At 59.4% G+C, this 114652-nt stretch carries 98 protein-coding genes, 2 tRNA genes and 1 pseudogene (2 of these 101 cut by a window edge); 54 read left to right on the top strand and 47 right to left on the bottom strand.

Translation table 11 applies throughout. The features are described from left to right. A protein-coding gene (rffA, locus tag AUC43_RS19680; protein WP_068197813.1) for a dTDP-4-amino-4,6-dideoxygalactose transaminase crosses the window boundary here: on the top strand, positions 1-1047 show its 3' portion. It extends 96 nt beyond the left edge of the window; 1047 of the gene's 1143 nt are visible here — the last part of the coding sequence; its start codon lies beyond the left edge, outside the window; its stop codon occupies positions 1045-1047. Between the two features lie 9 nt (positions 1048-1056). After that, the gene (locus AUC43_RS19675; RefSeq protein ID WP_068197809.1) at positions 1057-2127 is read left to right on the top strand and encodes a glycosyltransferase family 4 protein; all 1071 of its coding nucleotides are present in this window, start codon (positions 1057-1059) and stop codon (positions 2125-2127) included. Between the two features lie 14 nt (positions 2128-2141). On the opposite strand, the gene AUC43_RS19670 is transcribed toward AUC43_RS19675, so the two are convergent. Then, positions 2142-2909 (bottom strand): IS5 family transposase, encoded by a 768-nt coding sequence (locus AUC43_RS19670; protein WP_071885990.1) that lies wholly within the window; start codon positions 2907-2909, stop codon positions 2142-2144. 110 nt (positions 2910-3019) lie between these two features. Here AUC43_RS19670 and AUC43_RS21980 point away from each other — a divergent pair, with 110 nt between their 5' ends. The 3 genes and pseudogenes from AUC43_RS21980 to AUC43_RS21955 all read left to right on the top strand — a co-directional run. Further along, on the top strand, positions 3020-3286 hold the full coding sequence (locus AUC43_RS21980) for a transposase (protein ID WP_071885989.1): 267 nt from the start codon (positions 3020-3022) through the stop codon (positions 3284-3286). A 66-nt stretch (positions 3287-3352) separates the two neighbouring features. Next, positions 3353-3556, top strand: coding sequence for a hypothetical protein (locus AUC43_RS21975; RefSeq protein ID WP_157781187.1), 204 nt, complete (start codon positions 3353-3355; stop codon positions 3554-3556). Between the two features lie 92 nt (positions 3557-3648). Then, positions 3649-3801, top strand: a pseudogene (locus AUC43_RS21955) (transposase); the annotation flags it as partial. A 56-nt stretch (positions 3802-3857) separates the two neighbouring features. On the opposite strand, the gene AUC43_RS19665 reads toward AUC43_RS21955, so the two are convergent. Both AUC43_RS19665 and AUC43_RS19660 read right to left on the bottom strand, forming a co-directional pair. Continuing rightward, positions 3858-5219, bottom strand: a complete 1362-nt coding sequence (locus AUC43_RS19665) for a hypothetical protein (protein ID WP_068197805.1) — start codon at positions 5217-5219, stop codon at positions 3858-3860. Between the two features lie 14 nt (positions 5220-5233). Further along, complete coding sequence (locus AUC43_RS19660) at positions 5234-6391, bottom strand: tetratricopeptide repeat protein (RefSeq protein ID WP_233254063.1); 1158 nt, start codon at positions 6389-6391, stop codon at positions 5234-5236. Positions 6392-6601: 210 nt separating this feature from the next. Here AUC43_RS19660 and AUC43_RS19655 point away from each other — a divergent pair, with 210 nt between their 5' ends. The 13 genes from AUC43_RS19655 to AUC43_RS19595 all read left to right on the top strand — a co-directional run bounded on the left by AUC43_RS19655 (position 6602) and on the right by AUC43_RS19595 (position 20198). Continuing rightward, positions 6602-7516: a M20/M25/M40 family metallo-hydrolase gene (locus tag AUC43_RS19655; protein ID WP_068197802.1), complete on the top strand. Its 915-nt coding sequence runs from the start codon at positions 6602-6604 to the stop codon at positions 7514-7516. 73 nt (positions 7517-7589) lie between these two features. Then, on the top strand, positions 7590-9869 hold the full coding sequence (locus AUC43_RS19650; protein WP_082685232.1) for a sodium-translocating pyrophosphatase: 2280 nt from the start codon (positions 7590-7592) through the stop codon (positions 9867-9869). A gap of 291 nt (positions 9870-10160) precedes the next feature. Next, positions 10161-10700, top strand: coding sequence for a phosphoribosyltransferase (locus AUC43_RS19645; protein ID WP_068197799.1), 540 nt, complete (start codon positions 10161-10163; stop codon positions 10698-10700). A gap of 76 nt (positions 10701-10776) precedes the next feature. After that, positions 10777-11403: an adenylate kinase gene (locus tag AUC43_RS19640; protein WP_068197793.1), complete on the top strand. Its 627-nt coding sequence runs from the start codon at positions 10777-10779 to the stop codon at positions 11401-11403. A 156-nt stretch (positions 11404-11559) separates the two neighbouring features. Next, positions 11560-12606: a GTPase ObgE gene (obgE, locus tag AUC43_RS19635; protein ID WP_068197790.1), complete on the top strand. Its 1047-nt coding sequence runs from the start codon at positions 11560-11562 to the stop codon at positions 12604-12606. A gap of 190 nt (positions 12607-12796) precedes the next feature. Further along, positions 12797-13372: a nucleotide exchange factor GrpE gene (locus AUC43_RS19630; protein ID WP_082685231.1), complete on the top strand. Its 576-nt coding sequence runs from the start codon at positions 12797-12799 to the stop codon at positions 13370-13372. Positions 13373-13414: 42 nt separating this feature from the next. Beyond that, complete coding sequence (gene dnaJ, locus AUC43_RS19625) at positions 13415-14551, top strand: molecular chaperone DnaJ (protein ID WP_068197787.1); 1137 nt, start codon at positions 13415-13417, stop codon at positions 14549-14551. A 228-nt stretch (positions 14552-14779) separates the two neighbouring features. Further along, a complete protein-coding gene (locus AUC43_RS19620) occupies positions 14780-15289 on the top strand; it encodes an RNA polymerase sigma factor (RefSeq protein ID WP_068197784.1) in 510 nt (169 codons plus the stop codon). After that, positions 15289-15915: a hypothetical protein gene (locus AUC43_RS19615; protein WP_068197782.1), complete on the top strand. Its 627-nt coding sequence runs from the start codon at positions 15289-15291 to the stop codon at positions 15913-15915. Before AUC43_RS19620 ends, AUC43_RS19615 begins: the two co-directional genes overlap by 1 nt. Before the next feature lie 49 nt (positions 15916-15964). Then, a complete protein-coding gene (locus AUC43_RS19610; RefSeq protein ID WP_068197779.1) occupies positions 15965-16903 on the top strand; it encodes an ABC transporter ATP-binding protein in 939 nt (312 codons plus the stop codon). A gap of 127 nt (positions 16904-17030) precedes the next feature. Beyond that, the gene (locus AUC43_RS19605) at positions 17031-18431 is read left to right on the top strand and encodes an ABC transporter permease (RefSeq protein ID WP_068197778.1); all 1401 of its coding nucleotides are present in this window, start codon (positions 17031-17033) and stop codon (positions 18429-18431) included. Positions 18432-18552: 121 nt separating this feature from the next. Continuing rightward, positions 18553-19443 carry a ChaN family lipoprotein gene (locus AUC43_RS19600; protein ID WP_068197773.1) on the top strand — a complete coding sequence of 297 codons (891 nt, stop codon included), beginning with the start codon at positions 18553-18555 and terminating at the stop codon, positions 19441-19443. A 98-nt stretch (positions 19444-19541) separates the two neighbouring features. Next, positions 19542-20198: a hypothetical protein gene (locus AUC43_RS19595; RefSeq protein WP_068197770.1), complete on the top strand. Its 657-nt coding sequence runs from the start codon at positions 19542-19544 to the stop codon at positions 20196-20198. Between the two features lie 41 nt (positions 20199-20239). Here AUC43_RS19595 and AUC43_RS19590 read toward each other — a convergent pair whose 3' ends face one another. Further along, the gene (locus tag AUC43_RS19590) at positions 20240-21007 is read right to left on the bottom strand and encodes an IS5 family transposase (RefSeq protein WP_071885988.1); all 768 of its coding nucleotides are present in this window, start codon (positions 21005-21007) and stop codon (positions 20240-20242) included. 331 nt (positions 21008-21338) lie between these two features. On the opposite strand from AUC43_RS19590, the gene AUC43_RS19585 reads away from it, so the two are divergent. Next, entirely contained in the window at positions 21339-21845 is a 507-nt protein-coding gene (locus AUC43_RS19585; RefSeq protein ID WP_068197765.1) for a cupin domain-containing protein, read from the top strand. Positions 21846-21954: 109 nt separating this feature from the next. On the opposite strand, the gene AUC43_RS19580 is transcribed toward AUC43_RS19585, so the two are convergent. The 3 genes from AUC43_RS19580 to AUC43_RS19570 all read right to left on the bottom strand — a co-directional run bounded on the left by AUC43_RS19580 (position 21955) and on the right by AUC43_RS19570 (position 24845). Beyond that, entirely contained in the window at positions 21955-22134 is a 180-nt protein-coding gene (locus AUC43_RS19580) for a hypothetical protein (protein WP_068197762.1), read from the bottom strand. Between the two features lie 48 nt (positions 22135-22182). Then, a complete protein-coding gene (locus tag AUC43_RS19575) occupies positions 22183-24378 on the bottom strand; it encodes a penicillin acylase family protein (protein WP_068197759.1) in 2196 nt (731 codons plus the stop codon). Positions 24379-24497: 119 nt separating this feature from the next. Next, a complete protein-coding gene (locus AUC43_RS19570; protein ID WP_068197757.1) occupies positions 24498-24845 on the bottom strand; it encodes a HesB/IscA family protein in 348 nt (115 codons plus the stop codon). Positions 24846-25109: 264 nt separating this feature from the next. Between AUC43_RS19570 and AUC43_RS19565 the strand changes: the two genes are divergently transcribed. After that, complete coding sequence (locus tag AUC43_RS19565) at positions 25110-25646, top strand: DUF7935 family protein (protein ID WP_068197754.1); 537 nt, start codon at positions 25110-25112, stop codon at positions 25644-25646. Positions 25647-25840: 194 nt separating this feature from the next. Here AUC43_RS19565 and bshA read toward each other — a convergent pair whose 3' ends face one another. Together bshA and AUC43_RS19555 are read right to left on the bottom strand one after the other, a co-directional pair. Further along, entirely contained in the window at positions 25841-26977 is a 1137-nt protein-coding gene (bshA, locus tag AUC43_RS19560) for an N-acetyl-alpha-D-glucosaminyl L-malate synthase BshA (protein ID WP_068197752.1), read from the bottom strand. Between the two features lie 214 nt (positions 26978-27191). Continuing rightward, complete coding sequence (locus tag AUC43_RS19555) at positions 27192-30161, bottom strand: glycoside hydrolase family 3 N-terminal domain-containing protein (protein ID WP_068197751.1); 2970 nt, start codon at positions 30159-30161, stop codon at positions 27192-27194. A gap of 320 nt (positions 30162-30481) precedes the next feature. Here AUC43_RS19555 and mutL point away from each other — a divergent pair, with 320 nt between their 5' ends. The 3 genes from mutL (at position 30482) to AUC43_RS19540 (ending at position 34395) form a co-directional block, all read left to right on the top strand. Next, on the top strand, positions 30482-32527 hold the full coding sequence (mutL, locus tag AUC43_RS19550) for a DNA mismatch repair endonuclease MutL (RefSeq protein WP_068197749.1): 2046 nt from the start codon (positions 30482-30484) through the stop codon (positions 32525-32527). A 108-nt stretch (positions 32528-32635) separates the two neighbouring features. Then, complete coding sequence (locus AUC43_RS19545; protein WP_068197746.1) at positions 32636-33430, top strand: rhomboid family intramembrane serine protease; 795 nt, start codon at positions 32636-32638, stop codon at positions 33428-33430. A 56-nt stretch (positions 33431-33486) separates the two neighbouring features. After that, on the top strand, positions 33487-34395 hold the full coding sequence (locus tag AUC43_RS19540) for a rhomboid family protein (protein ID WP_068197745.1): 909 nt from the start codon (positions 33487-33489) through the stop codon (positions 34393-34395). Between the two features lie 10 nt (positions 34396-34405). Here AUC43_RS19540 and AUC43_RS19535 read toward each other — a convergent pair whose 3' ends face one another. Both AUC43_RS19535 and mdh read right to left on the bottom strand, forming a co-directional pair. Next, positions 34406-34810: a hypothetical protein gene (locus tag AUC43_RS19535; protein WP_068197744.1), complete on the bottom strand. Its 405-nt coding sequence runs from the start codon at positions 34808-34810 to the stop codon at positions 34406-34408. 223 nt (positions 34811-35033) lie between these two features. Next, positions 35034-35972, bottom strand: a complete 939-nt coding sequence (gene mdh, locus AUC43_RS19530) for a malate dehydrogenase (protein ID WP_068197743.1) — start codon at positions 35970-35972, stop codon at positions 35034-35036. A 254-nt stretch (positions 35973-36226) separates the two neighbouring features. Here mdh and AUC43_RS19525 point away from each other — a divergent pair, with 254 nt between their 5' ends. After that, entirely contained in the window at positions 36227-37636 is a 1410-nt protein-coding gene (locus AUC43_RS19525; protein WP_068197742.1) for an alpha-amylase family glycosyl hydrolase, read from the top strand. Positions 37637-37668: 32 nt separating this feature from the next. Here the strand turns inward: AUC43_RS19525 and tilS are convergent, their stop codons facing one another. Further along, positions 37669-39000 (bottom strand): tRNA lysidine(34) synthetase TilS, encoded by a 1332-nt coding sequence (gene tilS, locus AUC43_RS19520; protein WP_068197740.1) that lies wholly within the window; start codon positions 38998-39000, stop codon positions 37669-37671. Positions 39001-39136: 136 nt separating this feature from the next. Between tilS and AUC43_RS19515 the strand changes: the two genes are divergently transcribed. The 10 genes from AUC43_RS19515 to AUC43_RS19470 all read left to right on the top strand — a co-directional run bounded on the left by AUC43_RS19515 (position 39137) and on the right by AUC43_RS19470 (position 49750). Next, the gene (locus tag AUC43_RS19515; RefSeq protein ID WP_068197738.1) at positions 39137-40969 is read left to right on the top strand and encodes an OstA-like protein; all 1833 of its coding nucleotides are present in this window, start codon (positions 39137-39139) and stop codon (positions 40967-40969) included. A gap of 104 nt (positions 40970-41073) precedes the next feature. Beyond that, positions 41074-41904, top strand: a complete 831-nt coding sequence (locus tag AUC43_RS19510) for an outer membrane protein assembly factor BamD (protein ID WP_068197733.1) — start codon at positions 41074-41076, stop codon at positions 41902-41904. Positions 41905-41923: 19 nt separating this feature from the next. Beyond that, the gene (locus AUC43_RS19505) at positions 41924-42271 is read left to right on the top strand and encodes a DNA-directed RNA polymerase subunit omega (protein ID WP_068197730.1); all 348 of its coding nucleotides are present in this window, start codon (positions 41924-41926) and stop codon (positions 42269-42271) included. A 182-nt stretch (positions 42272-42453) separates the two neighbouring features. Beyond that, entirely contained in the window at positions 42454-43050 is a 597-nt protein-coding gene (locus tag AUC43_RS21915) for a flavoprotein (RefSeq protein ID WP_068197728.1), read from the top strand. 123 nt (positions 43051-43173) lie between these two features. Continuing rightward, positions 43174-43824: a phosphopantothenoylcysteine decarboxylase domain-containing protein gene (locus tag AUC43_RS21910; protein ID WP_068197725.1), complete on the top strand. Its 651-nt coding sequence runs from the start codon at positions 43174-43176 to the stop codon at positions 43822-43824. Further along, positions 43821-44744: a type IX secretion system protein PorD gene (porD, locus tag AUC43_RS19490; protein WP_082685229.1), complete on the top strand. Its 924-nt coding sequence runs from the start codon at positions 43821-43823 to the stop codon at positions 44742-44744. The genes AUC43_RS21910 and porD overlap by 4 nt, the downstream gene beginning before the upstream one ends. Positions 44745-44884: 140 nt before the next feature. Further along, positions 44885-46570 carry a DNA repair protein RecN gene (gene recN, locus AUC43_RS19485; RefSeq protein ID WP_068197719.1) on the top strand — a complete coding sequence of 562 codons (1686 nt, stop codon included), beginning with the start codon at positions 44885-44887 and terminating at the stop codon, positions 46568-46570. A gap of 108 nt (positions 46571-46678) precedes the next feature. After that, positions 46679-47503, top strand: coding sequence for an enoyl-ACP reductase FabI (locus AUC43_RS19480; RefSeq protein ID WP_068197716.1), 825 nt, complete (start codon positions 46679-46681; stop codon positions 47501-47503). Positions 47504-47833: 330 nt separating this feature from the next. Further along, positions 47834-48784, top strand: coding sequence for a pectinesterase family protein (locus AUC43_RS19475; protein WP_068197713.1), 951 nt, complete (start codon positions 47834-47836; stop codon positions 48782-48784). A 3-nt stretch (positions 48785-48787) separates the two neighbouring features. Next, entirely contained in the window at positions 48788-49750 is a 963-nt protein-coding gene (locus AUC43_RS19470; protein WP_068197709.1) for a pectinesterase family protein, read from the top strand. 271 nt (positions 49751-50021) lie between these two features. On the opposite strand, the gene AUC43_RS19465 is transcribed toward AUC43_RS19470, so the two are convergent. The 4 genes from AUC43_RS19465 to AUC43_RS19455 form a co-directional block, all read right to left on the bottom strand. Next, the gene (locus AUC43_RS19465) at positions 50022-50957 is read right to left on the bottom strand and encodes a D-2-hydroxyacid dehydrogenase (RefSeq protein ID WP_068197707.1); all 936 of its coding nucleotides are present in this window, start codon (positions 50955-50957) and stop codon (positions 50022-50024) included. Between the two features lie 195 nt (positions 50958-51152). After that, positions 51153-51281, bottom strand: coding sequence for a hypothetical protein (locus AUC43_RS21755; protein WP_257721713.1), 129 nt, complete (start codon positions 51279-51281; stop codon positions 51153-51155). Beyond that, the gene (locus AUC43_RS19460; RefSeq protein ID WP_068197701.1) at positions 51278-51583 is read right to left on the bottom strand and encodes an SDR family NAD(P)-dependent oxidoreductase; all 306 of its coding nucleotides are present in this window, start codon (positions 51581-51583) and stop codon (positions 51278-51280) included. Before AUC43_RS19460 ends, AUC43_RS21755 begins: the two co-directional genes overlap by 4 nt. Then, positions 51580-51855, bottom strand: coding sequence for an MmcQ/YjbR family DNA-binding protein (locus AUC43_RS19455; RefSeq protein ID WP_068197699.1), 276 nt, complete (start codon positions 51853-51855; stop codon positions 51580-51582). The genes AUC43_RS19460 and AUC43_RS19455 overlap by 4 nt, the downstream gene beginning before the upstream one ends. A 14-nt stretch (positions 51856-51869) precedes the next feature. Here AUC43_RS19455 and AUC43_RS19450 point away from each other — a divergent pair, with 14 nt between their 5' ends. Both AUC43_RS19450 and uxuA read left to right on the top strand, forming a co-directional pair. Next, on the top strand, positions 51870-52628 hold the full coding sequence (locus tag AUC43_RS19450) for a class I SAM-dependent methyltransferase (RefSeq protein ID WP_233254062.1): 759 nt from the start codon (positions 51870-51872) through the stop codon (positions 52626-52628). Between the two features lie 116 nt (positions 52629-52744). After that, positions 52745-53917: a mannonate dehydratase gene (uxuA, locus tag AUC43_RS19445; protein ID WP_068197688.1), complete on the top strand. Its 1173-nt coding sequence runs from the start codon at positions 52745-52747 to the stop codon at positions 53915-53917. 94 nt (positions 53918-54011) lie between these two features. Here the strand turns inward: uxuA and AUC43_RS19440 are convergent, their stop codons facing one another. Further along, complete coding sequence (locus AUC43_RS19440) at positions 54012-54584, bottom strand: hypothetical protein (RefSeq protein WP_068197684.1); 573 nt, start codon at positions 54582-54584, stop codon at positions 54012-54014. A 91-nt stretch (positions 54585-54675) separates the two neighbouring features. Then, on the bottom strand, positions 54676-54948 hold the full coding sequence (locus AUC43_RS19435) for a hypothetical protein (protein ID WP_068197681.1): 273 nt from the start codon (positions 54946-54948) through the stop codon (positions 54676-54678). Positions 54949-55263: 315 nt separating this feature from the next. Between AUC43_RS19435 and AUC43_RS19430 the strand changes: the two genes are divergently transcribed. Next, entirely contained in the window at positions 55264-56826 is a 1563-nt protein-coding gene (locus AUC43_RS19430; RefSeq protein WP_068197678.1) for a M28 family metallopeptidase, read from the top strand. Positions 56827-57038: 212 nt separating this feature from the next. Here AUC43_RS19430 and AUC43_RS21155 read toward each other — a convergent pair whose 3' ends face one another. From AUC43_RS21155 to AUC43_RS19405, 6 genes are all read right to left on the bottom strand, one after another. Further along, positions 57039-57206, bottom strand: a complete 168-nt coding sequence (locus AUC43_RS21155; protein ID WP_157781186.1) for a hypothetical protein — start codon at positions 57204-57206, stop codon at positions 57039-57041. Between the two features lie 77 nt (positions 57207-57283). Beyond that, positions 57284-58141 carry a dienelactone hydrolase family protein gene (locus AUC43_RS19425; protein WP_068197675.1) on the bottom strand — a complete coding sequence of 286 codons (858 nt, stop codon included), beginning with the start codon at positions 58139-58141 and terminating at the stop codon, positions 57284-57286. Positions 58142-58193: 52 nt separating this feature from the next. Beyond that, positions 58194-58622: an ACT domain-containing protein gene (locus AUC43_RS19420; RefSeq protein ID WP_068197672.1), complete on the bottom strand. Its 429-nt coding sequence runs from the start codon at positions 58620-58622 to the stop codon at positions 58194-58196. Between the two features lie 5 nt (positions 58623-58627). Next, the gene (locus tag AUC43_RS19415; RefSeq protein WP_068197669.1) at positions 58628-58999 is read right to left on the bottom strand and encodes a cupin domain-containing protein; all 372 of its coding nucleotides are present in this window, start codon (positions 58997-58999) and stop codon (positions 58628-58630) included. A gap of 98 nt (positions 59000-59097) precedes the next feature. Then, a complete protein-coding gene (locus AUC43_RS19410) occupies positions 59098-60036 on the bottom strand; it encodes a GNAT family N-acetyltransferase (protein ID WP_068197667.1) in 939 nt (312 codons plus the stop codon). A 14-nt stretch (positions 60037-60050) separates the two neighbouring features. Further along, positions 60051-60317: a Kazal-type serine protease inhibitor family protein gene (locus AUC43_RS19405; RefSeq protein ID WP_068197662.1), complete on the bottom strand. Its 267-nt coding sequence runs from the start codon at positions 60315-60317 to the stop codon at positions 60051-60053. 260 nt (positions 60318-60577) lie between these two features. On the opposite strand from AUC43_RS19405, the gene AUC43_RS21905 reads away from it, so the two are divergent. Both AUC43_RS21905 and AUC43_RS19395 read left to right on the top strand, forming a co-directional pair. Further along, positions 60578-61015, top strand: coding sequence for a YtxH domain-containing protein (locus AUC43_RS21905; RefSeq protein ID WP_071885987.1), 438 nt, complete (start codon positions 60578-60580; stop codon positions 61013-61015). A 178-nt stretch (positions 61016-61193) separates the two neighbouring features. Beyond that, positions 61194-61550: a YtxH domain-containing protein gene (locus AUC43_RS19395; protein ID WP_068197659.1), complete on the top strand. Its 357-nt coding sequence runs from the start codon at positions 61194-61196 to the stop codon at positions 61548-61550. A gap of 424 nt (positions 61551-61974) precedes the next feature. Here AUC43_RS19395 and lysS read toward each other — a convergent pair whose 3' ends face one another. From lysS to AUC43_RS19365, 6 genes are all read right to left on the bottom strand, one after another. Continuing rightward, positions 61975-63525: a lysine--tRNA ligase gene (gene lysS, locus AUC43_RS19390; RefSeq protein ID WP_068197656.1), complete on the bottom strand. Its 1551-nt coding sequence runs from the start codon at positions 63523-63525 to the stop codon at positions 61975-61977. Positions 63526-63720: 195 nt separating this feature from the next. Next, complete coding sequence (locus tag AUC43_RS19385) at positions 63721-64809, bottom strand: hypothetical protein (protein ID WP_233254061.1); 1089 nt, start codon at positions 64807-64809, stop codon at positions 63721-63723. A gap of 275 nt (positions 64810-65084) precedes the next feature. Further along, entirely contained in the window at positions 65085-67259 is a 2175-nt protein-coding gene (locus tag AUC43_RS19380; RefSeq protein ID WP_068197653.1) for a carboxy terminal-processing peptidase, read from the bottom strand. Between the two features lie 235 nt (positions 67260-67494). Next, positions 67495-68355: a hypothetical protein gene (locus AUC43_RS21900; RefSeq protein ID WP_335340905.1), complete on the bottom strand. Its 861-nt coding sequence runs from the start codon at positions 68353-68355 to the stop codon at positions 67495-67497. Between the two features lie 168 nt (positions 68356-68523). After that, positions 68524-68892, bottom strand: coding sequence for a hypothetical protein (locus tag AUC43_RS19370; protein WP_068197651.1), 369 nt, complete (start codon positions 68890-68892; stop codon positions 68524-68526). A 190-nt stretch (positions 68893-69082) separates the two neighbouring features. Next, a complete protein-coding gene (locus tag AUC43_RS19365; protein ID WP_068197648.1) occupies positions 69083-70282 on the bottom strand; it encodes a proline dehydrogenase family protein in 1200 nt (399 codons plus the stop codon). 145 nt (positions 70283-70427) lie between these two features. Between AUC43_RS19365 and AUC43_RS19360 the strand changes: the two genes are divergently transcribed. Next, positions 70428-71555 carry a chorismate mutase gene (locus tag AUC43_RS19360; RefSeq protein ID WP_068197645.1) on the top strand — a complete coding sequence of 376 codons (1128 nt, stop codon included), beginning with the start codon at positions 70428-70430 and terminating at the stop codon, positions 71553-71555. Positions 71556-71568: 13 nt separating this feature from the next. Here AUC43_RS19360 and AUC43_RS19355 read toward each other — a convergent pair whose 3' ends face one another. Then, positions 71569-71832 carry a hypothetical protein gene (locus tag AUC43_RS19355; protein ID WP_068197642.1) on the bottom strand — a complete coding sequence of 88 codons (264 nt, stop codon included), beginning with the start codon at positions 71830-71832 and terminating at the stop codon, positions 71569-71571. A 273-nt stretch (positions 71833-72105) separates the two neighbouring features. On the opposite strand from AUC43_RS19355, the gene aroB reads away from it, so the two are divergent. Together aroB and AUC43_RS19345 are read left to right on the top strand one after the other, a co-directional pair. Continuing rightward, positions 72106-73152 (top strand): 3-dehydroquinate synthase, encoded by a 1047-nt coding sequence (gene aroB / locus AUC43_RS19350; RefSeq protein WP_068197639.1) that lies wholly within the window; start codon positions 72106-72108, stop codon positions 73150-73152. A 105-nt stretch (positions 73153-73257) separates the two neighbouring features. Beyond that, entirely contained in the window at positions 73258-74505 is a 1248-nt protein-coding gene (locus AUC43_RS19345; RefSeq protein WP_068197636.1) for a 3-phosphoshikimate 1-carboxyvinyltransferase, read from the top strand. Here the strand turns inward: AUC43_RS19345 and AUC43_RS19340 are convergent. The 6 genes from AUC43_RS19340 to AUC43_RS19315 all read right to left on the bottom strand — a co-directional run bounded on the left by AUC43_RS19340 (position 74486) and on the right by AUC43_RS19315 (position 84179). Then, complete coding sequence (locus tag AUC43_RS19340; RefSeq protein ID WP_068197633.1) at positions 74486-75289, bottom strand: ABC transporter substrate-binding protein; 804 nt, start codon at positions 75287-75289, stop codon at positions 74486-74488. The genes AUC43_RS19345 and AUC43_RS19340 overlap by 20 nt on opposite strands. A gap of 116 nt (positions 75290-75405) precedes the next feature. Then, positions 75406-76476: a M42 family metallopeptidase gene (locus AUC43_RS19335; protein ID WP_068197630.1), complete on the bottom strand. Its 1071-nt coding sequence runs from the start codon at positions 76474-76476 to the stop codon at positions 75406-75408. A 121-nt stretch (positions 76477-76597) separates the two neighbouring features. Continuing rightward, complete coding sequence (locus tag AUC43_RS19330; protein ID WP_068197627.1) at positions 76598-78166, bottom strand: acyl-CoA carboxylase subunit beta; 1569 nt, start codon at positions 78164-78166, stop codon at positions 76598-76600. Between the two features lie 268 nt (positions 78167-78434). Then, positions 78435-80582, bottom strand: a complete 2148-nt coding sequence (locus tag AUC43_RS19325; protein WP_082685228.1) for a S9 family peptidase — start codon at positions 80580-80582, stop codon at positions 78435-78437. A 137-nt stretch (positions 80583-80719) separates the two neighbouring features. Next, the gene (locus AUC43_RS19320) at positions 80720-83326 is read right to left on the bottom strand and encodes an ATP-dependent Clp protease ATP-binding subunit (protein WP_068199009.1); all 2607 of its coding nucleotides are present in this window, start codon (positions 83324-83326) and stop codon (positions 80720-80722) included. Positions 83327-83504: 178 nt separating this feature from the next. Then, on the bottom strand, positions 83505-84179 hold the full coding sequence (locus AUC43_RS19315; protein ID WP_068197624.1) for a WbqC family protein: 675 nt from the start codon (positions 84177-84179) through the stop codon (positions 83505-83507). Between the two features lie 158 nt (positions 84180-84337). Between AUC43_RS19315 and AUC43_RS19310 the strand changes: the two genes are divergently transcribed. Beyond that, positions 84338-85213, top strand: a complete 876-nt coding sequence (locus AUC43_RS19310; RefSeq protein WP_068197618.1) for a sortase family protein — start codon at positions 84338-84340, stop codon at positions 85211-85213. Further along, positions 85210-86112 carry a lysophospholipid acyltransferase family protein gene (locus tag AUC43_RS19305; RefSeq protein WP_071885986.1) on the top strand — a complete coding sequence of 301 codons (903 nt, stop codon included), beginning with the start codon at positions 85210-85212 and terminating at the stop codon, positions 86110-86112. Before AUC43_RS19310 ends, AUC43_RS19305 begins: the two co-directional genes overlap by 4 nt. Positions 86113-86359: 247 nt before the next feature. Here the strand turns inward: AUC43_RS19305 and AUC43_RS19300 are convergent, their stop codons facing one another. Then, positions 86360-86992: an L-threonylcarbamoyladenylate synthase gene (locus tag AUC43_RS19300; RefSeq protein WP_068197617.1), complete on the bottom strand. Its 633-nt coding sequence runs from the start codon at positions 86990-86992 to the stop codon at positions 86360-86362. A gap of 207 nt (positions 86993-87199) precedes the next feature. Between AUC43_RS19300 and mltG the strand changes: the two genes are divergently transcribed. From mltG to AUC43_RS19275, 5 genes are all read left to right on the top strand, one after another. Next, positions 87200-88282 (top strand): endolytic transglycosylase MltG, encoded by a 1083-nt coding sequence (gene mltG, locus AUC43_RS19295; RefSeq protein WP_071885985.1) that lies wholly within the window; start codon positions 87200-87202, stop codon positions 88280-88282. Between the two features lie 132 nt (positions 88283-88414). Further along, on the top strand, positions 88415-88906 hold the full coding sequence (locus AUC43_RS19290; RefSeq protein ID WP_068197614.1) for an acyl-CoA thioesterase: 492 nt from the start codon (positions 88415-88417) through the stop codon (positions 88904-88906). 84 nt (positions 88907-88990) lie between these two features. Then, positions 88991-89965, top strand: coding sequence for a YihY/virulence factor BrkB family protein (locus AUC43_RS19285; protein ID WP_068197611.1), 975 nt, complete (start codon positions 88991-88993; stop codon positions 89963-89965). Positions 89966-90072: 107 nt separating this feature from the next. Then, positions 90073-90159 (top strand) — tRNA-Ser (locus tag AUC43_RS19280). A gap of 93 nt (positions 90160-90252) precedes the next feature. Then, a tRNA-Ser gene (locus AUC43_RS19275) sits at positions 90253-90337 on the top strand. Between the two features lie 183 nt (positions 90338-90520). Here AUC43_RS19275 and AUC43_RS19270 read toward each other — a convergent pair. After that, complete coding sequence (locus AUC43_RS19270; RefSeq protein ID WP_068197608.1) at positions 90521-91960, bottom strand: APC family permease; 1440 nt, start codon at positions 91958-91960, stop codon at positions 90521-90523. Between the two features lie 937 nt (positions 91961-92897). Between AUC43_RS19270 and AUC43_RS19265 the strand changes: the two genes are divergently transcribed. Both AUC43_RS19265 and AUC43_RS20635 read left to right on the top strand, forming a co-directional pair. Beyond that, positions 92898-95549 carry a T9SS type A sorting domain-containing protein gene (locus AUC43_RS19265; protein ID WP_068197606.1) on the top strand — a complete coding sequence of 884 codons (2652 nt, stop codon included), beginning with the start codon at positions 92898-92900 and terminating at the stop codon, positions 95547-95549. 533 nt (positions 95550-96082) lie between these two features. Then, complete coding sequence (locus AUC43_RS20635; RefSeq protein WP_082685226.1) at positions 96083-97567, top strand: T9SS type A sorting domain-containing protein; 1485 nt, start codon at positions 96083-96085, stop codon at positions 97565-97567. Positions 97568-97713: 146 nt separating this feature from the next. Here AUC43_RS20635 and AUC43_RS19260 read toward each other — a convergent pair whose 3' ends face one another. From AUC43_RS19260 to AUC43_RS19235, 6 genes are all read right to left on the bottom strand, one after another. Further along, positions 97714-99351 (bottom strand): family 43 glycosylhydrolase, encoded by a 1638-nt coding sequence (locus AUC43_RS19260; protein WP_233254060.1) that lies wholly within the window; start codon positions 99349-99351, stop codon positions 97714-97716. Positions 99352-99430: 79 nt separating this feature from the next. Then, positions 99431-100510 (bottom strand): glycoside hydrolase family 43 protein, encoded by a 1080-nt coding sequence (locus AUC43_RS19255; RefSeq protein ID WP_068197603.1) that lies wholly within the window; start codon positions 100508-100510, stop codon positions 99431-99433. A gap of 114 nt (positions 100511-100624) precedes the next feature. Beyond that, complete coding sequence (locus AUC43_RS19250; protein WP_068197600.1) at positions 100625-102181, bottom strand: RagB/SusD family nutrient uptake outer membrane protein; 1557 nt, start codon at positions 102179-102181, stop codon at positions 100625-100627. Positions 102182-102220: 39 nt separating this feature from the next. After that, complete coding sequence (locus tag AUC43_RS19245) at positions 102221-105352, bottom strand: SusC/RagA family TonB-linked outer membrane protein (RefSeq protein ID WP_068197596.1); 3132 nt, start codon at positions 105350-105352, stop codon at positions 102221-102223. Positions 105353-105909: 557 nt separating this feature from the next. Further along, positions 105910-106971, bottom strand: a complete 1062-nt coding sequence (locus tag AUC43_RS19240) for a glycoside hydrolase family 43 protein (protein ID WP_082685225.1) — start codon at positions 106969-106971, stop codon at positions 105910-105912. Positions 106972-107012: 41 nt separating this feature from the next. Continuing rightward, the gene (locus AUC43_RS19235; protein WP_071885983.1) at positions 107013-108113 is read right to left on the bottom strand and encodes a glycoside hydrolase 5 family protein; all 1101 of its coding nucleotides are present in this window, start codon (positions 108111-108113) and stop codon (positions 107013-107015) included. Between the two features lie 233 nt (positions 108114-108346). Here AUC43_RS19235 and AUC43_RS19230 point away from each other — a divergent pair, with 233 nt between their 5' ends. The 3 genes from AUC43_RS19230 to AUC43_RS19220 all read left to right on the top strand — a co-directional run bounded on the left by AUC43_RS19230 (position 108347) and on the right by AUC43_RS19220 (position 112079). Continuing rightward, positions 108347-109417, top strand: coding sequence for a glycoside hydrolase family 43 protein (locus AUC43_RS19230; RefSeq protein ID WP_082685224.1), 1071 nt, complete (start codon positions 108347-108349; stop codon positions 109415-109417). A 107-nt stretch (positions 109418-109524) separates the two neighbouring features. Continuing rightward, complete coding sequence (locus AUC43_RS19225) at positions 109525-110787, top strand: zinc dependent phospholipase C family protein (protein ID WP_068197593.1); 1263 nt, start codon at positions 109525-109527, stop codon at positions 110785-110787. Positions 110788-111185: 398 nt separating this feature from the next. Further along, the gene (locus AUC43_RS19220; RefSeq protein ID WP_068197589.1) at positions 111186-112079 is read left to right on the top strand and encodes a T9SS type A sorting domain-containing protein; all 894 of its coding nucleotides are present in this window, start codon (positions 111186-111188) and stop codon (positions 112077-112079) included. 195 nt (positions 112080-112274) lie between these two features. Here the strand turns inward: AUC43_RS19220 and AUC43_RS19215 are convergent, their stop codons facing one another. Beyond that, a complete protein-coding gene (locus AUC43_RS19215; protein WP_068197586.1) occupies positions 112275-113657 on the bottom strand; it encodes a TolC family protein in 1383 nt (460 codons plus the stop codon). Positions 113658-113850: 193 nt separating this feature from the next. Continuing rightward, positions 113851-114652, bottom strand: the 3' portion of a protein-coding gene (locus AUC43_RS19210; protein WP_071885982.1) for an efflux RND transporter permease subunit. The gene runs 2291 nt beyond the window's last position; only the last 802 of its 3093 coding nucleotides appear in the window; its start codon lies off the right edge, out of view — the gene reads right to left on this strand; the stop codon is at positions 113851-113853.

Below are 114652 nucleotides of genomic sequence, written 5' to 3'. Positions count from 1 at the left end.
GGACAATTTACGCAGCGGGCGCAAACGTATTTCGAGCGGGATTGGGGCTTTGGCAAGGCGCTGCTGACTACCTCGTGTACCGATGCGCTGGAAATGGCGGCCCTATTGCTCAATATTGGACCCGGCGACGAGGTCATAGTTCCGGCGTACACATTCGTGAGCACGGCCAACGCTTTTATCTTGCGGGGTGCGAAAATAGTATTCGCCGACAGCTCCGCCACCAACCCTAATTTGGATGCCGCCAGTCTGGCCGCGCTGGTAACGCCGCGCACCCGTGCCATCGTGCCAGTGCATTATGCCGGCATTGCCTGCGACATGGCCACCATCCTGGCCACGGCCGAATACCATGGCCTTGCAGTAGTTGAAGACGCCGCGCACGCCATTGATAGCTTCTTCAATGGTCAGCGGCTGGGCACACTGGGTACGCTGGCGGCCTTTTCATTTCATGAAACCAAGAATATTATTGCGGGTGAAGGCGGTATGTTGGCTATCAATGATTTGAGTTTTGCAAGTAGGTCTGAAATTATTCGGGAGAAGGGTACCACACGGTCAGCTTTCTTTAGGGGCGAAGCAACTGAATATAACTGGGTAGATGTAGGCTCGTCGTTTTTACCATCAGAACTCACTGCGGCTTATCTCTGGGCTCAAATCGAAAACCTGGCCGACATTCAGCAGCAGCGTACGGCCCTTTGGATGCGCTATTACGCAGCCTTAGAATCGTTGCAGACTCTGGGCGTAGGTCTGCCCGTGCTGCCGGCATACGCTACAAACAACGGCCACCTGTTCTACCTGGTGTGCCGCAGTCGCACAGAGCGCGATGCGCTGATTGCATACTTGGGCGCGCGCCAAATTCTGGCCGTGTTCCACTACCTGGCTCTGCACACCAGCCCATATTACGCAACTCGGCACGACGGCCGAGCCCTGCCCTGGGCCGACCACTACGCCGACTGCCTCCTACGCTTGCCCTTGTTCTATGAACTGAGCGAGACTGCCCAGCGTCGCGTCACCGAAGCGGTGCTGGGCTTTTACCAGACCTATACCTATTAATAGCTACCTGTGCGCATTTTATTTCTCGTTCCTTACCCAGCCGGTCGGGCGCCATCGCAGCGTTTTCGTTTCGAGCAATACCTCGACGAGCTAACGGCCCACGGCTTTCATTACCACTTGGCGCCTTTTCTGTCGGTGGCCACATGGGATATTCTCTACAAGCCCGGCCGGGCGGCGGCCAAAGCAGTGGGTATTCTAAGCGGATTTATGCGGAGGTTGAAGTTATTATTTACAGTGCCATCCTACGATTTTGTGTTTGTGCACCGCGAAGCTGCGCCTATTGGCCCACCCGTATTTGAGTGGCTCATTGCAAACGTGTTGCGAAAGAAGATTATTTATGACTTCGATGACGCCATATGGCTTGCAAATACTTCCGAAGCCAACAAGATTGCCGCAGGCGTAAAGTGGCACCATAAAGTGGCTGACATTTGCCGCTGGGCTTACAAGAATAGCTGCGGCAATGCTTACTTGGCCGAGTATGCTCAGCAGTATAGTTCCAGCACTGTGATTAATCCAACAACCATCGATACTGTGCGCCTACACAATCGGGTGCGAGATCAAGCCGCCCCGGGGCGCTTGGTCATTGGCTGGACTGGCACGCATTCCACCCTCAAGTACCTCGACCAAGTTGTGCCGGTGCTGTCCAAGCTGGAAGCCGAGGGACTGGACTTTGAATTTAGGGTTATCTCGAATCAGCCTCCAAAGCTGCCTTTACGCTCCCTTGTGTACTTGCCTTGGCGCAAAGACACTGAAATTGCCGACCTGCTAGGTTTTCATGTGGGCTTGATGCCATTGGAGGACGACCTTTGGGCAAAAGGCAAGTGTGCCTTTAAAGCGTTGCAATACATGGCATTAGGCATTCCGGCGCTGGTGTCACCAGTGGGGATGAACTCCGAGGTGGTAGAGCACGGACACAACGGCTTCGTGTGTGCTATGCCTATTCACTGGGAGTCTAGCTTAAGGCAACTGTTGGCTGATACAGGCTTGCGTCAGCAATTTGGTCAGATGGCGCGTTCCACCATCGAGCAACGCTATTCGGTGCAAAGCAATACCCGCAATTTCCTCTCGCTATTCTCTTAGAGCGTGTTGGGGAATTAGTTGGGGTGTAGCCTATTGAGGCACATGGTTGAGTTGGCAATCAGCAACCCGGTTTCGTGGCTGGCGGGCGTGAATTCGTAGTCGATTGCCAGCCGACGGAAGTAGTTGAGCCAGGCGAAGGTGCGCTCCACGACCCAGCGTTTGGCGACCGGCACAAAGCCGCGGGCCGAAGGCGGGCGGCTGCCCAGCTGGTGCGCCCATCCGCAGGCGCGCAGGTGGCGCGCGAAGCGGCCCCGGTAGCCCTTGTCGGTGACCACCGTTTGCAAGCGCCCGCCCCAGCTCAGGCCGGTGGCCAGCAGCGCCTGGGCCTGCGCCCCGTCGTGGCCGTTGGCCGCGTGGACGCGGCAGGCGAAGATGTGGCCCTCCACGTCAGTGACCAGCTGACGTTTACGCCCGTTCACCCGTTTGCCGCCGTCCGTGCCCCGGTGCTCGAAAATGCGCGGCGCCAGCTTGACGCTTTGGCTGTCCACGCACACGAGCGAGGGGGTGGCGGCCCGGTCGGCGGCCAGGCGGTCGGCCCGGTTCACCGCCTCGTTGAGCCGGACCCAGGTCTGGTTTTGCTGCCAGCGCCGAAAATAGTAGTAGACCGCCGTCCAGGCCGGGAAACCGGCCGGCAAACTGCTCCATTGACAACCCGTGCGGCAGATGTAGCGCACGGCGTCAATTACTTGCCGCAGGCACAGGCGGCGTTTGCGTTGCAGGGGCAGCAGCGGGGCCATAACTTGCCACTGCGGGTCAGTAAGGAGTTGATAGCCGTCAACCATAATGCGAAGCGGAGCCTAGGAACTCCCCTCGCAACTTACTGACTCGTTTCTTTTTGCCCTGCTAAAATCCCCAACACGCTCTAAGAAGCTGTTTGAGTTAATTTAGTGGATTGAAAGAAGTTGGAGAAGAGGCCGCACGGAAGCGGTACAGTACGAATTTGCCAGCGCGGGACTGGCAGCAATTGGAGCCGTTGCTGGTGGTTCGCCGCCGAGGCAAGTGGCCGCTGGTAAAGGTGATAAACGCTATTTTGTACGTACTCAAAAACGGGTGTGTGTGGCGGGATTTGCCAGGGGATTTACCGCCCTGGGGCACGGTGTACTGGTATTTTGCCAAGTGGGAAGCGATGGCACCTGGCAACGGGTCAGCACGTGTCTGAACGTGAGCAGCCGGGAACGGGCCGAAAAAAGCCTGCCCCACGGCCGTCATCCTCGACACGCAAAGCGTGAAGAACGCGGCCACGGCCACGGGGCAGACCGTGGGCTTCGACGCCGGCAAGCTCATCAAGGGCCGCAAGCGCTTGGTGCTGACCGATGCGCTGGGCCACGTGCTGGCCAGCCGCGTGTGGCCCGGCCGCCATTGCGTTCTGGGACGAGGTGGCCGCTACCCACGACTAGTTGGGCCAGGTGCAGGTCGTTTTCGTCGATAGCTCGTTTAACGGCGTGCTTCGGGCGCATCTAGCCGGCCGCTACGGCATTCGCGTCGAGAAACCGGCGCACGTGCTGGTAAAAAAAAACGAACTTCTTCATTCATGCTTGGCGCTGGATTGTCGAACGAACGTTTGCCTGGCTGAGCGCGAATCGTAGATTGTCAAAGGAATACGACCGCCGCTTACACCACGCCAATGGCTGGATTTGCTTAGCCAACATCAGGCGAGTGCTTAAATTCTGCTAACTCAAACAGCTTCTTAAACCTCGTGCTAAGCAAAACAGATCGATCACCCTCTGATGCTATACCAACTGAGGCCGATGGGGCTGGGACATTGTTTGGCGGCCCTTTTGAATGGGCTGTGCAGCCATGCTTTCTAGAATGTATAAACCCGCAAGATAAAACGGTATCATAGGGATTTTATATCGCACTAAGGTGCCAAAATTGGCACTAGTTATTCCTACTGAAGCCGCAAATACCAGCGCAAAAACGAAGCATAGTAATAGAACAGGTGTCTGACTAATGATGCTTAAAGTACGTCCGATACCCGTTCGCCAAAAAATACGAAGTGTAAAAAACAGAAAGAAACCAGCCTCAAGAGACGATAAAAACATGACTGGGTTATGTGCTTCCCACAGGAACGGTCGGTAAAGCGAAGTTGCAATGGCTTGGGGCGCAAGTTTGACCATGCTGCCAATGCTGCCATCGAGTTCACCGAGGTAGTAGCCGGATCCCTCTTGCTTGACACTCTGTTCGTACAAGTAGTCAGCCGTGATTTTGCTGCGTTCGCCGATTTTATCCACATCATACTTATCGTCCCCTTTTGTAAGGTTTGTGGCAGCATAAAAAGCCAATCCAGCACCTAGTGTCAGGAACAAGGGCTTGGCAACTAGACGTAATGCTTGGTTTTTAATGCGGGCATTGGTTTCGTTGAACACCCACAGCAGCGCCGCGGGCAGGAAGCATAACAGAATGTATACCTTAACGTTGAACAGTGTATAGGCAGCAAACCCACCAATCAGTGCGCAATACACGATAGCCCGTCTTTGAATAGCCCCCTTATATAGCGCATAATAAAGCCAACCTAATGCGCCTATACAAAGCGAATCCTTCAACAAGCCAGAGCCCCAAAAAAATAGCGAAGGCACGTAGAATACGGCCCAAGCCAACTGTTTGTAAATTTGAGGCCTAATTTTGGCAAAGGTCATGTACATGGCCCACATCCCACTAAAACTAATGCTAGCAAATAATAGGGCGATGACCGTGTAGTTATTAAAACAAAAGAGCCCTAAAAAAGCAGCTACTCTAGAAAGCAAAAATTCTGATGAACCGGCTTGGTGCCAGAACATTTGTCCCACGTATTGAGCAGTTGTTTGGTCATTGTCGCCACCGTTATCTATTAGCAATTTCCAACCTGTGGAAAAGGATTGGTCGAAAGCCGAATGGATGACCTTTGTGTGATAAAAATAGTTAAACGTATCGCCTCCACCGTAATAAAACTGATAAATCAGACCAAGTCCTACTGCGCCCACGAACTTAAGCGTAAGGGCAGGAAAAAAGAAAGGCTTCGTGAAGTAGTTAGTTACAGATGGCCGTACCATATAAGCAACCAGATACAATGCCATCAAATAGATGGGGGCAAGAAATAAATCAGAGACTTCCATAGTTTAAGGAAAACTTATGCCTTCGAGTTCTTCTTCAACCAAGCTTTGGCTTCCTTGTACTGCTCCGATTTACGCTCGGCCTTATCAACTACTATCGCATAGTAGCGTTTCGCAGCGGCTGGGTCTCTTTCTTTGACAGCTAGGCGGGCCAAGTTCATGTTTGAGAACAAGTAGAAGCCACCCGAAGTGTCACCAGTGCTTTCTGCGAACACGATGCATCGCTGGTAGTAGTCTTTAGCTTTAGCAATGTCTCGGTAGCGATTTTGCATCAAGTAGCCCAGGAAGTAACTGGCGTAGCGCCCGCTGATCCCCTCGTAGCCAGGCATACCCTTATTTATTTTATCAAGGATTTCGCGGCTCACACGCTCACAATCGGAGAACTCACCTTGGTCGTAGGCAAGGAGGGCGTAGAAGCGTTGAAAGTATCCGTTGTCGGGAAAGGTGGTGGCTAGGCTTCGTGCAACAGGTAATGCTTCTTCAGCGTTGTTTTCCTCGTTTTTGAGGATACGCATTAGGTAAACACGTGCTTCTGTGCCGGTGTAAAAGCCATTGGCAGCTACGCTGCGCAATTGTTGCATACCCAGTCTCTTGTCGCCTTTAGGGAAGAACAGGAGCACGGGTTTCAGTAGTGGGTAGTTTTCGCCAATCCACACCGCGTAGTAATTGAATAAGGCCTGGCCAAACTGAAACTCTGGGCTCAGGCCATTGGCTTCCTGGCTCTTCTTTAGATAATTTAATGAGCGACGGGAATTTACTGTGGCCTTACGCCAGTCGTGGCGCTCGCCGTGCAAACGGGCGCTAAAACCGTAGGAAGCAGAAAGAAAGAAGCTCGCTTCGTAATTATTGTTATCAGCATCAAAGAGCTTCTGGCCTTTAGTAGCAGCAGTATCCATGTAGGCAAAGAAGGCCTTGTCATACTGCGTCGACTGGAAGGTCGTGGGCATGATTTTCCACCACGTGTTCAGCCCCAGCAGAAAATACGGCATGGGGTGATTAGGGTAGCGACGGCGCAACGAACGGAATTGTTTTTCCGCCCGGTCATACTTGAAATTGTAGATATTCTGGACGGCACCGTCCAGCTCAAGTTGGATATCCTTGTCCAGAAGCAGCCAACCTTTGGTATCGATGGCCGACGGCAATATCCCAACGGTGTCGAGCGCCACCGTTTTCATGGCAGGAGGGGTGCGCATTGTATCGGGCCTCTGGGCGTGGCCTAGCAGCGGCACATATAGCAGCCCCAAGCAGATACAAAAAAGCGAACGCAGCATAGGTAGAATTTCGATAGCAGACCCGAACCGCACGCCAGCCAAAATTTGGGCGGCGTAAACGGGCCTGCTAAAGTACGGACTTTGGCCTAGCTTTGGGAGTAATCCGCTTTGCTTATGCAACTCTTGCACTCCCTTTGTCGTGTTCCGGCACCTGCCGGCAACGAGGCAGCCATGACGCGTTTCGTACTCGACTACGTGCGGCAAACACAGGCTGCCTGGCAACACCAACCCATTATCATTGCCGACGACCGGTTTCAGGACTGTATCCTGCTGGTATTTGGCCAGCCGCGCACGGCCGTGTTTGCCCACCTTGATAGTATTGGTTTCACGGTACGCTACGGCCGACAATTGGTGCGCATTGGCGGGCCCCAAGCCGAAGCTGGCTACCGTTTGGTGGGGCACGACTCGCAAGGGGAAATAGATTGCACACTGACCATAGACGAGCAAACGGGTGAATTGGGCTACGCGTTCCACCGCGATATTGACCGTGGTACGGAACTTACTTTCTACTGCGATTTTCGTGAAACCGAAACCACTGTTCAAAGCTGCTATCTTGATAACCGCTTGGGTGTCTGGAATGCCCTGCGGCTATGTGAGACACTTGAACATGGCATCGTGGCTTTTTCTTGCTGGGAAGAACACGGCGGGGGCTCGGTGGCCTACTTGGCTAAGTTCATCTACGAGAATTACGGGGTGCGCCAGGCACTCATTTCCGATATTACGTGGGTGACGGAAGGCGTGCATGTCGGCCAGGGGTGCGCCATTTCGCTGCGCGACTCGCTTATTCCCCGTCGGGCTTATGTTGACCGCATCCGTGCTATTGCTGCCCGTTCTGGTGTCCCGCACCAATTGGAGGTAGAAGGCAGCGGTGGTTCCGATGCGAAGGAACTGCAGCACGCCGCCGCCCCCTGGGACTGGTGCTTTGTGGGCGCACCCGAAGACCATGTGCATTCGCCCGACGAACTAGTCGACAAGCGCGACATTGCCAGTATGCTAGCGCTTTACCAAGTTTTGATGCAGGAATTGTAAGGCTCTGCGTATACCTTTGCCACCCTTCCTGCCCAGTTTAATTCTTTCTCCATTTCACCCATTTTCGCCCTTTATGACCCCATACCTTTACGCTGTGCCCGCCTTGGGCATTTTTGCGCTGCTGTACACTTGGCTCCGTGCGGGCTGGGTGGCCAAGCAAGACGCTGGCGATGCGCGCATGACCACCATCGCTGGCTACATTGCCGATGGGGCCATTGCCTTTCTGAAAGCGGAATACAAAGTGCTGGCCCTGTTTGGGTTGATTGCCGGGGCATTCCTGTTTTATCTAGGTACTACCAGCGGCAACTCTAGTCCCGTCATCGTTATTGCTTTCCTTATTGGGGGCGTATTCTCGGCCTTGGCGGGCTTCATTGGGATGAAAATTGCCACCAAGGCCAACGTGCGGACCGCGCAGGCGGCTAAGACGAGCCTGAGCACCGCGCTGAACGTGTCGTTCTCCGGCGGTTCGGTGATGGGCATGGGCGTGGCCGGTCTGGCCGTGCTGGGATTGGGCTCCTTGTTTATTGTGTTTTACAAGATGTTTGTGCCCAGCGGCTTGGCCAACGGTCAGGAAATGGAAAAGGCGTTGGAGGTGCTCACGGGCTTCTCGCTGGGCGCCGAAAGCATCGCGCTGTTTGCCCGCGTGGGGGGCGGCATCTACACCAAAGCAGCCGACGTGGGCGCTGACCTAGTGGGCAAGGTAGAAGCCGGCATTCCGGAGGACGACCCGCGCAACCCGGCCACTATCGCCGATAACGTGGGCGACAACGTGGGCGACGTAGCCGGTATGGGCGCCGACTTGTTTGGCTCTTATGTGGCTACTATCCTGGCTACCATGGTGCTGGGCCGCGAAATGGCGACGCAAGGGGCTGACCGTATGATTGATAACTTCGGTGGCCTCTCGCCAATTTTCCTGCCGATGGCGATTGCGGGCATGGGCATCATTGCCTCGCTCATCGGTATCCTTTGCGTGCGAGTAAAGGAGGGTGGCAACGTACAAAGCGCCCTCAATACCGGAAACTATATCTCCGTTATCGTTTCGGCGGTGGCTTCCTACTTTTTGATTATGTGGATTCTGCCCCAGGGTAGTTTCACCATCCGCGGCATCAGCTTCGATGCTATGCACGTTTTCTATGCCGTGTTGGTCGGCTTGGTGGTGGGCACCTTGATGAGCATTATTACGGAGTACTACACCGCCATGGGCAAGCGCCCCGTGAATAGCATTGTGCAGCAAAGCAGCACGGGCCACGCAACCACCGTTATCGGCGGGTTAGCTGTCGGCATGGAGAGCACGGTGCTACCCATTTTGGTGCTGGCCGCGGGCATTGTGCTGAGCTACGAAGCGGCGGGGCTCTACGGGGTAGCTATTGCTGCTGCCGGCATGATGGCCACTACGGCCATGCAGCTGGCGATTGATGCCTTTGGTCCGATTGCCGACAACGCCGGTGGTATCGCCGAAATGTGCGAGCTGCCCAAGGAGGTGCGTGAGCGTACCGACATTCTCGATGCGGTGGGCAACACGACTGCCGCCACGGGCAAGGGCTTTGCTATTGCTTCGGCAGCGCTTACTTCGCTGGCGTTGTTCGCAGCCTTTATGGGCACGGCCAATATCACGTCCATTGACATCAGCAAGGCTCCTATTTTGGCTGGCGTGTTCATTGGGGCAATGATTCCGTTCATTTTCTCGTCCCTGGCCATTGCGGCGGTGGGGCGTGCGGCTATGGCCATGGTGCAGGAAGTGCGCCGCCAGTTCCGCGAGATTCCGGGCATCATGGAAGGCACGGGCCGGCCGGAGTACGAGAAGTGCGTCGCCATCAGCACGCAGGCGGCCATTCGGGAGATGATTTTGCCGGGTGCCATTGCGCTGCTCACTCCTATAATCGTGGGCTTCGGATGCCGGGGCCTGTTTTCGAATGCTTCTTCGGCCGAGGTGCTGGGTGGGCTGCTGGCCGGCGTGACGGTGAGCGGCGTGCTGATGGCCATGTTCCAGAGCAACGCCGGTGGCGCCTGGGATAACGCCAAGAAGTCTTTCGAAAAAGGGGTGTTGGTGAACGGCGTGATGCAGTACAAAGGTTCGGACGCGCACAAAGCCTCCGTGACCGGTGATACCGTGGGCGACCCGTTTAAGGATACTTCCGGCCCGAGCATGAACATCCTCATCAAGCTGATGAGCATTGTGTCCCTGGTTATTGCTCCTCACATTGCTGAGAAAGGCGGCGAGCGGGGCATGGCCCCCATCAAGCTCGAAGGGGAGCGCATCGAAACCGCCGTCCTGCCGCACGTGCGGTATGCTGAGACTTTGGCTCCGGCTGCGGTTCGAGTGATTTATACCGCTCTGCGCGAGGTACGATAAACGAGACAGTGCCAGCTCCATTTTTTGAGTTGAGCCAGTTCTGATGACCCAATAAAAAGGCTGCTCCCCGGAGTGGCCTTTTTATTGGGCCATTTCGTGCTCAGGCGCGTTGGCTAGCACTGGTTGCATGGATGAGTTGCGGCTCGTTTACTTCGTAAAAATGAAGGCAAAGAGGTTGACTACTGCTTTCTATAGGCCAACAGTGCGCTGCATGCAATCCGTGAAAATTGGGCTGGCTAAGCGAATCCGTGGTTCAGACAGTAGCTTTGTGGCTCATTCTTTTCGCGCCGCATGGGTCACTCCCACATCACCATCCACAACAAAGCTTTTCGGCCGTACTTGTCGGCCTCCCGTTTGGATGAGGCCGTAGCTGGCCTGGCCGCTCGCCTCAGTGCCGATTATGTCGGGCGCCAGCCTTTGTTTGTGGTCGTGCTCACGGGGGCCTTCATGTTCGCCTCCGACCTACTCAAGCGCATTACCGAGCCCTGCGAAATCGTCTTTATCCGCGTGGCCTCGTACGAGGGCACAGGCAGCAGCGGTGTGGTGCAGGAAATCCTCGGCTTGCGTGAAGACGTACAAGGACGCCACATCATCCTGGTTGAGGATATCGTGGACACGGGTACCACCATCCACCACTTGCTGCCCAGTTTGTTGAGCAAAAGCCCGGCTTCGGTCGAGGTAGCCACCTTGTTTTTCAAGCCGGCCAGCCTGCGCCACCCGCTCGAGCTGCGCTACGTGGCCCTGGAAATCCCCAACGACTTCGTGGTGGGCTATGGCCTTGACTACGATGGCCTCGGGCGCAATCTGCCCGATGTGTATGTGGCTGTGTAACGGTTGCTTTGTTACCGATTGATTAACTTGCCTGAGTCTTCCCACCTCCCTCACTGCCTTCTTTCCTCCTTCTTTCATGTTGAATATCGTGCTGTTCGGCCCGCCCGGTGCCGGTAAAGGAACCCAGAGTCAAAAGCTCATTGCCCAATACAACCTCGTGCACCTGAGCACCGGCGACTTGCTGCGGGCCCAGATAGCCCAGGGCACTGAACTTGGGCTGACCGCCAAAAAACTGATGGACGAAGGCCTGCTGGTGCCCGATGAAGTGGTCATCGGCATGATAGACCACGCCCTGCAGGCGAACAAGCAAACCGCCGGCGGCTTCATCTTCGACGGCTTTCCGCGCACCGTGCCCCAGGCCGAGCGGCTCGACCAACTGCTGGCCCAGCACAACAGCGGCATTAACTGCATGATTGCCCTGGAGGTAGCCGAGGAGGAACTGGTGACGCGCCTGCTGGAGCGCGGCAAAACCAGCGGCCGCCCCGACGACCAGGACGAAAGCAAAATCCGCCGCCGCGTAACGGTGTACAACACCGAAACTGCCCAGGTAGCCGGCTACTACGCTGCCCAAAACAAATTCCACGCCCTCAACGGCATCGGTCCCATTGATACCATCTTCAGCCAGATTTGTGCGATAATCGACCAACACAAAGCGCCTACCGCCGAGAGCCCCGCTCAGGCCACGCGCGAAGTGAAGGCGTAAGCACGTTTGTTACCAATTTCTAGTTGTCATCCTGAGCGGAGCGAAGGACCTTGCCTCGGCGGTACGATTTGGCATTCAGCGCAAATCGTTCGGCTGGCAACAGGCCCCTTCCTCTGCTCAGGATGACTGTTTTTTTACTTTAATACCTCCCGCTTCGTGGCTTCCAATAACTTTATCGATTACGTTAAACTCATCTGCCGGTCGGGCAAAGGCGGGGCGGGCTCGCACCACTTTTTCCGGGCTAAGGGCCTGCCCAACGGCGGCCCCGACGGGGGCGACGGCGGCCGCGGCGGCCATATTATCCTCGAAGGCAACTCGCAGCTGTGGACGCTGCTGCACCTGCAGTACCAAAAGCACGTCTTTGCCAAAGACGGCGAGGGCGGCGGCGAAAACCTTCGCAGCGGCGCGCAGGGCGAAGACATCGTGCTGCAAGTGCCCCTGGGCACCGTAGCGCGCGACCCTGATGGTACCCACCTGCTGGAAATCACGGAGCATGGCCAGCGGCTTGTGCTCGTGCCCGGTGGACGCGGCGGCTGGGGCAACGACCATTTCAAGAACTCCATCAACCAGGCGCCTACCTACGCCCAGCCGGGAGAGCCGGCCATTGAGGCCATCATCATTCTGGAGCTGAAGCTGCTGGCCGATGTGGGCCTGGTGGGCTTCCCAAACGCGGGCAAGAGCACGCTGCTCTCGGTGGTATCGGCGGCCAAGCCCAAGATTGCCGACTATGCCTTCACTACACTGGTGCCCAACCTGGGCGTGGTGGCTTACCGCGACTATAAATCATTCGTGATGGCCGACATTCCCGGCATAATCGAGGGGGCAGCGGAAGGGAAGGGGCTGGGCACGCGCTTCCTGCGCCACATCGAGCGCAACTCCATGCTGCTCTTTATGATAAGCTGCGACAGCCCGGATATTGCGGCTGAGTACCAGGTGTTGGTAAACGAGCTCGAGCAGTTCAACCCCGAACTGCTGGACAAGAAACGCCTGCTGGCCGTCACGAAGTCCGACATGATTGACGAGGAGCTTGAAGCGGAAATCCGCCAGACCCTCCCGACCGATATTCCTTCCATCTTCATCTCCAGCCTCACCAACAAGAACATTGTGCAGCTGAAGGACCTGATTTGGGAGGCCTTGCAGCAGACCCGTCGCGACGCGGCACCCGTGCGCCAGAGCTACCTCGAGGAAGACAGTGAAGCATAAGCTCCTGCATAGTGCCCAAGTAGCTATCTGCTTGAGCTCCGCGTAGCTGGTGAGTATGGGGATGTCGCTCGTGAAGGAAGCGCCCTGTGCCACATTGGCAGCCAAGCACCCTTTGGCAAGTTCCTTGTGCCCGCAACGTGACTAACCGGCTAACCCCGTGAAAAACCCTTTCCGACGAATATTCCCCAAAATGGCTGACGAAAACAACCTGCCCCAGGACGACAACCTGACCGTTGACCCCACTCATGCAGCTGGCGAAATGGCCGATGCCGATGGCGAAACCACTGGCGATGCCACCGCTACGGCTGCGCCACACGCCACAGAGACCCGCACGGATGCCGAGCTCGCGGACCTGAAAGACAAGTACCTGCGCCTGGCGGCCGAGTTTGAGAACTACAAGCGCCGCACCACCAAGGAGCGGATTGAGCTGTTCAAGACCGCCAGCCAGGAGCTGATGACGGCCTTGCTGCCGGTGCTCGATGACTTCGAGCGGGCCCGCAACGCCACGCAAGATACCACCGACGCCAACGCCGTTCGCGAAAGCCTCGACATTATTCAGAACAAACTGAACAAAACCCTGCAGCAAAAGGGTTTGACCGCCATGGACGCGAAAGGCGGCGACTTTGATGCCGAATTGCACGAGGCCATTACCCAGATTCCGGCGCCCAGCGAAGAGCTGCGCGGCAAAATCGTGGATGTGGTAGAACAGGGCTATTATTTGGGCGACAAGGTAATCCGCCACGCCAAGGTTGTGTTGGGGCAGTAAGTATCTTTGTAGAGATAGGCTCCCGATAATTATTAAAAGAAGATGGCTACCAAGCGCGATTATTACGAAATACTAGGCATTGCCAAAAACGCGGCGGGCGACGAAATCAAGTCGGCTTACCGCAAGATGGCCATCAAGTACCACCCCGATAAAAACCCCGACGACCCCACGGCCGAGGACAAGTTTAAGGAAGCCGCCGAGGCCTACGAAGTGCTGAGCGACGGCGACAAGCGTGCCCGCTACGACCGTTTTGGCCATCAGGGCATGGGCGGCAACAGCCACGCGCCCAACATGGAGGACATCTTCTCGCAGTTTGGCGATATTTTCGGCGGTGGCGGGGGCTTCGAGGGCTTCTTTGGCGGGCGCCAGGGCGGCGGCCGGCGCCAGCGCAAGGGCTCGAACCTGCGCATCAAGCTGAAGCTCGACCTGGAGGAAATCGCCAACGGCGTCGAGAAGAAAATCAAGGTGAAGCGCTACGTGGCATGCCAGCCCTGCAGTGGCACTGGTGCCAAAAACGGCACGGAGCTGAAAACCTGCCAGACCTGCCAGGGCTCGGGCCAGACCAAGCGCGTGGTGAACACCATGCTCGGCCAGATGGTGAGCAGCAGCACGTGCCCCACCTGCAATGGCGAAGGCAAAACCGTGACCGCTACCTGCGACGTGTGCAAAGGCGAAGGCCGGCAGCTGCACGAGGAAGTAATTCCCATCAACATTCCGGCGGGTGTGGCCAACGACATGCAGCTGAGCATGAGCGGCAAAGGCAACTTCCCCGAGCGCGGCGGCGTGCCCGGCGACCTGCTTATTCAGATAGAGGAAGAGCCGCACGAGTTCCTGAAGCGCGACGGCAACAACATCATGTACGAGCAGTACATCTCCTTCGTGGACGCTGCTCTGGGGGCTAACCTCGAGGTGCCGACCATTGAAGGCAAAGTAAAAATCAAAGTTGAGCCGGGCACGCAGCCGGGCAAAATCCTGCGCCTGCGTGGCAAAGGCATCAAGGACCTGAACGGCTACGGCCGCGGCGACCAGCTCATTCACCTGAACGTGTGGACGCCCAAGCACGTGAGCAGCCAGGAGCGCGAGATTCTGGAGAAACTGCGCGACTCGGACAACTTCGTGCCGCACCCCGGCAAGAACGAGAAAGGCTTCTTTGAGAAAGTGAAGGAGTACTTTGCCTAAGCACCGCTTTAGGCGGCTTGCCTAAATGGACTGTTTGTTTGATAAAAGCCCCGTCTGGCCTTTGGCCGGGCGGGGCTTTTGCGTTTGTCCAGGCTGTTTTTTTGGCACAGCGGCCGCCACATGAGCAGGATGTTATTTTGCCAAATAAGTTGGGCTGAAAATAATTATTGAGTTGGTGTAATGCGTCGCCTGCTGGCGGCGATTAACTTCCCGAAACCACCACATCGCATGCCTCCCACTGCGCCATCTGCCGATTTTGTTGCTGTGCTGCAGGAGTACCAGCCGTTGGTGCGGCGCGTGGCCAGGCTGTATTGCCAGGATGCCGACGACCGGCAGGACTTGTTTCAGGAGATTGTGCTGCAGCTCTGGCGGGCGTGGCCGCGTTACGTGCCCCACCCGGGCACCAAGCTCAGCACCTGGCTTTACCGCATTGCCCTGAACGTGGCCATTTCCAACCTGCGCCAGCGCACCCGGCGGCCGGCGCCGGGTGCGCTGGACGATGAGGCCCTGGCCGTAGCCCAAGCCCCCGACAATGGGCCCGATGCCGAAGACCAGGCCGCCCTTTACCAAGCCATCAACCGTTTGTCGGAGGTCGATAAGGCCTTCATTCTGCTTTACCTCGAAGACCGGCCCTACGATGAAATGGCCGACATTCTGGGCATCACCCAAAACAATGTGCGCGTGAAAATGCACCGCGTGCAGGAAAAGCTCCGCTCATTTTTACTCCACGCCGCCTAATGGAACTCGACGACCTCCGCCGCAAGTGGCAGCAGCCCGACCCGGCCCATAGCCCGCCCGTGAGCCCAGCCCAATTGGATGGCCTGCTGGCCCAGCAATCGGACAACCTGGTGGAAAAAATGCGGCGCAGTGCCCGCCGGGAGCTTTTCTTCACCAGCTGCTTTACCGTGCTGGCTGCCGTGGTGTTCTACCGCTACCGGCAGCCCATTGTGCACTTGCAGGTCTATTTGTTCGGGCCGTTGCTGGCCGTTCTGTACTACTACTTTTACCGCAAGCTGAAGATATTGAAGGCAATGGGCGGAGCGGAGGGGCACGTGCGGGGCCATTTGCAGCGCTTGTGCTCGGGCTTGCGCAATTTGCTGCGCTTCTACTACCGCCTCACCATGGGCACCATCCCGGTCGCGGCCCTGCTGTGTTTGGTCATTATCATCAACATGGAAGTAGCCCGACCCGGCCCGTTTCGGATGAAGGCCATACTGGCGATTGGGGGCTTCATTCTGTACTGCCTTGGGGTGGGGTGGGCGATGGCAAAGGCCACGCCTAAGTACCTGCAAAAGCTTTATGGCCGGCATCTAGACCATCTCGAAGCAAACTTGCGCGAGTTGGGCGACGAACACACCGGTTGATATTCGGCTCATTCTCCTACTTTTAACCCACTAACTAACTCTTTTTTCTGTGAAACCTATTCTTGAAGCCATCGACGTGCGAAAGGCTTACGCCAACCACATTGCCCTCGACGGGGTGAGCCTCTCCATTCCGGAGGGCACTATCTTCGGCCTGCTCGGGCCCAACGGCGCCGGCAAAACTTCGCTCATCCGCATCATCACCCAGATTACGGGGGCCGACGAGGGCGAAATCCGCTTCCGGGGCGAGCGGCTCAACCCGAGCCACATTGCCCAGATTGGCTACCTGCCCGAGGAGCGCGGCCTTTATAAAAAGATGAAAGTGGGAGAGCAACTGCTCTACTTGGCGCAGCTGCGCGGCCTGAGCCGGGCCGATGCCACCCATCGCATCAAGCAGTGGCTCAGTCGCTTCGAGATAAAAGAATGGGCCTCGAAAAACGTGGAAGACCTGAGCAAGGGCATGCAGCAGAAGGTGCAGTTCATTGCTACGGTGCTGCACCAGCCCAGCCTGATAATCCTCGACGAGCCGTTCTCCGGCTTCGACCCTATCAACGCCAACCTGATTAAGGACGAAATTCTGGAGCTGCGCAAGCAGGGCGCCACCATCATTTTCTCGACCCACCGCATGGAATCGGTGGAGGAAATGTGCGACAACATCGCCCTCATTAACCGCTCGCGTAAAGTGCTGGACGGTCCCATTGGCGTGATTCGCGACCAGTTCAAGACCAATACCTACGAGGTAGAGGGCAAGGGCAAGCTGATAGTGGTGCATCCCGATTTTGAGGTGGTAGAACAGAAGGAGCGCAAAAACGGGCATTTCTACGCCCGGGTGCAACTGCACGCTGGCGTGCGCCCCAACGACTTACTGCGCTACCTCATCGGAGCGGTGGAGGTAGAGGCCTTCCGGGAAAAAATCCCGAGCATCAACGAGATTTTTATCCGGCGCGTGCGCGAAACCATGCCCGAAACCCTGGTGGAAGATCCCGCCTAAAAACGCTTGTCATGCTGACGAAGCAGGCATCTTATCACGGCTGCTTTCGTCAGAAATCCGACTTTACCCGACTGGTGCGAACGTGATAAGATGATTCGCGCTGCTCAGCATGACACCACCATTCATTATGGCCTCCAAATTTTTACTCGTTGCCCAACGCGAATACCTTACGCGCGTTCGCAAAAAAGCTTTTATTATCCTCACCCTGGCTGTGCCGCTGCTGCTGGCCGGCTTCGGGGTGTTCATTGCCAAACTCGCGCAGTCGGACGATAGCACCGACGTGGTGGAAGTGCGCGACGACAGCGGCCTCAACCTCGCCGCTCGTCTTGTGAGCACCCCCCAGCTGCGCTTTGTGCCCGCCACCGGCACGCTGGCCGAGGCCAAGAAGGGCTTCGTGAAAGCCAAGCACGAAGGCTTGCTGTACCTGCCCGCGGGCCTCGACGTGGAAAAGCCCACCGACGTGCAGTTTTTCGGCAAAGGCAACATCAGCCTGAAGCGGCAGCTGGCCGTGGAAAACGCCCTGAACAAGGCGTTCTCGGAATTGAAAATGCAGAAGTCGGGCCTCTCGCAGGAGCAGCTCGACCGCCTGCGCTCGAAAGTGAACCTGAAAGCCACCAGCCTCGACGACACCGGCAAAGAAGCCGACAGCAACGCCCTGGCCACCTCGGGCACGGCCTACGTGCTGGCGCTGGCCATTTACCTGTTTATTTTCATCTACGGCGTGCAGATTATGCGCGGGGTAGGGGAGGAAAAGTCGAGCCGTATTATGGAAGTGATGCTGTCGTCGGTGAAGCCGTTTGACCTGATGATGGGCAAGATTGTGGGCATTGCGGCCGTTGGCCTGACGCAGTTTCTGCTGTGGGGCCTGCTGTCGGTGGGCGCCTCCACGGTGCTTGTGCCGCTGCTCACGGGCGCCGATAAGGACAAGCCCAAAACGGAAGTAGCCGCTACGACCACCACCGCACCGGGCACCGCGGCTGCGGCCTCTGCCGATGGCGAGCCCCAAACCGCCGCCGGCCGCTTCGACCGCGGCATGAGCCAGCAAAACGCGCAAATGAACCCCAGCAAGCGCTTCGACATCTTCAGCACGCTGGGCAATCTGCCCATCGGCACTATCCTTTTCGGCTTCATCGTCTACTTCCTCGGCGGCTATCTGCTGTACGGGGCGCTGTTCGGGGCCGTGGGCGCCGCTGTTGACGACCAGACCGATACCCAGCAGTTCATGTTTCCGATTACCATGCCGCTCATTCTGAGCTACATCGTGGGCCTGTCGGTGATTTTGCGCAACCCCGACGGCCCGGTAGCTTTCTGGATGTCGATGATTCCCTTTACCTCTCCCATCGCCATGGTAATACGCCTGCCGTTTGGCGTGCCGATGTGGCAACTGGCTTTGTCCATCTTCCTGCTCATTCTGGGCTTCATCGGCACGGTGTGGGTGGCGGCGCGCATCTACCGTGTGGGCGTGCTCATGTACGGCAAGAAGGTGACCTACCGCGAACTGGGCAAATGGATGTTCTATAAGGGGTAAGCGTCGCGCTTCGAACTTTGAACGTCGTGCGGGGCTTGTGGAAGCAGCTCAACTTCGGGAGTAATTCATTACTTGCGCGGTAGAGTCGCTTCCACAAGCTCCGCACGACGTTCTTTTTATAATGACAGCTCCCGCAAACCGCCTAATCGTTGTTCTCTGCCTGGCCCTAACCAGCTTCGCCTTCACCGGCGACCGGCCGGCCTACCGCCTCTTCACCGCCGCGGGCCAAGCTGCTGACTACGACCAAATGCTTGGTGAGCTGGCTCAGGCTGATGTGGTGCTTTTTGGCGAGCAACACAACGATGTAATTGCCCACTGGCTGGAGCTGCAGGTAGCCAAGGACCTGCTACGCCTGAAAAAGCCCGGCCAGGTAGTGCTGGGAATGGAGATGTTTGAGCGCGATGTGCAGCCCTTGGTGGCCCGATACGCCACCGGCTCCCTCGCCGATACTGCTTTTGAGCACCAGGCCCGCCCGTGGCCCAACTACGCCACCGACTATCGCCCGCTGCTGCAGTTCGCTCGCGACAACAAAATCCCCGTCGTGGGCACCAATGCGCCGCGTCCTTTTGCTCAGGCCGTCGCGCGCGGCAGCCTCAAAGCCCTCGACAAGCTGCCGGCCGTGGACCGCGCCCTACTGGCCCCGCTGCCCCTGAAGGTGAATTACGACCTGCCCGGCTATAAAAACATGGCCGCCATGTTCGGCGGCGATAGCAAAACTCACGGGGGCGGGGCCCAAAACATCATCCAGGCCCAGGCCCTGAAAGATGCCACCATGGCCCACTTTATCCAAGCCAGCCGCCAGGAAGGCCAAACCCTGCTCCACCTCAACGGCAGCTACCACTCCGACCACCACGATGGCATTGTGGCCTACTTGAGCCAGTACGCTCCCAAACTGCGCGTCAAAACCCTCAGCGTCGTGACGCAGGAGCAACTGCAGCAGCTGGACAAAGAGCAGGTGAATGTGGCCGATTACGTCGTGGTGGTACCGGCCGATATGAGTAAGTCTTACTGAGACGCCGTAGGCTTGGCGAAATGATTCAACCCGCCTCCTGCTTTTCTGGTATGAGAAGGCGAACGGTTGTCCTTAAATTCTAATCCATTTTGCTTCGCATGATTTCTACTCAAAATTACCACGCCTTGCCCGACGCCGCTGCTTTAAAGCGCCTCTGTAAGTCGCTGGCCGTGCTCGATGCCATCAACTCCCCGGAGCTCGAGTACCGCTACTACACCTACAACCGGGAGTGGGCCGAAGGGGAGGAAGTATTGGAAATGAGCGACGGCGAAGGCGACCAGATGCTGATTTTATTCCGCGAGGAAGGTTGCGTTATCAACGGCTACTTACCGGAGTACGACCAGCCCAACAAAGCCCAGGTGACCCGTGGCTTACCCGATTATTTTGAGGAGTTCATCTTTGGTGAGCCCGTCAATTCCATCGGAACCACCTTCTGCCTCTGGTATACCCCGGAGCACGGGTGGCAAACCGGCGTAGTGGAAACCGAAGAAGATGGCTCGGAGGAGTTGCTTTTTATATTGGATAGCCAGCCCGAAACCTATGCGGAGTGGGCTAATGAGTACTTCATTGAAGATACCGGCCGAAAGCCCAACGCTGCCGATGCCGTAGCCAAAATCTATCGAGGTGAAGCGCTTACCAAATCGATAGTGTCGGCCCTCAATGACGAGCAGGAAGACTGGTCGCTGCTGGAAGCAGATTTGCAGGCTATTGGCTACCCCTATAATTTCAGTTCAGTTAACGGAGCAAGAGTTTAGCTTCTTGGTAGGCTATTTCGCTCTTAGAGCGTGTTTGGGATTTAGTTGGGGCATATCCGATTGAGGCACCTGGTTGAATTCGCAATGAGCAGCCACGCTTGATGGCTGGCGGGAGTGAATTCGTAATCGACCGCCAAGCGCCGAAAACAGGCGAGCCAGGCGAAGGTGTGTTCGACGACCCACCGCTTGGCCACGGGCACAAAGCCGCGCACACTCGGCGGCCGGCTGGCCAGTTCGTGGCGCAGGCCCAGCGCCTGCAGGTGAGCGGCAAAGCCGCCGCGGTAGCCGTTGTCGGTGAGCACGGTGACCAGGCGCTGGCCCCAGACGGGGCGCTTGGGCAGCAGGCCCAGCGCGGCGGCCGTGCCGTCGTGGCCGTTGGCCGCGTGCACGTAACAGGCGAAAATGCGGCCCTCCACGTCGGTGATTATCTGCCGTTTGCGGCCGTTGACGTGCTTGCCCCCGTCGGTGCCCCGATGCTCAAAAATGCGGAGCGCCAACTGGACGCTTTGGCTGTCCACGCACACGAGTGAAGGCGTTGCGGCCCGGTCGGCCGCCAAGCGGTCGGCCCGGTTCAGCGCTTCATTGAGGCGGGCCCACACGACGGGATGCCAGCGCCGGAAATAGTAGTACACGGCCGTCCACGCCGGGAAACCGGCCGGCAGGGCGCGCCACTGGCAGTCCGTGCGGCAGACGTAGCGCACGGCGTCGAGCACCTGTCGCAAGCACAGGCGCCGGTTGCCGTGCACGGGCAGCAGCGGCTGCATAACTTGCCACTGCGAGTCAGTAAGGGGTTGATAGCCGTCAACCATTTTGTAGCCGGAGCCTTGGAACTCCTGCTGCAGCTTACTGACTTTTTTTTATTTAGCCTGCTTTATAATCCCAAACACCCTCTTAGCGTGAAATGAGAGAGCCGCGTATGTTACGGCCTTCTTGCTTTTTTATTAGTGCCGCCTGCTCCAGACAAGCCGATATAACTAGACTACTTCACTAATGGTGGGGCAGCATAATAGGAATGGAGATAAATATACCATGACTCTAATTGGCAAGAGCAAAAAGAAGATTCGCTAATTCAATTTGTAATTTGCGCCTTCAACTCACATATTTTATATAATTCCAGCTACGACTGCCACTCATTACCATATGTCTAATAGCGACACAGAAAAAACTGCTCTATTTCTGCAAGTAGGCGACCAGCTTCATCAACAAGGATTTATAATCGCCAAGGAAGATCCAACTCGGCCGTGGGGTGGCTTTTTTGTCATTGACGAAGAACAGGCTCAGCTGTTCGCTGATATGTACTTCAACGGCTTGCTCATAGACCAACTGCGCATATCGGGCAAGCTTAGCCCCAAGGTGTTGCTCGTGGCACCTCTCCAGCGGCTTTCCTGGCAGTACCACCACCGTCGCGCCGAAATCTGGCAAGTGGTACAGGGGCCAGTCGGCGTAGCCACCAGCCTCACCGACGAACAAGGGGAAGTGAAAAGCTACCAGGTAGGCGAGCGCATCATTTTGCAGCAGGGTGAGCGGCACCGGCTGGTGGGGCTGAAGGAGTGGGGCATTCTCGCCGAAATCTGGCAGCACACCGATGCCAATAACCCATCGGACGAAGACGATATCGTGCGCGTCCAGGACGATTTTGGGCGCTAAGCTCAAGGATTCTATTGTAATGTAAACCACTGTTGATAAAAAAAGCCCGGTCCTGCCGGGCTTTTTTGTGCGCTCATAAAAGTGGCGGCAATTGGCAACCCCATCATTTCTATTCGCTGGGCTTCGCCTTTTTCATGGCTTCGGAAAGCGACTGCTGAAGCTTGGCGTTGGAATCAGCAGGGGTTTCCTCGGTGATTTTGTATGCTTTTTGAAGGCGCTCCCATTCTTCAATCGGGATGAAAACGCCGGTTATTTTGCCTTTGTCGTCGGAGAGATATTTGATGTCCATGGCTGCTTTGGGATTATGGGAAAAATCAACCTGACGCTTGGCGGCTAATTACTCGCCGGGATGGTAGGTCTTTTCGGCGTGTGCCTTTACATCCTCCGGATAAAAACGGACCTCTTTGAAACGGCCGGTGGTGTAAAGCTCGGCTTGGTCGGTGAAGTGAGCGGTACCGGGGCGGCTGCTCTGGCCACCCGTTACCACGGAGCGCGCCGTAATGCGCGGCCCAAACTCCACCACGGCCACGAAGCTGTTGCCCACGGTGCCGTACCGCTTCTTGGTGCCGGGGTAAGCCTGCGCTTTGAAGGAAGCCAAAGAGCCCCAGGCCGACGACGTAAACGCCACCGGCAGGCTGGGCTTCTGGTCGTCGTACGTTTCCTCAATGCGACCGGTGAGGCGCTGGAAGCGGTTCACGTCGCCCCAGGGCATTTTCCAGGTGCCAAAGGCGCGGGTTAGGTCCTCCAGTGCCTCCTTTAGGGCTGCGGTTTTTTCCTGGGGGCTGGTGTTAGCGATGGCGAACTTGGTGAAGCTGATGTAGTCCAGTTGCGGCTGGGCCGAGGGAACGCGGGCGCGGGCATTGGCCAGCAGCCGCTCGGCCCAATAAATGGCCACGGTCTGGGCCACCGAAGTTGCACTGTAGTTATGGTTCCAGGTGCGGAGCAGCTCAATTGCCTCGGTCATGTCGGGCGTAGCGGCTTTCTCTACCGACGTAGGCTGGTAGGCCGTGAGCAGGGAAGGCAGCATGTCGTCGAAGGCCGTGAGGTGCGGGTCGTTGGCGGCCGCAATCAGGGTGTCGAGGGTGAATACGCCCTTGCGGCTTAGCACACGCACGGCATTAATGCCGCGGTAATTCTCGGCGTCGGGGGCCATGTATTTGGGGAACTTGACCGGGGTTGGGCTGCTGGGGCCGGATACAGTGTAGGGCGTGGAGTTGCAATTCTGAATGAAGCCACTGGCGGGGTTGTGTACTTGCACCAGCTCATTCACCCCGTGGAAGCCCTTCCATTCGGTGGCGGGAGTGCTGCCATCCACGGGCTGGCTCCAGTCGAATTTGGGGTCACGCTTGGGCATAAAGTTGCCGTGCCAATAGGCAATGCTGCCCTTGCTGTCGGCAAACACAGTGTTGTTGGTGGCGTTACCATTCAGCTTCATCACTTCCTGGAAGCTGGTGTAGCCGGTGGCTTTGGTGCGGAGGTACGACTGTTGCAGGGCGGCCAGCGGCTCGTTCATCATGCGCACGGCCACCCACTGGTTGTCGGATTTTTGGCCCACGATGGGGCCGTGGTGGGTGCAGTAAATGGTGTATTCCTTGCGCAGGATTTTGGTGCCGTCGCGGTACGGCAACGACACTTTCTGCACTTGCACAGGCCGCAGTTTGCCGGCGTATTTGTAGTAAAACGCGCCGTTCTTTTTCTCAATGGTTTCGAGGTACTCGTCCATGGAGTCGGCGCTGCTGGAGGTGTGCATCCAGCCGCAGTTCTGGTTGAAGCCCTGATACACGAAAAACTGGCCCCAGGTCACAGCTCCGTAGGCGTTCAGGCCCTGTTGGCTCACCATCTGCACTTCCGAGCGAAAGTAAAAGGACGTGTGCGGGTTGATGAGCAGTAGGGCGTGGCCACTGGCGCTCTTGGCCGGGGCAATGGCAAAGCCATTCGAGCCAATTTCGTCCCGGTCTTTCTGCCCGGCGTCAATGTTGAGCCAGGAACTGGACTTCTTCTGGCTGTAAAAAGCCTTGAGCCGCTCAATAGACACCACACTGATATTTCCGCCAATGCTGCCCTCGCTGAACATGAGCGGCATCCAGGGCTGGAAACGGTGCAGCAGCTTGGGCTGCACAGTGGGGTGGGTGGCCAGGTAGAAGTTGGTGCCGTCGGCGAAGGCGTCAAGCAGCTTCTTCATGTCGGCCGGAGCCTTTTTGTAGATGCCGATGGCCTGGGTGCTGTCCATGAACAGGCGGGCGCGCAAGTCGTGGTACAACGACGCCTCGCCTTCTACTTCGGCCAGGCGGCCAATGGCATCGAGGTAGTTCATCTCGACGCGGTCGAAGTCGTCCTCGCACTGGGTATAGAGCAGGCCAAACACCGCGTCGGCGTCGGTTTTGCCATAAATGTGCGGCACGCCATACGTATCGCGGGTAATCGAAACCTGCTGGGCTCGTTGCTTCCAGCGCGCAAGTTCCTGCGAACTGAATTTCTGTGCCTGGGCCGAGGAGGCCGTCAGCAGCGCAAGCAGCATAAAGAATGGACGCATTGACTCAGAAGTTGAAGGTGGTGGACAACGCGAAAGTAAACGAAAAAGCCCCGGCCAAACGGTCGGGGCTATTTTTGGTATAGCGCGTTAATTAGCCCAAGCGAGCTATTGCGGGTGGGTTAGGCCGAGAACGACGAGCCGCAGCCGCAGGTGCTTTTGGCCTGGGGGTTGTTGAAGACGAAGCCGCGGGCGTTGAGCCCGTCCTGGAAGTCGACTTCCATGCCCAATACGTACATGGCGTGCTTTTTATCCATGATGAGCTTCAGGCCGTCGAGGTCGTACACTTCGTCGGCGTCCTTAGCTTTGTCGAAGCCGAGCAGGTAGCTCATGCCCGAGCAGCCACCGCCCTGCACGCCGATGCGCAGGCCGTAATCGGCGGGTACATTTTTTTCCTGAATGATATTCTTCACCTCGACCACAGCGCGGTCGGTGAGGCTAATGGGGGCGAGGGTGGCAACGGAAGCCATAATGAAAGACGATTTAAGAGAGGTGGGCAACAAAGATACGGAAGCCGCCGGAGTAGCTCGCGGCACGGCCGCACGCATGAAACAGCAGTTGGGGGGCGGTGGTTCACGGCGTATGTTTGCGCTGGGCTGGTACTGGCACCCCAACCGTGGGGCCGCATGCCCAGGCTCCGGCCCGGCACGTAAATCGGCGCCCATAATTTCCCGCTGCCACTTTCGTTAAATCCCCGCAACCCGCCACGCTGGAGCTTGGCGCTATTCTACTCAATGGATACGACCACCTACGTCTTCGATCTGCTCAAAATTATCCTGCCGGCCCTCATTGTGGCCGGCGCCATCTACGTGCTGTTCCGCCAGTTTCTGGAGAAAGAGCAGCAGCGCCGCTTGATTGAAATGCGAATGGAAAGCAACAAAACCACCCTGCCGCTCCGCCTGCAGGCTTACGAGCGGGTGGTGCTGTTTCTGGAGCGCATCTCGCCCAACAACATCCTGGTGCGCCTGAGCAGCGCCGGCCAAACGGCCCCCGACTTTCACCGCCTGTTGCAACAGGAAATCCGGGCTGAGTACGAGCACAACCTCTCCCAGCAGCTCTACATTTCCGGCGATGCCTGGACGGTGGTAAAAGAAGCTAAGGAAAATGTGCTGACGATGGTAAACCGCGCCTACCACGGCCTGCCGACCCCCGGCCAGGCGCGCGGCACCGAACTCGCCAAACGCATTCTGGAAGGACTGATGATGGACGGCGCTGAGCCCACCGCCCAGGCGCTGGCCGTAGTGAAAAGCGAAGCTGCCGGGCTGTTTTAAAGCGCCGCCTGTCATTGCAAGGACGTAGCTCGTGGCAGTCCGTCCTCTCGGTACAACCAGCCCTAAGTTGTGATAAGTTTTCTAAAGCGATAAGCCCCGGTACTGCGCAGTACCGGGGCTTATCGCTTTAGAAAGTGTCTGGCTTTTACAGGACGGATTGCTTCGCTGCGCTCTCAATAACAGACAGCGCTTAGTTACACTGCCACGTGTAGCGACTCAATGGCGCTGCGGTAGCAATCCTCGTATTTGGGCACAATGTTCTCCACCGCAAACTCTTGTGCGCGGGCGAGGGCGGCGGCTTTGAAGCGGGGCAGGTTCTCGTCGCTCAGCACGTAAAGGGCATTCTTAACCATATCGGCCACGTCGCCGATTTCGCTTATCATGCCGGTTACGCCGTGCACGTTGAGCTCGGGAATGCCGCCGGCATTGGTGCTCACCACCGGCACTTCGCAGGCCATGGCCTCCAGGGCCGCCAGGCCGAAGCTTTCGTTTTCGGAAGGCATCAGAAACAGGTCGCCTACGCTCAGCACTTCCTCCACGGCTTCGAGCTTGCCCAGGAAGCGCAGGTCGCGGTGCACGTCGAGGTCGCGGGCCAGCTTTTCCATGCGCGAGCGGTCGGGGCCGTCGCCCACGAGCAGCAATTTGGCGGGTATCTGCTCCCGGACACCCACAAAAATGCGGAGCACGTCTTCCACGCGCTTCACGGTGCGGAAGTTGCTGGTGTGCACCAGCAGCTTCTCGCCCTCCGGCGCAATGGCGGCGCGGAAGTGGCTCTTGTCCTGCTTTTTGAAGCGGTGCAGGTCGATGAAGTTGGGAATGACGGTAATATCCTTCTCAACCGCGAAGTACTCGTAGGTTTCACGCCGCAAATCGGCCGACACCGACGTCACGCCGTCGCTCTGGTTGATGCTGAACGTAACCACCGGCTCAAAGCTGGGGTCTTTGCCCACGAGGGTAATATCGGTGCCGTGCAAAGTCGTGACAACCGGAATCTGGATGCCGCGGGCGCGCAGAATCTGCTTGGCCATAAATGCCGCTGAGGCGTGCGGAATGGCGTAGTGCACGTGCAGCACGTCGAGCTTTTCGTTCTGCACAATGTCCACCATCTTGCTGGTCAGGGCCAGCTCGTAGGGCGGAAATTGAAATAGGGGGTAGGCCGGTACATAAACCTCGTGATAAAAGAGGTTTTCGTTGAAAAAATCGAGCCGCACCGGCTGGCTGTAAGTGATGAAATGCACGCGGTGGCCGCGTTGGGCCAGGGCTTTGCCCAATTCCGTGGCCACCACGCCGGAGCCGCCAAAGGTGGGATAACAAACGATACCGATGTTCATAGAGTAGTAACGCGAAAAAGGGCCCCGCGTTTTGCCTAACCGGAATACGGCCGGGATGTTAACAAACAGACTCTTTTTGGCCGCAAAGGTTGCGATAAAAGTAGCTCATGCCGTTTCCGCAGGCGGTGGCGCTTCGCGACGAAAAATGCCAAAACGAAAGAAGCCGCAACCGGATGGGTTGTGGCTTCTTTCGTTTTGGCTAAACCAGGCTTAGCTATTTTTTGGCCATTTCGGCCGCCATCGACTTATAAATCACCTCGTGGATGCGCGTCCGGATATTGTACTGGCGCAGCTTGTTGTTGCCCGCATCCGGGTACACGCGGTTCGAAAGAAAGATGTAGAGAATCTGGTTGTCGGGGTCCATCCACACGCAAGTACCCGTGAAGCCCGTGTGGCCAAAGGTGCTGGCCGGGGCCAGGTTGCTGGTGGGGCCTTCGTGCTTGGTGGGGTCGCCGTGGTCCCAGCCCAGGCCGCGGCGGCCGCCGGCCATTTGCGGCCGGGCAAACTCCGTCACCACAGGCGACTGGAAGTAGCGGCTGCCCCCGTATTTGCCGTTTTGCAGGTTCATCTGCATCAGCACGGCCAGGTCGTTGGCGGTGGCAAAGAGACCGGCGTGCCCGCCCACGCCGCCCACCAGGGCCGCCGTTTGGTCGTGTACGGTGCCCTGCAGCTGCTCGCGGCGGTAGTAGGTGTCGTTTTCGGTAGGCGCGATGCAGCTTTTGGGGAAGCGCTGCAGCGGATTATACGTCATGCTGCCCAGCCCCAGCGGCCGATAGAAGTTGTCCTGCAAAAAGTCCTCGAGCGGCTCCTTGAGAATCTTTTCACACACCCGCTTCATCACGATGAAGCTCAGGTCCGAATACTCGGTGGGGTACTTGCCCTTGATTTTGGGCAGGAGGCTGGAGCGCATGGTCCAAGCCCAGACGGAGTCGTCGGCGGCTTTGGTGCTGTATTCGCCGGGCGCCACTTCGTTGGGGAAATTATCGGAGCGGATGCTGGCGTAGAAGGTCGGTTTCAGGCCGCTGCTGTTAACGGTGCGCTCCCAGGTGGGGATGCCCGGCTTGAGGCCGGCCTGGTGCAGCAGCACGTCCCGAATGGTCATGTCGCGCTTGTTGGTGCGCGCCAGCTCCGGCAGGTAGGTGGCTACTTTCTCCTCGATGTTGAGCTTGCCCTGGTCCTTGAGGTACATCACGGCCTGCAGGGTGCCGGCCACCTTGGTCACCGAGGCCAGGTCGTAGAGCGTGCTGCTGGTCACGGGTTGGCTCTGGTCGTAGGTGCAGTAGCCGTAGCTCTGGTCGAATACCACCGTGCCGTTGCGAGCCACCAGCACCTGGCAGCCGGGAGCGGCGGCGTAGGTCTGGCTTTCCAGAGCAATGTTGTCAATCTGGGCCAGCACGCGCGAACTCAACCCCTGGCTTTCGGGCACGGCGTAGCGCAGGCGGTGCAAGTCTGCGGTGGCGATGCCGGTGGTGGTTCTGAGCGTGGGCGAAACGGTGACCGGCAGCTTGCCCCGGGCCGGCAGCGCCCCAAACAGCACCTGCGGCACTACCAGCTGCGCCGCGTAGTGGTCTTCGTAGCCGCACACCAGCGTGCGGGCATTTTCCAGGAACTTCAGGCCGTAGGCGTTGCCCATGGCCACCACCACCGTTTTGAACCTGGGGTTGGCTTCGAGCTGCTTGAGGAATTTCAACGCGCCGTCGCCTATACCATAGTTGTGGCTGGGCGTGTTGTTCATGCCGTGCAGGCTCACCACCACCACGTTGTAGCCGCCGAGGCGGGCGGCGATGCGGGTAAAAGTGGAGTCGTCGGCGTAGCGGTTGGGCACGGCGTACACCGGGCCCGGCTGGTATTTGTTGAAAATGGTGGCGTACGGCCCCTCGGCCTGGGTGCCGATGGTGATGGCCGCAATCCGCAGCGTATCGAGCCGCTGAAAGGGGAGGAGCTTGTCGTCGTTCTTAACCACGGTCACGGCGTGCTCAAAAATATTCTGAGCCAGCACCTTGGACGCCGGCAGGTTCAGGCTGTCGCGCATGGTCGCCAGCTTGGTGGGGTGGTACTTGGCCAGCCCAGCCCAATATTTCACCCGCAGAATCTTCTTGATGCGCAGGTCCAAATCTTCCTGCCGCAGGTGGCCCGCGTTCACCGCTTCCCGGATGCGTATCAGCGCGGCCGGCACGTCCTCGGAAAACAGCAGCACGTCGTTGCCAGCGGCCAGTGCCATGGCGTCGAGCTCCCCGTCTTTGTAAAGCTTGCTCACGCTCTTCATGTTGAGCGCGTCGGTGAACACCAGGCCCTTGAAGCCCATTTTGTCCTTCAGCAGGTCCGTTACCAGGGCGTGCGAGAGGGTCGTGGTCTTGGCGTTGGTCGTGTCGAACAGCGGCATGTAGAGGTGGGCCACCATCACGCCCATCACCCCGGCCTCGAACGACTGCTGAAACGGCACCAAGTCCACCTTGGTGAGGCGGGCCAGGTCGGTGTTGATGACCGGCAGCGACACGTGCGAGTCGGTATCGGTGTCGCCGTGCCCGGGGAAGTGCTTGGCCACGGCCATCACGCCGTTTTCCTGCAAGCCCCGGATGTACTGAATGCCCAGCTTGGCCACCCGCTCCTGGTCTTCGCCAAACGAGCGGTTGCCAATCACGGGGTTGCCGGGGTTGGAGTTCACGTCGATAACCGGCGCGAAGCTGATGTGCACGCCCAGCGCCCGCATTTTACGGGCAATGTCGCGGCCCATCTCGTACACGTACCTGGGGTCGTCCATGGCGCCTAGCGTCATCTGCTTGGCAAAGTGAGCCGAAGAGTCGAGTCGCATATCGAGGCCCCACTCGGCGTCCATGGCAATGAGCAGGGGCACCTTGGCGGCGGCCTGCAAGCGGTTGGTCATCAGAGCCTGGCGCTTGGGGCCGCCCTGCAGAAACATCACCCCGCCAATGTGCTGGTTGCGCACCAGCCGCTCGATATAAGCGGCGTGGGCCTTGTCCTTGTTGGAGTACGCAGCCACCATAAACAGCTGCCCCAGGCGCTGCTCCGGGGTGAGCGAGTTGAACACACTGTCGACCCAGGCCGCCTCGGCCGGGGAAGCTGGCAGCGGGTCCGCCGGCAGCTTTTCTACATCGGAAAACGAAAGCAGCAAGCCCGTGGCTAGCAGCAAAGCCAGTAAGGCAAGCTGAAGGGGGATGCGCATAAGCCTCGCGGAGTTGATGGGTGGGTTCAAAGGCAAACGGGCCGCGAAGGCCGTACTTTTGTCAGGGTTAGCAGCGGAACCCGCCGGCTGGCTTTGGAGGTTCCAAACGTAGCGCATTCCGGTGCGAAAGGTGAGCGGCAACTGCCGCGAAATTTCATGCCGGAATTGCGCTATTTAGCCGCGAAGGTACGCACGAAACCCCGTTTTGGGTTTAAAACGCGGCCAATTTCCGGTTATTGCCGGGCGCGTTTCCGCTTGTTGACGTGCTGGTTAGCTCTTTTTGTTTTCTCTAGCGCAAGCTGAAGCGTGCGCCTTCCTCCATGCCCGATATAATTCATTTGCTTCCCGAGTACCTCGCCAACCAAATTGCGGCCGGCGAGGTGGTGCAGCGCCCGGCCTCCGTGGTGAAGGAGCTGCTGGAAAACGCCGTCGATGCCGGGGCGGCCCAGGTGCAACTCATTGTGAAAGAAGCCGGCAAGCAGCTGGTGCAGGTAGTAGACAACGGCGCGGGCATGTCGCCCACCGACGCCCGCATGAGCCTGGAGCGCCACGCCACCAGCAAAATCAGCTCAACCGAGGACTTATTTCGCATTCGCACCCTCGGCTTCCGGGGCGAGGCGCTGGCCAGCATCGCGGCCGTGGCCCAGGTCGAAATCCGCACCAAGCAGCGCGAGCACGACACCGGCTCGCTGCTGCTCGTGGAAGGCTCGCAGGTAACCAGCCAGCAGCCCACCGCCTGCCCCGACGGCACCAGCATCGCCGTGAAGAACCTGTTCTTCAACGTGCCCGCCCGGCGCAACTTCCTCAAGAGCAATGCCGTGGAAATGCGGCACATTCTCGACGAGTTTCAGCACGTGGCCCTGGCCAACCCGCACATTGCCTTCTCACTGTACCAAAACGACCTGGAGGTATTTAGCCTGCCGGCGGGCAAGTTGAGCCAGCGCATCGTGGCGCTGCTCGGCAACGGCTACAAGGAGCAGCTGGCCGCTTGCGAAGAAGTGACCCACTCCATTTCGGTGAAGGGCTTTGTGGGCAAGCCCGAGTCGTCGAAGAAAAGCCGGGGCGACCAGTTTTTCTTTGTGAACAACCGCTTTATTCGCTCGGCTTACCTCAACCACGCCGTGTTGTCGGCCTACGAGGGCCTGCTGGCGCGCGACACCCACCCGTTCTATGTGCTGTTTCTGGAGCTGGACCCCAAGTCCATCGACATCAACGTGCACCCCACCAAAACGGAAATCAAGTTCGAAGACGAAAAAACCGTGTACGCCGTGGTGCGCGCGGCCGTGAAGCAGAGCCTGGGCCTGCACAACATCGCGCCCTCGCTGGACTTCGACGGCGACGTGAACTTTGCGCCCATCCGGCCGCTACGGGCCGGCAAGGGCACCGGGCAAGTGCCCCCCGAGGCCGACGACCACCTGCCCGCCGCCACGCCCGCCGACCGGGCCGCCAGCAGCGACGGCTACCGCCCCGATGCCCCGGCTTCGACGGCGGCCCGCCTGCCCGCCGGGCCTTCGGGCTTTTCGAATTTCAAGCCCGACACCCGCCGCGACGGCTACGAGCGGCCGCTGCCGCCGCGCCCCACCGAGCAGGCCCGGCGCGAACTCGAAGCCTTCTACCGCGAATTGGGCCAGCCCGTGCGCGACGAGCCCACGCTGGACGTGGCCACCATGCGCAGCTTCGAGATGGGGAGCCCAGCCCCATTTGCTGGTGCCGACAACGCAGAGCTGTCGTTGGGCTTGGCCCAGCCGGAGGCGCCCGCGGCCGGCGCGGTACCCCCGCGGGAGCGGGAGGGAGGGGCCGGCAGCCGGGCCGTGCAGGTGCAGCAGCGCTACGTGCTGGTACCCGTGAAGTCGGGGGTGCTGCTCATCGACCAGGAGGCGGCCCGCGAGCGGATTCTCTACGAGCAGTTCCGGCAGGAATTGAGCCGGGCCGTGGGTACTTCCCAGACCCTGCTGTTTCCGCGCACCGTCACGTTCAGCCCCTCGGACTTTGCCGTGCTGCGCGAGCTTACCGAGCCGCTGCATGCGCTGGGCTTCATCTTTGTGGAGTTTGGGCCCAACACCATTGCTGTGGAAGCCATTCCGGCCGGCATGCCCGCCCAGGACGAAAAAGAGCTATTGGAAAGTCTGATTGAGCAGTTCCGCAACACAGCCGGCCCGCTCAAGCTCGACCAGGGCGAAAGCCTGGCCCGGGCGCTGGCCCGCCGCGTAGCCGCCGGCACGGCCACCACCCGCCTGCCCGAAGCCGAGCTGAATGCCCTGGCCGACCGCCTATTTGCCTGCCAAGTGCCCGGCTACACCCCCGACGGCCGCAAAACCCTGGTGCTGCTGGACGGGCAGCAGCTGGCCGATTTTTTCCGTAAATAACTTCCTGCCCTGGCGCTGGCTTAAGTTTAAGCCCGGTTCGCGCAGCCTGCCGATTACTGACCCCTGTTCACCGATTCTCTGGCGCCCCGCCGGAGCCCCACGCCCTCTATGTTCAACCTGACCCCCACGGTTCGCAACCTCCTCATTGCAAACATTGTCCTGTTTCTGGCCCAAACCAATCTGCTGCCGCTGCTCACCCAAGTCGGCAGCTTGTACCCCATTGGCACGCCGTATTTCTACCCCTGGCAGTTCTTCACCTACATGTTTCTGCACGGCAGCTGGGGGCATATTATTTCCAATATGTTTGGCTTGATTTCGTTTGGGCCGCTGCTGGAGCAGCGCTGGGGCCCTTCGCGGTTTCTTACTTTCTGGCTGATATGCGGCGTGGGCGCCGGTTTGCTCTACGAAGGCGTGCGGGCCTACGAAATCCACCAGATGGAGCAGGCCCGGCTGGAGTTTCACCAGGCGCCGAGCGGGGCCGACTTTGCCAATTTCTACCGCGAGTACGGCTCCAACTACACGGGCTACGAAACCCTGGCGGCGGCCCTGCAGCGCAATCCCAAGGACCCGGAGCTGGTGCAGGCCACTACCGATGCCGTTGACAACCTGGCCAAAGACATTACGGGCTCGCGGGCAGCCGGCATGCTGGGCGCTTCCGGGGCCTTGTTCGGCATACTGTTCGCCTTCGCTTATTTGTTTCCAAATACTGAATTGTTCCTACTGTTTTTCCCGTTTCCTATTAAAGCCAAGTACTTCGTATTTCTCTATGCGGCCTATGAACTTTATGCAGGCGTGCACCGCACCCCCGGCGACAACGTGGCCCACTTTGCTCATCTGGGCGGCCTGGTCATCGGGTTTGTCGTACTAAAGTTCTGGGAAAGCGGCCGGGAAAGATTTTATTAAGCCAACCCTTATAACCATCATAAAGCCCGCTTGTTACGCTTAATCCAGGTACTCCAATGAGCATCGTTCAAGACATCCGCTCTGCTTTCAGCCGCCGCGACAACGCCCTCATGCAGCTCATCCTGCTGAACGTGCTGGTGTTTGCGGGCCTCATTGTGCTGCGCACCATCCTCACGGTGAGCAGCGCGAGTGGCTATTACCCGCCGGTGTTGCGGCAGCTGGAGCTGTCGTCGTCGCTGCCCGTGCTGCTGCGGCACCCCTGGACGGTCCTGACCTATGCCTTCACCCACGAAGGCTTCTTCCACATCCTGTTCAACTTGCTCAACCTGTACTGGTTTGGGCAACTAGTGCGCGAGTACCTCGGCGACCGCCGCCTCGTGAGCATCTACGTGCTGGGCGCGCTGGCCGGGGCGGCTATTTTCCTGCTCAGCTACAACCTGATTCCGGCCTTTCAGCCAGCCGTGGGTTCGCCCATGATTGGGGCTTCGGCGGCCGTCACGGCCATCATTGTGGCCGGCGCCACGCTGCTGCCCGACTTCACCTTCATGCTGATTCTGATTGGCCCGGTCAAGATAAAATGGATTGCGGCCGTGGTCGTCCTGATTTCCTTGGCCGGTGTGAACGGCGGCAACCCCGGCGGCGAAATTGCCCACCTGGGCGGGGCCCTGCTCGGCTTTGTGTTCATCAAGCAGCTGCAGGCGGGCCGCGACCTGGGCCGCCCGATTCAGGCGGTGGGCAACTGGGTGAGCAACCTGTTTAGCCGCCGGCCGGCCATGCGCGTGAGCACCACGCGCCGCGCCGAGCCCGTGGCGGCGGCCTCATCGGGAAGCGGCAAAAAGCCCGCCGTGGCCAACCAGCCCCTGCAGGATGAGATTGATACCATCCTGGATAAGATTTCGCGCTCGGGCTACGAGAGCTTGTCCAAGGAAGAGAAGCAGAAGCTGTTCCGGGCCAGCCAGCAGTAGCGCGGCGGCCCTACGCCTCGCGCAGCCAGGCCTTGGCCAGCTCAATGTCCTTGAACAGGCGCATCTCCAGCTGGGTGCCCACGAGGGTAACCATTTCGGCGGCCGAGGTCTGCCCAAAAATGCCGGGCGACACCACGTGGGCAAACCGCTTGAGGCCCAGGGCCAGCACCTGCGGCACCCAATTTTCGGCAATCCATTCGTTGGCGGCCGTCCAGGAGCCGATTACCTGCCGGTTGTCGTTGAGCATCAACGAGCAATTAATTTCCCGTAGAAAATCGATGGTGGCCTGGCAGCCCAGGATGACGTTATCGGTCGGGAGCACGCCTATCCAGTTGTTGTAAACCCAGTTGTTTTCCTGGTCAAATTCGATGGTCAAGTACACCTTATCAAACGAATTTGCGAGCACTCTTTTCATGATAAACTAGGCCGCATTGCTACCGGGGGAATACTAAGGTAAGCATCTTTTGTAGCAAAGGAGACGTGCTCTAAATGCTCTGATAAATAAGATGTTATTTCTGGTGTAAATACGTTTGACTGCTGCTGAGCTTTGGTTTTTCAGCCATGGCTCAGAATACGAAAAAAGGCCCCGCCGGAATTTCCAGTGGGGCCTTTTTCGCACTCAATAATTAGCTCAACAATTACGCGGGTTGGCCCATTTTGTCCAGGGCATCCATTACTTCTTTCACGTGGCCGCGCGAAGTTTCCAGCAGGGCTTTTTCTTCGTCGTTGAGCTGAAGTTCAATCACCCGCTCCACGCCGTTTTTGCCGAGGATAACCGGGGCACCGAGGTACACGCCGTTGATGCCGTACTCGCCTTGCAGCTCAAGGCACACGGGGAACACGCGGCGCTGGTCACGCACAATGGCTTCCACCATCTGAGCGGCCGCTGCGCCCGGCGCGTACCAGGCCGAGGTGCCCATGAGCTTCACCAGCTCGCCGCCGCCCTGGGCGGTGCGCTGCACGATGGCGTCCAGCTCGGCTTTGCCGATGAGCTCGGTAACGGGGATGCCGCCCACGGTGGTGTAACGGGGCAGGGGCACCATGGTGTCGCCGTGGCCGCCCATGAGCACGGCCTGAATGTCTTTGGGGCTCACGTTCAGGGCCTCGGCCAGGAAGGCGCGGTAGCGGGCCGTGTCCAGAATGCCGGCCATGCCGAACACCTTTTCGCGGGGCAGCTTGGCGGTGAGGTGGGCCTGGTAGGTCATCACGTCGAGCGGGTTGCTCACGATGATGATAATGGCGTTGGGGGAGTGGGCCACCACCTGCTCGGTTACCGACTTCACGATGCCGGCGTTCACCGAAATCAGGTCGTCGCGGCTCATGCCGGGCTTGCGGGGCAGGCCCGAGGTGATAACCACTACATCAGAACCCGCAGTCCGGGCGTAGTCGTTGGTGACGCCCACGGTGCGCGAGTCGTAGCCGATAATCGGAGCTTTCTGCCAGATATCGAGGGCCTTGCCTTCGGCAATGCCTTCTTTGATGTCAACCAGAACAATTTCGTTGGCAATTTCACGGGTGGCGAGCACATCGGCGCAAGTTGCGCCTACGTTGCCGGCTCCGACTACGGTAACTTTCATTGGGATGGAGTTAGAATGTAAGGGAGGAACAGGCGCAAAAGTACCCCGAAACTCTGTTCCGCGGCAGGCAATGCCAAAATTTCGATACCCCGGCCCGGGCTATGCACAATTGGACTGGGCCGCCGCGAGTACCTTGCCGCGGCCTAGGCGCCATTGCCTCATGCCGCCTGCAGGCCCATACCTAACCTTTTGCGGGCGGCACCCCTTTAGCGGCAAACCTTACCGCCTACACAACCCAATTTATTTATTCCTACATGCCAGCATTTATTACTGTTGCTTTCAAAAATAGCCTGGCCCTGGTGCTGGGCCTGGGCCTGCTGGCCGGCTGCAAAAAAGAGGCGCCTACGCCTGCGTTCGCCCCCTTCAACCCGCCCGTCACCAGCATTCCGACGCCCCCGCAATACGGTACCCCCTTCACCGGCGTGCCCAACCGGGAAGATGCCGTTATCTACCAGGTGAACATGCGGGCCTTTAGCCAGGGCGGCAACTTTGCAGGCGTTACGGCCCGGCTCGATTCCATCAAGGCCCTGGGAGCAAATGTGGTGTACCTGATGCCCATTTATCCGGTCGGGACGCTTCGGGGAGTAAACTCGCCCTACGCCGTAAAAGATTACCGGGCGGTGAATCCTGAATTCGGCACCCTGGCCGACCTGCGCACCCTCGTGGACGCCGCCCACGCCCGGGGCCTGAGCGTGATGCTGGACTGGGTGGCCAACCACACCAGCTGGGACAATGCCTGGGTTGCAGACCACCCCGACTGGTATTTGCAGAATAGTGCCGGCACCATCCTCAGCCCGCCCAACACCAACTATACCGATGTGGCTCAGCTCAACTTCAGTAATCCGGCCATGCGCCTGAACCTGATTGCAGCCCTGAAATCGTGGGTGTATACGGCCAACGTCGACGGATTTCGATTTGATTATGCCGATGCGCCCCCCGTGGATTTTTGGCAGCAGGCGGTGGATACGCTGCGCCACGTGAAAACGCACAAGCTCCTGCTGCTGTCTGAGGCCACCCGCAGCGCCAACTTCAGCGCGGGGTTCGACTACAACTTTGGCTTTAATTTCTACGGCGGCCTGCGCAGCGTATTCGGCAATGGCGGGTCAGCCACAACCTTCGATGCCCTGAATGCCAGCGAGTACACGGGAGCAACCGGCACCCAGCAAGTAGTGCGCTACACCACCAACCACGACGTGAACGGCTCCGATGGCACCCCAGTGGCCTTGTTTGGCGGCGATGCCGGCGCCATGTCGGCTTTCGTGATTGCCTCCTGCTACAAGGGCGTGCCGATGGTGTACAATGGCCAGGAGTCTGGCATGACCACCGCCATTCCCTTCCCATTCACGTCGGTAAAAGTGAAGTGGGACGTGCGCCCCGACGTGACGCGCGCCTACAAGCAGCTTCTACGGGCCCGCGCCGGTAGCGCCGCCCTGCGCCGCGGCACGCCCACAGCCTACAGCTCGGCCGATGTCTGCGCCTTCACCAAAACCGCGGGCAGCGAGCAGGCCTTTGTGATGGCCAACGTGCGCAATAGTGCGCGGCAGTACACCGTGCCCGTCTCCTTGGTCGGCACCACTTGGACCGATGCCCTCCAAGGCACTTCCGTAACGCTGGGCAGCGCGGTTTCGCTGCCGGCCTACGGCTACCTGGTGCTGAAGAAGTAAGGAGTAGCGCCCGGCGGGACCCGCCGGGCGTTTTACATGCGCTGCACGGTGAGCACCCGCTCGGTGGCGTCTTCTACTTTAAAACGGTCGTCGACACGCCAGCCCACCACCCAGCAGATTTTGCCATCGGCAGAGGTCAGCACGCGCACGTCATCTTTCAAGTTGAGCGGTACTTTCTGGTCGATGAGGAAGTCGCTGAGCAGCTTCTTGCCTTTCAGGCCCAGTGGCATAAACCAGTCGCCCTCCTGCCACTTGCGCAGGGTGAGCGGGAATTTCAGCTTGTCGGCATCGAGCGCGGCCGTGCTTTTGGAGCGCGGAATGATGAAATGCTTGGCGTCATCGTGCAGCTCGGCTTTCAGGCGCATGCCGTCGGCCAGCAAGTCGGTTTGGCCCGCAGCCAGCTGGAAGGTGCCGTACTGCGTAAGCCGCCGCGGCGTGATAACCAGGTTCTCGCGGTCCTTCACCAGGCGGTGCGTGGGCGAATCGAAGCGTCGGCCTGACTCGCCGGGAAAGGCCGCCACAATGTCCTTCACCATCGGCCAGGAAAAGCCGAAGGGGCGGAGCATTTCGTGCAGTACCACGGCCGTGGCGGCCGTTTTCTGGAGGGTGGCAATGCTGAGGTAGGTCACTTCGGCCTCGTCGCGGCGGGCCTGGGCGGTGGTGTCGTCCACGTAGCGCCGCACTATTTCCTCAGCGCCGCCCACGCGTTCGGCCGTGCCGTGCAGGGTCTGGTCTAGGTTGGGGTTGATTTCGCGCAGCACGGGCAGCACCTCGTGGCGCAGCAGGTTGCGCTGGTACACGGTGCTGTCGTTGCTGTCGTCTTCGCGCCAGCGCAGGCCGCGCTCCACCAGGTAGTCGTGCAGGTCGTCGCGGCCCACGCCCAGCAGCGGGCGCACCACGTGGCCGTTTTTCACCTGAATGCCGTGCAGCCCGGCCAGGCCGGTGCCGTGCGTGAGGTTGAGAATCATGGTTTCGGCTTGGTCGCGCTGGTGGTGGCCGGTGGCGATGTAGGCCAGGTCCTGCGCCTCGCGCACCTGCTCAAACCAGCGGTAGCGCAGGAAGCGGGCCGCCATTTGGGTCGAAATGCCTTCCTGCTCGGCAAATTCCTTGGTCTGGAAAAACTCGGCGAAGTAGGGGAGGCCGTACTGCTTGGCCAGCTTGCGCACAAACTGCTCGTCGGCGTCGGCGTCTTCGCCGCGGAGGCCGAAGTGGCAGTGGGCCACGGCTACTTGAACCCCCAGGCGGTGCAGAATGTCTAACAATACCACCGAATCGAGGCCGCCGCTTACGGCCACCAGCACCGGGTCTTTTTCAATGGAAAAAAGGGCGTGCTCCTCAATGAAGCGGCGAACAGTATCAAGCATAACAAAACGGAAATAGGTCGTGGAAGCCCGCTCGGGCCTCTTCCTTACGGATAGGAGCCGAGCGGCGCGTCCCGCGGGGTACTACAGCGCAAAGATGGCCGTTAGCGCGGGCCCCGTTCCTACCTTTGACCACCCAATGGCTTTCCCCCGCTACTTTTTTCTTCTCCTGGCGCTGCTGCCGCTGCTGGGGCAGGCCCAACGCCCGACCCTGCCGCGGGATACGCCAGTGCCCACCATCCGGCCCAAGGCCATCCTGCCGGCCGCGCCCGGCCAGCGCCCGCCGGGTAAGAAAGTGGCGGGCAAAGGCGCCCCGATTAAGCTGCTCACCGCTGGCGCACTGGTGGGGGGCGACTTCAACGGCATAAAAATTCGCAAGCTGCTCGGCAACGTCAGCTTCCAGCAGGAAGACACCTTTCTGTACTGCGACTCGGCCTACCAATACCTCGACCGCAACCAGGTCGAAGCTTTCAGCAACGTGCGGGTGCTGCAGAGCGACACCATGACTATTACCGGCGACAAGGGCTTTTTTGACGGCGACAAGCGCACCGCCCGTATGACCGGCAACGTGGTGATGCGCGACCCGCGCATCACCCTGACCACGCCCAGCCTGGACTACGACCTGAACCGCAAAACGGCCTCGTACACCGAAACCGGCCACCTCACCGACCCACAAAATACCCTCGACAGCCAGCAGGGTTTCTACGATACCAACTCGAAAGTCTTCGTCTTCAAGCGCGGCGTGCACCTCGTCACGCCCGATTCTGAGCTGAACAACGACACGCTGCGCTACAATACCGTTTCCAAAATTGCCTACTTCGAAGGCCCCACGCGCATCAAAGGCAAGAGCGGAAACCTATATGCTGAGGGCGGCAACTACAATACCCTTACGCGGGTATCCAACTTCAAGCGAAACGCCAAAATCGACACGCCCAACTACCTGCTCGGGGGCGACCAACTGATATACGACGAAGCGCGGCTCTACGGCGTGGCCCGCGGTCACGTGACCCTGATTTCGAAAAAAGACAACCTCACCCTGCGCGGCGACGTGGGCCGGTACTGGCGCGGCCTGGGCCGCACCAAACTCTACGGCGGCCGGCCGGTGGTGCGCAACATCAGCGAAAAGGATACGCTGTACCTGGCCGCCGACACGCTGATAAGCATGGAGGCCCGCCCCGGCCAAACCACCACCCGCACGGTACTGTATGCCTACCCGAAGGTGAAGATTTTCCGGGGCAACCTGCAGGGTATCTGCGACTCGCTGACCTACGACCGGCAGGACAGCATCATCTACCTCAACCGCAACCCGGTGCTGTGGCAGGCCAAAAACCAGCTCACCGCCGACTCGATGCAAATCCGCTCAAAGCGCGGTCGGGTAGATGAGATGCGCCTCTACGCCAATGCCTTCGCCGTGAGCCAGGATACCCTGCTCAACTTCAACCAAACCAAGGGCCGCAACATGATGGCCTACTTCCGCGACAATAAGCTCCGGCGCATCGACGTGCTCGGCAACGCGGAAAGCATTTTTTATGCCCTGGACAATGACACCGCCACCACGGGCATGAACCGGGTGCTGTCGGCCAACATGCGAATGTTGTTTCTGGACAGCAAGCTGAATAAAATAACGGTGCTGTCGAACCCCGAGGCCAAGTTCATTCCGCCCCACGAGCTCAAGCCCGACGACGAACGGCTCAAGGGGTATAGCTGGCACGCCAAGGAACGGCCGACGCGCCGCCAGGTGTTGGGCAAGCAGTTCGACGACCGGCCCAAGAAGCGCAAAGCCACCAAGAAAAAGACCAGTGCGACCACCCGACGCACTGCCACGGCGCCAGCCACCCTGAAAAAAACGACTCCCAAAACCACGGCTCCCAAGCCATCTCCCACGCCCAAGGCCGTTGCCAAACCGACCAAGCCCGCAGCCGCTGTATCGCCTCCCAAGCAGCCAGCCACGACACCTACCCCGCGGCGCTAGCTGCAACCTTTAGCGGCCTGCCGGCGCTCTTGCTGCTAGCGGCCCGGCCGGAAGCGGCGGCCCGTTTGCCTTCGCGGGCTCAAATCGTTACCTTTGCACCCCATATGCCGATTTCTCGCCTCACGGTTCTCTTTCTGCTCGTTAGTACCCTCATTCTGGGATCCTGCGTTAGTAGCTACCAACGTCTGCTGAAAAGCACCGACGTCAATAAAAAGTACGAAGCTGCTGTCAAGTATTACGACAAAGGCGACTTCTTCCGGGCCGGAACCCTGCTTGAAGACCTGATTCCGCTACTGAAAGGCCGGCCCGAGGCCGAAAAAGCTCAGTTCTACTTTGCCAATACGAACTACAAGCAGCACAACTACGTACTGAGCTCCTTCTATTTCAAGCAGTTTACGGACACGTATCCCAACTCTGAGTATTCGGAGGAAGCCGCGTTTCTGAACGCCAAGTCGCTGTTTCTCGACTCGCCGGGCTACGAGTTGGACCAGACCAACACAGTGTCGGCGCTGGAATCCATCCAGGATTTTCTGAATCGTTTTCCCGAAAGCAAGTTCAAGGCAGAAACCGAGAACATGGCCCAGGAACTGCAGAAAAAGCTGGAAAACAAAGCATTTGAAAGCGCCAAGCTGTACTTTCAGCTGCGCTACAACCAAGCGGCCGTGGTGGCCCTCACCAACTTTCAGCAGCAATACCCCGCTTCGGCGTATGCCGAGCAAGCCGCCTTCCTGCGCCTGAGCGCTCAATATGCCTGGGCTGAGGAAAGCATCGAATCGAAGCAGCGTGAGCGGTATTTGGAAGCAATCAATTTCTATCAGCAATTCTTGGACGCTTACCCCAAGAGCAAAAGCCTAAAAGCTGCGCAAGACATGTTCGACGTCAGCCAGGCCCAGATTATCAAGCTGAAAGCTACGCCGGCTGCGGCATCCAACTAATTTGTAATTAATTCAGCCCATGAAACCTAATCCCAACACCCCGTCGAGCTCCATCATTACGCGCAACGTGGCCGACATCACCGGCGACAACGGCAACGTGTACGAGGCCATCGCCGTGATTTCCAAGCGCGCCAACCAGCTGTCGGTGAAGCTGAAAGAGGAGCTGAACGACCGCCTGGCCGAGTTTGCTTCCACCGTCGACAACCTGGAGGAAGTATTCGAGAACCGCGAGCAAATTGAGGTTTCCAAGCAGTACGAGCGCATGCCCAAGCCCACCAGCCTGGCCATCGAGGAGTTCCTGCAAGGCAAAATCCAGTACACCACGCCCGAGCCGGAGGAGATTCCGGTGCCCCGCGAGCTGTTCTAAGGCTTCCGGTTGCCCGTAATAACAGTCGGTTATGGCTTGTTGAAAGTGAACGTCATGCTGAGCTTGCCGAAGCATCTTGCCCGCAGTAGTAATCAAAGCTGATTGCAACGAAGCGGGCAAGATGCTTCGGCAAGCTCAGCATGACGTTTTTACTTTAATATTGGTCTATCAACGAGGCATATATGCCAGAAGCTCTACCAACTAATCCACCGCTAACCGCTTTACAAGGCCGCCGCATTCTGCTGGGGGTCAGTGCCAGCATCGCCGCCTACAAGGCCGCGGTGCTCACGCGCCTGCTCGTGAAGGCCGGGGCCGAAGTACAGGTTATCCTCACGGAAGCAGCGGCTGCTTTTGTGACGCCCCTCACGCTAGGTACCCTCTCCAAGAAGCCCGTTCTGACGGGCTTTTTGCGTGATGCGGCCGCGGGTGAGTGGCACAACCACGTGGAGCTGGGCCTTTGGGCCGATGCCCTGGTGATAGCGCCGGCCAGTGCCAATACCATCGGCCAGCTGGCCAATGGTCTGTGTCCAAACCTGCTGTGTGCCGTGTGCCTCTCGGCCCGTTGCCCGGTGTTTCTGGCCCCGGCCATGGACGTGGACATGTTTGCCCACCCCGCCGTGACGCAGAACCTGGCGCGCCTGCGCTCCTTCGGCAACCACGTATTCGACTCGCCCAGCGGAGAGTTGGCCAGCGGACTTAGCGGCCCCGGCCGCATGCTGGAGCCCGAGGAGATAGTCGACGAGCTGGAGCAGTTTTTCAATGATTTGCAGGCTAGCTAGGAAGAACGTCATGCTGAGCTTGTCGAATCATCTCTACCGAGTAAGTAATCTAATTTACTACTGCGGTAGAGATGCTTCGACAAGCTCAGCATGACGTTCTTTGATTCTCTTAAACAAACATAAATGCACGTTCTTCTCACCGCTGGCCCAACCTACGAACCGCTCGACCCCGTCCGATTTCTGGGGAACCGCTCGACTGGAAAAATGGGCTACGCGTTGGCGGAGGCGTTTGCGGCGCAGGGCGCGGAGGTAACGCTGGTGAGCGGACCCAGCAGCCTGCCGGACCCGGCCAGCCCGCGCATTCGGACCGTGCGGGTAGAAACGGCGGCCGAGATGTTTGCGGCGGCTTCGGCCGTGGCTGCTACGGCAGATGTTTGGGTGTTTGCGGCGGCCGTGGCCGACTACCGGCCGGCGCACGTGGCGTCAGAAAAAATCAAGAAATCCGGCGAAACGCTCACGCTGGAGCTGGTGAAAAACGTGGATATTGCCGGCACGCTCGGCCAAAGCAAGCGGCCTGAACAATTTGCCGTGGGTTTTGCGTTGGAGACAACAAACGAGTTGGCCCACGCCCAGGACAAGTTGCGCCGCAAGCAGTTCGACCTCATTGTGCTGAATTCTTTGCGCGATGCCGGGGCGGGCTTTGGCCACGACACTAACAAGGTGACCGTGCTGGATGCCGCCGGCCAAATCGTTAATTTTGAGTTGCAGTCCAAAGCCGACGTGGCCCGCGGACTGGTAAGTCTGATTCTGGCGCGCCTGACCCCAACCCCATGATGCGAAAATTTCTCGCAGCCTTGCCGATGTTCGTACTGCTACTTGTGGCTGGCCCCGTGGCCCGCGCCCAAGAGCTTCAAGCCGAAGTGAACGTGACCACCGAAAACGTGACCATCTCGGACCCGACGTTGGTTACGCAGATGCAAACCGACATTCGGAACTTCCTCAACAACCGCGCCTGGACCACCCAGACCTACAAGCCCGAGGAGCGGATTCGGCTCAAGATATTCATTGGCATCACTAGCATTCCGCAAAACGGCACCTACAATGCCACGATGCGCTTGATTTCGACGCGCCCCGTGTTCGGCACCGGGTACGAGACCAACGTCATCAGCATCGTAGACCGGAGCTTTAACTTTAACTATTCGCCGCAAACGCCACTGGACTTCTCGCCCAACAGCTTCGTGTCGAACCTCTCGTCGCTGCTGGGCTATTATGCCTATATGGTCATTGGGCTCGACCGGGACACGTTTGCCCGGCTCGGCGGCACCCAGTATTATGAGCTGGCCCGGAACGTGGTCAATTATTCGGCCGGCCAAACCAGTACCGGCGAGGTGGACGAAGGCTGGCGCGGCACCGGCTCGCGGGAGCGTCACTTTCTGCTCGACAACATTGTGGACCCGCAGCTCGAAGGCTTCCGCACCGGCCTCTATGCCTATTATCGGCAAGGGCTGGACATATTTGTGGATAGGCCCGAAGAAGCCCGCACCTCGGTGATGATGGCCCTGACCGGCATCCAGCGCGCCGCCGTGATGCGGCCCAGCACTTTGTTTGCCCGGGCATTCTTCGACGCGAAGTCCGATGAAATCGCCAATATTTTTCGGACCAGCCAGGACCGTCAAATGAAGCAGCAGCTCGTGACCATGCTCACGGAAGTAGACCCGACGAATTCGGCCAAATACCAGTCGGTGATGAAGTAAATAACTGAAAACGTCCTGTACATTAAAACGTCATGCTGAGCGTAGCCGAGGCATCACGCATGTGCAACTAAGCCAATTGATTGGATTACTACCCCACGCGAGATGCCTCGACTACGCTCGGCATGACGTTCTAAAATATTATGTTAGTCGATTTACGTATCAAAAACTACGCTCTGATTGAGCAACTGGAGCTGCGCCCATCGCCGCTGTTGAACATCATTACGGGAGAGACCGGCGCCGGCAAGTCCATCATGCTGGGCGCCATTGGCCTGCTGCTCGGCAACCGCGCGGATTCGCGCATGCTGTTCGATACCGAGCGCAAGTGCGTGATTGAAGGCCAGTTCGATATCGCCAACTATCAGCTGCAGGACATCTTCGACGCCGAAGATTTGGACTATGACACGCATTGCATTCTGCGGCGCGAAATCAGCCCCAACGGCAAGTCGCGCGCTTTTGTGAACGACACGCCGGTGACGCTGGATGCCCTGCGTAAAATCGGCGCCAACCTCATGGACATTCACTCGCAGCACGATACGCTGCTGCTGGGCGATGCCGTGTTTCAGCTCAATTTGCTGGACTTGTACGCCGGGCTGGTGCCGCAGCGCACCCAGTACAGCAACGCTTTCCGGCAGTACCGCAAGCTGGAAGCCGACCTGCAAGCCCTGGAAAGCCAGGCCGCCCAGGCCAGTAAGGAGTTAGACTACAATAGCTTCCTGCTCAATGAGCTGGAAGAAGCCCGCCTCGATACCGAAGACCAGGACGCCCTGGAGCAGGAGGTGAAGCAGCTGGAGCACGCCGAGGAAATCAAGTACAAGTTGAGCCAAGCCCTGCACGGGCTGCGCGACAGCGAAACCTGTGCCACTGGCAGCATGAAAGAAGCCGTGGTGCTGCTGGGGCAGGTGGCCAGCTACGGCGAGAACTTCCAGGAACTGCGCCAGCGCCTCGACAGCTGCCTGATTGAGCTGCACGACATCGCCGACGAGGTGGAAATAGCCGAGCGCCGCACCGAAGGCGACCCCGCCCGCGCCGAAGAGCTGCAAGAACGGCTCAACGTGCTCTACACCCTGCAGCGCAAGCACCAGGCCCGCGACCTGTCGGCCCTTATTGCCGTGCGCGACAGCCTGCGCCAAAAAGTAAGCTCCGTGCTGAACCTGGACAAAGAAATTAACCGCCTGCGCAAGGATTCGGATGCGGCCTTGGCGGCCGTGACCAAGCAAGCGGCCAAGCTCTCGGAAAGCCGCCGCAAGTCGTTCCCCACCTTCGAAAAGCAGCTGGGTTTGCTGCTGGCCGACCTCGGCATGCCGCACGCCCGCATCGTGGTGCAGCACAGCGTTGGCGCGCCCGCCACCAGCGGCACCGACGTGGTGAGCATCCTCTTCACGGCCAACAAAGGCGCCCAGCCTCAGACGCTGAGCAAAGCCGCGTCAGGCGGTGAATTCTCGCGCCTGATGCTGTGCATCAAGTACATGTTGGCTGATAAAACGGCCTTGCCCACAATCGTATTCGACGAAATCGACACCGGTATTTCCGGCGAAATTGCCGTGAAAGTGGGCCGCATGATGCAGCAGATGGCGCAGAAGCACCAGTTGGTGGCTATTTCGCACTTACCGCAAATGGCTGCAGCCGGCGACGTGCACTACTTCGTGTACAAGGAAGACCGCGCCGACCGCACGGTGAGCCGCATCCGCGAGCTGAACCAGGACGACCGCATCAAGGAAATCGCCCACATGATTGCGGGCGCCAAGCCCAGCGAAAATGCCTTCCAGAGCGCCCGCGAGTTGCTGGCGCTGCGGGGCGAGGTGGCGAGTGGTGAGGTGGTGAAATAGTGAGTTGGTGGGCGCGGGGCAAGGGTATTTGCTAACTTGCCACGCGTTTGCGCCCAACGCCCGGGCGGCGGGCTACTCACCATCTCACCAACTCACTATTTCACCTAAATGGCTAACAACCTCCTCGCCGGTAAAGTCGGAATCATCTCCGGCGCCCTCAACGACCAATCCATCGCCTGGAAAGTAGCTCAAAAAGCTCACGCGGAAGGTGCCCGCTTTGTGCTCACCAATGCCCCGCTGGCAATGCGCATGGGCGAAATCAACAAGCTGAGCGAGGAATGCAACGCCCCCATCATCCCGGCCGATGCGACGTCGACGGAAGAGCTGGAAGCGCTGTTTTCGGGTGCGCAGGAGAAGCTGGGCGGCAAGATTGACTTCGTGCTGCACAGCATTGGCATGAGCGCCAACATCCGCAAGAAGAAGCACTACGGCGAGCTGGACTACAAATTCTTCCAGCAGACCATCGACGTGTCGGCCATGTCGTTTCACAAGATGATGGCCGTGGCTGAGAAGCAGGACGCCATGAACGAGTGGGGCAGCATCGTGGCCCTGAGCTACATCGCCGCTCAGCGCGCCTTCCTCGACTACACCGACATGACCCAGGCCAAGGCCATGCTCGAAAGCATTGCCCGTAGCTACGGCCAGCGCTTTGGCAAGCTCAAGAAAGTGCGCGTGAACACCATCTCGCAGTCGCCCACCAAAACCACCGCCGGCACCGGCATCACCGGTTTCGACGCCTTCTACAACTTCGCCGACATGATGTCGCCCCTGGGCAACGCCCCGGCCGAAGCCTGCGCTGATTATTGCATCGCCATGTTCTCGGACCTGACCCGCTACGTGACCATGCAAAACCTGATGCACGACGGCGGCTTCAGCACCACCGGTATATCGGCCGAGGTAGTGGACCTGCTCACGAAGGCTTCGGGCGAGTAATTAGCCAGAATACCACAAAAAAAGCCCGGCCGTCAGGTCGGGCTTTTTTTTGTGGGTTTGACTTTCGAAGATGTAGTTGCTGCTATGCAGCGGGCGCCCTGCGCCTATTATGCAGAGCGCAGCGAAGCATCTTATCAGGTCAGAACCAATCGTTGGGGCGTGATAAGATGCTTCGCTGCGCTCTGCATGACAAAAGGCGCGATACACCCAGTTCGTGCCTAAGCATGACAAGCGGGAGAGCAACGGCAACGTTGCCGGCAACGATTGCATAGAAAAAAGGTGGTTTCGAGGACTTTAGCGACTAGGTTTACTGAATAAACCTGCCCGTCTATGAAGCCGCTGCTGTTGCTACTGTTCCTGAGTTGCCTTACGCTGGGCCGGGCCTGGGGCTATGATTTTGTGGTGGCGCAGGACGGCAGCGGCAAGTTTCGCACCGTGCAGGAGGCCTTCAACGCCGTGCCTGATTTTCGGAAGAAAGTCACCACCATCTTCATCAAGAAGGGCACTTACAAGGAGAAGCTCATTTTGGCCGGTTCCAAAAACCTGGTGAAGCTCATCGGCGAAGACCGCGACAAAACCATCCTGACTTACGACGACTACAACCAGAAGAAGAACATTTTTGGGGAGGACAAGGGCACATCGGGCTCGGCGAGCTGCTACATCTACGGGGCTGATTTTTCGGCCGAGAACCTGACGTTTGCCAATTCGTCGGGGCCGGTGGGGCAGGCGGTGGCCATGTGGGTGGCCGGCGACAAGGCCGCTTTTGTAAACTGCCGCTTCCTGGGGTTTCAGGACACGCTGTACACGTATGGCTACGGCAGCCGGCAGTTTTACAAGAACTGCTACATCGAAGGCACCGTGGATTTCATCTTTGGCTCGAGCACGGCGTGGTTTGAGGACTGCGAGATTTTCTGCAAAAAAGGCGGCTACGTCACGGCGGCGTCTACGCCCGACACGGCGCAGTTTGGCTACGTGTTCCGCAACTGCCGCATTGGCGGCGACGCGCCAGCCGGTAGCTTCGGCCTGGGCCGGCCCTGGCGGCCCTACGCCAAAACCGTGTTTTTGAATTGCCAGATGAGTGCCGTGATTCGGCCCGAGGGCTGGGATCCCTGGGATAAGGAAAGTAACAAGAAAACGGCCTACTACGCCGAATACCAAAGCCGCGGGCCCGGCGCCGCGCCCAAGCAGCGCGTGCCGTGGTCGCACCAGCTCACCGACGCCGAAGTCCGGCTCTACACCCGCGAGAACGTGCTGCACGGCTGGAACCCACTAGCGAATTAAGCTATGCTCAGAATAAAATTATTGGCCATTCTATTGCTGGCCGCCTTCGCTTCGCGCGCTCAGGAAGTGCCAAAAGCCAGCCCGATTACCGTGGCTCAGGACGGCTCAGGCACATACCGCACCGTGCAGGAGGCCGTGAATGCCGTGCCCGACCAGTCGCAGAAGCCGGTCACCATTTTCATCAAGAAAGGCACGTACCGCGAGAAGCTGGTGGTGCCCACGCTCAAAATTCGCCTCACGCTGGTGGGGGAGAGCAAGGACAACACCGTCATCACCTTCGACGACCACAGCGGCACCAACGGCATCAATACCTACACCTCGCACTCGGTGCTGGTGCAGGCCAACGACTTTTCGGCCGAGAACATCACCTTTGAAAACACGGCCGGCTACACCGCCGGGCAAGCCGTGGCGCTGCACGTGGAAGGCGACCGCTGCGCCTTCAAAAACTGCCGCGTGGTAGGCAATCAAGACATCCTGTTTCTGGCCGCCGACAACCGCCGCCAGTATTTCAAGGACTGCTACATCGAGGGCACGACGGATTTTATTTTTGGCAGTTCCACGGCGGTGTTTGAGCGCTGCACCATCAAGAGCAAGAAGAATTCCTTTATCACGGCGGCTTCTACGCCGCCGGAGCAGGAATTCGGCTTTGTTTTCCTGAACTGTAAGCTGATTGCCGATACCGCGCTGGCCAAGAAGGTCTACCTGGGCAGGCCCTGGCGGCCCCACGCCAAAGTGGTGTACCTCAACACCGAAATGGGCGGGCACATCACGCCGGCTGGCTGGGAAAACTGGAAAAACCCCGAGAATGAGAAGACGGCTTATTTTGTCGAGTACCACTCCACCGGCCCCGGCGCCAACCCCAAGGCCCGAGTAGCTTGGTCGCATCAGCTCACCGCCAAAGAAGCCAAGCGGTACACGATTAAGACGATTTTTGCGGCAAAAGAGCCGTGGAACCCGGCTAAGTGAGGCTGACTTTTAGCTTGTGGAAAACGTACTGCAGCGCGCCGGTAGAACCTCACCCCCGGCCCCTCTCCAAAAGAGAGGGGAGCCACGGCACAAGAACCAGCTCAATTCATAATTAAAAGACCCGGCTCAATATTGGGCCGGGTCTTTCACATTTTAACGTCAGGCTCCCCTCTCCGCGGGAGAGGGGCCGGGGGTGAGGTTCCACCGGCGCGCTGCAGGACCGTTCTGTTATCAGGGCAATTGGTTAATCCACAGTAGCTCAAGTAGCTATTTAATACCCTCGATTCAGCTCAACCAGATTCTCCAGCGGCTGGCCGCTGCGGAGAAGGGTTAGATTGCGTAGCAGCACGTCGACTTTGCCCTCGTCTTCGAAGGGCTGGCCGCCGCCGGTATGCTGGGTGAGCAGCACGTTGGGCAGCGCCCAGAGCGGATTATCGGTGGGGATGGGTTCGGTGGCGGTTACGTCGAGCACTGCGCCGCCGAGGCGGTTGGCTTGCAACGCTGCAATGAGGGCGGGCTCGTCGGTGGTATTGCCGCGGCCTACGCTGGCATAGATGCTGCCGGGGCGCATGGCGGCCACCAGGTCGGCGGAGAAAAAGCCTTCGGCGCTGCCGGGGAGGCAGTTTACGACGATGTCAGTTTCGGGCAGGGCCGCTTTTAGGTCTTCTTTGGAATGGAGCTGGGCCTGCGGGTTGGTGCGGGCCAGCAGTTGCACGGCGCACTCGAAGCCGCTGAGCTGCTGGCGTACTGCCCGGCCGATGGCGCCGGCGCCCAGAATGACCACGCGCCGGCCCCGCAGCAGCTGGGCGCGGTTGCGCACGAAAGCGCCGCCCACCCATTTCTTCTCGGTTTGGAGCACGGCCAGCTCCGGCAGGTGGCGGTAGAGGGCCAGCAGCCCGGCCACCATGGTTTCGGCGCAAGGCCAGGCGAAGAAGTCGCCCATGTTGGCTACCGGAATGCGTAGGTGTACGCCCTGGTAGCGCTCAAACCCCGAGGAGTCGATTTGCCAAAAGCGGAGGTTGGGCAGGGGAGCGGCAAACCAGGTGGGCGGCGGGTTGCCCAACAAGACTTGGGCCTCCTGGAACGCGGCGGTCCGCTGCTCGGCGGGCAGGTCGTGGCTGTACGTAGGAATTACTTCGGCCGGCAGCTGGCTTTGCAGATGCTGCCGCGCCGCCGGACTCAACGGGGAATAAACGAAAAGACGCATAGGGATTCGGGGCCGCCGCCAGCAAAGTGCGCGCGCAGCTATTCAATTTTCTGCAAAGGTGCGGCCGTGGAGTCGTGCTTCGGTTGAGCTAACCGCTCAAAGGCGGGATTGGCATAAAATAGGAAGGGCCTGAAACGGGGATGTACTCCGTTTTAGGCCCTTCTACTTAATTAGTGTTCAATTATATGTAGGCAGTTAGCGCCTCCGTGCATACTCCTGGTGCGCGCTTTCGTCGCCGTCTACGGGCTCGCCCATTTTATGGAGGTTGGCGGCTACTAGGCTATCGGGGACGACATTGCTCACCGCCACCTGCACCTTGTTCATAAAGCCGGAGATGACCTTGTCTTTGCCGGCGAGCAGGGCTTCGTAGCCGTCGCGGGCCACTTTGGCGGGGTCGGCCTTGCTCTGGCGCCCTCGGCCACCAGCTTCGAGCGCTCCATGTCGGCTTTGCGGAAGAAGTCGGTATCGGTGACGCCGGGCAGCAGGGCCGTGATTTTAATGTTGTGCCCCTTCACTTCTTCCCGAATGGCTTCGGTGAAGGACGTGACGAAGGCCTTGGTGCCGTGGTATACCGCCTGCAGCGGCCCGGGCAGCTCACCGCCGATGCTCGATACCTGCAGAATCATGCCGTCGTTGCGGCGTGGGTGAGCAGGTGAATATTATCCATGTTGACCCAGCCGTAGCGCACCAGATGCTTGTTGCGGCTGAAGCCGGGGCTGGATTCCAGCGTTTCAAATGCTTCGGGCGGCGCGATGGAGGCCGTGGTCGGTACTTCGTCGGGCGAAGTCACCAGGTACATTTTGCCGCCCACGTTGAAGCACAAGTGCGTGTCCCATTTGATGTCTTCGGTGGTGCCGGGCAGGCGTTGGCAAATGGCTTGGAGGTCTTCGATGGTCATACTGAGCAAAGTGGATGTTATTGTCTGGAAGTTCGTCGCTTTATTTCATTCCGGGGGCTCGCGCCAGCCAGGTTGTGCGTTCTTGGCAGCTACTTCGGCTTCTCAGCTGCTATGGAGGCGGCGCCCGTTTCTTACTTTCGGGCATGAACATCCAATCCGCTTATAACACTTGGGCCAGCACCTACGACACCGTTGTGAACAAGACGCGGGACCTGGAAGCCACGGCCATCCGGCAGCTGCTGGCGGATATTCCTTTTTCCGAAGTTGTTGAAATAGGCTGCGGCACCGGCAAAAACACCAAATGGCTGGCGGCGCACGCGGCTCACGTCACGGCCGTAGATTTCTCCGCCGAAATGCTGGAGAAAGCTAGGGCTAAAAATGCCAATGCCAACGTGCATTTTCAGCAAGCCGACATTACCCAAGCATGGACTTTTGTAAAGAATTCGGCGGTTGACTTAATTACCTGCAGCCTCATTTTGGAGCACATTCAACACCTCAATTTCGTATTTGAGCAGGCTAATGCGGCTTTGAAAACAGGCGGCTTTTTCTATATCGGCGAGCTGCATCCTTTCAAGCAATACCAGGGCAGCAAAGCGCGGTTTGATAACGGAGCCAGGGTTTTTGAGCTGGAATGTTACACGCACCACGTGTCGGAATTCACGGCGTTGGCTCGGGAACATGGGTTCCGCTGCGAGCAATTGCAGGAATGGTTTGATGATAATGACTGGGCATCGGTACCGAGAATACTGGCGCTGTTATTCCGAAAGAGCTAATCGGAGCATTTCCATACCAGCCATTGAGCTATGAAAAGATGTTTCGCAAGTTTCGCATGACGACAAAAGGCGCAGGCGAGTAGCTTAAACTCAGCTTAATTAGATAACCCAACGATATGCCCATTATCCAAAGCTGGCGCTGGTACGGCCCCAACGACCCAGTCAGCCTGCAAGACATCCGCCAGGCCGGTGCGACCGACGTGGTATCCGCCCTGCACCACATTCCAAATGGCGTGGTGTGGCCCGTGGCCGAAATCCAGAAGCGCCAGGCCGAGGTAGCCGCGGCCGGCCTTACCTGGAGCGTAGTGGAGAGCGTGCCGGTGCACGAGCACATCAAAACCCGCACCGGCGACTACCAACGCTACATTGCCAATTACCAGGATTCGCTGCGCAACCTGGCCGCGTGCGGCATCCACACGGTGACCTACAACTTCATGCCCGTGCTGGACTGGACCCGCACCGACCTGGCGTACGAAGTCGAAGACGGTTCCAAAGCGCTGCGGTTCGAAAAAGCCGCTTTCGTGGCCTTTGATACACAAATGCTGCAGCGGCCCAACGCAACCGCTGACTACAGCGCCCAGGAACTAGCCCAAGCCGAAGCCCGCTGGGCCACCATGAGCGCCGCCGACCGCGAGCAGCTGCAGCGCAACATCATTGCCGGGCTGCCGGGCAGCGAGGAGAGCTTTACGCTGGCGCAGTTTCAGCAGGCGCTGGATGCCTACCGGGGCATCGATGCGGCCCAACTGCGGGAGCACCTGATTCTGTTTCTGCGGGCCGTGGTGCCGGTGGCTGAGGAAGTGGGCATCCACCTGGCCATTCACCCCGACGACCCGCCGTACGCCATTCTGGGCCTGCCCCGGGTGGTGAGCACCGCCGCCGACGTCGCGGCCCTGGCCGCGGCCGTGCCCTCGCTCCACAACGGCCTATGCTTTTGCACCGGCTCGTTCGGCGTGCGGGCCGACAACGACCTGCCCGCCATGGTGCGCCAATTTGCCGACCGCATCCACTTCCTGCACCTGCGCAGCACCCAGCGTGACGCTGACGGCAACTTCTACGAAGCCAACCACCTGGAAGGCGACGTGGACATGTACGCCGTGATGCGTGAGCTGGTGCAGGTGATGCGGCAGCGCCAGGTGAGCCTGCCCATGCGCCCCGACCACGGCCACCAGATGCTCGACGACCTGCACAAGCGCACAAACCCGGGCTACTCCGCCATCGGCCGGCTGCGCGGGCTGGCCGAGCTGCGGGGGCTGGAACTGGGCATTGCGCGCAGCCTGCCTATTGCCTAAGTCGCGAGTAGTTAATGAGCGGCTGCGCTGCAACAGAAAAGCCCCGACCAATTGGCCGGGGCTTTTCTGTTGCAGCGCAGCCGCTCAGGGGAGCTTATTTGCTGGTTTTCTTAGCCGCTTTGGCAGCTTCCTTGGCGGCTTTTTTATCAGCCTTGATTTTTATTTTGTCGTCTTTCATCTTGACTTTGCCGGCCTCGATTCCCTGGCCTTGGGCCTGGTCCTGACCTTGGCCGTAGCCGCGGCCACCACGGCCCCCACCGCCGCGGTTCATGCGGTCGGCTTGCATGGTGGTGTACTTGGTGTACTGCTCGGGGGTCAGCACGGCTTTGAACTGCTCCTCGTACTTGGTGCGGCTGGCTTCCATCTGGGTGCGCATCTGGTCGCGGTTGCTCTCGTCGCGGGCCTGGCCGCGCATGGCTTGCATTTCCTGGCCGCGGGCCAGCAGAATTTGCTGCACTTTGGCGGTTTGGTCGGCGTTCAGGCCAAGCTCCTGGGCCATGCGCTGGCTCTGGCGGGTGGCCATTTCTTCGGGGTTGCCCTGCATGCGGCCGTAGCCCCGGCCTTCCATCTGGCCCTGGGCCGGAGGCGTGGTGGTAGTGGTTTGGGCAGCAGCCGTGCCAATGGTGAGGGCGAAAGCGGCCAGCAGAGGAAACAAAGAGGGTTTCATTGAATACGTTGGTATTGGGTGGGTAAAAAAATAACGCCTGCTTCCGGCGCCCAGGCGGGCGCCGGGAGGGATGGACGAGCTTAGTACGTGACTAGCGGCGGTTGCGGTGGGCCGCCTCCCATTGGGCGCGCTGTTGGGCTTCCCGCAGCTTGGCTTCGCGGAGCTGCAGCTGGGCTTCGCGCTGCTGGGCTTCCCAGCGGGCTCTTTCCTGGGCCGTTACGCGGTGGTTGCGTACGTAGCCGTAGTTGAAGTCTTTGCTGTTGCGGTCGTCGTAGCGGTGGCCATAAGGACCCTCGGCGGCGAAGGAAGCAGACGAAGTAAACAGGGCAGCGGCAGCGAGGAGGGAAAACAAAGAAGCTTTCATGCGTTCAGAAAATTGAATGGGGTGAAAAAAGCTGGGTTCGGACGCTGCAGGCAGCGGGCTCCTGGTGTGGGAATCGACTCTTCCTGTTTGGGCTATTTGCAAACCATCGGCCGAAAGCGCGCGAAAAAGACCAAGCTGGACCGGCAGGGCACAAGTACCGACCAACGGGCACTATCCCCAGACCAGGCCCCGGGCGTGGATTTCCGGCTTCAAAAGCATTGCGAAAAAGATGCCCACAATGGCCTGGTGCATGCCGGTTTAGCCCAGCGCTGGTGCTTATCTTAGGCGTTCAAACCTTAAGCAACTGCTTTTTATATGAACAAACTTCTGCTCTTTGCGCTGGCCGGTGGGCTGGCTTGCAGTACTCCCGCCGCCGCTCAATCCAAAGAGAAACTAGACGGCGCGGCGCTGGCCAAAATTCGCGACGAGGGCATGAACCGCTCCAAGGTGATGGAAACGGCCTTTTACCTCACCGACGTGAGCGGCCCGCGCCTGGCCAACTCCGAGGGCCTGAAGCGCGCCAACGAGTGGACCAAAAAGCAGCTCACGCAGTACGGCCTCGTCAATGCCAACATCGAAGCCTGGGGCGACTTTGGCCGCGGCTGGGACGTCGACAAGTCCTACGTGGCCATGACGGCGCCGTACTACCACTCCATGATTGGCTTTCCCAAGGCCTGGACGCCCAGCACGCCCGGCCCCCTGCGCCTGCCCGTAGTGGTAATGAAAACCCCCACCACCGAAGCCGACCTCGACCAATACAAAGGCAAGCTCCGCGGCAAAATTGTGGTAATGAGCGTGCCCACGCCGCCCAAGCCCAGCGCCGAGCCCGACCTGAAGCGCTACACCGACGAAGAGCTGAGCAAAATGGCCGACCCCACCGCAGCCCGCCCTGCCAGCAACATGCCCGACGCGGCAGCCATGGCTACCCGCCGCGCCCAGATGGCCCTGCGCACCAAAATGAGCGAGCTGATGATGAGCGAAGGCGCCGCCGCGGTGCTCAGCGCCCGGGGCGGCATCTACGGTACCTTCAACACCACCAACGGCGCTCCCTATGCCGCCGACGCTACGCCGGTGCTGCCCGAGGTTGAAATGGCCCCCGAAGACCAGCTCCGCCTCATCCGGCTGGTAGAAGCCGGCGTGCCGGTGGAAGTGGAGCTGGAAACCAAAACCCGCTTCCAGACCCAGGACCTGAAAGGGTACAACGTAGTGGCCGAAATCCCCGGCACCGACCGCAAGCTGAAAAGCGAAGTGGTGATGCTCGGCGGCCACCTCGACTCCTGGCACGCGGCCACCGGCGCCACCGACAACGCCGCCGGCTGCGCCGTGATGATGGAAGCCGTGCGCATCCTCAAGACCACGGGCCTCAAGCCGCGCCGCACCATCCGCATTGCGCTCTGGGGCGAGGAGGAGCAGGGCCTGCACGGCTCGCGCAACTACGTGAAAAACCACTTTGCCGACCCTGCCACCATGAAGCTGCTGCCCGACCACGAGAAGCTCGCCGCCTACTTCAACCTCGACAACGGCGGCGGAAAAATCCGCGGCATCTACGCCCAGGGCAACGAGGCCGTAGCTCCCATCTTCGCCGAGTGGCTCAAGCCCTTCGCCGACCTGGGTGCTACCACCGTCACGCTGCGCAACACCGGCAGCACCGACCACATTGCCTTCGACGCCGTGGGCCTACCCGGCTTCCAATTCATTCAGGACGGCCTCGACTATTTTCCCACCACGCACCACACCAACCAGGACACCTACGACCGCCTCATTGCCGACGACCTCAAGCAGGCTTCGGTGGTGGTCGCCTCCTTCGTGTACGACGCCGCCATGCGCGACCAGAAGCTGCCCCGCAAGCCCCTGCCGGCTCCCGCTAAAGCGCAGTAGTAAGGCGAGTCAGCTCAATAAAAAAGCCCGGCCGAACATCTGTTCGGCCGGGCTTTTTTATTGAGCTGACCGCAGTAGGCTGCTCTGTTTCTGATCTGTTGAAGGCGCTATTCGACCAGGCCCAGCGTGCGGGTAATTTTATTCTTTGGAATGCTGATGGTGAGGCTTTGGTCGCCTTTTTCTGACCGGGCGCGGCGCCGGTCTATCAGCGCCTACACCTTGTCGCGGCCCGGCTCGCGGGAGAGCACCACCTTCGTCATGTCCGTAATCAGCGAAATGGCCCGGGGCACCGGTACACTCACCTCTTCGTAATCGGGCGCGGGTGCGGGCGCCGCAGCAGGCGCCGCCTGCGCTAGGCTACTGGAGACTTTTACCAACATGGCAACAAATAAAACGGGTAGTTTTTTATTTCACATGAAGACCGAATGGAACCGCGAAGATGCGTCTGGCCGCCGGTTTAGCCCAATTTTTCCTTGAAGAGTCGTAACGTGCGTTCCCAGGCCAGTTTAGCGGCTTCGGCGTTGTAGCGGGCCGGGGACGTGTCGTTGTTGAAGGCGTGGTTCACGCCTTCGTACACGTACAGCTCGTACTTGGTGCCGGCCGCTTTCAGGGCCGCTTCGTAGGCCGGAATGCCGGCGTTGATGCGTTGGTCGAGGCCGCCGTAGTGCAGCATCATGGCGGCCTTTATCCGGGGCACGTCTTCGGCTTTGGGCTGCTGCCCGTAGTAGGCCACGCCGGCGTCGAGTTTGGGGTCGTGCACGGCCAGCTGGTTTACCAAGCCGCCGCCCCAGCAGAAGCCCACGGCGCCGGTGCGGCCGTTGCAGTCGGGCCGGGCCCGCAGGTACTCGAGGGCCTTCAGGTAGTTGTTGAGGTTTTTGGTGGGGTCGAGCTGGCCGATGAGCTCGCGGCCCTTGTCCTCGTCGGTGGGCGTGCCGCCCAGGAGCGAAAGCGCGTCCACGCCCAGCGCCAGGTACCCGGCCTGGGCCACGCGCCGGGTTACGTCTTTGATGTGCGGCGTGAGGCCGCGGTTTTCGTGAATCACCACCACCGCGCCGCGCTTCTTTCGGCCTTTAGGGTGAACCAGGTAGCCGCGCACCGGCGACCCATCGCCAATCCAGCTCACTTCTTCGGCCACCAGGTCATCGGCTTCGGGCGCAATGGTCGCGGCCTGGGCGTAGCCGGGCTCCAGCGCCGAGAGGGCCGCCAGCGCCAGGGCCGTGCCGCCGGTCAGCTTGCCCAGTCGGTCCAGAAACTCCTTGCGGGTGAGCGGGGCGTGGGTGTATTCGTCGAAGAGGTTGATAATGCGCTGGTCCATGAAGCTAAATGTACTGGTTGAGTGCAGACTGTGAGCAGGAGTCCTGGCGTTATTAGTCGGCTGCCTTTTTGGAGGGATTCCCACCGGCCTCGGCCGTTAAGGCCTGTAGAACTGCCAAGGCTCGCTGCGCATCGGCTTGGGCCACAAACAGGTGGTCGTGGAAGTAAGCTGCCACCACATTGCAGCTGATGTTTTCCCGAGACAGGGCCGTGGCTACGGCCGCCGTCAGCCCCACGGCGGCCAGCGACGAATGCACGTTCAAGGTTAGCCAGGCCGATACATAGTCATAGCTTAACCCGTGGGCATCAGCCGTTTCTCGGGCCACAATCAAGGTGAGGCCTTCGGCCTCGCGGAACGAGCCCAGCACCCGGTCTGCCGGTACAGCGGTAGCCGCCTGAGTCGTGCAAAACACGTATTCGCCGGCGTTGAGCACCGGCTGCATGGCAGTCAGCAGGCGCTGTAGGTTGGTTTCGCCCGCCATGGCCGCTATTCCTCTTCCCGGTTCACGGTGGCGGGGCTGAACGCCGGCACGCACACCGACCAGTACTCGCATTCTGCATCAAACGGGTTGGAGTAGCGCACCCGCGCGCCGCCTTTAATCAGCAAGGCCTGCCCGGCCTGCAGCTCCACCACGTCGCCATCGATTTCAAACCGCTTCCGGCCGCGCACCACAATGGTGATTTCGTCGAAGCTCGGCGTCTGGTGCGGCTCGCTCCAGTGCGGGGGCGCCACCATGTGCGCCAGGCTGTAGGCAGCGGTGCCGGTGCTGGCGCCGCCCACGTGCTCTTCAATGAGCTTGCCATCGGTGGTGGGCACTACAAAAGGAGCGGGGTTGAGGACGTAGCGTTTTTCAGACATTAGAGGGAGATGAAGGTGGGTGTGTTGATATGTTGAGGAGAGAAGTAGAACGACAAACTCCCCTCCTTGGTAAGGAGGAGAGTTTGTCGTTCTCGGGTTTAGCGCTTCAGCTTTTCCAGTAACTCGAAAGCGCGCGAATTGTATTTCCACACAAAGAAATACGGCGTCTGCACGGCCCCAAACTGCACCCGGATGCGCTCCACGGCCGGCAGCATGCTGCCTTCAAAGTCAAAACACGCTAGCCCCAGCACCTCGCTGGCGTAGCGAATGGCTTCCCATATAAGCAGGATGCCCGCGCCGCTCTCGCGCAGGGCCGGGTCGTCGCCGGAGAGGTGGTAGTACGCCGCCTGCTTATCCCAGATTAGATAGGCCGCCGAATGAATGCGCTCCTGGGCATCCACGGCGAAGAACATCTGCCGCGCCCCGTTGGCAGCCAGTGCGGCATCGTGTTGCTCAAACTGGGCCCACGAGCACGGCATGGCCAGGCCCTGCCGGTCGAAGCTCATTTTATTGAGCTGATAAAACTGCTCGGCTGATAAATTATGCACCACCCGGACCTGCTGCTGGGCCTTCTGAATGTTGCGCCGGATGTTGCGGTTCAGCCCCTCTTCAACCCGCGGGAGTTGGTGCAGGCCGTTGAGGCGGTAGGTATAGTAAGTGGTCTGGCGGTAGTTGAGCCAGTAAAACGGCAGCCAATTGGTGGCCGTGGGGTAGAAGTTCTGCTTGAAGGCGGCGAACCGGGGCAGCTGCTTGATGAGGGCCTCCAGCAACAGGTGCTCCTTTTTGAGCACCCCGCGAAACTCCGGCAGCAGGTACGGGCCCAGCATCTTCACAAAGGGCGGCATGGTCACGTACCGAAACGGCCCCTTCTGCTTGTAGAAGTACGGCAGCGCGGCGGCGACGCGGCCGTTGTCCTCGGCCAGCACCACGTCCCAGGCGCCGCCGGTGGCGCAGGCATCCAGGTACCACGCTTGGGCAAACACGGGCACGTCGGGCGCGGTGCGGCAGAAGTCGCGGTAGCGGGATTTGGCGGGCATTCAGCAGCTCGGGTTTACTTGGGCGTGGTGGGGCAGGGACCGTCGGTGTAAGTGCGCACGCCGGCATTGCCGGCCACGCAGGCGTTGGAGTAGGTTTTGCCATCGCAGCCGCACACGGGCTTGTAGTCCATGGTGCAAATGCCATCGGGCTTGATTTTGCTGGGGTCGATGCAGGCCGTGGCGTCCGTAGACGGGCTTTGGCTCGCGGCGGTGGGCGGGGCCTGGCGCTGGCACGCGGCGGCCAGCAGCAAGGTGGCGAACAGAAGGCGGGGCGTTTTCATAAGATATAGGATAGCAGTGGAGGGAAAGGAAGCGAATCTACGCCGGGGTACCCAAACGGAGCGGAAAGGCAAAATGTAGCCAACGATAAGGCCCCGCAGGCTAACGGAAAATTTGTTCTCCAGCTCAACCCCCTGCGACGCCATGCGTATAGTCTGCCAGGCCAAACGCAGCCGCAAAACAAAATATCTAGTTTTGAATTTGCCTTTGCGCTTTCTCTAGAACATCTTTCACCCTCATTCACCCTTCATTACCCATTACCATGTCGTACCAAGAAGAAGACAACAACGCCGGCAAAATTCTCTTAGCTGCACTCGCTGGTGCTGGCGCTGGCATCATTGCCGGTATGCTATTGGCTCCCGACAAAGGCACGGCCACCCGCGAAAACTGGAAAGGCGTAGCCTCCAAGTACAGCGGCCAACTGGGCGAACAAGCCACCAAAATCGGTTCGGACCTCGAAGCTAAATTCAAAGAATACGCCGGCAAGCTCGAAGACCTTGGCCTGACCGGCGCTGGCAGCAGCCTCAAGCTGAAAGGCGATTGGAACGACATCAAAGGCAAGCTGAAGCAGCAATACGCGCAGCTCACCGATGAGGACCTGACCTACACCGAAGGCCAGGGCGACGAGCTGGTGGGCCGCTTGCAGAGCAAGCTCGGCAAAGGCAAGTCGGAAATCACCAAGATGCTGAACGATATGTAAGCTGGCGTCTGCTGCTTACCGAAAGCCCCGCGCCGCAAGGTGCGGGGCTTTTTTCGTTTTGAGCCCGGGAGTACAGCCTGGTCTTGGACCGAGTAGCAGCTTTTTTGAGCTGAACCTAACAACTGGGCACATTTTCCGTTACGTAATAGATTGCGAATAACCCATTTTCCTATATGTCATGAAAGACGACAAAGGCAAAGTCATTCTCTCGCTGCTGGCGGGCGCCACGGCCGGCATTGTGGCCGGCTTACTGCTAGCCCCCGAAACCGGCGACGATGCCCGCTCCAACCTGCGCCGCTCGGCGAGCAAGTGGGGCGAGGGCCTCAGCAAGCTGGTGAAAGGCACCCTGGCCAAAGCGCAGGGCGACGAGCCCGGCCACACCAACCCCGACGCGGCCGTGAGCGAAGACAAAGTAGCCGCCGACCGCCTCCTGCAGGGCCTGGGCGGCAGCAATGTCTCCTCCGCCCACTCCTTCGATGCCGACCCCGACTATGACGGCTTCGGCGACGATGCCCGGCACCAGGGTCCCCGGTAGTGACTGTTGGGCTCAAAAATATTTTTCCCTTTGGCGTAACCCACTTTGGCGCTTCCACGTAAAATCGTACATAATCGCCTTGAAAGAAGGCCGTAAGTTTTATCAGTAAAATTGCCGACCGTAAGAGCTTCTATTGAAATTGGTTAAACAACTCAATAGTAAAATCAAACGTGTTCATCGCAAGCTTCTGTTAAGAACAGCGGTTTGAAGGGTAAGACGATTATAAAAGAAAAGCCCCGCACGACATTTCGTGTGGGGCTTTTCGATTTTTGGCTACTTCCAATTGTCTGACTTGCTCATTCATTCGGCTGTCATGCAGAGCGCAGCGAAGCATCTTATCGCCGCGGAACGAAACGTCCGAACGTGATAAGATGCTTCGCTGCGCTCTGCATGACAGATAAGGATGACAGGCGGCAAGAGGAGCTTATTCCTTCTCCTGCTTCTCTTTCTGCACGTTCTCCGGCTTCATTTGCGGGAAGAACAGCACGTCCTGAATGGAGTGCGAGTTGGTCATAATCATGCTCAGGCGGTCGATGCCGATGCCCAGGCCGGCCGTGGGCGGCATGCCGTACTCGAGGGCGCGCAGGAAGTCCTCATCGAGCACCATGGCCTCGGTGTCGCCGCGCTTGCCTAGCTCCAGCTGGTCTTCGAAGCGCTTGCGCTGGTCGATGGGGTCGTTGAGCTCGGAGAAGGCGTTGCAGATTTCCTTGCCGTTGCAAATAGCCTCGAACCGCTCTACCATGCCGGGACGGTCGCGGTGCTTCTTGGCCAGCGGCGACATCTCCACCGGATAGTCGGTGATGAAAGTGGGTTGAATGAGCTTGGGCTCCACGTGCTCACCAAATATTTCGTCGATGATTTTGGCCTTGCCCATGCTGGGGTCCAGGTGCACGTGCAGCTCCTGAGCTGTTTCGCGCAGCTGGGCCTCGTCCATCTCACCGATGGCCTTGCCGGTGTACTTCTCAATGGCCTCAAACATGGTGTAGCGCTGCCAGGGCCGCTGGAAGTTGATGAGGTTGTTGCCCACCTGCACTTCGGTCTGGCCGTGCAGGGCCATGGCCACGCGCTCTACCATTTCTTCTACCAGGTCCATCATCCAGGCGTAATCCTTGTAGGCCACGTAGAGCTCCATTTGGGTGAACTCGGGGTTGTGAAACCGCGACATTCCCTCGTTGCGGAAGTCCTTGCTGAACTCGTACACGCCATCGAAGCCACCTACGATGAGGCGCTTGAGGTACAGCTCGTTGGCAATGCGCAGGTACAGCGTCATGTCCAGCGTGTTGTGGTGCGTGGTGAAGGGGCGGGCCGCAGCGCCGCCGTACAGCGGCTGCAGAATCGGGGTTTCCACCTCCAGGTAGCCCTTGTCGTTGAGGAAATTCCGCATCGACTGCACCAGCTGCGTGCGCTTGATGAAGGTATCGCGCACCTGCGGGTTCACCGCCAGGTCCACGTAGCGCTGGCGGTAGCGCTGCTCGGGGTCGGTAAAGGCGTCGTAGGTCACTTTCTCACCGGTGGCCTCGTCCACTTTCTCCTTCACCACGGGCAGTGGGCGCAGGGCCTTGGCCAGCAGTTTCAGCTCCGTCACGTGGATGGATGTTTCGCCCACCTGCGTCTTAAACACACGGCCTTTCACACTGATGAAGTCGCCCAAATCAAGCAGCTTCTTAAACACCGTATTGTATAGCTCCTTGTCCTCGCCAGGGCAGATTTCATCCCGGTTCACATACAGCTGAATGCGGCCCGAAGTATCCATCAGCTCCGCAAACGACGCCTTGCCCATTACGCGCTGCGACATCAGCCGGCCCGCCAGGCACACGTCCTTAAAGTTGTTGAGCTCGGGGTGGTAGTTGTCGTGAATTTCCTTGGCGTAAAACGTCACGTCGACCAATTCCGACGGATACGCTTCAATGCCCAGCTTTTCCAATTCTTCGAGTTTGTGGCGGCGCTGTAGTTCCTGTTCGCTGAGGTGCTGCATGATAATCTGAACCACGGATTCGCGCGGATTTTCCGGATTCCACGGTTTTCGTGGACGATTCCGCCGGAAAAATCAGGCTGCTGGCCGAGGCGAGCAGGGGCGTGGTCAATAAAAGTGAACCACAAAAGTACGGTACGAAAAAAGCCGCTCCGAACCGGAGCGGCTTTACGTTTACAAAATCCACCGAAACCGGCCTTAAGCGGCCAGGCGGTACTGCGGAGCGTCGGTGGCAATGGCCGGCGCCGTGGGCGGCGTGGGGGCCAGCACCGGCTCCACGCGGGTGCGCAACCGGTCTTCCACAAAGCCTGCCTGCAAATGCACCGGCAACTCGGCCACCAGCTGGCGGTAGCGCTCCAGGCCCAGGGCCTTGGCCACATAGGTCTCGTGCACACCGTTGAGGTAGCTCACGATGTTCAGCAGCGAAGCGTGGAACAGGCGAAAGTCGATGTCGGCCTCCACGTAGCGCTCTATCTCGCGGCTGGTCTGCGAAATGCGCAGGCGGCCCAGCAGGTCGAAGATGGTGGTGTAGCCTAGGCGCCACGTAATCTGCTGCCAGTGCGCCGCCGTCCACTTATCCAGCGGGCGGCCCGTCTTCTGGCTACGAATGGCCGTGTTGGGGTTGGCCTGCACCTGCGCACGGGTCCACTGCGCCTTCATTTTGCGCGTTGTGCGCAAGAACTGCACAATCTGGGCCTGGGCGTCAATCTCCTTGCTGGCAATGTGCAGCCCGGCCTTGTAGCCCGCCAGCGGCAAGCGGTGAATGCTGAAGTCGCCGTAAGCGCCGGCCGCGTAAAACGACACCGGCCGCGGGTAGGCATTCTTCACCACCAGCCGGCCCACCTCGCGGCGGATAAGCTGGCCGTTGTTGGAGCGCACCCCGGTGGTGTACAGGAAGGCCTGTAAGCCCGACAGGATGGCGTGGTACGCCTGCGGGAACGTCCAGTGCAGGGCGTTGCGCAGGAAGTTATCATCGCCCAGCTCGGCCGTGGCCCGCAGCGCGTATTCCGTGCTCCAGCTGGTGTGCAGCAGCTTGGTGAGAGTGGCAACATCGGCGTCGTTCAGCTCAGCCGTGTGGCTGCGGAAGAAGGGCAGGTTCTGCAGGCCGCCGACCAAGTCGTCGTTCTCTTGAATGTGATAGTTGATGGCAAAGAAGTAGTTGAGGAAAACCTGCGCTGGAATTGATTTGCGCCAGGTCTCATCAGCTAGCTTCTGCTGTTGCTCGTCGCCGGCAGCTTCTACCTGCGGGTTGAGCGGGATGATGCGGGTTTCCTCTGTAGTCTTCATGCTTAGTAAACAGCAATCGGCAGCTTTTTAGTTGCCTGATTACTAATTTTTTTGTCAAATTTATTATGAGTTTAGTAAATTGATTTTCAATTACTTGCATTGGATATTGTGAAAAACAGTCCAACGCTTTGACACTGTCTATTTACTAAGATAGTTGTCATGCCAAAAAGGTGCCAAAAAAAGCCCCCGCACCGTGTGGTGCGGGGGCTTTTTGCTAACGTTGGCGCTCAGGCAATAGCGGCCTAAAATTGAGCTGATTACTATTCTCTGGGCATTTATTTCAACTCGTCCTGAATCACCGCTACGGCTTCGCCAATGGTAATGTCCTTCTTGAGCGTCTTGGTGATGCGCGAGGCTCGGTTAAGCTTCACCGTGTCGCCACCCACAGCCCGAACATCGGCTGCGAGTGGGGAGAAGGCCAGCGCGTTAGTGCTTTTCTGGGCGGCTTCGTAGCGGTCCGATATGGCCTTGGCCTGCTGCTGCTCGGTCCGGTAGGCGCTCAGCTTGAGCGAAACCGTGGTTTCGTCTTTACGCTTGCGCATGCTCTTCACCATCTCGTCCATCATCTTAAAGCTGGGGTTGGCGGCCACGCGGGCTTTGCTGTTGGCGCGCAGCTTGTCGATGGCGGGAGCACCATTCCAGGGGCGGTAGCGGGCAGGCTGGATTTCATCCCACTTCAGCGGGTAGTCCGACTCCTTTTCGCCCTGGTCGAGGTACGAATACAGGTCGGGCACCACAATGTCCGACACCACGCCCTTGAACTGCGTAGAGCCACCGTTCACCCGGTAGAACTTCTGGGTGGTGAGCTTGAGCGAACCAATGGGCTTCACGTTGTTTAGCTCCGTGGGTAGGGCCTCGTCGAGGTCGAAAATGCGCTGCACCGTGCCTTTGCCATACGTGCTGGTCGAGCCCATGATGATACCGCGGTGGTAATCCTGCACGGCCGCCGCGAGAATCTCTGAGGCCGAAGCGCTGTACTTGTTCACCAACACTACCAGCGGACCGCTGTATTGCACGCGGGGGTCGTTGTCGGTCAGTACCTGGGTGCGGCCCTGGCCGTCGCGTACCTGCACCATGGGGCCGCTTTCCATAAACAGGCCGGCCATTGACACCGCATCGGTAAGCGAGCCACCGCCGTTGAAGCGCAGGTCCAGAATCACGCCCTTCACGCCCTCGGCGTTCAGCTTGGCCAGTTCCTTCTTCACGTCATCCGACGAGCTCCGGCCGCCATTGTCGTTGAAGTCGGCGTAGAAGCCCGGCAGGCGCAGGTAGCCAATTTTCTGGCCCTTGTCCGTAATAACCGAGGACTGGGCGTACTTTTCATCAACCACCACCACGTCGCGGACGATGGGAATAACCTTGGTGCTGCCGTCGGGCTTTTTCACCGTCAGGCGCACTTCCGAGCCTTTCTTGCCCCGAATCAGCGTCACGGCTTTGGCGGTGTGCCAGCCTTCGATGCTCACTGGCTCGGCCTGCGCCTGGGCAACCCGAATGATGGCATCGCCCTTTTTCAAATCACCCTGGCGGGCCGAAGCCGAGCCGGGCATGATTTCATCCACGTAAATCAGGCCTTCCTTCTCTCGCAGCGTGGCCCCGATGCCTTCAAAGCGGCCGGTCATTTCGTAGTCGAAATCCTCCTTGGCTTTGGGCGCGAAGTACTCGGTGTGCGGGTCGTAGGTGTTGGCAATGGTGTTGGCATAGGTTGCCAGGCGGTCATTCGCGTCAATTTCATTCATTTCCGCAAACTGCTCGTCGTAGTACTTCAGCACGCGCTTGCGGGCCTCGGCCTCCATTTCGGTAGGGGTGCGTATGGGCTCGGCCGCGGTGGGAGCATCGGCATCAACGGGTTTGGGTACACTCGGCGCGGCACTGGCAATGCTGGGCTTGGCCTGCTTGGCTTTTTCCTGCGCCTCCATCATTTCCGATACCCGGCTCAGCGTTTCGAACTTGAGCAGCTTGCGCCACATCTCGCGCTGGGCCGCTTTATCGGCTGGGAAAGCGGCTTTCTCGAAATCAGACTGGAAGCTCTCATCCACCGTAAAATCGAAGGGCTTAGCCAATATCTCACGATACAAGCCCTGCATTTCCTTGGTGCGGTCAGCCATCAGCTTGGTGCTCAGGTCGAGGAATTCGTGAGAACCGCGCTTCACCTCGTCATCGATTTGGGTCTGGTACCGGCGCAGCTGCTCCACATCGGTGGCCAGCAAGAACTGCTTGCGGTAGTCGAGGTGCTTCAGGTACAGGTCGAACACGCGCTTGGAAAACGCATCATCCACCTTTTCGGGCTGGTAGTGGGCCTCCGTGAGGCCCCGCAGCATTATGCCAATCAGCACCTGGTCTTTGCTCGGGGCCACCGAGTCGGACCGGCGCAGCAAGCGGTACGATGCCAGAACAAACACGGCTGCTACCAAAAAGGCATACAGCCCGACTTTCAAGCGGGGAGAAGACATTTGCAGGAAAATAAAACGGGGATGAAAATCAAATGTAAGGAGCGCGCGAGGCAACTCCGGAGCCTCTAGCTTACGATGAAAACGCCCTAACGGGTGAAATAAGTGCCCGAATTGCTAAACCCTTACGGCTCACCTGCAACAGACCAGCCAACACGCGAAAGGGTTGCAATAAAAAAGCCTTTCCCGAGCGGGAAAGGCTTTTTTTGGTATTCATAGGCCGAAGCCCGAAACAAGATTAATACTTGTAAACCTTGTCGGCGCTGTGGCGACGGAACTCGTCTTCGAAGTACTTGGCATCCTCGGCATTGCGGGGCTTCACACCCATCACAATATTGCCGCTCTTGATGCCTTGCTCGTACTCAGCAGCGTGCTCCTCGGGAATGCCCGAGCCCACCAGGGCGCCTACCAGGCCACCCGTGAGGCCACCGGCACCGGCACCGGCCAGCGCAGCCGCCAGCGGACCAGCGATAATCAGGCCCAAGCCGGGCAGGGCTACCGACGTGCCAATGGCTGCGATAGCGCCAATGATGGCACCAGCAGTACCACCAATGGCCGAGCCTACGCCAGCACCTTCCATGGCCTTATCGCCGAGGTCGGTATGGGCGGTGTCTTCGCCGAAGTGCGTCTTGCGGGTTTCATCCGACATCAACACGTTGACATCTTCTTTGCCGTAGCCACGCGACGAGAGCGACTGGTAAGCCTTCTCAGCGCTGGTGCGGTCGCGGAACATACCGCTTACGTTGCCACCATCGCGGTAAGGCTCACCGGTTACGGCGTGAGCGGCGCTGTCGGCCGTATTCTGAATGCCATCAACAGCGCGGCCTACCACGGCACCGGGAGTACCGGCCATGGCAGCACCTTTGGCAGTGGCGCTGAAGTCGTCGCCGTCGGTTGAATTAGTTGGGTTACCCAAGGAAGCACCCGAGTTGCTATTTACACCCGTGCCGCTGCCGGAGCCGGTGCCAGCATTGTAGCTAGTGCCTTCGTTGCTCAGGCCGGTGCTGTTGCCCATGCCAGTACCAGTGTTGCTGGTGCCATAGTTAGAGCCTGAGCCGGTACCGGTGTTCTGCGGGTTGTTAGGATCGTTGGTATTCATGGTGAAAGATGTGGAAATGTGGAAATGTAAACCAACCTACCGGCTGGTTGAGGTCCTTAACGGGACCACCGCAGTAGAGGTTACATCCCGCTTTTTTTCCATTCTTTCCTACCTCCACACTACGCCCACTTGCATGGTTGGGCTAGATAACTGGCCTTGAGGAGCTTCTCAGGCGTATTTCTGGAAGTTGGCTTCGTCGCGCCAAAAATCCCGGCATTCCTGCACCAGGTCTTTCAAAAAGTCTTCGTTCTGCTTGAGGCTCCGCCACTCGCCCATGCCCATCTTTTCGCACAGCTTATAGAAATTATCTCCCTGGCCCTTCGAGCCTTGCACCTTCACCAGGCAGCTCAGGGGCGGGCGGCCGTCTTCGTACTCGGCCATGGAGATTTCGGCGAGCATTTCATTGAGGCGAGATTTTTCGTGCGAAATCTCCAGATTTAATCCTAGCTCAGCTTCCTGCACCAGGGTGAGGTAGCTGACGGTACCGGTTTGCTGACGGGAATAACGAATTAAGTACGTGCGGATACGACCAATCATGGCGGGGCATCAAGTAAGCGGAAACCGTTTTAGGGGCTGAAAATTAACGAAATTAAACGGGAAGGCGCTGCGGTGCAGCTCTACAGTATGCTGTACGGCATGCCCCTAATGCTTTTGCCCTGCTAAAATCGTTCCCGAACGCATTCGCGAGCTTGCGCGCGACCAAAACGAGGGCTCCTGCCAGGGCTGTTTAGCGGCCCTGGCGGCGGCGCAGTTCTTTCTGAATGAGCAGAAACTCGCGGCTGCTTTGCCCCGAGATGGCCGTGTTCTCGTCGGCCCGCCGCAGCAGGTATGGCATCACGGCGGCTACCGGGCCGTAGGGCAGGTACTTGGCGGTGTTGTAGCCGGCGTGGGCGAGGTTGTAGGTGAGGTTGTCGCTCATGCCGTATAGCTGGGCAAACCACACGCGAGGGTCGCCTGGCGCGAGGCCAGCCTGCTGCATGAGCTGGGTGAGCAGCAGGGAGCTGGCTTCGTTGTGGGTGCCGGCGCAAATGCTGATGCGGTCGATGTGCTCGACGCAGAAGCGCAGCGCCGCGTCGTAGAGCTCGTCGGTGGCCTGCTTGGTGGGGTTGATGGGGGTGGGGTAGCCGCGCTGTTTGGCGACGCGGGCTTCCTTTTCCATGTAGGCCCCGCGCACCAGCTTGGCGCCCATGTAGTACCCAGCTTCCACCGCGGCGGCGTGCGCGGCCTTCAAGGCGTCGAGCCGGTCGTGCAGGTAGAGCTGATAAGTGTTCCAGACGATGGCCGTTTCGCGGTTGTACTTGGCCATCATGTCGTAGGCCAGCTGGTCAATGGTGTGCTGAAACCAGCTTTCCTCGGCATCGATGAACAGGCGCACGCTGTGCTGGTGGGCGCGGGCGCACAGGGCCTCTACCCGGGCCACGGCGCGGGAGTGCGCGGCTTCCTCGTCGGCGGTGAGCAGCTGGCCCGCCTGAATTTTCTCGAGAATAGCCACGTTGGCCACGCCCGTCACTTTAAACACCGAAAACGGGATGTGCGTGGAGCGATGGGCCTCGTCGATGGTGGCCAGGATTTCGTCGCGGGTGTGGTCGTAGCTGCGGTCGCTGCCTTCGCCTTCCACCGAATAATCGAGGATGGTGCCGATGTTGTACTTGCCCAATTCTTCGGTCACGGGCCGGCATTCGGCAATGGTTTCGCCGCCGCAAAACTGCTCGAAGATGGAATGCTTAATGAGGAACTTGGTGCCGGGCAGGCCCCACTTCAGGGCGGTTTTCATCAGCCCGCTACCGGTCTTCACGAGGGTGCCGTTGTTCATGGCCGCGAACAGGGCATAAACTTTCCGCAGCTGCCCGTCGGACTTGGAAGCGAAGGCCACGCGGGTATCATCGAAGGAAATGGGCGGGGCCTGGGTAGGAGAAGCGGGGGACATACGGAGCAGCTTGGGGGTGGGAATTGGGGCGATAAGCAGAAGGCGGGCGAAGGTAACCGGTAAACAACGTTTCGTGGAAACGAGTTACGTTTGCCCAGCTTTTCGGCACCGGACCGAAACGCGACTTCACCTGCCCAATACTGAAATGCCTTCTGTTGCTGAAACGTTCTTTACCAAGCTGCTGGCTCAAAAAGGCCAGCCCATCCTCATTGCCGGCCCGTGCTCGGCCGAAACCGAGGAGCAGGTGATGGCCACGGCCCGCGGCCTGCAGGCGTTGGGCAACATTGACTTGTTTCGGGCGGGCATCTGGAAGCCCCGCACCCGGCCGGGCTCGTTCGAGGGCATGGGCGTGGCGGCGCTGCCCTGGCTGCAGCGCGTGAAGGCCGAAACCGGCATCCCAACGGCAATTGAGGTGGCCACGCCGCGCCACGTAGAAGAGGCGCTGCGCCACGGCATCGACGTGCTCTGGATTGGGGCGCGCACCACCGTAAACCCCTTTGCGGTGCAGGAGCTGGCCGATGCCTTAGCCGGTACCGGCGTGCCCGTGATGGTGAAAAACCCGGTGAACCCCGACGTGGCCCTCTGGGCCGGCGCCCTCGAGCGCCTGGAGCGGGCCGGCATCACCGATTTGGCGGCCATCCACCGCGGCTTCAGCACGTTTGCGCCCAGCCGCTACCGCAACGCGCCCACCTGGATTTTGCCTATTGAGTTAAAAACCCGCTTCCCGCACATCCCGCTCATCTGCGACCCGAGCCACATTGGCGGGCGCCGCGACTTGCTGCTGCCCATCGCGCAGAAGGCCCTCGACCTGGACTACGATGGCCTCATCATCGAAACCCACCCCGACCCGGACCACGCCCTAAGCGACGCCGAGCAGCAGGTGACGCCCGCGCGCCTGGGCGAAATCCTTAGTGAGCTGCAGTACCGCTACCGCTCCTCCAACAACGCCGACTACCTCAACAAGGCCGAGGAGCTGCGCCAGAAAATGGACGTGGCTGACCGCGAGATTGTGGAGGCCCTGGCCCGCCGCATGGCCCTGGTAGAAGAGCTGGCCGAATACAAGAAGGAAAACAACGTCAAAATCCTGCAATTCGACCGCTGGCAGGAAATCTTCAACACCCGCACCGAGTGGGCCAGCAAGCTGAATGTGAACGACAAGTTTGTGGCCGAGCTCTACAAGCTGATTCACATCGAAAGCATCCGCAAGCAGACCGAAGTGCTGAACGGGCGGCCCCAGATAGACGGTGTGGCGCACCTGGGACCGGGGCTGTAGCCTGGGCTCTGGGTTACCGCAGCCGCTCGTAGGTATTCACGGGCGCATCCAGGCAGCCGCCATAATCGAGCACCAGCTTATTGCCATTGAGGGTGAAAACCGCGTCCTGAGGGACAGCATTGGCGTTTGCGTAGGCGAAGCGCACTACGGGCACCGGCTGCGTACCCGAGCACGAATTGCCGCCGTTAGCGACGGCGTAGTTGCCGTAAGCAGTGGGCTGCCCATCCTGGTAAAACGAGAAGCCGGAGTCGGTCAACTTCAGTATTTCATTGGGCAAAACCGGCGAACAAAGGCACAGGCGTGCCGTGAGCTGCCAGGTCCCTGCTAGCCCCTTGGATGCCTCTCCAGGCACAGCGTCGGAGTCTTTCTGGCAGCCACCAACAGGCTGACTGACACGAACAGTACACCAAATGAAGCCAGGCGAGTTGGTAAAAACATATGGAGAAATGCGTGGGTGAAAGCGCTGCTGCTACCCGCCTGACCCGTGCCTGCCCGCATAGGTTGCATGGGGGTGTAGTAAACCTGCCGTTTTTATCCTGACTTTTGCCCCATGGATAGTTCCGTTATTATTGGGCCCGAAGCCCTGCCCGCGCTGGCCGAATTTCTGTACCGGCCGGCCGTGAGCCGGGTGTTTGTGCTGGTCGACAGCAATACGTCACGCTTGTGCTTGCCGCTGCTGGAAAAGCACTTGCCGGCCAATTACCACCTCATCGAAATCCCGGCGGGGGAAGAGTACAAGACCCTGGCCACCTGCGATACCGTGTGGTGCCAGCTCACCGAGCAGCGCGCCGACCGGCACGCCGTGCTGGTGAACCTGGGCGGCGGCGTGGTCACGGACTTGGGCGGCTTTGCGGCGGCGCTTTACAAGCGCGGCATTCGGTTTGTACAGGTGCCTACCACGCTCCTGGCGCAGGTAGACGCCAGCGTGGGCGGCAAAACCGGCATTGATTTCCAGGGCTACAAAAACCAGCTGGGCGTGTTTCAGGCCCCGGCCGCCGTATTTATTGAGCCGGGATTTTTGCAAACCCTGGACCCGCGCCAGCTCAAATCGGGCTACGCCGAAGTGCTCAAGCACTGGCTCATTGCCGATGCGGCCGCCTTCAACGTGCACCGCCGCCTGGGCTGGCTCACCGACGACTGGACACCGATTATCCGCGAGTCGGTGGCGCTCAAGCAGCGCATCGTGGCGCAAGACCCACTGGAGAGCGGCCCGCGCAAGCTGCTCAACTTCGGCCATACCGTGGGCCACGCCCTCGAAAGCTACCTGCTGAGCCAGCCCGGCCGTGAGATTCTGCACGGCGAGGCCGTAGCCGCCGGCCTGGTGTGCGAAAGCTGGCTGTCGGTGCAGCGCGGCTTGCTGAGCGCCGAGGAGCTGGACAAAATCGAAACCTTCGTGTTTTCGGTATTCGACAAGGTGGCGTTCGTGGGGCTGGAAACCGACGCCATTGCCGACCTGGCGCTGCAGGACAAGAAAAACGCGGGCGCCATCATCAACTGCACCTTGCTCAACGGCATCGGCAACGGCGTATTTGACCAGCCCGTGACGGTAGCCGAAATCGCCGAATCGCTGCGCTATTACCACCGGCTGCAAGCGTAGCCGGTTGTCCGTTGTTAGTTATCTGTGGTTAGGTGCGCTGGCTCGCATCTGCTTTCCAATCTACCAACTGACTAACAACGGACAACTAACAACTGACAACCAAACATGCATCTTTCCTGGCCCGGCGGCCCGCTGCGCGGCACTGCCCAACTTCCAGCTTCCAAGAGCGAAGCCAACCGTGCTCTCATCCTGCAGGCCTTGGCCGGCGGTGGCACCCTCGATAACCTGTCGGACGCGCACGACACCCAGCTGATGCGGCGCCTGCTGGCCGCCGCGCCCGGCACCAACGTGCTCGATGCCGAAGATGCCGGCACCGTGATGCGCTTCCTCACTGCCTACCTGTCCGTCACGAACTGGCAGGGCCGCCTCACGGGCACCGCCCGCATGCAGGAGCGGCCCATCGCCGTGCTCGTTGATGCGCTTCGGCAAGCCGGAGCCCGCATCAACTACCTCAACAACGAAGGCTTTCCGCCACTTGAGCTGCAAGGGTTTGCAGCCTCGGCTCGCGATGCAGCTCAACCCACCGAACTGGCCGTGCGCGGCGACATCAGCAGCCAGTACATTTCGGCCTTGCTGATGGTGGGCCCGCGCCTGCCCGGCGGCCTGCGTTTGCGCCTCACTGGCCACGTGGGCTCCCGCCCCTACATCAACATGACGGTGGCGTTGATGCAGCTCTTCGGTGCCCACTACACCACCGACGGCGACACGCTGTTGGTAAGCCCCGGCGAGTACCAGCCCACCAACTACACCGTGGAATCGGACTGGTCGGCGGCCAGCTACTGGTACTCGTTGGTGGCGTTGGCCCCGGCCGGCTCAGAAATTACGCTGCCCGGCTTGCGCCAGCAGTCGCTGCAGGGCGACCAAGCCATTGTGGGCATGATGAAGCCTTTTGGCATCGAAACCACGTTTTTGCCCGATGGCATCCACCTCAAGCAGCTGCCCATAACGGCGAGCCCGGAGGTGCTGGCGTTAGACTTCACCGACTGCCCCGACCTGGCTCAAACCGTGGCGGTAGTAGCCGCAGCGCGCGGCATCCCGGTCGACATGACGGGACTGGAAAGCCTGCGCATTAAGGAAACCGACCGGATTGCGGCCCTGCAAATCGAGCTGGCCAAGTTCGGCGGAAGCCTGCGCGAAGTGACGGACGGCCGCTTCCGGGCCGAATCCAGCGGCTTTGCCGTCGATAATCAGTCGGTGGCTACTTACCACGACCACCGCATGGCCATGGCGTTTGCGCCGCTCGCCCTGCTGGGCCAGCTCAACATTGAAGCCCCAACCGTGGTGAAGAAATCCTACCCCCAATTCTGGAAAGAACTGGCCAAAAGCGGTTTCGTTATCGAAGAAGCTGGCTGAAATACGCCGCCGATTTGCGCAGCCGGCTGCCGTACCAGCTGAATAGCTCCCCGTCGACAATCTCAATCCTGGCTGCTGGGCATATCGCCTGGAATTCGGCGATATGCTTTTCGCCGAAAGGGTAAGGCTCGGAGGATAGCAGAATGCGCTGGGGGGCGGCAGCGGCCAGTTGCTCGGCCGTAATTTCCGGGTAGCGGCCCAAGTTGGCGAAAACGTTGGCAAAGCCGGCCCGGCGCAGCAGGTCGTCGATGAATGTACCCGCGGCGGCTACCATGTAAGGCTTTTTCCAAATGAAGTACGCGGCCGGTACTGCCGGGCCACCGGTGGGCAGTGCGACAAACGAAGCTTCGATTTCCGCTGCCAGCTTCTGGGCTTGCTCCTTGGCGCCCGCGATGAAGCCCACGCGCCGAATCATGTCCAACGCTTCCGGCAAGGTGCTGATGTCGCTCAGCCACACCGGGTACTTGGCGGCAAGCAGCTCAATTCCGGTCTGGTAGTTTTCCTCCTTATTGCCGATTATCAAGTCCGGCTTCAGGGCGGCTATTTTGTCGAAATCGAAGTTCTTGGTGCCCCCAATGAGTGCGGCTTTGGTGCGGGCTTCCGTGGGGTGAATGCAGAACTTGGTTACGCCCACCACCTTGTCTCCCAGCCCCAGGTCAAACAGCAGTTCCGTTTGCGACGGCACCAGCGAAACTATGCGATGCGGCGGAAACGGCACCGCCACCCGCCGGCCCATTTGGTCGGTCACGGTGAGGGGCGGGAAAGGAAAGTCGGGTAGTTCCATATAAAAAAGTCATCCTGAGTTGAGTGAAGGGCCTTATCACCATTGAACCAACAGTTCTGGCGGAATAAGGTCCTTTGCTTAGCTCAGGATGACAGACGTTTAACCCAATTAAAGACTTAGCTGAAGTAGCGGAAGTCGTGCCCGTCCTCGATGCGCAGGAGCGTTTCGTAAATCAGCCGGGTCACGCTGTCCACGTCGTCTTTGTGCACTGTTTCAACGGTGGTGTGCATGTACTTCAGCGGCAGCGAAATCAGGGCTGCGGCCACGCCGGAGCCAGAGTAGGCGAAGGCGTCGGTATCGGTGCCGGTGGCGCGGGTGGCGGCTGCCCGCTGGAACGGGATGTCGGTTAGCTTGGCCGTGTCGATGATGAGGTCGCGCAGGTGGTTTTGCACGGCTGGGCCGTAGGTAATCACCGGGCCTTTGCCGCAGGAAATGTCGCCCGCGGTCTTCTTCTCGTACATCGGCGACTGGCTGTCGTGCGTCACGTCGGTGATGATGGCCACGTCGGGGTTGATGCGGTGGGCCACCATCTCGGCGCCGCGCAGCCCAATTTCTTCCTGCACCGCATTTACGATGTACAGGCCGAAGGGCAACTTCTTGTTATTGTCCTTGAGCATGCGCGCCACCTCGGCTATCATGAAGCCGCCCACGCGGTTGTCGAGCGCTCGGCCCACGTAGTACTTGTCGTTGAGCACGGTAAACTCGTCTTCAAATGTGACCACGGAGCCCACGTGCACGCCCATTTCCTCTACTTCTTCCTTGGAGGAAGCACCGCAGTCCAGAAACACGGTTTCGATGGTGGGGGCCTTGTCCTGCTCCACCTTGCGCACGTGAATGGCGGGCCAGCCAAACACGGCTTTTACAATGCCTTTCTCACCGAAGATGTTGACCCGCTTGCTGGGGGCCACCAGCGGGTCGGAGCCGCCGTTGCGGCGCAGGTACAAGTAGCCTTCCTTGGTGATGTAGTTCACGAAGTAGGAAATCTCATCGGCGTGCGCTTCGATGACCACCTTGTACTTCGCCTCGGGATTGATGACGCCGACCACCGTGCCGTAAGTATCCACAAAGTACTCGTCGATATACGGCTTGATGTAATCCAGCCACAGCTTTTGACCTTCCTTTTCAAAGCCGGTCGGGGAGGGGTTGTTGAGGTAGGTTTGGAGGAACTCGAAAGATTCGGGACGCATGGGTAGGTAAATTGTCATTCAAAGCGCAGCGAAGAATCTTATCACGTCAGCGCCGCTAGGTAGAAGAGAGAACAAAGGCCGCCGTGATAAGATGCTTCCTCTGTCAGCATGACAAATAAGTTTACAGCGGAATGTTGCCGTGTTTCTTACGCGGCATGGTGTCTACCTTGTTCTCCAGCATTTTGAAAGCGCGAATCAATTTCTGACGCGTCTGTGAAGGCAGGATGACCTCATCTACGAAGCCGCGGTGGGCAGCGCGGTAGGGCGTGGCAAATTTCTCTTGGTACTCGTCTACCTTTTCCTGCAGCTTGGCAGCAGGGTCGTCAGCCGTGGCAATTTCGCGCTTGAAGATGATTTCGGCCGCGCCCTTGGCGCCCATCACGGCGATTTCGGCGGTGGGCCAGGCGTAGTTCATATCGGCGCCAATGTGCTTGGAGTTCATCACATCATACGCCCCGCCGTAGGCCTTGCGGGTGATGACGGTGATACGCGGCACGGTGGCTTCGCAAAAAGCGTAGAGCAGCTTGGCGCCGTTTGTGATGATGCCGCGCCACTCCTGGTCGGTGCCGGGCAGGAAGCCGGGCACGTCTTCCAGCACCAGCAGCGGAATGTTAAACGAGTCGCAGAAGCGCACAAAGCGCGCGGCCTTGGTGCTGGCGTTAATGTCGAGCACGCCGGCCAGCACGGCGGGCTGGTTGCCCACAATGCCGATGCTGCGGCCCGCCAGGCGCGCAAAGCCCACAACGATGTTTTCGGCAAAATTTTGGTGGACCTCAAGGAAGGAATCGGCGTCGATGATGCCTTCAATCACCTCCCGCATGTCGTAGGGCTGGTTGGCATTGTCGGGTATCAGCTTGTCGAGCACCGGGCGGCTTTCGTCGCCACTGGCGTCGTAGGGCTGGTTGGGCGCGGTTTCCTCGCAGTTCTGCGGCATGTAGCTCAGCAGCTGCTTGAGGTGCGTGATGCAGGCCACCTCGTTGGCGCAGCTGAAGTGCGTGACGCCGCTCTTGGCCGAGTGGGTGCTGGCGCCGCCCAACTCCTCGCTGGTTACTTCTTCGTGGGTCACGGTCTTCACCACGTTCGGGCCGGTCACGAACATATAGCTCGTGTGCTCCACCATCAGGATGAAGTCGGTGATGGCCGGCGAGTATACCGCGCCGCCCGCGCACGGCCCCATAATGGCCGAGAGCTGCGGCACCACGCCCGAGGCCAGGGTATTCTTGTAGAAGATGTCGGCGTAGCCACCCAGGCTCACCACGCCTTCCTGAATGCGGGCGCCGCCTGAGTCGTTTAGCCCAATAACCGGGGCGCCGTTCTTCATGGCCAGGTCCATGATTTTGACGATTTTCTCGGCGTGCGTTTCGCTCAGCGAGCCACCAAACACCGTGAAGTCCTGCGAGAAAACGTACACTAGGCGGCCGTTCACGGTGCCGTAGCCGGTCACCACGCCGTCGCCGAGGTAGTGTTCTTTGTCGAGGCCAAAGTCCTTGGCCCGGTGCATCACAAACTTGCCAATTTCTTCGAACGAGCCTTCGTCCATCAGCAAATCAACCCGTTCGCGGGCGGTGAGCTTGCCTTTTTTGTGTTGGGAATCGATGCGGGCCTGGCCACCGCCGAGCAGGGCTTCTTCGTTTTTGCGGGCCAGCAGGTCGGTTTTGGAAAGGTGGGCGTGAGCGTGCGGGTCTGGCATGGAGAATAGTGAGCGCAGCGCCGGAACTGACGCGCGAGAGTGGGAACTCAAAGGTAGGTTACGGGTAGATTATGGACGTGTTTCCGTAATGCCTTACGGGGCGCTACCAAAAAGTAGAACGTCATGCCGAACGCTGCGAAGCAGCTCGCTCGCGCCTCCTGTCATGCAGAGCGCAGCGAAGCATCTTATCAGGTTCGAACGAGTCGTTCCACGGCGATAAGATGCTTCGCTGCGCTCTGCATGACAGCCGGTTATTGACAACCTATTCCTACAGATTCTTGCCCAATAGCTGCAGCATAAACGCATACTGCCGCGCCGTATCGTCGATGGACTTAAAGCGGCCGGAGGCGCCGCCGTGGCCGGCGCTCATATCCGTGTGCAGCAGGAGCTGGTTCTTGTCCGTTTTCATGGCGCGCAGCTTGGCGACCCATTTAGCTGGCTCGAAGTATTGCACCTGCGAATCGTGCAGGCCGGTGGTAACAAGGGTGTTGGGATAAGCCTGAGCCTTCACGTTGTCGTAGGGCGAGTACGAGAGCATGTACCGGAAGTACTCCTCGTCGGCGGGGTTGCCCCACTGGTCGTACTCGCTGGTGGTGAGCGGAATGCTGGGGTCCGACATGGTCGTGACCACATCCACAAACGGCACAGCCGCAATCACGCCCTTGTAGAGGTCGGGCCGCATATTCATCACGGCCCCCATGAGCAGGCCGCCGGCGCTGCCGCCCATGGCAAAAAGCTTGTCGGGCGCGGTGTACTGCTGCTTGGTTTTCGCGCCGGCCACTTCCGCCTCATGCGGCTTGGTGAGGTAAAGCGAGCAATCGATGAAATCGTTGAAGCTGTTTTTCTTGTGCAGCATGCGGCCATCTTCAAACCACTGCCGGCCCATTTCCTGGCCCCCGCGGATGTTGCAAAGCGCATACACGAAGCCGCGGTTGAGCAAGCTCAGGCGGGCTGAGCTGAAAGTGGGGTCCTGCGAGAAGCCGTAGGAACCGTAAGCGTATTGCAGCAGCGGGGCGCTGCCGTCGAGCTTGGTGCCCTTCTTATACACGATGGATATCGGGATAAAGGCATTGTCGCGCGACTTCACAAACACCCGCTCCGTCACGTAGTCGCGCTTGTTGAAGCCGCCCAGCACCGTCTGTTCCTTCAGCAGCGTGCTGGTGCGCGTGCTCATGTCGTACTCGAAGGTGGAGGCCGGCGTGGTCAGCGACGTGTAGTTGTAGCGCAGCAGCGGCGTGTCTTGCTCAGCATTGATGCCAATGGTGGCCGTGTAGGCCGGCTCCTCAAACTGGAGGTAATGTTCCTGCTTGTCTTTCAGGCTGATGACGCGTAGCTGGCGCAGGCCTCCCTTGCGCTCGTTGAGCACGAGGAAATCTCGAAACAGCTCAAAGTTGTCGAGGAAGATTTCGGGGTGGCGGGTGAGGGCATCCTGCCAGGCTGTTTTGGCCGTGCTGGCCACGGGCGTCACCATCAGGCGGTAGTTGGGGGCCTGCCAGTTGGTGCGCACGTAGAACTTGTCGCCCAGGTTCTCCACTTGATACAGGTGGTCTTTCTCGCGGTGCCAGAACACTTTAAACTGGCTCGTGGGCGTGCTTGCATCGAGGTAGCGGTATTCGGATGAAAGCGAGCTGGCCAGCTCAATTCCAATGAATTTTTTCGACTTGGTGCGGCTCACGCCCACCCGGAAGGTGTTGTCGTGCTCCTCGTAAATCAGTGCGTCGCCCTTGGGGTTGGTGCCCAGCGTGTGCCGGTACACCTGATAGGGCAGCAGGGTGGTTACGTCTTTCTTGGTGTAAAAAACGGTCTTGTTGTCGGCCGCCCACACCACTTCGCCGCCCGTGTTGGCAATGCGCTCGGGGTAGAGCTGCCCGGTGGCCAGGTTCTTAAACCGCAGCGTGTAGAGGCGGCGGCTCACCGTATCGGCCGTGTAGGCCAGCAGTTGGTTGTTGTCGCTCACGGCCCAGTCGCCGATTTGGTAATACGGGCGGCCGGCTCCCAGCTCGTTGGCGTCCAGCAGTACCTCTTCGGTTTCAATTTCGCTGCCCTTCTTCCGGCAATACACCGGGTATTCACCGCCCACATCGAAACGGGAATAGTAATAGTAGCCGTTGTCGCGGTACGGCACTGAAGCATCTTCCTGCTTGATGCGCCCTTTTATTTCCGCCACCAGCTTCTGCTGCGTGGCCTGGGCTCCGGCCATCTGCTTGTCGTAGTAAGCGTTTTCGGCATTTAGGTACTTGAGCACCTCCGGGCTGCTGGGCTGGTTGAGCCAATAATAGTTGTCGGTACGCGTGATGCCGAAGTTGGTGAACACCTTCGGTTTGATGGGCGCCACCGGAGCCGATTGCGCCAGCCCCGCCCCGCTGGTGAGCGCCGCACCAGCCCCCGCAAGGGCCGCTTTCTGAAGAAAATTCATGATAAGATTAGAATTGTTTCAAATGAGGCAGAGTTAGTCAAATGCAATTTCCAAGGTAATCGAAAGGCAACAAAAAAGCCGGCTTCCTTGCGGGAGCCGGCTTCTCAATTTGGGTGCAGGCTAGCGCCTGCAGGGTCTTACTTCTTCGCGTCCGTGTCGGGCGCTTCCGGCGTTTCGGCCGGGCGCTCGTCGCTGGCGAGGTTCTGGTCTTCGCCGCTCTTGGTTACACTGAACACCAGTTCCTCGGCACCATCCACATAGTCGGCCGTGATGACGTCGCCGTGCACCACCTGGGCTTTGAGGATTTCCTCGGCAATCGGGTCTTCGATGTACTTCTGAATGGCGCGGTTCAAGGGCCGGGCACCGTACTTGGGGTCGTAGCCTTTGTCCGCCACAAAATCCTTGGCCTTCTCGGTCAGCTCAACACGGTAGCCCAGGGCCTGCACCCGCGAGAGGAGCTTGCTGAGGCTGATGTCGATGATTTTGTGGATGTCTTTTTTCTCGAGCGAGTTGAAGACGATAACGTCATCCAAACGGTTGAGGAATTCGGGCGAGAACGTCTTCTTCAGGGCGTTGGTGATGGTGCCCTTGGTCAGCTCGTCCATGTTCTCCTGGCGGGCCTTGGTGCCGAAGCCGATGCCGGCGCCGAAGTCCTGCAGGTCACGCGCCCCGATGTTCGAGGTCATGATGATGATGGTGTTCCGGAAGTCCACCTTGCGGCCGAGGCCGTCGGTCAGAATACCGTCGTCCAACACCTGCAGGAGCAGGTTGTACACGTCCGGGTGCGCCTTCTCAATCTCGTCGAGCAGGATAACCGAGTACGGCTTGCGGCGGATTTTCTCCGTCAGCTGGCCGCCCTCTTCGTAGCCCACGTAGCCGGGAGGCGCGCCCACCAGGCGCGATACGCTGAACTTCTCCATGTACTCCGACATATCGACACGCACCAGCGCGTCTTCCTTGTCGAAGAGGTAGGTAGCGAGCACCTTGGCCAGCTCCGTCTTACCCACGCCTGTGGGGCCGAGGAACACGAACGAGCCAATGGGCTTCTTGGGGTCCTTCAAGCCCACCCGCGTGCGCTGGATAGCCTTCACGAGCTGCTTGATGGCCTTTTCCTGGCCAATTACCTTGCCCTGCAGCTCCTCGTTCATGTTGAGCAGCTTCTGGCTTTCGTTCTGGGCCACGCGCGAAACGGGAATACCGGTCATCATGGCGATAACCTCGGCCACGTTCTCCTCTTTCACCGTGTAGCGCTTCTTCTTGGTTTCCTCTTCCCAGCCTTTCTTGGCGGCGTCGAGTTGGTCCAGAAGTTTCTTCTCAGTGTCACGGAGCTTGGCGGCTTCCTCATATTTCTGCGATTTCACCACGCGGTTTTTCTCGCCCTTGATGTTCTCAATCTGCTCTTCGAGCGTGAGAATGTCCTCAGGCACCACGATATTGTTGATGTGCACGCGGGCACCGGCCTCGTCAAGAATGTCGATGGCTTTGTCCGGTAGGAACCGGTCGCTCATGTAGCGGTCCGACAGCATCACGCACTGCTCAATGGCTTTGTCGGTGTACACCACGTGGTGGTGGTCCTGGTACTTGTCCTTGATGTTGTGCAGGATTTCGATGGTCTCCTCGGGCGTGGTGGGGTCCACCATCACCATCTGGAAACGACGGGCCAAAGCGCCATCCTTCTCGATGTACTGGCGGTACTCGTCCAGCGTAGTGGCGCCGATGCATTGAATCTCGCCGCGGGCCAAAGCCGGCTTGAACATGTTGGAAGCGTCGAGCGAACCCGAAGCACCGCCGGCGCCCACGATGGTGTGCAGCTCGTCGATGAACAAAATCACGTCGGGCGACTTCTCCAGCTCGTTCATCACGGCCTTCATGCGCTCTTCAAACTGGCCGCGGTACTTGGTACCGGCCACCAGCGAAGCCAGGTCCAGCGTTACCACGCGCTTGTTGAAGAGCACGCGGCTCACCTTCTTCTGGATGATGCGCAGGGCAAGGCCTTCGGCAATGGCCGTTTTGCCCACGCCGGGCTCACCGATGAGGATGGGGTTATTCTTTTTGCGGCGGCTCAAAATCTGAGCCACGCGCTCAATTTCTTTTTCACGGCCCACAATGGGGTCGAGCTTGTCGTCTTCGGCCAGCTTGGTGAGGTCGCGGCCGAAGTTGTCGAGCACCGGGGTGCGCGATTTTTCGCCGGGCTTCTTGGCCGAAGCGCTGCCCGCACCGCCGCGCCCGCCGGGGCCCGACGAGCCAAACAGCTTGTCGTTGTCGTCGTCGTCGGTATCGGGGCCGGCTTTGGGACTCGGCGAGGCGTTACCATGGTAATCCAGCGAGTCGCGCACAGTTTCGTAGTTCACGTTAAACTTGGAGAGAATTTGAGAAGAAATGTTGTCTTCGTCCCGCAGGATGGACAACAGCAGGTGTTCGGTGCCGATGATTTCGGACTTGAAGATTTTCGCCTCCAAATAGGTTATTTTCAGCACCTTCTCGGTCTGCTTGGTGAGCGGAATCGAGCCGGTGATGCTGGTGCCCTGGGTCGCGGTGTTGCGCGTGGCCTGCTCAAGCGAAAACTTGAGCTCGTCGATGCTCACGCCCAGCTTGCGCAAGAGCCCAAGGGCTGTGCCCTCCGCTTCGCGAATTATACCGAGCAGCAAGTGCTCGGTACCGATATAGTCGTGGCCGAGACGGATGGCCTCTTCCCGACTGAGGGAAATAACCTCTTTGACGCGGTTTGAGAATTTAGCTTCCATGCCAATAAACGTAGTAAAAAAATCAAATAGCCCCGCGTCGGGAGTATACACGCAAAACGGGTTGGGCCGATGTAGCTTGAAAACAAGCGGGCTCGGGCGAAGGTTCGGGCCAAAAACGGCACGTAAGTACTTACTCTAACGTCGGCAGAAATTTACAAGTTGCCGTGATAAACACAGATTATTGTAAATAAGCACCGGCGGCCGGGCCCTGCGAAAACAGCAGGTCCAGTACACTTAGCCCAGGCTCAAAACCTGGGCCAAATACTTGGGGATACGGCCGAACCACGGGAGGGGCTGCCGGACTGTCAGGTTCTACCGCTTTTGTATTGGTTTTGGGTGTCAGCCAGTCGCGCCGGTCGGCGATGAGCAGCTGCGCACTAGGAAGACCAAAATTCTTGAGAGAAGGTTGCGCGGAGTAGTCGGGAAGGTATTCGTCGGTGAGGTGGAGGGGCAGGGTCAGTCGAAAACAACGCAGCAATAACCGCAGGAATTGCAGGTTCAGGTCAAAAAGCAGAGCAGGCTTACGTACGTAAATATCGTGCAAGTAGTCGGCATAGTACTCAAAATACGGACTGTTGCCGTAGGCCGTCTGTAAGGTGCGCCAGTGCCGGTGAATCCAGTTCTGCCGGTAGTCGATTTCAATGGCAGAGGCGCTAACCTTTTCGGCCCGGTTGCCATCGATAACCGGTACCGTGAGCGGCTGCACGCCCTGCGCCGTGCGAATGAGGCAGCGGTTGCGGAAAGTCTGCTTGCGGTAATGCTCGTGGGCTTCCAGCAGGATGCCGTCGGCGCGAAGCAGCTCGGCAAACAGGGCGGCGGGGGGGTGGTAGTGGAGTTCGGTTAAGAGAATCACGAATCGATACGAATTTTGCGAATTACACGAATTTTCTCAAGCGTACCGCATTGGGCTGAAAGTTGCAAAGGCCCGGCTCAGCCAGGTGAGCCCGGCTATTTACCGCCTTATACTGCTCCGGGTTTGTCCTCCTGCTTCGCTGCTTACCTTTGTTTACTATGCTGAAAAGCCCCATTCTTGCCTTCCTGTTCGTGCTGCTGCACGTAGCTGCCCACGCCGGCCCACCCCAGATTCTGCTGGATGTCGCCCGGTTTCGCAACCTTAATAAAGTTGAAAAAGGCGCCGAAGTCGAAATCTACGTGACCGTGCCGACCCAGTCGCTCACCTATCGGCAGCGGGCGCCCAAGGCGTTCCAGTCGGCGGCCACCGTCACGCTGGAAATCCTGAAAGCCGACGGCAAACCCGCCTACCGGGAAGTGGTCACGCTGAAGCCCCCAGTGCTCAACGACACCACCATTGCCATCAAAAACCCGCAAAGCTTCCTCAAGCGCATTATGCTGCCCGATGGGAACTACACCTTGCGCGGCACCGTGAAGGACCAGTACCGCAGTGCGGGCGGCGAGACCACCGTGGAAAAGCCGCTGGTGCTGGAAGCGCCCACCGGCCCGTTTCTGACCGATATTGTTCTGCTTTCGCGCCCCGCCGCCCGTAGTGGGGGCGACGACAATTTTGCCCGCGGCGGCTACCGCCTTACCCGCGCGCCGGGCGGCGTCTACGGCCGCGGGGCCGACAACATCTTTTTCTACACCGAGCTGCACAACGCCCCCGTGGGCCAGCCTCTGCGCGTGCACTACCACCTCACCACGCCCGATGGCTCGGCCGCCGATGCCGACGCCACCCTGACACCCCAGAGCGGCCGGCCGACAACGGTGGTGGGCCAGTTGCCTTTGGGGCCGCTGCCCGACGGCCCGTTCACCTTGTTTGTAGAGGTGTATGGTGGCCCCGGCAACAAAAAGCTGCTGACCGGGCACCGCGCCATTGGCGCACGCAGCGCTACCGAGTACGCGCCCGCCGGCGCTGCCGTACCCCGATGAGTGAGGGAGTAAAAGCGCCGAAGCGTCCGTATTCCTGGGCTTATGTGCCGCTGCGGTGGCTGCTGCTGGGGCTCGCGCACCTGCCGCTGTCGGTGCTGTATGTGGTGGCGGATGGGGTTTATCTGCTGCTGGCCCACGTGGTGCGGTACCGCCAGCGGGTGGTACTGGAAAACCTGCGCAATTCTTTCCCCGACAAACCGGAAGCCGAAATCCAGCGAATTTGCAACGCGTTTTACCGGCACTTTTCGCAAGTAGTGGTGGAGATAGTTCGGCTGCCGGCCATGCCCCCGATGGAGCTGAAGCAGCGCATGGTAATGCGAAACCCCGAAGTGGCAGACCGGCACTTTGCCGAAGGCCGCACGGTGCTGGGGCTGGCGTCGCACGCCGGCAATTGGGAGTGGGTGCTGGCAGCCGGACCCCTGTGGCTGGCAGCACCCATCGATGGCGTGTATAAGCCGCTTAGCAATCCTTTTTTTGAGGAATTTCTGCGTTTTGTGCGCTCCCGCACCGGCGCCGGTCTGGTGCCGATGAGCTACGTGATGCGCGAAATGGTGGCCCACCGCGGCGAAGCCCACCTGCTGAGCCTGGTGTCCGACCAGGCCGCGGGGCCCGAAGACCGGCCCTACTGGACCCAGTTTCTCAACCAGGATTCTGGCTTCTATACCAGTACAGAGCGCCTGGCCACCCGCTTTCATTGCGCGGTGCTCTACGTCGGTATTCGGCGTCGGCGCCGGGGCTTCTATGAGTTCGAGTTTACGGAGCTCTACGACGGTACCTCCCCGCTACCGGCTGGAGATGCGCCCATTATGGAGGCCTTCGCCCGGAAATTGGAAAAAGATATTCAAGCCGCACCCGAACAGTATTTGTGGACGCACCGCCGCTGGAAGCATAAGCGGTAGGGACGGGGGCTGAACTGGCAAGGTAGTCCTGCGCTCTACCTGTCATTGCGAGGAGGTACGACGAAGCAATCTGTCCTCTCTGTGCGCAAAGCCCTGAGTTGTGACAAACCCTTTTAAAGCAAAAAGCCCCGGCACTGCGCAGTGCCGGGGCTTTTTCACATTATTAGGTTTGTCGCTGAGAATAGGACGGATTGCTTCGTCGTACCTCCTCTCAATGACAGGAGGACTCTTGCCAAAGGCTAGGCGTTTACAAATACTGCTCAATATCTCCGGCTCCCTGGCGTATCAGCTCGAAGTCGTCGTTGGTGCAGTCGATGATGGTGCTGGGGACGTTGCCACCGAAGCCGCCGTCGATTACGAGGTCGACCAAGAGGCGGTATTTCTCAAAAATTAGGTCGGGGTCGGTCACGTACTCATCAAGCGTGTTTTCGTCCTCACGCACCGACGTGCTGACAATGGGGTTGCCCAATTCCTTCACGAGCTGCAGGATAATCTGATTATCCGGTACTCGGATGCCCACTGTTTTGCGCTTCGTACCGCCGAAGCGCGGCGCATTGGCGCTGGCTTCGAAGATGAAGGTGAAAGGCCCGGGCAGAGCTTTCTTGATGACCTTATAGGTGGAGGTGGTGATGCCGTGGGCGTAGTCGGAGATGTGCGACAGGTCGTGGCAGATAAAGCTCAGATTAGCCTTTTCGGGGAAAAGCTTCTTGATGCGGCACACTTTGTCCACGGCCTTGGCATTGGTCACATCGCAGCCGATGCCGTAAACCGTATCGGTGGGATAAATAATGACTCCTCCTTTGCGCAATACGTCAACGGCTTGCTGGATACGGCTGTGAGGCGGATTTTCGGGGTGGATGCGGAGGAGGGTTGCGGGCATAGGGTGTGCGTAAGAAACAGGAAAGTGGCGGCGGGCGCCGCCACGCTATTGACGAACTAAGGCGGCAGCGGGTTGTCTGGCCGGGCCAAAAGGTGCGGGCAAGGTACTACGCCCGGCCGAAACGAAACAACATCAGCCCAACCTGCGCGCTAGGTTGCGCCCTTTCGTACTTTTGATGTCGCCTCCTCGATACTCTTACTCATTCCCATGTCCCAGCCTGCCAAAAAGTCGGCCATCGAATACCGCGACCAAGCCCTGAAACGCCGCCGGCGCTGGGCCACCGTGAGCGTGGTATTCACGCTCACCCTCGTGTGCTTCTCCTATTATTTCTACCAGGTCTTCTTCACGGCCAACATCGAAACCAAGGGCAAGCCGACCTACGTCATCGTGCACCGCGGCGACGACTGGAAGAAGGCCCTGAATACCATCGACGCCACCGGCGTGGTGGTCGACAAGCTCTCGCTGCACTTTGTGGCCAAGCTCATGAAATACCCTGAGCACGTGAAGCCCGGCCGCTACGAGCTCAAGGACGGCTACACCAATCGTCAGCTCATCAACGTGCTGAAGGCCGGCCTGCAATCGCCGCTCAAGCTCACCTTCACCAACGTGCGCCTGCGCCGCGAGCTGGCCGATAAGCTCTCGAACCAGATTGACGCCCGGCCCAGCCAAATCGACTCGCTGCTGAGCAGCCCCAGCTACACCAAGAGCCTGGGCTTCGACACGACGACGGTGCTCAGCATGTTCATCCCCAATACCTACGAGCTGTATTGGAATACCTCCGCCAACAACCTGATGCAGCGGATGAAGAAGGAATACGAAAAATTCTGGACCTCGGAGCGCGACGCCCAGCGCGAGAAGCTGCACCTCACCCGGGCCCAGGTGAGCACCCTGGCCAGCATCGTGGAAGCCGAGCAGCAGCAGCACGCCGACGAGCGGCCCCGCATCGCGGGTGTCTACCTCAACCGCCTCAAGCGCGGCATGAAGCTGCAAGCTGACCCCACTGTGGTGTACGCCAACCGCGACTTTACAATCAAGCGCGTGCTAAACGTGCACCTGCTGAAGGACTCGCCCTACAATACATATAAGTACGGTGGCCTGCCGCCCGGCCCCATCAACCTGCCCAGCATCGCCAGCATCGACGCCGTGCTCAAGCCCGAAAGCAATAACTACTTGTATTTCTGCGCCAAGGAGGATTTCAGCGGCTACCACGCCTTCGCTACCAACGAGAGTGAGCACATTATGAATGCTCGCCGCTATCAAGCGGCGCTAACCCGGGCGGGGATAAAGTAAATGGTCTGATGTAAACCGTCATGCTGAGCGCAGCCGAAGCATCTCTACCGCTTCGTTGAGTCAATTGGTTTACTTGCGCAGTAGAGATGCTTCGGCTGCGCTCAGCATGACGTTCTTTTCTATACATATTTTATGTACACTTCCGACATTCAAATCCGCGTGCGCTACGCCGAAACCGACCAGATGGGCTACGTCTATCACGGCAACTACGCGGCCTATTTTGAGGTGGCCCGCACCGAGGCTTTCCGGAAGTTGGGCATTAGCTACAAGGAAATGGAGGCCGATGGGGTGGGCATGCCGGTGGGCGAAATCCGCACCCGCTTTCGCCGCCCAGCTCGCTACGACGACCTGCTGACGGTACGGCTTTTGCTGCGTCAGCCCGCGGAAGGCACCCGCGTGATGTTTGAATATGAGATTTATAACGAAGCCGGCGACCTGCTCACCGAAGGGCACACCCTGATGGTGTTTGTGAAAACCACCACCGGCCGCCCCGTGCAAATGCCCGTCAGTATCCAGGAGCGGCTGGCGCCGTACTTTAGCGATGAGGACATCGACAGCCCCGTGCTGCCCACGCCCGGCGCCATTCCGCCCGATGCGCCCGCGCCAGCGGCCTTTAGAAAGTAAAAGAGTTGAGTTTTGAATGTTGAGGGTTGAATTTTTTAATCAGCCGGTTCACTCAAAATTCAACCCTCAACACTCAAAATTCCAGTGAAAGCCCCCGCCATCCGTCGTGCCCGTTTCCCCGATGTGCGCCAGCACCGGCACTATCGGCGCCTGATTGTGGGGCTAAAAAAGCTGCGCCTGCCCGGCGGGCACGCTTCGGTGTACGACGTGCTCGACCGCATCCTGCACGAGCTGCGCCTAGATAGCCTGGAAAAGCGCGCCGCCTACATGGCCTTCAACCTCACGGTGGCCCTGTTCCCGACCATTATTTTCCTGTTCACGCTCATTCCGTACATCCCCGTGCCGAATCTGAACGTGGACATTCTGCAGTTCCTCGCCGATTTTATGCCGCGCGAGCTGTACGCGGCCACGGCTTCCACCATCGAGGACATTGTGAACATCCCGCACGGCGGCTTGCTATCCTTCGGTTTCGGGACGGCGCTGGTGCTGAGCTCCAACGGCATTATGGCCTTGCTCGACGCGTTTGAGAAGAAGTACCCGTGGTTTAAGCACCGCAGCTACCTGCGCAAGCGAATGATTGCCACGGCCCTCACCTTCGTGCTGTCGCTGATTCTGGTGCTGGCCATCGCCGGTATTTTCTTCGGTACTTACCTGATAGACTGGCTGGTGTACTATGAAATTGTGCCCGAGCGGTTCACCGACCTGGTGCTGACGCTCATTCGCTACGGCTCACTTATTGGGCTGTTTTTGAGCACGACCTGCGTCATTTATTACTTCGTGCCGCCCGTGCACGACAAGTGGCCGCTGGTGTCGGTGGGGGCCATCGTGGCCACGCTGCTCATCTTCCTGGTGTCGTTTCTCTTCACGCTCTACGTGCGCATTTTCGACTCATACAACCACTTTTATGGCTCCATTGGGGCACTGGTCGGCTTCATGGTGTGGCTGGAATTTGTGTGCATGACCCTGATAATCGGCTTCGAAGTGAACGTGAGCATGGACGCCGTAACCGGGCGCCGGCGGAAGATGCTGCAGGAGCAGCTGGCGGCGAACGCGCACTAGGAGGGAGGCGGCACCGACGCTTTGTGGAAAAATAATTCTGCGTTTGGGCTACATCGTTGCGCTTTCGTTCTTACTTTTGCACTCCCCAATCACTCGGGGAACCTGTTAGAGAGGTGGCAGAGTGGTCGAATGCGACGGTTTCGAAAACCGTTATACCGGCAACGGTATCGGGGGTTCGAATCCCCCCTTCTCTACATTTTCAATTAACAATTATCATTTAACAATTAACAGTCGCTGAGGCGGCTCAGAAAATTGTTAAATGATAATTGTTAACTGTTTTTTGACCCAGAGAGCTGGCAGAGTGGTCGATTGCGGCGGTCTTGAAAACCGTTGAGGGTCAAACCTCCGGGGGTTCGAATCCCTCGCTCTCTACAGAAAAGCCCCATTTCCAACTTGGAAATGGGGCTTTTTCTTTTCCGGGGATTGGCTGGCTATGGTACTAGCCCAACTTAGCGTCTGCAATGGCTTAGCCGTTCGAATGGAGCTAAAGCCTCAATGAGTTGGTAGTCGCGAACTGTTGTTTTAAATCAGGTTTAGCCCAACTTTGGACTCGACTTAACCTTCCCCTGAAGCACCCGCTGGTTCGGCGGCAGGTTGCCGTTTGAAGTAGTAATAAAAGGGCAGGCCGGTCAGAATCAGCAGGAAGCCCAGCAACGTCTGCCTGGGCTGGGTGACGAGGGTATTAGTAATCAGGGCGAGCGCAAAAAGCAGGAGAATGAGCTGAATGAAAGGGTAGCCAATCACCTTGGCGGTGATTTTTCCCTGTCGTTTCATCTTGAGCACTGCCACGGCCAAGAGCCCATAGAAAAGGAAGGTGGCAAAAATGACCAGGTCCGTCAGCAGGTCGAAGGTGCCCGAGATTACCAGCAGGCAACTCCACACCAGGGTATACACCAGCGCCACGTGCGGGGTCCGGTAGCGCGGGTGCACCGCGGCAGCCTGGCGGAAGAAAAACCGTTCCTGTGCCATGCGAAAATAGATGCGGCTGTGCGAGAGCAGCACGGCATTCAGGGTGCCGAAGACGCTCACCATGATTAGGAGCGTCACGGCCGTCTTCCCCCATTTCCCCAGCACCGATTCGGCCACTACGGCCGCCCCGATGTCATTTGGATGCACTGCTGCCAGCTGATGCAGGGTCAGAACCCGCATGTACGCGTAGTTGACCAATACATATAAGACAATGGCAATGGAGACGCCGGCGATAATTGCCCGCGGCACGTTGCGCGTGGGGTTCTTTATTTCGCCGGTCACAAACGAAAGGTCCACCCAGCCGTCGTAGGCCCAAAACACGCTGAGCAGCGCCCCAAAGAAAGCGCTGAGCAACGAGGCATGGCCGGCCATGGGCGCCGGGGTGCTCGGCAGGCTCGCGGCTTGCGTGGCCGGGGCGGCCACAAACAGCCCAACGAGGATGAGCAGCAACAGACCCAGGATTTTGGCGGCCGTGAAGACGTTGCTGAGCTTCCCGCTAGCCGCTACCCCGCGGTAGTTTACCCAGGTAAGGATGCAAATGGTGCCAATGGCGAGGATTTTTATCCCGGAGTCGGCAAACGGATAAATGAAATGGGCAATGGACAGGTGCGCCAGCGACTGCAGCGGGTTGGGCAGCGGAATCAGGGCGTTGATGGTCTGGGAAAAGATAAAGCCCAACGCCGCCACTGAGGCCGAGCCGATGATGGCAAAGTCGGTCCACCCAAACAGGAAGGAAGCAAAATTCCCGAACGAGAGGCGCAGGTACTCGTACACGCCGCCCGATTCTTCGGTGAGCGAGGACAGCCCCGCCAGGTTGAAGGCCCCGCACATGGTGATGAAGCCCGCAAGCACCCAGGCACCTAGAATCCAGGACTCGCTAAGCCCGGACTGCGCCAGGGGCACAATCTTCTTAAACACCCCAGACCCAATCACAATGCCGGCGACCAGCAGGGTGCCCGTGAGGACCCCAAAAGCCCGGACCAGAGTAGCTTCACCAGTAGTTCTTGCCTTTTCCACAACGTCCATATCGCCAAGGTAAGCAATTCGGCTATGCGGCAATACTTTGTGAGGCCCTGCAGTACACAAGATAGAGGCGTTATTATAGTTGTCTCCCAGGCTAGTTGGGCTAATGATATGATATACCAAGGATTTTAAATATTAGTGATAATAACACGTTCACTGCATCATGCGGCCCGCCTTATCAAAAATTACCGATTATTGATTGAAGGCAGCTAGACAGCACAGCACTAGAGTTAGTATAGCATTAGCACCAGATAATGGTAGAGTAGGTGGGCCTGATTTATGAGCTATTTACTGATTGCCTATTAAATGCTTGCGTTTGCTTTACTGTCCAGAAAGTAGTTTTCAGAATTTAAGCTTTTAAATTGGTTTACTATAACCTTAATAATATTAGTTTATGTTTTTAATTAAAAATGTTAAAAAAATTATTAGAAAAGTTTGATAAAATAAGATATAAAGGTAACTTAGGTCATAACAAAAGCCCGCGGCTTATCTCCTAGGCTCGATAGCCGCGCCCGTGACCTCGCGTACCGCCCATGTGATGGGTGGTTGTTTAGTTGATATGCCAGTTATGGCAGCTGCAACGCCGATTCGCTTCTTCTGCCCCGGTATTCTCACGCTTTCCTCCTGAGCGCGCTTTAGAATTGCCATAGGCACCCCCTTTCTACCATTATGGGTTTTTTCAGCGCGTTCCGCGCTGGAACGGGACGTCTTTGCCCCGCGAGTTCTGCTCCACAATGCCCGTGACCACCAACTGTGTGGTCCGGTATGCATCGGCCTTGCCGCGCTCTTTGACCAAGCTATATGTGATTCAAAACTTAAAAATTACACTATGCAACCGTTTTTTCACACGCCCTTTTCTTACAGGAAATCTTCATTTCGTGATTATCTAATGCATTTGCCGGGAATAAACAGCCGTGGTTCCGGATTTTCGCTCCTCGCCATGTTGGCTTGGCTGCTGCTGCTGAGCACGGGGTCTATGGCGCAGAAGACGTCGACGTCGTCTGGCAGTTCGTTTTCGCAGTACGCCAACGAACCCGGCAAAGAACAGTGGATTGCTGGAGCCCTGATTCCGAACAATTCCCAGTATTACGAAGGCACCAGCACACTGCAGCGCTTGGTGCTAGTGAACATTCCGGCCAATCCGGCGCCGCCCCTCGGGAAGGATGGCACCTACCACGAAATGACCTTGAAGGTCCTGGCCACCAAAGCCGGGGTCAACGCGTATGACTTTGTCACGGGCTTCGACCAGGCCATCAAGGACTACACCAACATCACCGGGACTATACAGATAAAGAGCGGCTTTGACCCGACGTCCTCGGCTCAACGGCTCGCGTTGGTGACTGGGGCTAGCATCCCCAACCCAGCCACCGTGGACATGATTACCCGCCTCTTTCAAAGCACTAGCACGGCCGTGGCCGCGGCGCCGGCTGCGGGAACCTACGCCACCAAAATTGCCACCGCCGTCAATGGGTACGACGCCGACAGCTACCCGGGCTTTGGCGGGGTGAAACGCGGCGTCCAACTCTACGCCGAACCCAACAACCCCATTTCGGGCGCCAAGCTCGACTTCCTGGGCTATGATGCCCCCGACCAATTCGGAGACTCCTACGGCTTGTACAAGCTCAGCTGGACCTCCGCCTCTGCCAACCTGCTGGTGTTGGCCGGCGGTCACCTGGCCAACAGCGACAACTCCTCACCTTACACGAGCCTGTGGCTGGGCCCCAATGCCGGGGCGTCCAACATCAGCGGCGGCCCCTACCACTTCAAGCTCAACCAGCTGGACGGTGCCAGCTTGGGCAATCAGGACAACCAGATTCAATCGGGTTCCATCACGGTATTCGTAGCGCCGTGCACGCTCAACGATTACACAGCGGCCTGCGTTGGCGACATCTTGACCTATACCGGCTCAAGCGCGGCCATCAACCCGACGCGTACCTGGTCAATCACCGGCGACGGCGAATTCGTTAGCAGCTCTGCATCCAATGCTACCGTAATTACCCCGGGCAACGTGGCCACCGTGTACGTGCGGGCCAAGAGCGGCCCGACGGGCACCTACCAGGTTAAGGTCGTCACGACCGCCACAAACTTTGCCCCCAGCACCTGCACCGACGATGTCACCGTGAACAACGTGACGGCGGGTGCGATTGCCGGCGGGGGCACGCTGTGCACGCCGTTTAACCCGGACGCCTTCACCAGCACGACGGCCGGCAGCGGCGGCGGGACTATCTCCTACAAGTGGCAGTCGAGCACGACCAGCGCCACGGCAACCGACTTCGCCGACATCAGCGGGGCCACCTCGGCCACGTATGACGCGCCGGCCGTGACGGCAACGACCTGGTTCCGGCGCGTGGCCACGAGCACGCTCAACGGCGTGACCTGCTCGGATAACAGCAACGTGCTCACGGTGACGCCCAACGCCATCACCCCGGGTGCGATTGCCGGCGGGGGCACGCTGTGCACGCCGTTTAACCCGGACGCCTTCACCAGCACGACGGCCGGCAGCGGCGGCGGGACTATCTCCTACAAGTGGCAGTCGAGCACGACCAGCGCCACGGCAACCGACTTCGCCGACATCAGCGGGGCCACCTCGGCCACGTATGACGCGCCGGCCGTGACGGCAACGACCTGGTTCCGGCGCGTGGCCACGAGCACGCTCAACAACGTGGCCTGCTCGGATAACAGCAACGTGCTGGCCGTCACGGTCAACGACGTGACGGCGGGCGTGATTGCCGGCAGCGCCACGGGCTGTTCGCCTGTTGACGCGACGGCCTTCACCGTGACGACGGCAGCCACTGGCAGCGGCACGCTCTCCTACAAGTGGCAGTCGAGCACGACCAGCGCCACGGCAACCGACTTCGCCGACATCAGCGGGGCCACCTCGGCCACGTATGACCCCGGGGCGCTGACGGCGACGACCTGGTTCAAGCGCATCGCCACGAGCACGCTCAACGGCGTGACCTGCTCGGCCACCAGCAACGTGCTCACCGTCACGGTGAACGCAGTACCCTACAGGCCAGTGGTAACGGTACAGGAGGCCCTCATTTGTACTGGGACTAACACTGCGCCAACCATCACGGTGAAGTGCTCCATCGAGGGTACGTACCATTTAACGCAAGGCACAACGACAAGGGACATTACCAATCCTTTATCAAATGCAGGCAATGACTTGGTAATTACCAATATTGCGGTTGGGGTAGGCGGTTTCAGTTTGACGGTTACCAATGCAAATGGTTGCCTCTCAGGCGCCACGACTTGCGCCAGCACCAACACGTGCGCTGCCCAGGTGTACATGGTCAGCAGCCCCTCGCTACCGGTGGGCGTACTGGCCAAGAACATCCAAACCGAGGCTTACCCGAACCCCACTGGCCGGGACGCGACCATCAACTTCTCCGTGCCCAAAAGCGGGCGCGTGGTGGTTGAGGTTTACAATGCCATCGGCGCGCACGTAGTTACCCTATTTGACGGCGAAGTAAAGGCCGGGGAAAACCAGTCGGTGACGCTCAAGGGCGCCTCGTTGCAATCCGGCACCTATACCTACCGCGTGATTGCCAACGGCTCGACCAAGTCCAACCGCATCAGCCTCATCAAATAAGGCCGGGTGGAGTATTACCAATGAAAAAAGCCCGTCCAAATTGGACGGGCTTTTTTGTATTAGAAAGCTAGCTCAAGTAAATTAAACAAAGCAGTTCGACTTATAAATAAAATTAAAATATTTATTGGAAAAATATTGCAAACTTTTCGTGCTTAATGTAACTTAGGTTATAATAAGAGTTCGCGGCCTATCTCCTAGGCTCGGTAGCCGCGATAGTGACCTCGAGTACTGCCCAGTTGGATGGGTGGTTGTGTAGTTGATAGGCCAATAATGGCAGCGGAACCGCCAATTCGCTCCTCTTGACCCCGGTATTCTTACGCGTTGCTCCTGAGCGCGCTCTAAAATAGCCGTAGGTCCCCCTTTCTACCGTTACGGGTTTTTCCCTGGCTGACAGCAGCTGCGGAACGGGACGCTTTTGCCCCGCGATTTCTGGTCCGTCCATGCCATAGTCCTGCGAAAGGGCCTTGGTCTGCTGCTACGCTAGTAGCCACCCCTGACTTGAATAGAATGCCAAACCCTTTCCGTTAAACGTCATGAACACAATATTTAAGACACCCAATTTTACCTATGCTAAACTATGTACTCGTGCATTAGCCTCACCTCTGCAAAAAGCAACGTGGCGGGTTGCCTTGACATTTGTGGCCTTTTTGCTAATGGCTGGTACTTCCTTTGCCCAAGTGGTATTACCCTCTGCAGACAGGTGTACTTCCAAGGACCTATCCCTGGTGAGTGCTAGGATAGATCTGCCGGCATGCGAACCCTGTGTCGCTAATGCTCTAATAACTAAACCATTGTTACTGGCTATCAACAATAGTACTAGTTCCACCCGGACCAGCTTTTCTTTCTGGGGAACTATAACCATCAGAGAGGGTTCCACAACGGTTTACTCTTCTTCAATTACAGGTTGTGAAGGTCCAATACTAAAGAATCAAATAAAGGAATATTCATTTGATGGAATCAGTACAACCAGTACACCAACTATTGATGCTGATGGCGCTGGGGGAGTTGGTATTTCTAATGGTACAATTACCTTCAAATGTGGTCAGACACTAGACTTATCCGGTCTGTTTTTAGCCTGGACCGACGCTTCGCCAAAAAGCACCTGCCCGCTTACATCTGCCTTAATTGCCCCTAAATGCGGAACCTTGGATTTTATACCAATTGCTACAGGTTTGTCCGTCACTTCTGAACCAACAAATGTATCTTGCTCTGGGGCTGCTGATGGTGCTATTGATGCATTTGTTGCTGGTGGATCCGGTTCTTATACCTATGCTTGGGTAGCCTCTAACGGTGGCGTTATCCCTTCGGGGCAGGCAGATGACCAAGACCTTACCCTCCTAGTTCCTGGAACTTACACCCTTACAGTTACCGATGCTGGTGCCGGTTGCACAGCTTCAACATCTGAAACAATCACTCAGCCAAATGCCTTAGCAGCACCAGTGGTGACGTTGCTAGAGCCCACCCTGTGTACCAGAGCAACGGGTACTGTCACAGTTACTAACCCGGTAATTGCCAATGCGACCTATACTCTAACCCAGCCGAACTTGCCTACGTCACCTACTAATCCTACTTCGATTACAACTACCACTACTACTGAAACGGTGGCTTTTGCCAACTTAGCAGCGGGGGGAGGGTTTAGCATTACTGTTACGGTTAATGGATGTACCAGCCCTGCGACTAATTGCGGTAATACTACCCATAATGCCAGACAGACGCCGGGCCCGACTACCAGTTCAGGAGGAATTGCTTTGAAAAAAAACATTCTGACTGAGGCTTACCCTAATCCTACTGGACGGGACGCGACCATCAATTTCTCCGTACCCAAAAGCGGGCGCGTGGTGGTGCAGGTGTACAACTCACTTGGCGCGCGCGTGGCCACCCTTTTTGACGATGAAGTTAAGGCTGGAGAGAATCGTTCGGTCATTCTCAAAGGTGCATCGTTGCCGTCAGGTAACTACACCTATCGTGTGATTGCCAATGGCTCGACCAAGTCTAACCGCATCAGCCTTATCAAATGAGGATTTGCGGTGTAATTCTAATGAAAAAAGCCCGTCAATTTGGACGGGCTTTTTTGTAAACTGGGTTTAATAAAAGCGAACTACTATAAATTAGTAACAGCTTTTCTAGTTGCAAAAGCCTCTTTTTTCATAAGCAAGCCAATGAATTACGGCTGGCTGTCGAGTGCAAACCGCTCAAATGCCGCGGTAGTGGAGGCAGCACCTTGGGCTACCACGCCCACGCGTACGCCCCGGTCCCAGGGCGGGAGGTAGCTACCGTTGACGGCGGCGCCGGAGGCGGGCAGCTTTTGCCAGGTGGTGCCGTTGTCGGCGCTCCAGGTGAAGGTGAACTGGCTGCCTTGCTGGGCCTGCAGGCGGAGCTGAAGGGCTTTGGTGGTGGGCAGGGGTGTTTCGGCCAGGGTTTTGGGTTGGCCTTTTTCCAGCTGAATGAGCTGCACTTTGCCGGCGCTGGCTACCAGCATCAGGGTGTTGTCGGGGTCGCCGTGGGCGGCGAGGCCGGCGCTGCTGCCGGTGGCCAGGGTGCCGGGGTTGAGCAGGGTGGTGGTGGCGGTGTAGGTGGCGGCGGAAGTAGACTGGCCCAGCGCGGCGCCGCTGTGGTCGGGACGGGCGGTGAGGCGCAGCTGGCCACCTGTGACGGTGAAATTGGGCCGGAATTCCACGGGCCACTGCCAGGAGGGCTGCAGGGTTTTGCCAGTGAATTCGTCGGTGAAAGACTGGGCACGGGCGGCGGTAGCGGGAGCGGCGATGGGTGTACTCTTGCCCCGGAACTCGGGCCAGCCGGCGGTTGTCCACACAAACTCGCTGAGCACGCCTTGGCGGCCGGCAAATTCCTGGCTCAAGGCGTTGTAGGCGTGGTGGAGCATATACCAGCGGCCTTGGTATTCTACGGCGGTGCCGTGGCCGGGGCATTTCCAGGTGTCGTTGTTGACGAGCACGGGGTTGTTGGCGTATTTCTCCCAGGGGCCCAGCAGGGTTTTGGCGCGAGCTACGCCGGTGGCGTAGGTGCAGCCGCGGCCGCAGCAGCCATTGCCGGCGTAGAACGCATAGAAGTAGCCATCGTGGCGCACCATCGAAACGCCTTCCACGAGGTTGCCTTCCCAGGTGCTGGCGTCGTTGCGGAATAGCTCCTTCTTCTCGCCCACCAGCGCGGTGCGGTCGTCGTTGAGCCGTTGGGCCCAGATGGGGGTGGGCTGCTTGATGCTGTTGCCGTCTTCCTTCCAGATGAGGTAGAGCTGGCCTTGCTCGTCGCGGATGGGAAAGCCGTCGATGGAGCCATCGGGCTCGCCCACCAGCGGGCCGTGGTCTTTGTAGGGGCCGGCCGGGCTGTCGGCGCTGGCTACGCCCACGGCCAGGTTGCCACCCCGCTTGTGGGCCGCGTAGAAAATGTAAGTTTTGCCGCCGTCCTGGCTGATTTCGGGGGCCCAGAAATAGTAGTCAGCCCAACCCGGCCGCTCGCCCGGAAACACGTGGCCCACCAGCTTCCAGTCGGTTAGGTTTTTGGACGTGAGCAAGGGGAATATGGGTCCCCAGTTGGACGTGGTGGCGGTGGCCCAATACGTATCGCCAATTTTGGTAATGGACGGGTCGGGGAAGTCGCCGGCCAGTACGGGGTTGGCCAGCGCCACGGGAGTACTTGCCACGCCAGCGGCTGCCGGGACCGTAGTAGAAACTTCTTTGGTTGCAGTGTCCTTTGCCTGCGGCCCGGTTGGCATTCGTTGGCAGGCAATGGCCAGGAAGCCGCCAATTAGCAGCAGGGACTTGGTTTTGGGAGCAGTAAACAGCATTGCTTCAAATGAAAGGTTGACCGCTGCGCACAGCGGCTAATCAATGGTAGTAATGTAAGGAGCACCGCGGCGGGCAGTGCTATTCGCCGCTCGGGCGCGGTAATGCTACCCCGATGGACACGGGCGTGCCGAAGTCGGGCGTGCCGTCGGCGCGGTAGGTGAAGGGCTGCATGCGCGGGTTGCGGTCGTTGCTGCAGCCTTGGCCGGGGCGGCTGTTGGCGTGGTACAGCAGCCAGTCCTGCTGGCCGTCCTTCGACTTGAAGAAGGTGTTGTGGCCGGGGCCGTAGGCACCGGCCGTGGGGTTCTTTACAAAAACGGGCGTGGCGCTCTTGGTCCAGGCGGTGGGCACCAGGGGGTCGGCGGTGGCGGTGGTGCTCAGCAGGCCGAGGGCGTAGTCGTCGGTGGTGCAGTGGCTGGCCGAGTACACGAGGAAGGTTTTGCCGTCGTGCTGCAGAATCTCGGGGCCTTCGTTTACCGGAAGCACGCCCTGCTGTTCCCAGCTGTACTGCGGGCGGGAGAGTTCCACCCGCGGGCCGGTGAGGGTCCAGGGGTTGGCCATCTTGGAAATGTAGAGGCGCTGCTCTTCGGTGCTCGCGTTGGCGTGGCCCGACCAGATGAGGTAGCGCTGGCCGTTCTGCTCGAGCACGGTGCCATCAATGGCCCAGAAATCTTCGCTTGAGCTAAAAATGCGGCCTTTCTCCGTCCAGCTGCCCGTGGTGGGGTCGGTGGCGGTGTTTTCCAGTACCCACAGGCGCTGGCCGCCGCAGCAGCTGCCGGGGCCGGCCGTGAAGTAGATATACCACTTGCCGTCGAGGAAGTGCATCTCGGGGGCCCACACGTCGTGCGAGTTCGCGCCGTTGCTGGGGGCCGTCCACACCACGGTAGCAGGGGCATTGCCCAACTCCGACATCTTGGCCGTCTTGCGCAGGGTCACGTTGTTGCCGGTGGTGGCCATGTAGTAATAAAAGCCGTCCTTTTGGTATACCCACGGGTCGGGGCCGGAGGAAAGCAGTGGGTTGGAATAGGTGGTAGCCGGCGTGGTCGGGCCCGTCGGCGGTGGGGTGGGGGTAGGGGCGGGCGCCGGGGCTTTGGAGGAGCACCCGCTGGCCAGCAAGCCAATCAGCAGCCAGGACACCAGGAAGGAACGGGGATGGAGCATAAGCTAAACTACGGAAGAAGATAGGAGGAACAGGAGCGGGGCACAAACCGACAACGGCCGCTTCGCCCGCAGGGAGGCAAAGCGGCCGTTGGTTCGGGTCGCGGCGGGCCGGGGTTAGTAGCCCGGGTTTTGGGTTAATTTCAACAGGTCCACATCAGTACGGGGCAGGGGCAGCAGACGCGACTTGTTGAGCTGAAAGGTGCTGAAATGCGGGTCGCGGGTGGCGAGCTGGTCGATGCCGGCCTGGGTATCGAGCAAGCCCCACCGCTTGAGGTCAAACCAGCGCTGCTCTTCGCCGGTGAGCTCCGTTACCCGCTCGTGCATAATCTGGGCGCGCATGGTGGCCTGGGTGAAGGTGGCCGCCACCAGCGGAGCCAGCCCAACGCGCTGGCGCACCTGGTTGATGAGGGGTACGGCGCCGGCCGTGTTGTTCTGCTCGTTCAGGGCTTCGGCCTGCAGCAGCAGCACGTCGGCATAGCGCATCACGCGCTGGTTGATGGGCGAGTCGAAGTTCTCGAAGGTCCGGTAGTAATCGGTCTGGTACTTGCGCCAGTAGATGCGGCTGCGGTCGCGGGCGTTGCCGGCGTAGCGGGCCAGGAAGCCGCGGCCGTACACCAGCGTATCGGCGTCGAGGGGCAGGGCAGTGGCAAACTGGCGGCGGTTGTAGAACACGGTAGCGGCCAGGCGCGGGTCGCGCTGTCCGCTCACGGTGCCTTCCTTCAAAAACTCGTTTACTACCCACGGGCGCACCTCGGCGTCGACGAAGCCGCCGGCATTGGGCGCGCCCCAGAACTGCGAGCGCTGGCCACCTTCCGACGACGTGGCGTCGTCGCCATCGTTGCCGCCCAGCTTGGCGTCGTTGAACTGCACTTCAAAGATGGACTCCGAATTGTTTTCCGTGGTGTGGCGGAAGTTGTCGGTGTAGTTCGGCGTGAGGCTGTACGTGGTCCCGATTACCTTGGCAAACTCGGCCTGGGCATCGGCCCAGCGGCGGTTTTGCATGTAGGCCTTACCCAGCAGCGTGGTGGCGGCGCCGCGGGTGGCGCGGCCCAGGTCGATGCCGGTGTAGCTGGCGGGCAGGTCGGGTTGGGCAGCTTTCAGGTCGGCAATTATCTGGTCCCATACCTGAGCCTCGGTGGCCTGGGCCGCGTTGGTTTCCAGGGTGGCGCCGGCCTTGAGCACGAGCGGCACGTTGCCGTAGAGGGCCACCAGGTTGTAGTAGTAGAGGGCGCGCAGGAAGCGGGCTTCGGCCAGCACCCGCTTTTGCAGGGTGGCGTCCATGCCGGCGATACCGGGCACGTTGTCCAGCACCTGGTTGGTGCGGAAGATGGCGCGGTAGTGGTCGCGCCAGATGTCGCGCGACACCTCGAAGTCGTAGTTCACCTGCACAAAGCGGTTCCAGTCGAGCAGCTCGCCCCAGGGGCTCTGGCTGAACGAGTCGTCGGAACGGGTGTCGAAGGCGAAGTTGAGCCAGCGGCGGTAGGTGCCCAGTTGCTGTAGGCCGCTGTAGGCGGCGTTCACGCCTTTCACGGCGTCGTCGCTGGTTTTCCAGAACGAGGCCGTGGTGGGCACGTTCGGGTTCACTTGGTCGAGCGGGTCTTTTTGGCAAGCGGCCGCGGTGAGCAGCACGCTGCCCGCCAACGCCAGCCGAATATACTTACTGAATTTCATGGGTTGAGAATTTGTCGGTGGGAAGGGCAAATGCCGGGCTTAGATGCCGACCTGAACGCCCAAAGTGAAACTGCGCAGGTTGGGGTAGCTGCCTTCGTCGAAGCCGCGGGCCAGGTTGTTGGCCGGGCTGCCGGGCGAGCCACTGCCCACTGTTTCGGGGTCGTAGCCGGAGTACTTGGTGGCCGTGAACACGTTCTGGCCGGTGGCGTAGATGCGGAAGCTGCTGATGCCCTTCAGGCTGGTCAGGTAGGCCTTGGGCAGGGTGAAGCCCACTTGCAGGTTTTTCAGGCGCAGGTACGAGCCGCTTTCCAGCCAGCGGCTGGAGGCAAAGCGGGCGTTGTTGCCGGCGGCATCGCCGCTAATCACCGCGCGGGGCGTGGTGGTGGAGGGGTTGCTGGCGGTCCAGGGCTGCAAGTCGGCGCGGTAGTTCCCGTTCTCGTCGAGGCGGTCGAGGAAGTAGCGGCTGATGTTGAACACGTCGTTGCCGTACACGCCCTGGAAGAAGGCCGTCATATCGAAGGCACCGTAGCCCAGGTTGAGGTTGGCGCCGTACTGCAGCTTGGGAAACACGCGGCCCACGTGGGTGCGGTCGGCGTCGGAGATGATGCCGTCGCCGTTGGTGTCCTTGTAGCGCACGTCGCCGGCCTGCAGGCCCTTCGGAATGTTGGTGTCGCTGCTCTGGTAGATGCCGTCGAACTGGAACAGGTAGAACGAGCCCAGCTCGTAGCCCACTTCGGTGCGGGTGGCGCCGTTGGGCCCGCCCACGAAGAAGTTTTCTTTCTCGCCCGAGCGGCCCAGGTCGGTTACCCGGTTTTTCAGGGTCGACAGGTTGGCGTTGACGCCGTAGCGGAACTTGGCGCGGTTGTCGTTGTAGCCCAGCTGGAATTCAAAGCCCTTGTTTTCCAGCTTGCCCAGGTTGCGGAAGGGCGCGGCGCCGGCATTGCCGAGCACCAAGGCCACGTCAGGGTTAATCAGCGCGTCGCGCGTTTCCGAAATGTAGTAATCGGCCGAAAACGACAGCCGGTCTTCGAGCAAGCCCAGGTCGAAGCCGAAGTTGGAGGTGCGGCGCTCTTCCCACTTGATGTTGGAACTAGCCAGCGCGGTTTGGGCCGCGCCGTTCACGATGGTCTGGCCCTGGCCAAACACGTAGTTCACGTTCGGGTTGATGAAGCCCTGGTAGAGGTAGGAGCCGCCGTAGGCACCGGGCAGCTGGTCGTTGCCGAGGGCGCCGTAGCTGGCGCGCAGCTTGAGGTTGCTCACCGCCGTCACGCCCTGGAAGAAGCTTTCCTTGGACACGCGCCAGCCCACCGAGGCCGCGCCGAAGTTGCCGCGGCGGTGCGCGGGGTCAAACACCGACGAGCCGTCGTTGCGGTACGCCGCCGTGAGCAGGTAGCGCTGGTCATAGTCGTAGGTAACCTGACCGAAGTACGATTCCTTGGTGCGGGTAAACTGCGAGCCCACAGCCTGTGGGTTTTGCGAGCCGGCATCGAGGGCCCAGTAGTAGGTGGGGCCGGTGCCGTAGCCGAAGCTGGCGCCGCGGGTAAACTCCTGTTCGAAACGCTGGCGGCTGTAGCCGGCCACGGCCGTCAGGTTGTGCTGGCCAAAGCTCTTGTCAAACGTCAGGGTGTTTTCCACCATGCCAAACACCTCGTTGCCCTGGTTTTCGGCATAGGAGGAGGGGTTCAGCGGGTCGTTTTGGCGCCACTGGCCGTACCGGCGCTTTTCGCGGTCGTGGAAGCCGTGGTATTCCGTGGCCAGGTTGAGCCGGTAGCGGAGGAAGTCGAGGATGGAAACCTCGCCGTACACGTTGCCCTGTAAGCGGTTGGAAGTGCCCGTGTTGTTGAGCAGCGCCTGCAGCGCAATGGGGTTGGTGCCGAAGGTGATGGCCGTGTTGTTGGAGCCAAAGCCGAAGCCGCCGGGGTTGCTGGCGCTATACACCGGCGTCACGGGCGTCATGCGCACCACGTCGATGAAGGGCAGGCCATTCACGCGGGTCTGGTTGGTGCGCGTGAGCAGCAGGTTCTGGCCCACCTTGAAACGGCCGCGGTTGAAGCCGGTGTTGATGCGGGCGCTGTAGCGCTCAAACTGCGGGCCCTGAATGGTGCCCGTTTGGCGGAAATACCCGCCCGACAGCGCAAAGTTGGAATTGTCGCCGCCGCCGCTCACGCCCAGGTTGTAGTCCTGCACCGAGCCTTGCTTGAACAGCTCTTTCTGCCAGTCGGTGCTGTAGCCGGGCAGGTTTTTGGCGAAGGGGTTGCGGTCGTCGGGATTGCCGGCGCCGCCGGCCCGGTTGGCCCCGGCGTAGGCCGAGTTGTTGATTTCAGCCCAACGATTGGCATCGGCCAGGTCGTAGCGCTTGGCAATGTTTTGCACGCCCGCGTAGGCGCTGGCCGTGACTACCGCCGGCCCCGAGCGGCCGTGCTTGGTGGTGACGATGATGACGCCGTTGGCGCCCGAAGCGCCGTAAGGCGCCAGCGAAGCCGCGTCTTTCAGCACCTGCACCGACTCCACGTCCTGGGGGTTGAAGTCGCGCTGGCCGCCGCCCTGCACCCACAGCCCGTCAATCACATACAGCGGGCCGCTGCCGCTGCCCAGCGTGCCCACGCCGCGGATGTTAATCACGGGGGCCTGGCCGGGGATACCGGAGTTGGCCACTGTCACGCCCGCAACGCGGCCCTGAATGGCCTCGGCCACGCTGGCTACTGGGGCCCGGCGCACGTCCTGGGAATTTACGGTCGAGACCGCACCGGTCACGTCCTGGCGGTTTTGCACCAGGTAGCCCACCACAATGGCTTCCGACAGCTGCTGCACGTCGGTGGCCAAGGACACGGTAAGCGTGGTCTGGCCGTTCACTGGCACCTCCTTGGAGATGTAGCCCACCGATGAAATCAGCAGGGTGGCGTCGGCCGGCGCGTCGAGGGTAAAGCCGCCGTCGGCGCCGGTGGAGGTGCCGTTGGTCGTGCCTTTCACCAGCACGGTTACGCCGGGCAGGCCTTGGCCTTTCTCATCGAGCACCCGGCCGGTAATGGCCTGGACTGGGGCCGCCGAATAGCTGTACGGCGCCAATCGAAGCCCCGAGGCTTCGGCCCCGGCAGCAAGGGCGCACAGTGGCAGGCAGAACAGCAGCGCCGGCACGGTTTGTCGGCGCAAACTCTTGTAAGATTTTTTCATTAGGAAAAAAGTTGGTGGGATTTTTTGAAACTGAGGTACTGCAAACGATTGCAGCAGGGGGGCAAGAACGGAGCCCGACAGCAAAGGGCAGGAACCATGGACAACCAGACTCTTAGCTCATATAGCCAGATTGCAGCAATACTTTTCTACCAAAAGGTAGGAAGAAACCAATTCAAAAAAGCGTTTCCCGCAGGAAGCAGTAGTCAGCGAGGGAAAGCTTGCCCGGAATGAAGGGTTGATGCCGAACCGCATGAACTGTCTATTCTATTGCGATAGCCGAATAGCTATTAGCGTGAGATTGTTTTTAATCAATCACGCCACTTAACTCTTGCCCGGGCCAATGGTTGCGATTATTGGGCTCCGCTTCCGGCAAGATTGTTTATGCCTCTCAGTTACACCGATAAACATTTTTGCGCGTCATGCCTTTCGGCGGCCCGTGTCGGGAATGGAGGCGTGCGGGGAATCTTCCGGATTTGCTGTGCACAGCGTTGCACCCGCAATAGGGGTGGTACGGCTTACTTTCCGGAGTTTAGCTCAAGCAATGGCTGGCCGCTGGGCTACTCGCCCGAGGGCCGGGCCAGGGGCTGGCCCGGCGCTACCGGCTTGCCAAAAACCGGGAGGCCGTCGGCACTCCAGGTGAAGGCCTGGGCGCGGGGCGAGCGGAACCGCCCGCAGCCCTGGCCGGCCTCGTCGTTGGCGTGGTACAATATCCAGTCCTGCGTGCCATCGGGCGACTTAAAAAAGGAGTTGTGGCCGGGCGCGAAGACCTTGGCGGCCGGGTCCTGCTGAAATACCGGCACCGGCGACTTGGTCCAGGAGCCGGGCTGCAGCAGGTCGCTGCCCACGGGCGCCGTAAGCATGCCCAAGGCGTAGAAATCGGTCCAGCAGCCGCTGGCCGAATAAATCAGCACCAGCTTGTCGCCGTGCCGCAACACCTCCGGCCCCTCGTTCACGTCGACGTGCGGCGGGTTGTCGGCGGCGTTCAGGTCGCCGTTGCGCTCCCAGCCAAATACCGGGGTGGACACCTTCAGGCGCGGGCCGTCCACGGTCCAGGGGTTTTTCAGGCGGGCCAAGTAGATGTTTTGGCGGCCGTTCACGTCGTCTTCCCACCCGGACCACACCAGGTACAGCTGGCCGTTGTTTTCGAACACGGAGCCGTCAATAGCCCATTTGTTGGTGGCGTCGGTGAGCTGGCCTTTGTCGGTCCAGGTGCCTTGCAGCGGGTCGGGCGAGGCGTTTTCCAGCACCCACAGGCGGTGGGTTTGGTTGGTGCCGGCGTCGGCGGCGTAGTACAGGTACCACTTGCCGCGGAGGTAGTGCAGCTCGGGCGCCCAGATGTCGCGCGAGTTGGGGCCGGTGGCCGGCGGTGTCCACACCACTTTGCTGGGCGCGGTCTTGAGCTGGCTCAACGACTTGGTTTTCCAGAGCGTGATGTTGCGGCCCGTGGTGTGGGTGTAGTAATAATAGCCCTCGTGGTAAATGCTCCACGGGTCGGCCCCGGCGGGCAGCAGGGGGTTGGTGAAGGTGGGCACCGTCGCGGCGGGCGCCTGCGCGAAACCCGGGCTGGCCAGGAACAGGGACGACAGAACAAAGAGCAGCCGCCGGAGCAGATGATTCATAAGATAGAAATTGAGCTGATGGAACCTCGCCCCGTACCCCGCTACTTCCCGTTCATTTTCTTGATAAAGTCCGTTTCATCTTGGCGGTAGGGGGTGCCATCTTTTCGGAACACCTCGTGAAACCATTCCACGGGCTCGCTGCCGTCGGCAATGGGCACGTCCCACTGGTACTTGGTGTTGGTTTTGCCATCGACCAAGCCCCAGTTGATGGCGCCCACGTTCTGCTTTTTGAGCAGGGGCATGATGGTGGCGAAGCGGCTGTTGCGGGGCCGGGCCATGTATTCGGTGCACACCAGCGGCCGGCCGTGGGTTTCCAGCAGCTCAATAATGCGCTCGTGGGCCGGCGTCTCGTCGTAGCAGTGGTAGGTAATGACGTCCGAATGCAGGGCTTGGTACTGGTTCAGGGCTTCAAAGCCCCAGTTCCAGAGGCCCATGCTCAGGGGCTGGTCGGGGCCCACGGCGCGGGCCCAGGCAAAGACGTTGCGCACCAGCGGCAGCGAGGTGTTGAGCTTGTCGGAGTTGCCGGGCTCGTTGAACAGGTCCCAGAGCAGGATGCGCTGGTCGTGGGCAAAGCTGCGGAGCACGTCCTGCACGTAGGGCTTCAGGGCGATGAACTTGCTCGAATCGCGCGAAATCACGTCGCCGGGGTCCTGCATCCAGCCCGAGTTGTGGACGCCGGTTTTGGGGGCGGGCTGGGGGCCGGGCTGCGGCAGCTTGTTCCAGCAGTCGTCGAAGAACACCAGGATGGTTTGGATGTGGTGCTTGTTGGCAATCTCCAGGTACTGGTTTACGCGCTGCTTGAAGCCCTTGGGGTCCTGCTGCCAGGCCAGGCTGTGTAGAAATACGCGCATGGTGTTGAAGCCAATGCCCTCGGCCCAGCCCAATTCCCGGTCGATGGTGGTGGGGTCGAAGGTAGCGGCCTGCCACATTTCCAGCTGGTTGATTGCCGTGCTGGGCGTGAAGTTGGCGCCGCTCATCCAGGGGTGCGTCTTGTACCAGGCGTTGGCCTTTTCGATGGACCACCGCTGGTCTTGCACGGTGGCCACGCTCGCGGGCCCTTTGATTTTTACCTTCGTTTTCTGAGCGTAGGAGCCGCTGTAGGCCAAGAGCATCAGCAGAAACAGGAGTGCCTTTTTTTTCATTTGGGTGGGTTTGGCAGTATGAATTGCGGGGCCGCTTTTGTTGCAGCGCCAATGCGGTGGGAAAGATAGCCGAGCCTTGCCGCTAACATCGCATGGTGGGCACAATTGAACATTTAATTTTACTTTTCCTGCTCACGAGCGGGCAAGCGCACTCCACGCCGGCCGGCTGCCCGGGCAGCCCCACCCGCTTACCTTGCCTGCTCCTTGCTTCTCCCACCCCGCCACACCCCGCCATGCCCTCCCGCCGTGATTTTCTGCTGCAAGCCACTACCGGCCTGGCCGCTTTGGCCGTAGCCGGCCAGGCCGCCGCCCGTGCGGCAGGCACCTACACCAACCCCGTGTACGCCGGCCAGTTCCCCGACCCGTTTGTGCTGCGGCACCAGGGGCACTACTACGCCTTTGGCACCACCGGGCAGGGCCGCACCGCCGATGGCCGCATTTTCACCCTGCTCACTTCCGATAACCTGGTGAACTGGAAAAACGCAGGCGGCGCCCTCACGCCGCCGGCCGGCGCCGAAGGGGCCGACTTTTGGGCGCCCGAAGTGGTGTACCACCAGGGCACGTTCTACATGTACTACTCCATGGGCGGCGGGGCCATTGCGGCCACCGTGGGCCACCGCCTGCACGTGGCCACCAGCAAAAAGCCCGAGGGCCCTTACACGCAAGTGGCCTTGCTGGACGTGCCCGCCAGCAAGTTTACCATCGATGCCCACCCGTACCAGGACACCGACGGGCAGTGGTATTTGTTCTACGCCCGCGACTTCATCGATTCGGACAACGGCTACCGCCCCGGCACCGGCCTCGTGGTAGACCGCCTCCTCAATATGACCCGCCTAGCCGGCGAAAGCCGCACCGTGATGCGCGCCCGCCACGACTGGACGGTGTTTGAGAAAAACCGCACCATGCCGCTCTACGGCAACAAAACCTTCGCCGAGTGGCACACCCTGGAAGGGCCCTTTGTGCGCCGGCACGGCGGCAAGTACTACTGCTTTTATAGCGGCGCCAACTTCCTCACGCCCCGCTACGGCGTAGACTATTGTGTAGCCAACTCCATTATGGGGCCGTATTCGGACCAGGGCGCGGCCAACGGCCCGCGCGTGCTGCACGCCGTGGCCGGCCACGTGCGCGGCCCCGGCCACCACTCCCACGTGATGAGCCCCAACGGCAAGACCGAATACCTGGTGTATCACGCCTGGAACAAGGCCATGACCGAGCGCCAGCTCTGCATCGATAAGCTGGCCTGGACGGCCGATGGGCCGCGTTGCGTGGGCCCCACCTACACGCCCCAGCCCGTGCCGGCATAGTCGTTGGGGGGGCCGGCTGGGGCAGGTCCGGGAGGAAGGGCTTTGGAAGTGGAAACAGTGTGACGTCCTTTGCCGTTGCAAGGACTTACGTTGTGCTTATTTCGCCCATGCCTCGTCTCATTATTCTGCTACTGGCGCTGGCGCTGGCCGGTGCCACCCGCCCGGCGGCCGCCTACTCGGTGCTCACGCACCAGGCCAATATTGATTCGACGTGGGAGCGCTGCCTGGTGCCGGCCATTAAGGCCCGGTACCCGGGCACTACCGACGAACAATTGACCGATGCCAAGGCGTATGCCTACGGCGGGGCCATTATTCAGGACATGGGATATTACCCCTTTGGCTCGCCTCTGTTCACCAACCTCACCCATTACGTGCGCTCCGGCGACTTCGTGCGCAACCTCATCCACCAATCGCGCGACCGCAACGACTACGCCTTTGCCCTGGGCGCCCTGGCCCACTACGAAGCCGACCTCAACGGCCACCCCGAAGGCACCAACCGTGCCATGGCGTCCGTATACCCGGAGCTGAAAGCCAAATTCGGCGACGTCATTACCTATCATGAAGCCCCCAAGCAGCACACCCAACTCGAATTTGCGTTCGACGTGGTGCAGCTGGCCAGCGGCAAGTACCACAGCCAGGACTACCACCAGAAGATAGGCTTCAAGGTGGGGAAATCGGTGCTGGAACGGGCCTTCCTGCAGACCTACGGCCTGGAGCTGGGCCAGGTGATAGTGAACGTGGACCTGAGCATTGCCAGCTTCCGCTTTGCCGTGAGCCAGCTCATCCCCACGGCGGCCCGCTCGGCCTGGCACTACAAGCGCAAGGACATCCTGAAAATCAGCCCCGGCGCGCGGCGGCGCGACTACCTGCAGCGCAACAGCCCCAGGAAGTTCCGCAAAGAATACGGCCCCGAGTACCAGAAGCCCGGTTTCGGCGCCCGCATCATTTCCTACTTCATCCGGATACTGCCCAAAATCGGCCCGCTCAAGCCCTTTGCTTTCAAGCTGCCTACGCCCGAGGCGCAGCAATATTTCCGGGCCAGCTTCCAGAAGGTAATGGTGAACTACTGCCGCGATTTGGCGCGCCAGCCCGCCGATACGGCGGCCGCTCCGCTGGCCCTGCTCAATGTCGACTTTGATACCGGCCACGTCACGCGCGCCGGCGAGTACCCGCTGGCCGATGAAACCTACGGCGAACTGCTGCGCAAACTGGCCAACAAGAAGTTTGAAAACCTCAACCCGCTGACGCGCCAGAATATCCTGGCTTTCTACGGCGACCACCCCAAAGCGCCCGCCTCGGAAGAAGAAAAGGAACGCAACAAGCAGCGCGAAACCCAGGAAGCCCTCGCGCAGCTCAAGGCCATTAAGTAGCGCCTGTGGGTGGGTTTAGCTGCTTAATTTACTTAGCGGGGATGCTAGCACGGAGTAGAGATGCACTACTTTGCGTCTCGTCGTTCGCGCCAGTGGGTGTCGTATGGGCATTGCTTCAACGCAAGTCGTTCGACGACGAGATGCAAAATGCTGCTTCACTAGCCCAAGATGAATCAAACAGCTGCTAAGGGCGACCCCTGGAAAAGTTCGGCTCAATTGGCCATAACCAGCCAACAGCCCAGGAGAGTAGGAGCAGGCCTGGTTGAGGTTGCCAGGTAATAGATACAGGGAGGTCGGCCGGCCCCCGAAGAAATTTGGGATGTGCATTTAAACTCCGTGGCGGCCCGTGTATCTATGGTAGTAAATCCTTTTACTGCATTTACTACCAATTCATTGCCATGAAGCCAAACACGCCCAAATCTCTGGTGCTGGCGCTGCTGCTGGTCCTATCTGCTGCCATAGCCGGTATGGCTCAGGGCGGCTACTACCGCGGCGGCCCGGCCGGGCCTGCTCGCCCCGAAAACAACGCCTATTTCCAAGCCAACGTGCTGCCCGTGCTGCGGCAGCAGCGCCAGAAGCTGGAGCCGCAGCTAGACGCCGCCGACCGCGCCCAACTAGCCACCTACCGCACCCAGCTGGCCGCACTAAAGCAGCAGGGCCAGGCCCTGCGCCAGAGCATTGCCCCGGCTGGCCCTCCGGCCGGCGAGCGCCCCGTACTCACCGAGGCCCAGCGGCAGCAGGTGCAGCAGCTCCACTCGCAAACGAGAACCATCATGCTCAGCGCAGCCCAGATGGCGCAGAAATACGAGGCCCCCATCCGGCAGCTGGCCCAGGAAGTGCAGCCCCAGAAAGAAAAATGGGCGGCTGACATCAAGGGCATCATAAGCAAAAACGCCACGCCCGAGCAGCAGCAAAGAATAGCCCAACGTAGTGGCAGGGAGTGGGGCCGCGGCGGCATGCATCGGTTCTTCAAGCCCGCCATGTTCCTGCTGATGGACCCCAACGCCCCCGCCGCCAGCCCCACCGATGGCAGCTCGGGGAGCACCAGCTTCTACCCCAACCCCGCCGCTGCCACCAGCCAGCTCAACTTCGATGTAAAGAAGGCCGGCCCGGTCACCGTCGACTTACTCGACGGCAATGGCAACAAGCTGCGCACGCTAGTATCGGAGGCCAACGTTGAAAAGGGCGCCCACACCCAGTCCTTGGATTTGCGCGACCTGCCCACTGGCACGTATTTCTACAAAATTACCACCCGTTCGGGCAGCGAGACCAAGCGGTTTGTGAAGGAGTAAAACACGCCTTGTCATTGCGAGCGCAGCGCGGCAATCCGTCTTGTTCTCAGCGACTAGCCCAATAATGTGATAAGCCCCGTCTCTACTGCAGAGCCGGGGCTTTTCGCTTAAAATGAGCTTGTCACAACTTGGGGTTGGCCGCAGTGAGAGGACGGATTGCCACGGCCTACGGCCTCGCAATGACAGGGCCGAGGTTTACTGCCCCTGCACCAAATCGCCGCTCAGGCGCCGGAGCTGGGTTTCGGCCTGCTTGGCGGCGTAGCGGATGTCGAGCAGGCGGGTTTCGGCGTCCAACTCGTTGCGCTGGGCTTCGCGCAGGGCCAGGGGCGTGAGCAGGCCCAGGCGGTAGCGCTCCAGGGCAATGTCCACGTTCTGGCGCGCCAGCTGGATATTGGCTTCTTCGAGCTCGAGCAGCTGCAGGTAGTTCTGGTACTGCGCAAAGGCGGTAGCGGCGTCGGCGTCGAGCTGCAGGCTGGTTTGGCTCAGGCTGAGCTGGCTTTGCTCTTCTACCACCCGGGCGTTCTGTTCCTGGCGGCGCAGGTTGAAGCCGTTGAAAATGGGCACCGACGCAGTGACGCCGTAGTTCAGGCCCTGCACCTGGTTGGTGCTGCTGGTGAGGACGGTGCCGGCAAAGGCTGCGTTGTTGATGTTGCGGGTGAGGCCGTAGCCCGAAACCAGCCCAATTCGAGGAAAGCGCGACGCCCGCACCAGCTTGCGGTTGTAGGTGGCCACGTCGGTGCCGAGGCGGGCCTGGGCCAGGCGCGGGTTGCGGGTTTTGATGCCTTCTACCACGGCGTCTTCGCGCAGGTCGCGCGACACGGTCAGGCTGTCAGAGGGCGAGAAGTCGAGGCGGGGGCTGCGGCCCATCAGGTTGTTGAGGGTGATTTTGGCGGCCGCCAGCGCCTGCTGCTGCTGCAAAAACTGGCTGCGGTCGGCGTTGTAGTCCACCTGGGCCGTCAGCACTTCCACCTTGGCGCTCACGCCCACGTCTACCTGGGCCTTGGTAAGATCGATGCGCGCTTGGCCAATTTTGAGCGCGGCTTCCAGGGAGGTGATTTTGCCGGCCTGCCGCACCACGTCGTAGTAGGCGTTGGTCACGTCTTCCACCGTTTCCTCCACCGTGGCGCGCGTGATTTGCTGCTGCTGCTCGCGCAGGGTTTTCAGCCGGTCATAGGCGATGAACATGCCCAGGCCATCGAAAATGGTCCAGCCCAATGTCACGTTTGTGTTGAAGGCATTGGACGTGGCCCCGTTCACGATGCGCGGGTCGTTTTCGCCAAACTTCTGGTTGATGTTGTTATTGTTGAACGTTCGGGTCAGGTTGCCGGTGATGCTGGGCAGCTGGCCGGCGTTGCCGCGCGTCACGTTGTTGCCGGCAATATTGGCATCCTGCCGCGCCAGCAAAATGCCAAAGTTGTGCTGCAGGGCTTCGGCAATAGCCTCCTGCAGCGAAAGGGGAGTGGCCGCCGCCACGCTGGTGGGCTTGGCAAGCTGCCGGGGCCGCGCGGTGGACACTTTTACCTGGGCCTGGCCCGCCAGCGGAAGTAAGGAAAGAAGGAGGAGCGTAAAGCGTTTCATGTAAGAGTTCAGAACATCAAACTCCCCTCCTCAGCTGAGGAGGGGATGTTCAGCCGCAAGGCTGAACTGGGGTGGTTGGCTTCGTTGAACGACTCGCGTGCGAATCGTTCGGGTGCCGTGCAACGGCTCAACCACCCCAGTTGCCGCAGATGCGGCAACGTACCCTCCTTGGTAAGGAGGGGAGTCTTTTTATCTAAGCAGGCACCGCTGCAGGCTGGCTTTGGGCCACTTTCGGCTTGTGCTTCTTCGCCGTAGCAAAGTAGGAGTACATCACCGGCACCACATACAGCGTGAGGCCCGTGGCGAAGAACAGGCCGCCCACCACACCAATGCCCATTGCGCGGCGGCTGAGCGCCCCGGCCCCCGTGGCAATGGCAATGGGCAGAATGCCCAGAATGGCGCACAGCGAAGTCATCAGAATGGGGCGGAAGCGGGCCGTGGCGCCTTCAATCAGACCCGTCATGTAGTCCACGTTCTCTTTCTCCACGCGCTGGTTGGCAAACTCCACGATGAGGATACCATTCTTGGTCACAAGGCCCACCAGCATGATGATGCCGATTTGCGAGAACAGGTTCAGCGTCTGGTTGAAGTACCACAAGCTGAGCAAGGCGCCCGAAAGGGCCAGCGGCACCGTCACCATGATGATAACCGGGTCGCGGAAGCTCTCGAACTGCGCGGCCAGCACCAGGTAAATCAGCACCAGGGCCAGGCCGAAGGCGAAGAGGAGCGAAGAAGAGCTTTCCTCAAAGTCGCGCGAGGCGCCGGATAGCTCGGTGGTGAAGGTGTCGTCGAGGTTCTTCTCGGCAATGGCGCGCATGGCCGCAATGCCGTCGCCGAGGGTTTTGCCTGGGGCGAGCGAAGCCGAGAACGTAGCCGAGTTGTAGCGGTTGAAGCGGTAAAGCTGGGGCGGGGTGCTGCTTTCCTCCAGCCGGATTACGTTGTCGAGTTGCACCAGCTCGCCCTTGACGTTCTTCACCGACAGCAGGCGCACGTCG

Source organism: Hymenobacter sedentarius, assembly GCF_001507645.1.
GTDB classification, from domain to species: domain Bacteria; phylum Bacteroidota; class Bacteroidia; order Cytophagales; family Hymenobacteraceae; genus Hymenobacter; species Hymenobacter sedentarius.
Note: the sequence above shows the minus strand (reverse complement) of the source record. Positions and strands in the feature narration are given on the sequence as shown.

Bases quoted from the DNA above. Each gene is read 5' to 3' on its own strand.
- AUC43_RS21755 (WP_257721713.1), bottom strand. From the start codon at position 51,281: ATGAACAAGGTGCAGGTGGCGGTGAGCAATGTCGTCCCCGATAGCCTA.
- AUC43_RS19305 (WP_071885986.1), top strand. From the start codon at position 85,210: ATGAGTGAGGGAGTAAAAGCGCCGAAGCGTCCGTATTCCTGGGCTTAT.
- AUC43_RS19270 (WP_068197608.1), bottom strand. From the start codon at position 91,960: ATGGACGTTGTGGAAAAGGCAAGAACTACTGGTGAAGCTACTCTGGTC.
- AUC43_RS21910 (WP_068197725.1), top strand. From the start codon at position 43,174: ATGCACGTTCTTCTCACCGCTGGCCCAACCTACGAACCGCTCGACCCC.
- AUC43_RS19250 (WP_068197600.1), bottom strand. From the start codon at position 102,181: ATGAAATTCAGTAAGTATATTCGGCTGGCGTTGGCGGGCAGCGTGCTG.
- AUC43_RS19215 (WP_068197586.1), bottom strand. From the start codon at position 113,657: ATGAAACGCTTTACGCTCCTCCTTCTTTCCTTACTTCCGCTGGCGGGC.
- AUC43_RS19360 (WP_068197645.1), top strand. From the start codon at position 70,428: ATGCCTTCTGTTGCTGAAACGTTCTTTACCAAGCTGCTGGCTCAAAAA.
- AUC43_RS19465 (WP_068197707.1), bottom strand. From the start codon at position 50,957: ATGCGTCTTTTCGTTTATTCCCCGTTGAGTCCGGCGGCGCGGCAGCAT.
- AUC43_RS19370 (WP_068197651.1), bottom strand. From the start codon at position 68,892: ATGATTGGTCGTATCCGCACGTACTTAATTCGTTATTCCCGTCAGCAA.
- AUC43_RS20635 (WP_082685226.1), top strand. From the start codon at position 96,083: ATGAACACAATATTTAAGACACCCAATTTTACCTATGCTAAACTATGT.
- mltG (WP_071885985.1), top strand. From the start codon at position 87,200: ATGTCCCAGCCTGCCAAAAAGTCGGCCATCGAATACCGCGACCAAGCC.
- AUC43_RS19230 (WP_082685224.1), top strand. From the start codon at position 108,347: ATGCCCTCCCGCCGTGATTTTCTGCTGCAAGCCACTACCGGCCTGGCC.
- AUC43_RS19665 (WP_068197805.1), bottom strand. From the start codon at position 5,219: ATGGAAGTCTCTGATTTATTTCTTGCCCCCATCTATTTGATGGCATTG.
- AUC43_RS19535 (WP_068197744.1), bottom strand. From the start codon at position 34,810: ATGAAAAGAGTGCTCGCAAATTCGTTTGATAAGGTGTACTTGACCATC.
- AUC43_RS19255 (WP_068197603.1), bottom strand. From the start codon at position 100,510: ATGCTCCATCCCCGTTCCTTCCTGGTGTCCTGGCTGCTGATTGGCTTG.
- AUC43_RS19480 (WP_068197716.1), top strand. From the start codon at position 46,679: ATGGCTAACAACCTCCTCGCCGGTAAAGTCGGAATCATCTCCGGCGCC.
- AUC43_RS19245 (WP_068197596.1), bottom strand. From the start codon at position 105,352: ATGAAAAAATCTTACAAGAGTTTGCGCCGACAAACCGTGCCGGCGCTG.
- AUC43_RS19425 (WP_068197675.1), bottom strand. From the start codon at position 58,141: ATGGACCAGCGCATTATCAACCTCTTCGACGAATACACCCACGCCCCG.
- mutL (WP_068197749.1), top strand. From the start codon at position 30,482: ATGCCCGATATAATTCATTTGCTTCCCGAGTACCTCGCCAACCAAATT.
- AUC43_RS19540 (WP_068197745.1), top strand. From the start codon at position 33,487: ATGAGCATCGTTCAAGACATCCGCTCTGCTTTCAGCCGCCGCGACAAC.
- AUC43_RS19455 (WP_068197699.1), bottom strand. From the start codon at position 51,855: ATGACCATCGAAGACCTCCAAGCCATTTGCCAACGCCTGCCCGGCACC.
- AUC43_RS19660 (WP_233254063.1), bottom strand. From the start codon at position 6,391: ATGAAAACGGTGGCGCTCGACACCGTTGGGATATTGCCGTCGGCCATC.
- AUC43_RS19475 (WP_068197713.1), top strand. From the start codon at position 47,834: ATGAAGCCGCTGCTGTTGCTACTGTTCCTGAGTTGCCTTACGCTGGGC.
- AUC43_RS19620 (WP_068197784.1), top strand. From the start codon at position 14,780: ATGCCTCCCACTGCGCCATCTGCCGATTTTGTTGCTGTGCTGCAGGAG.
- AUC43_RS19320 (WP_068199009.1), bottom strand. From the start codon at position 83,326: ATGGAAGCTAAATTCTCAAACCGCGTCAAAGAGGTTATTTCCCTCAGT.
- AUC43_RS19630 (WP_082685231.1), top strand. From the start codon at position 12,797: ATGGCTGACGAAAACAACCTGCCCCAGGACGACAACCTGACCGTTGAC.
- AUC43_RS19410 (WP_068197667.1), bottom strand. From the start codon at position 60,036: ATGCCCGCCAAATCCCGCTACCGCGACTTCTGCCGCACCGCGCCCGAC.
- AUC43_RS19240 (WP_082685225.1), bottom strand. From the start codon at position 106,971: ATGAATCATCTGCTCCGGCGGCTGCTCTTTGTTCTGTCGTCCCTGTTC.
- AUC43_RS19645 (WP_068197799.1), top strand. From the start codon at position 10,161: ATGGGTCACTCCCACATCACCATCCACAACAAAGCTTTTCGGCCGTAC.
- AUC43_RS19545 (WP_068197746.1), top strand. From the start codon at position 32,636: ATGTTCAACCTGACCCCCACGGTTCGCAACCTCCTCATTGCAAACATT.
- AUC43_RS19555 (WP_068197751.1), bottom strand. From the start codon at position 30,161: ATGCGCATCCCCCTTCAGCTTGCCTTACTGGCTTTGCTGCTAGCCACG.
- AUC43_RS19470 (WP_068197709.1), top strand. From the start codon at position 48,788: ATGCTCAGAATAAAATTATTGGCCATTCTATTGCTGGCCGCCTTCGCT.
- AUC43_RS21915 (WP_068197728.1), top strand. From the start codon at position 42,454: ATGCCAGAAGCTCTACCAACTAATCCACCGCTAACCGCTTTACAAGGC.
- AUC43_RS19220 (WP_068197589.1), top strand. From the start codon at position 111,186: ATGAAGCCAAACACGCCCAAATCTCTGGTGCTGGCGCTGCTGCTGGTC.
- AUC43_RS19300 (WP_068197617.1), bottom strand. From the start codon at position 86,992: ATGCCCGCAACCCTCCTCCGCATCCACCCCGAAAATCCGCCTCACAGC.
- AUC43_RS19335 (WP_068197630.1), bottom strand. From the start codon at position 76,476: ATGCGTCCCGAATCTTTCGAGTTCCTCCAAACCTACCTCAACAACCCC.
- uxuA (WP_068197688.1), top strand. From the start codon at position 52,745: ATGCCCATTATCCAAAGCTGGCGCTGGTACGGCCCCAACGACCCAGTC.
- AUC43_RS19385 (WP_233254061.1), bottom strand. From the start codon at position 64,809: ATGAAGACTACAGAGGAAACCCGCATCATCCCGCTCAACCCGCAGGTA.
- AUC43_RS19310 (WP_068197618.1), top strand. From the start codon at position 84,338: ATGCTGAAAAGCCCCATTCTTGCCTTCCTGTTCGTGCTGCTGCACGTA.
- AUC43_RS19365 (WP_068197648.1), bottom strand. From the start codon at position 70,282: ATGTCCCCCGCTTCTCCTACCCAGGCCCCGCCCATTTCCTTCGATGAT.
- AUC43_RS21155 (WP_157781186.1), bottom strand. From the start codon at position 57,206: ATGTTGGTAAAAGTCTCCAGTAGCCTAGCGCAGGCGGCGCCTGCTGCG.
- AUC43_RS19595 (WP_068197770.1), top strand. From the start codon at position 19,542: ATGATTTCTACTCAAAATTACCACGCCTTGCCCGACGCCGCTGCTTTA.
- recN (WP_068197719.1), top strand. From the start codon at position 44,885: ATGTTAGTCGATTTACGTATCAAAAACTACGCTCTGATTGAGCAACTG.
- AUC43_RS19510 (WP_068197733.1), top strand. From the start codon at position 41,074: ATGCCGATTTCTCGCCTCACGGTTCTCTTTCTGCTCGTTAGTACCCTC.
- AUC43_RS19265 (WP_068197606.1), top strand. From the start codon at position 92,898: ATGTTGGCTTGGCTGCTGCTGCTGAGCACGGGGTCTATGGCGCAGAAG.
- AUC43_RS19330 (WP_068197627.1), bottom strand. From the start codon at position 78,166: ATGCCAGACCCGCACGCTCACGCCCACCTTTCCAAAACCGACCTGCTG.
- AUC43_RS19260 (WP_233254060.1), bottom strand. From the start codon at position 99,351: ATGCTGTTTACTGCTCCCAAAACCAAGTCCCTGCTGCTAATTGGCGGC.
- lysS (WP_068197656.1), bottom strand. From the start codon at position 63,525: ATGCAGCACCTCAGCGAACAGGAACTACAGCGCCGCCACAAACTCGAA.
- AUC43_RS19290 (WP_068197614.1), top strand. From the start codon at position 88,415: ATGTACACTTCCGACATTCAAATCCGCGTGCGCTACGCCGAAACCGAC.
- AUC43_RS19585 (WP_068197765.1), top strand. From the start codon at position 21,339: ATGTCTAATAGCGACACAGAAAAAACTGCTCTATTTCTGCAAGTAGGC.
- AUC43_RS19420 (WP_068197672.1), bottom strand. From the start codon at position 58,622: ATGGCGGGCGAAACCAACCTACAGCGCCTGCTGACTGCCATGCAGCCG.
- AUC43_RS19570 (WP_068197757.1), bottom strand. From the start codon at position 24,845: ATGGCTTCCGTTGCCACCCTCGCCCCCATTAGCCTCACCGACCGCGCT.
- tilS (WP_068197740.1), bottom strand. From the start codon at position 39,000: ATGCTTGATACTGTTCGCCGCTTCATTGAGGAGCACGCCCTTTTTTCC.
- AUC43_RS19450 (WP_233254062.1), top strand. From the start codon at position 51,870: ATGTTATTGTCTGGAAGTTCGTCGCTTTATTTCATTCCGGGGGCTCGC.
- aroB (WP_068197639.1), top strand. From the start codon at position 72,106: ATGGATAGTTCCGTTATTATTGGGCCCGAAGCCCTGCCCGCGCTGGCC.
- AUC43_RS19650 (WP_082685232.1), top strand. From the start codon at position 7,590: ATGACCCCATACCTTTACGCTGTGCCCGCCTTGGGCATTTTTGCGCTG.
- AUC43_RS19515 (WP_068197738.1), top strand. From the start codon at position 39,137: ATGGCTTTCCCCCGCTACTTTTTTCTTCTCCTGGCGCTGCTGCCGCTG.
- porD (WP_082685229.1), top strand. From the start codon at position 43,821: ATGATGCGAAAATTTCTCGCAGCCTTGCCGATGTTCGTACTGCTACTT.
- AUC43_RS19640 (WP_068197793.1), top strand. From the start codon at position 10,777: ATGTTGAATATCGTGCTGTTCGGCCCGCCCGGTGCCGGTAAAGGAACC.
- AUC43_RS19565 (WP_068197754.1), top strand. From the start codon at position 25,110: ATGGATACGACCACCTACGTCTTCGATCTGCTCAAAATTATCCTGCCG.
- AUC43_RS19395 (WP_068197659.1), top strand. From the start codon at position 61,194: ATGAAAGACGACAAAGGCAAAGTCATTCTCTCGCTGCTGGCGGGCGCC.
- AUC43_RS19435 (WP_068197681.1), bottom strand. From the start codon at position 54,948: ATGAAAGCTTCTTTGTTTTCCCTCCTCGCTGCCGCTGCCCTGTTTACT.
- AUC43_RS19615 (WP_068197782.1), top strand. From the start codon at position 15,289: ATGGAACTCGACGACCTCCGCCGCAAGTGGCAGCAGCCCGACCCGGCC.
- AUC43_RS19415 (WP_068197669.1), bottom strand. From the start codon at position 58,999: ATGTCTGAAAAACGCTACGTCCTCAACCCCGCTCCTTTTGTAGTGCCC.
- bshA (WP_068197752.1), bottom strand. From the start codon at position 26,977: ATGAACATCGGTATCGTTTGTTATCCCACCTTTGGCGGCTCCGGCGTG.
- AUC43_RS19345 (WP_068197636.1), top strand. From the start codon at position 73,258: ATGCATCTTTCCTGGCCCGGCGGCCCGCTGCGCGGCACTGCCCAACTT.
- AUC43_RS19505 (WP_068197730.1), top strand. From the start codon at position 41,924: ATGAAACCTAATCCCAACACCCCGTCGAGCTCCATCATTACGCGCAAC.
- AUC43_RS19235 (WP_071885983.1), bottom strand. From the start codon at position 108,113: ATGAAAAAAAAGGCACTCCTGTTTCTGCTGATGCTCTTGGCCTACAGC.
- dnaJ (WP_068197787.1), top strand. From the start codon at position 13,415: ATGGCTACCAAGCGCGATTATTACGAAATACTAGGCATTGCCAAAAAC.
- AUC43_RS19340 (WP_068197633.1), bottom strand. From the start codon at position 75,289: ATGGAACTACCCGACTTTCCTTTCCCGCCCCTCACCGTGACCGACCAA.
- AUC43_RS19575 (WP_068197759.1), bottom strand. From the start codon at position 24,378: ATGCGTCCATTCTTTATGCTGCTTGCGCTGCTGACGGCCTCCTCGGCC.
- AUC43_RS19655 (WP_068197802.1), top strand. From the start codon at position 6,602: ATGCAACTCTTGCACTCCCTTTGTCGTGTTCCGGCACCTGCCGGCAAC.
- AUC43_RS19440 (WP_068197684.1), bottom strand. From the start codon at position 54,584: ATGAAACCCTCTTTGTTTCCTCTGCTGGCCGCTTTCGCCCTCACCATT.
- AUC43_RS19225 (WP_068197593.1), top strand. From the start codon at position 109,525: ATGCCTCGTCTCATTATTCTGCTACTGGCGCTGGCGCTGGCCGGTGCC.
- AUC43_RS19460 (WP_068197701.1), bottom strand. From the start codon at position 51,583: ATGATTCTGCAGGTATCGAGCATCGGCGGTGAGCTGCCCGGGCCGCTG.
- mdh (WP_068197743.1), bottom strand. From the start codon at position 35,972: ATGAAAGTTACCGTAGTCGGAGCCGGCAACGTAGGCGCAACTTGCGCC.
- AUC43_RS21900 (WP_335340905.1), bottom strand. From the start codon at position 68,355: ATGAATACCAACGATCCTAACAACCCGCAGAACACCGGTACCGGCTCA.
- AUC43_RS19380 (WP_068197653.1), bottom strand. From the start codon at position 67,259: ATGTCTTCTCCCCGCTTGAAAGTCGGGCTGTATGCCTTTTTGGTAGCA.
- AUC43_RS19430 (WP_068197678.1), top strand. From the start codon at position 55,264: ATGAACAAACTTCTGCTCTTTGCGCTGGCCGGTGGGCTGGCTTGCAGT.
- AUC43_RS19605 (WP_068197778.1), top strand. From the start codon at position 17,031: ATGGCCTCCAAATTTTTACTCGTTGCCCAACGCGAATACCTTACGCGC.
- AUC43_RS19600 (WP_068197773.1), top strand. From the start codon at position 18,553: ATGACAGCTCCCGCAAACCGCCTAATCGTTGTTCTCTGCCTGGCCCTA.
- AUC43_RS19580 (WP_068197762.1), bottom strand. From the start codon at position 22,134: ATGGACATCAAATATCTCTCCGACGACAAAGGCAAAATAACCGGCGTT.
- AUC43_RS19525 (WP_068197742.1), top strand. From the start codon at position 36,227: ATGCCAGCATTTATTACTGTTGCTTTCAAAAATAGCCTGGCCCTGGTG.
- AUC43_RS21905 (WP_071885987.1), top strand. From the start codon at position 60,578: ATGTCGTACCAAGAAGAAGACAACAACGCCGGCAAAATTCTCTTAGCT.
- AUC43_RS19670 (WP_071885990.1), bottom strand. From the start codon at position 2,909: ATGGTTGACGGCTATCAACTCCTTACTGACCCGCAGTGGCAAGTTATG.
- AUC43_RS19405 (WP_068197662.1), bottom strand. From the start codon at position 60,317: ATGAAAACGCCCCGCCTTCTGTTCGCCACCTTGCTGCTGGCCGCCGCG.
- AUC43_RS19590 (WP_071885988.1), bottom strand. From the start codon at position 21,007: ATGGTTGACGGCTATCAACCCCTTACTGACTCGCAGTGGCAAGTTATG.
- AUC43_RS19325 (WP_082685228.1), bottom strand. From the start codon at position 80,582: ATGAATTTTCTTCAGAAAGCGGCCCTTGCGGGGGCTGGTGCGGCGCTC.